At 41.3% G+C, this 115,343-nt stretch carries 108 protein-coding genes, 6 pseudogenes and 1 riboswitch (1 of these 115 running past the window's edge); of the genes and pseudogenes, 10 read left to right on the forward strand and 104 right to left on the reverse strand.

From position 1 onward, the window contains the following. Nucleotides 1-146: 146 nt before the first annotated feature. From DW650_RS02880 to DW650_RS19900, 6 genes and pseudogenes are all read right to left on the reverse strand, one after another. Complete coding sequence (locus DW650_RS02880; RefSeq protein WP_118209045.1) at nt 147-815, reverse strand: SulP family inorganic anion transporter; 669 nt, start codon at nt 813-815, stop codon at nt 147-149. 47 nt (nt 816-862) lie between these two features. Continuing rightward, a complete protein-coding gene (locus tag DW650_RS02885; RefSeq protein WP_118209046.1) occupies nt 863-1,912 on the reverse strand; it encodes a diguanylate cyclase in 1,050 nt (349 codons plus the stop codon). A 37-nt stretch (nt 1,913-1,949) separates the two neighbouring features. Continuing rightward, nucleotides 1,950-2,702 carry a peroxide stress protein YaaA gene (gene yaaA, locus DW650_RS02890; RefSeq protein WP_117922567.1) on the reverse strand — a complete coding sequence of 251 codons (753 nt, stop codon included), beginning with the start codon at nt 2,700-2,702 and terminating at the stop codon, nt 1,950-1,952. After that, a pseudogene (locus DW650_RS02895) lies at nt 2,702-2,982 on the reverse strand (peroxiredoxin). The gene yaaA and the pseudogene DW650_RS02895 overlap by 1 nt, the downstream one beginning before the upstream one ends. Before the next feature lie 17 nt (nt 2,983-2,999). Beyond that, nucleotides 3,000-3,401 carry a Fur family transcriptional regulator gene (locus DW650_RS02900; RefSeq protein ID WP_117922566.1) on the reverse strand — a complete coding sequence of 134 codons (402 nt, stop codon included), beginning with the start codon at nt 3,399-3,401 and terminating at the stop codon, nt 3,000-3,002. A gap of 107 nt (nt 3,402-3,508) precedes the next feature. Further along, nucleotides 3,509-3,835, reverse strand: a pseudogene (locus DW650_RS19900) (helicase); the annotation flags it as partial. Nucleotides 3,836-3,895: 60 nt separating this feature from the next. Between DW650_RS19900 and DW650_RS20570 the strand changes: the two are divergent. Next, nucleotides 3,896-3,982, forward strand: coding sequence for a hypothetical protein (locus DW650_RS20570; RefSeq protein ID WP_334294421.1), 87 nt, complete (start codon nt 3,896-3,898; stop codon nt 3,980-3,982). 262 nt (nt 3,983-4,244) lie between these two features. On the opposite strand, the gene DW650_RS20400 is transcribed toward DW650_RS20570, so the two are convergent. From DW650_RS20400 to DW650_RS03085, 37 genes are all read right to left on the reverse strand, one after another. Further along, nucleotides 4,245-4,949 carry an MATE family efflux transporter gene (locus tag DW650_RS20400; protein ID WP_330414571.1) on the reverse strand — a complete coding sequence of 235 codons (705 nt, stop codon included), beginning with the start codon at nt 4,947-4,949 and terminating at the stop codon, nt 4,245-4,247. Between the two features lie 5 nt (nt 4,950-4,954). Next, nucleotides 4,955-5,407, reverse strand: coding sequence for an MATE family efflux transporter (locus DW650_RS20405; protein ID WP_330414572.1), 453 nt, complete (start codon nt 5,405-5,407; stop codon nt 4,955-4,957). Nucleotides 5,408-5,419: 12 nt separating this feature from the next. Continuing rightward, nucleotides 5,420-5,857, reverse strand: a complete 438-nt coding sequence (locus tag DW650_RS02915) for a MarR family winged helix-turn-helix transcriptional regulator (RefSeq protein WP_118209047.1) — start codon at nt 5,855-5,857, stop codon at nt 5,420-5,422. Nucleotides 5,858-6,011: 154 nt separating this feature from the next. Then, on the reverse strand, nt 6,012-6,725 hold the full coding sequence (locus DW650_RS02920; protein ID WP_118209048.1) for a hypothetical protein: 714 nt from the start codon (nt 6,723-6,725) through the stop codon (nt 6,012-6,014). 96 nt (nt 6,726-6,821) lie between these two features. Beyond that, on the reverse strand, nt 6,822-7,334 hold the full coding sequence (gene thiW, locus DW650_RS02925) for an energy coupling factor transporter S component ThiW (RefSeq protein ID WP_118209049.1): 513 nt from the start codon (nt 7,332-7,334) through the stop codon (nt 6,822-6,824). Nucleotides 7,335-7,403: 69 nt separating this feature from the next. After that, nucleotides 7,404-8,588 carry a putative hydroxymethylpyrimidine transporter CytX gene (cytX, locus tag DW650_RS02930; protein WP_118209050.1) on the reverse strand — a complete coding sequence of 395 codons (1,185 nt, stop codon included), beginning with the start codon at nt 8,586-8,588 and terminating at the stop codon, nt 7,404-7,406. Continuing rightward, on the reverse strand, nt 8,585-9,385 hold the full coding sequence (gene thiD / locus DW650_RS02935; RefSeq protein ID WP_118209051.1) for a bifunctional hydroxymethylpyrimidine kinase/phosphomethylpyrimidine kinase: 801 nt from the start codon (nt 9,383-9,385) through the stop codon (nt 8,585-8,587). Before thiD ends, cytX begins: the two co-directional genes overlap by 4 nt. A gap of 1,310 nt (nt 9,386-10,695) precedes the next feature. Then, a riboswitch (TPP riboswitch) is annotated at nt 10,696-10,802 on the reverse strand. A gap of 562 nt (nt 10,803-11,364) precedes the next feature. Next, nucleotides 11,365-13,053 carry an ABC transporter ATP-binding protein gene (locus DW650_RS02945; protein ID WP_118209052.1) on the reverse strand — a complete coding sequence of 563 codons (1,689 nt, stop codon included), beginning with the start codon at nt 13,051-13,053 and terminating at the stop codon, nt 11,365-11,367. Between the two features lie 335 nt (nt 13,054-13,388). Further along, complete coding sequence (locus DW650_RS02950) at nt 13,389-14,177, reverse strand: class I SAM-dependent methyltransferase (RefSeq protein WP_118209053.1); 789 nt, start codon at nt 14,175-14,177, stop codon at nt 13,389-13,391. An 89-nt stretch (nt 14,178-14,266) separates the two neighbouring features. Beyond that, a complete protein-coding gene (locus DW650_RS02955) occupies nt 14,267-14,599 on the reverse strand; it encodes a hypothetical protein (protein WP_118209054.1) in 333 nt (110 codons plus the stop codon). 39 nt (nt 14,600-14,638) lie between these two features. Beyond that, nucleotides 14,639-14,914: a TetR/AcrR family transcriptional regulator gene (locus DW650_RS02960; protein ID WP_147403000.1), complete on the reverse strand. Its 276-nt coding sequence runs from the start codon at nt 14,912-14,914 to the stop codon at nt 14,639-14,641. 85 nt (nt 14,915-14,999) lie between these two features. After that, complete coding sequence (locus tag DW650_RS02965) at nt 15,000-16,991, reverse strand: ABC transporter permease (protein ID WP_117918462.1); 1,992 nt, start codon at nt 16,989-16,991, stop codon at nt 15,000-15,002. Next, nucleotides 16,988-17,131 carry a hypothetical protein gene (locus DW650_RS02970; protein ID WP_330414573.1) on the reverse strand — a complete coding sequence of 48 codons (144 nt, stop codon included), beginning with the start codon at nt 17,129-17,131 and terminating at the stop codon, nt 16,988-16,990. Before DW650_RS02970 ends, DW650_RS02965 begins: the two co-directional genes overlap by 4 nt. A gap of 186 nt (nt 17,132-17,317) precedes the next feature. Next, on the reverse strand, nt 17,318-18,676 hold the full coding sequence (locus DW650_RS02975; RefSeq protein ID WP_117510417.1) for a KAP family P-loop NTPase fold protein: 1,359 nt from the start codon (nt 18,674-18,676) through the stop codon (nt 17,318-17,320). Between the two features lie 162 nt (nt 18,677-18,838). Beyond that, on the reverse strand, nt 18,839-19,222 hold the full coding sequence (locus tag DW650_RS02980) for a DUF6262 family protein (RefSeq protein WP_117510418.1): 384 nt from the start codon (nt 19,220-19,222) through the stop codon (nt 18,839-18,841). After that, nucleotides 19,209-20,705 carry a tyrosine-type recombinase/integrase gene (locus DW650_RS02985; protein WP_117510419.1) on the reverse strand — a complete coding sequence of 499 codons (1,497 nt, stop codon included), beginning with the start codon at nt 20,703-20,705 and terminating at the stop codon, nt 19,209-19,211. The genes DW650_RS02980 and DW650_RS02985 overlap by 14 nt, the downstream gene beginning before the upstream one ends. Continuing rightward, nucleotides 20,698-22,443 carry a tyrosine-type recombinase/integrase gene (locus DW650_RS02990; protein WP_117510420.1) on the reverse strand — a complete coding sequence of 582 codons (1,746 nt, stop codon included), beginning with the start codon at nt 22,441-22,443 and terminating at the stop codon, nt 20,698-20,700. The genes DW650_RS02985 and DW650_RS02990 overlap by 8 nt, the downstream gene beginning before the upstream one ends. A gap of 12 nt (nt 22,444-22,455) precedes the next feature. Next, entirely contained in the window at nt 22,456-23,571 is a 1,116-nt protein-coding gene (locus DW650_RS02995) for a tyrosine-type recombinase/integrase (protein WP_055172826.1), read from the reverse strand. Between the two features lie 178 nt (nt 23,572-23,749). Then, nucleotides 23,750-25,723 carry an ATP-dependent DNA helicase gene (locus tag DW650_RS03000; protein ID WP_064786675.1) on the reverse strand — a complete coding sequence of 658 codons (1,974 nt, stop codon included), beginning with the start codon at nt 25,721-25,723 and terminating at the stop codon, nt 23,750-23,752. A 569-nt stretch (nt 25,724-26,292) separates the two neighbouring features. Continuing rightward, complete coding sequence (locus DW650_RS19910) at nt 26,293-26,940, reverse strand: sigma-70 family RNA polymerase sigma factor (protein WP_049892855.1); 648 nt, start codon at nt 26,938-26,940, stop codon at nt 26,293-26,295. Between the two features lie 185 nt (nt 26,941-27,125). Continuing rightward, the gene (locus tag DW650_RS19655; RefSeq protein WP_009247970.1) at nt 27,126-27,827 is read right to left on the reverse strand and encodes a response regulator transcription factor; all 702 of its coding nucleotides are present in this window, start codon (nt 27,825-27,827) and stop codon (nt 27,126-27,128) included. A gap of 24 nt (nt 27,828-27,851) precedes the next feature. Beyond that, entirely contained in the window at nt 27,852-28,760 is a 909-nt protein-coding gene (locus tag DW650_RS03015; protein ID WP_118199047.1) for a hypothetical protein, read from the reverse strand. A 94-nt stretch (nt 28,761-28,854) separates the two neighbouring features. Then, nucleotides 28,855-30,825 (reverse strand): ABC transporter permease, encoded by a 1,971-nt coding sequence (locus DW650_RS03020; RefSeq protein WP_117510422.1) that lies wholly within the window; start codon nt 30,823-30,825, stop codon nt 28,855-28,857. Then, nucleotides 30,815-31,582 carry an ABC transporter ATP-binding protein gene (locus DW650_RS03025; RefSeq protein ID WP_117510423.1) on the reverse strand — a complete coding sequence of 256 codons (768 nt, stop codon included), beginning with the start codon at nt 31,580-31,582 and terminating at the stop codon, nt 30,815-30,817. Before DW650_RS03025 ends, DW650_RS03020 begins: the two co-directional genes overlap by 11 nt. Before the next feature lie 110 nt (nt 31,583-31,692). Beyond that, a complete protein-coding gene (locus DW650_RS03030; RefSeq protein WP_117510424.1) occupies nt 31,693-32,706 on the reverse strand; it encodes a sensor histidine kinase in 1,014 nt (337 codons plus the stop codon). Next, nucleotides 32,703-33,371 carry a response regulator transcription factor gene (locus tag DW650_RS03035; protein WP_117510425.1) on the reverse strand — a complete coding sequence of 223 codons (669 nt, stop codon included), beginning with the start codon at nt 33,369-33,371 and terminating at the stop codon, nt 32,703-32,705. Before DW650_RS03035 ends, DW650_RS03030 begins: the two co-directional genes overlap by 4 nt. Before the next feature lie 72 nt (nt 33,372-33,443). After that, nucleotides 33,444-35,825 carry an ABC transporter permease gene (locus DW650_RS03040; protein WP_117510426.1) on the reverse strand — a complete coding sequence of 794 codons (2,382 nt, stop codon included), beginning with the start codon at nt 35,823-35,825 and terminating at the stop codon, nt 33,444-33,446. An 11-nt stretch (nt 35,826-35,836) separates the two neighbouring features. Further along, entirely contained in the window at nt 35,837-36,502 is a 666-nt protein-coding gene (locus DW650_RS03045; RefSeq protein ID WP_009247978.1) for an ABC transporter ATP-binding protein, read from the reverse strand. 124 nt (nt 36,503-36,626) lie between these two features. Further along, on the reverse strand, nt 36,627-39,284 hold the full coding sequence (locus tag DW650_RS03050) for an ABC transporter permease (RefSeq protein ID WP_117510427.1): 2,658 nt from the start codon (nt 39,282-39,284) through the stop codon (nt 36,627-36,629). A 141-nt stretch (nt 39,285-39,425) separates the two neighbouring features. Next, nucleotides 39,426-41,819 carry an ABC transporter permease gene (locus DW650_RS03055; RefSeq protein WP_117510428.1) on the reverse strand — a complete coding sequence of 798 codons (2,394 nt, stop codon included), beginning with the start codon at nt 41,817-41,819 and terminating at the stop codon, nt 39,426-39,428. A 112-nt stretch (nt 41,820-41,931) separates the two neighbouring features. Next, complete coding sequence (locus DW650_RS03060; protein ID WP_009247983.1) at nt 41,932-42,963, reverse strand: sensor histidine kinase; 1,032 nt, start codon at nt 42,961-42,963, stop codon at nt 41,932-41,934. Then, nucleotides 42,960-43,649, reverse strand: coding sequence for a response regulator transcription factor (locus tag DW650_RS03065; RefSeq protein WP_009247984.1), 690 nt, complete (start codon nt 43,647-43,649; stop codon nt 42,960-42,962). The genes DW650_RS03060 and DW650_RS03065 overlap by 4 nt, the downstream gene beginning before the upstream one ends. A 204-nt stretch (nt 43,650-43,853) precedes the next feature. Continuing rightward, on the reverse strand, nt 43,854-46,235 hold the full coding sequence (locus DW650_RS03070; protein WP_009247985.1) for an ABC transporter permease: 2,382 nt from the start codon (nt 46,233-46,235) through the stop codon (nt 43,854-43,856). A 14-nt stretch (nt 46,236-46,249) separates the two neighbouring features. Further along, nucleotides 46,250-46,915, reverse strand: coding sequence for an ABC transporter ATP-binding protein (locus DW650_RS03075; RefSeq protein ID WP_009247986.1), 666 nt, complete (start codon nt 46,913-46,915; stop codon nt 46,250-46,252). Between the two features lie 209 nt (nt 46,916-47,124). Then, complete coding sequence (locus tag DW650_RS19660) at nt 47,125-47,301, reverse strand: hypothetical protein (protein WP_009247987.1); 177 nt, start codon at nt 47,299-47,301, stop codon at nt 47,125-47,127. A 27-nt stretch (nt 47,302-47,328) separates the two neighbouring features. Further along, the gene (locus DW650_RS03080) at nt 47,329-48,357 is read right to left on the reverse strand and encodes a sensor histidine kinase (RefSeq protein WP_117510429.1); all 1,029 of its coding nucleotides are present in this window, start codon (nt 48,355-48,357) and stop codon (nt 47,329-47,331) included. Continuing rightward, complete coding sequence (locus DW650_RS03085; protein WP_117510430.1) at nt 48,354-49,043, reverse strand: response regulator transcription factor; 690 nt, start codon at nt 49,041-49,043, stop codon at nt 48,354-48,356. Before DW650_RS03085 ends, DW650_RS03080 begins: the two co-directional genes overlap by 4 nt. Nucleotides 49,044-49,112: 69 nt before the next feature. Between DW650_RS03085 and DW650_RS03090 the strand changes: the two genes are divergently transcribed. Beyond that, complete coding sequence (locus tag DW650_RS03090) at nt 49,113-49,349, forward strand: hypothetical protein (protein WP_442857743.1); 237 nt, start codon at nt 49,113-49,115, stop codon at nt 49,347-49,349. Between the two features lie 198 nt (nt 49,350-49,547). On the opposite strand, the gene DW650_RS03095 is transcribed toward DW650_RS03090, so the two are convergent. From DW650_RS03095 to DW650_RS03300, 42 genes and pseudogenes are all read right to left on the reverse strand, one after another. Beyond that, complete coding sequence (locus DW650_RS03095) at nt 49,548-50,408, reverse strand: sensor histidine kinase (protein WP_117510431.1); 861 nt, start codon at nt 50,406-50,408, stop codon at nt 49,548-49,550. 26 nt (nt 50,409-50,434) lie between these two features. Further along, nucleotides 50,435-51,256: an ABC transporter permease gene (locus DW650_RS03100; protein ID WP_117510432.1), complete on the reverse strand. Its 822-nt coding sequence runs from the start codon at nt 51,254-51,256 to the stop codon at nt 50,435-50,437. Beyond that, nucleotides 51,249-52,166 carry an ABC transporter ATP-binding protein gene (locus DW650_RS03105; RefSeq protein ID WP_117510433.1) on the reverse strand — a complete coding sequence of 306 codons (918 nt, stop codon included), beginning with the start codon at nt 52,164-52,166 and terminating at the stop codon, nt 51,249-51,251. Before DW650_RS03105 ends, DW650_RS03100 begins: the two co-directional genes overlap by 8 nt. A gap of 55 nt (nt 52,167-52,221) precedes the next feature. Beyond that, nucleotides 52,222-52,887 (reverse strand): response regulator transcription factor, encoded by a 666-nt coding sequence (locus DW650_RS03110; RefSeq protein WP_004843374.1) that lies wholly within the window; start codon nt 52,885-52,887, stop codon nt 52,222-52,224. A gap of 194 nt (nt 52,888-53,081) precedes the next feature. After that, nucleotides 53,082-53,501 carry a nuclear transport factor 2 family protein gene (locus DW650_RS03115; protein WP_117510434.1) on the reverse strand — a complete coding sequence of 140 codons (420 nt, stop codon included), beginning with the start codon at nt 53,499-53,501 and terminating at the stop codon, nt 53,082-53,084. 44 nt (nt 53,502-53,545) lie between these two features. Continuing rightward, nucleotides 53,546-53,908, reverse strand: coding sequence for an MmcQ/YjbR family DNA-binding protein (locus DW650_RS03120; RefSeq protein ID WP_117510435.1), 363 nt, complete (start codon nt 53,906-53,908; stop codon nt 53,546-53,548). Between the two features lie 147 nt (nt 53,909-54,055). Further along, a complete protein-coding gene (locus DW650_RS03125; protein ID WP_117510436.1) occupies nt 54,056-55,765 on the reverse strand; it encodes a lysozyme family protein in 1,710 nt (569 codons plus the stop codon). A 27-nt stretch (nt 55,766-55,792) separates the two neighbouring features. Beyond that, a complete protein-coding gene (locus tag DW650_RS03130) occupies nt 55,793-56,140 on the reverse strand; it encodes a hypothetical protein (protein WP_117510437.1) in 348 nt (115 codons plus the stop codon). A gap of 30 nt (nt 56,141-56,170) precedes the next feature. Beyond that, nucleotides 56,171-56,971, reverse strand: coding sequence for a DUF6674 family protein (locus DW650_RS03135; RefSeq protein WP_117510438.1), 801 nt, complete (start codon nt 56,969-56,971; stop codon nt 56,171-56,173). Between the two features lie 71 nt (nt 56,972-57,042). Beyond that, nucleotides 57,043-57,300 (reverse strand): annotated as a pseudogene (locus tag DW650_RS03140) (VirB4-like conjugal transfer ATPase, CD1110 family); the annotation flags it as partial. A 116-nt stretch (nt 57,301-57,416) separates the two neighbouring features. After that, a complete protein-coding gene (gene ltrA, locus DW650_RS03145; protein ID WP_117510439.1) occupies nt 57,417-59,210 on the reverse strand; it encodes a group II intron reverse transcriptase/maturase in 1,794 nt (597 codons plus the stop codon). 531 nt (nt 59,211-59,741) lie between these two features. Next, nucleotides 59,742-61,814: pseudogene (locus DW650_RS03150) on the reverse strand (VirB4-like conjugal transfer ATPase, CD1110 family); the annotation flags it as partial. After that, the gene (locus tag DW650_RS03155; RefSeq protein ID WP_117510440.1) at nt 61,807-62,253 is read right to left on the reverse strand and encodes a PrgI family protein; all 447 of its coding nucleotides are present in this window, start codon (nt 62,251-62,253) and stop codon (nt 61,807-61,809) included. The gene DW650_RS03155 and the pseudogene DW650_RS03150, both read right to left, overlap by 8 nt. 6 nt (nt 62,254-62,259) lie before the next feature. Further along, nucleotides 62,260-62,724, reverse strand: coding sequence for a DUF4313 domain-containing protein (locus DW650_RS03160; protein ID WP_117510441.1), 465 nt, complete (start codon nt 62,722-62,724; stop codon nt 62,260-62,262). A 14-nt stretch (nt 62,725-62,738) separates the two neighbouring features. Further along, entirely contained in the window at nt 62,739-63,578 is an 840-nt protein-coding gene (locus tag DW650_RS03165) for a hypothetical protein (RefSeq protein WP_044961796.1), read from the reverse strand. Between the two features lie 63 nt (nt 63,579-63,641). Then, on the reverse strand, nt 63,642-64,010 hold the full coding sequence (locus DW650_RS03170) for a glutamyl-tRNA amidotransferase (RefSeq protein WP_182397032.1): 369 nt from the start codon (nt 64,008-64,010) through the stop codon (nt 63,642-63,644). A gap of 8 nt (nt 64,011-64,018) precedes the next feature. Beyond that, a complete protein-coding gene (locus DW650_RS03175) occupies nt 64,019-65,755 on the reverse strand; it encodes a VirD4-like conjugal transfer protein, CD1115 family (protein ID WP_118199046.1) in 1,737 nt (578 codons plus the stop codon). A 23-nt stretch (nt 65,756-65,778) separates the two neighbouring features. After that, nucleotides 65,779-66,057 (reverse strand): DUF4314 domain-containing protein, encoded by a 279-nt coding sequence (locus DW650_RS03180; protein WP_117510731.1) that lies wholly within the window; start codon nt 66,055-66,057, stop codon nt 65,779-65,781. 18 nt (nt 66,058-66,075) lie between these two features. After that, a complete protein-coding gene (locus tag DW650_RS03185) occupies nt 66,076-66,387 on the reverse strand; it encodes a hypothetical protein (protein ID WP_117510733.1) in 312 nt (103 codons plus the stop codon). Between the two features lie 86 nt (nt 66,388-66,473). Further along, a complete protein-coding gene (locus DW650_RS03190) occupies nt 66,474-67,424 on the reverse strand; it encodes an ArdC-like ssDNA-binding domain-containing protein (protein WP_117510735.1) in 951 nt (316 codons plus the stop codon). Between the two features lie 4 nt (nt 67,425-67,428). Beyond that, complete coding sequence (locus DW650_RS03195; protein ID WP_117510737.1) at nt 67,429-68,232, reverse strand: PcfB family protein; 804 nt, start codon at nt 68,230-68,232, stop codon at nt 67,429-67,431. Nucleotides 68,233-68,246: 14 nt separating this feature from the next. Continuing rightward, nucleotides 68,247-69,521 (reverse strand): relaxase/mobilization nuclease domain-containing protein, encoded by a 1,275-nt coding sequence (locus DW650_RS03200; RefSeq protein WP_117510739.1) that lies wholly within the window; start codon nt 69,519-69,521, stop codon nt 68,247-68,249. Then, nucleotides 69,522-69,830 carry a plasmid mobilization protein gene (locus tag DW650_RS03205; RefSeq protein WP_009243227.1) on the reverse strand — a complete coding sequence of 103 codons (309 nt, stop codon included), beginning with the start codon at nt 69,828-69,830 and terminating at the stop codon, nt 69,522-69,524. Between the two features lie 8 nt (nt 69,831-69,838). Beyond that, complete coding sequence (locus DW650_RS03210) at nt 69,839-70,216, reverse strand: DUF3789 domain-containing protein (RefSeq protein ID WP_117510741.1); 378 nt, start codon at nt 70,214-70,216, stop codon at nt 69,839-69,841. A gap of 126 nt (nt 70,217-70,342) precedes the next feature. After that, entirely contained in the window at nt 70,343-70,669 is a 327-nt protein-coding gene (locus DW650_RS03215; protein ID WP_117510743.1) for a DUF7768 domain-containing protein, read from the reverse strand. A gap of 81 nt (nt 70,670-70,750) precedes the next feature. Then, nucleotides 70,751-71,560, reverse strand: coding sequence for a DNA-methyltransferase (locus DW650_RS03220; RefSeq protein WP_330410156.1), 810 nt, complete (start codon nt 71,558-71,560; stop codon nt 70,751-70,753). Between the two features lie 91 nt (nt 71,561-71,651). Continuing rightward, on the reverse strand, nt 71,652-72,449 hold the full coding sequence (locus DW650_RS03225; RefSeq protein WP_117510747.1) for a hypothetical protein: 798 nt from the start codon (nt 72,447-72,449) through the stop codon (nt 71,652-71,654). 5 nt (nt 72,450-72,454) lie between these two features. Next, nucleotides 72,455-73,426, reverse strand: a complete 972-nt coding sequence (locus DW650_RS03230; RefSeq protein WP_117510749.1) for a DUF3991 and TOPRIM domain-containing protein — start codon at nt 73,424-73,426, stop codon at nt 72,455-72,457. Then, nucleotides 73,426-74,586: a methionine adenosyltransferase gene (gene metK / locus DW650_RS03235; protein WP_117510751.1), complete on the reverse strand. Its 1,161-nt coding sequence runs from the start codon at nt 74,584-74,586 to the stop codon at nt 73,426-73,428. Before metK ends, DW650_RS03230 begins: the two co-directional genes overlap by 1 nt. A 304-nt stretch (nt 74,587-74,890) precedes the next feature. Beyond that, entirely contained in the window at nt 74,891-75,412 is a 522-nt protein-coding gene (locus DW650_RS03240; RefSeq protein ID WP_004840611.1) for a type II toxin-antitoxin system PemK/MazF family toxin, read from the reverse strand. A gap of 270 nt (nt 75,413-75,682) precedes the next feature. Beyond that, complete coding sequence (locus DW650_RS03245; RefSeq protein ID WP_009245978.1) at nt 75,683-75,883, reverse strand: UPF0175 family protein; 201 nt, start codon at nt 75,881-75,883, stop codon at nt 75,683-75,685. A gap of 19 nt (nt 75,884-75,902) precedes the next feature. Beyond that, nucleotides 75,903-76,100, reverse strand: coding sequence for a hypothetical protein (locus DW650_RS19915; protein WP_117510753.1), 198 nt, complete (start codon nt 76,098-76,100; stop codon nt 75,903-75,905). Nucleotides 76,101-76,663: 563 nt separating this feature from the next. Further along, entirely contained in the window at nt 76,664-77,446 is a 783-nt protein-coding gene (locus DW650_RS03255) for a class B sortase (RefSeq protein WP_182397030.1), read from the reverse strand. Beyond that, nucleotides 77,424-81,812, reverse strand: a complete 4,389-nt coding sequence (locus DW650_RS03260) for a SpaA isopeptide-forming pilin-related protein (RefSeq protein WP_117510755.1) — start codon at nt 81,810-81,812, stop codon at nt 77,424-77,426. Before DW650_RS03260 ends, DW650_RS03255 begins: the two co-directional genes overlap by 23 nt. A 53-nt stretch (nt 81,813-81,865) precedes the next feature. Further along, on the reverse strand, nt 81,866-82,363 hold the full coding sequence (locus DW650_RS03265) for a gamma-glutamylcyclotransferase family protein (RefSeq protein WP_117510757.1): 498 nt from the start codon (nt 82,361-82,363) through the stop codon (nt 81,866-81,868). A 9-nt stretch (nt 82,364-82,372) separates the two neighbouring features. Continuing rightward, nucleotides 82,373-83,332: an amidoligase family protein gene (locus DW650_RS03270; protein WP_117510759.1), complete on the reverse strand. Its 960-nt coding sequence runs from the start codon at nt 83,330-83,332 to the stop codon at nt 82,373-82,375. A gap of 6 nt (nt 83,333-83,338) precedes the next feature. Beyond that, nucleotides 83,339-84,616 carry a DNA (cytosine-5-)-methyltransferase gene (gene dcm, locus DW650_RS03275; protein ID WP_117510815.1) on the reverse strand — a complete coding sequence of 426 codons (1,278 nt, stop codon included), beginning with the start codon at nt 84,614-84,616 and terminating at the stop codon, nt 83,339-83,341. 79 nt (nt 84,617-84,695) lie between these two features. After that, nucleotides 84,696-85,256 (reverse strand): hypothetical protein, encoded by a 561-nt coding sequence (locus DW650_RS03280; RefSeq protein ID WP_117510761.1) that lies wholly within the window; start codon nt 85,254-85,256, stop codon nt 84,696-84,698. A 155-nt stretch (nt 85,257-85,411) separates the two neighbouring features. Further along, nucleotides 85,412-85,687 carry a hypothetical protein gene (locus tag DW650_RS03285; RefSeq protein ID WP_117510763.1) on the reverse strand — a complete coding sequence of 92 codons (276 nt, stop codon included), beginning with the start codon at nt 85,685-85,687 and terminating at the stop codon, nt 85,412-85,414. Next, nucleotides 85,684-86,592: a ParM/StbA family protein gene (locus DW650_RS03290; RefSeq protein WP_117510765.1), complete on the reverse strand. Its 909-nt coding sequence runs from the start codon at nt 86,590-86,592 to the stop codon at nt 85,684-85,686. Before DW650_RS03290 ends, DW650_RS03285 begins: the two co-directional genes overlap by 4 nt. 111 nt (nt 86,593-86,703) lie before the next feature. Beyond that, on the reverse strand, nt 86,704-87,021 hold the full coding sequence (locus DW650_RS03295) for a DUF5720 family protein (RefSeq protein WP_117510767.1): 318 nt from the start codon (nt 87,019-87,021) through the stop codon (nt 86,704-86,706). Between the two features lie 59 nt (nt 87,022-87,080). Further along, on the reverse strand, nt 87,081-87,482 hold the full coding sequence (locus tag DW650_RS03300; protein ID WP_117510769.1) for a hypothetical protein: 402 nt from the start codon (nt 87,480-87,482) through the stop codon (nt 87,081-87,083). A gap of 118 nt (nt 87,483-87,600) precedes the next feature. On the opposite strand from DW650_RS03300, the gene DW650_RS03305 reads away from it, so the two are divergent. Together DW650_RS03305 and DW650_RS03310 are read left to right on the forward strand one after the other, a co-directional pair. Next, a complete protein-coding gene (locus DW650_RS03305; RefSeq protein WP_004840642.1) occupies nt 87,601-87,837 on the forward strand; it encodes a helix-turn-helix domain-containing protein in 237 nt (78 codons plus the stop codon). A gap of 213 nt (nt 87,838-88,050) precedes the next feature. Further along, nucleotides 88,051-88,308, forward strand: coding sequence for a helix-turn-helix domain-containing protein (locus DW650_RS03310; protein ID WP_114002301.1), 258 nt, complete (start codon nt 88,051-88,053; stop codon nt 88,306-88,308). 134 nt (nt 88,309-88,442) lie between these two features. Here the strand turns inward: DW650_RS03310 and DW650_RS03315 are convergent, their stop codons facing one another. The 5 genes and pseudogenes from DW650_RS03315 to DW650_RS03335 all read right to left on the reverse strand — a co-directional run bounded on the left by DW650_RS03315 (nt 88,443) and on the right by DW650_RS03335 (nt 92,270). Next, nucleotides 88,443-88,757 (reverse strand): hypothetical protein, encoded by a 315-nt coding sequence (locus tag DW650_RS03315; RefSeq protein ID WP_117510771.1) that lies wholly within the window; start codon nt 88,755-88,757, stop codon nt 88,443-88,445. 272 nt (nt 88,758-89,029) lie between these two features. After that, nucleotides 89,030-89,527: pseudogene (locus DW650_RS03320) on the reverse strand (ABC transporter ATP-binding protein); the annotation flags it as partial. Nucleotides 89,528-89,613: 86 nt separating this feature from the next. After that, the gene (locus DW650_RS03325; protein ID WP_117918467.1) at nt 89,614-90,438 is read right to left on the reverse strand and encodes a sensor histidine kinase; all 825 of its coding nucleotides are present in this window, start codon (nt 90,436-90,438) and stop codon (nt 89,614-89,616) included. Continuing rightward, nucleotides 90,428-91,090 (reverse strand): response regulator transcription factor, encoded by a 663-nt coding sequence (locus DW650_RS03330; protein WP_117918772.1) that lies wholly within the window; start codon nt 91,088-91,090, stop codon nt 90,428-90,430. The genes DW650_RS03325 and DW650_RS03330 overlap by 11 nt, the downstream gene beginning before the upstream one ends. A 172-nt stretch (nt 91,091-91,262) precedes the next feature. Next, on the reverse strand, nt 91,263-92,270 hold the full coding sequence (locus tag DW650_RS03335) for a DUF5692 family protein (RefSeq protein ID WP_330414575.1): 1,008 nt from the start codon (nt 92,268-92,270) through the stop codon (nt 91,263-91,265). 339 nt (nt 92,271-92,609) lie between these two features. Here DW650_RS03335 and DW650_RS20710 point away from each other — a divergent pair. Beyond that, nucleotides 92,610-94,150, forward strand: a pseudogene (locus DW650_RS20710) (IS1634 family transposase); the annotation flags it as partial. A gap of 182 nt (nt 94,151-94,332) precedes the next feature. On the opposite strand, the gene DW650_RS03350 reads toward DW650_RS20710, so the two are convergent. From DW650_RS03350 to DW650_RS03360, 3 genes are all read right to left on the reverse strand, one after another. Beyond that, a complete protein-coding gene (locus tag DW650_RS03350) occupies nt 94,333-94,512 on the reverse strand; it encodes a hypothetical protein (protein WP_147345366.1) in 180 nt (59 codons plus the stop codon). A 127-nt stretch (nt 94,513-94,639) separates the two neighbouring features. Next, nucleotides 94,640-95,788, reverse strand: coding sequence for a sensor histidine kinase (locus tag DW650_RS03355; protein ID WP_118209058.1), 1,149 nt, complete (start codon nt 95,786-95,788; stop codon nt 94,640-94,642). Further along, complete coding sequence (locus tag DW650_RS03360; RefSeq protein ID WP_015520501.1) at nt 95,785-96,432, reverse strand: response regulator transcription factor; 648 nt, start codon at nt 96,430-96,432, stop codon at nt 95,785-95,787. Before DW650_RS03360 ends, DW650_RS03355 begins: the two co-directional genes overlap by 4 nt. Before the next feature lie 134 nt (nt 96,433-96,566). On the opposite strand from DW650_RS03360, the gene DW650_RS03365 reads away from it, so the two are divergent. From DW650_RS03365 to DW650_RS03375, 3 genes are read left to right on the forward strand one after another with little or no spacing between them, the layout of a single operon-like run. Further along, nucleotides 96,567-96,707: a CD1871A family CXXC motif-containing protein gene (locus DW650_RS03365; RefSeq protein WP_006859626.1), complete on the forward strand. Its 141-nt coding sequence runs from the start codon at nt 96,567-96,569 to the stop codon at nt 96,705-96,707. Next, nucleotides 96,700-97,599 (forward strand): 4Fe-4S binding protein, encoded by a 900-nt coding sequence (locus DW650_RS03370; RefSeq protein WP_022113240.1) that lies wholly within the window; start codon nt 96,700-96,702, stop codon nt 97,597-97,599. Before DW650_RS03365 ends, DW650_RS03370 begins: the two co-directional genes overlap by 8 nt. 48 nt (nt 97,600-97,647) lie before the next feature. Next, on the forward strand, nt 97,648-98,556 hold the full coding sequence (locus DW650_RS03375; protein WP_118209059.1) for a TlpA disulfide reductase family protein: 909 nt from the start codon (nt 97,648-97,650) through the stop codon (nt 98,554-98,556). Between the two features lie 158 nt (nt 98,557-98,714). Here the strand turns inward: DW650_RS03375 and DW650_RS03380 are convergent, their stop codons facing one another. The 9 genes from DW650_RS03380 to yicI all read right to left on the reverse strand — a co-directional run bounded on the left by DW650_RS03380 (nt 98,715) and on the right by yicI (nt 109,489). Next, nucleotides 98,715-99,554 carry a DUF4300 family protein gene (locus DW650_RS03380; RefSeq protein ID WP_118209138.1) on the reverse strand — a complete coding sequence of 280 codons (840 nt, stop codon included), beginning with the start codon at nt 99,552-99,554 and terminating at the stop codon, nt 98,715-98,717. Nucleotides 99,555-99,629: 75 nt separating this feature from the next. Further along, entirely contained in the window at nt 99,630-100,106 is a 477-nt protein-coding gene (locus DW650_RS03385; RefSeq protein WP_022113237.1) for a hypothetical protein, read from the reverse strand. Between the two features lie 81 nt (nt 100,107-100,187). Beyond that, a complete protein-coding gene (gene metF, locus DW650_RS03390) occupies nt 100,188-101,060 on the reverse strand; it encodes a methylenetetrahydrofolate reductase [NAD(P)H] (protein ID WP_006859631.1) in 873 nt (290 codons plus the stop codon). A 15-nt stretch (nt 101,061-101,075) separates the two neighbouring features. Then, a complete protein-coding gene (greA, locus tag DW650_RS03395) occupies nt 101,076-101,579 on the reverse strand; it encodes a transcription elongation factor GreA (protein WP_015560761.1) in 504 nt (167 codons plus the stop codon). A gap of 58 nt (nt 101,580-101,637) precedes the next feature. After that, nucleotides 101,638-102,324, reverse strand: coding sequence for a 4'-phosphopantetheinyl transferase family protein (locus DW650_RS03400; protein WP_241070961.1), 687 nt, complete (start codon nt 102,322-102,324; stop codon nt 101,638-101,640). Between the two features lie 5 nt (nt 102,325-102,329). Continuing rightward, complete coding sequence (locus DW650_RS03405) at nt 102,330-102,686, reverse strand: Hpt domain-containing protein (RefSeq protein WP_117918476.1); 357 nt, start codon at nt 102,684-102,686, stop codon at nt 102,330-102,332. A 6-nt stretch (nt 102,687-102,692) separates the two neighbouring features. Then, the gene (locus tag DW650_RS03410; protein ID WP_241070960.1) at nt 102,693-104,900 is read right to left on the reverse strand and encodes an EAL domain-containing response regulator; all 2,208 of its coding nucleotides are present in this window, start codon (nt 104,898-104,900) and stop codon (nt 102,693-102,695) included. Between the two features lie 72 nt (nt 104,901-104,972). After that, nucleotides 104,973-107,150, reverse strand: coding sequence for a beta-glucosidase (locus tag DW650_RS03415; RefSeq protein ID WP_118209061.1), 2,178 nt, complete (start codon nt 107,148-107,150; stop codon nt 104,973-104,975). After that, complete coding sequence (yicI, locus tag DW650_RS03420) at nt 107,150-109,489, reverse strand: alpha-xylosidase (protein ID WP_118209062.1); 2,340 nt, start codon at nt 109,487-109,489, stop codon at nt 107,150-107,152. Before yicI ends, DW650_RS03415 begins: the two co-directional genes overlap by 1 nt. Before the next feature lie 169 nt (nt 109,490-109,658). Here yicI and DW650_RS03425 point away from each other — a divergent pair, with 169 nt between their 5' ends. Further along, nucleotides 109,659-111,212 carry a response regulator transcription factor gene (locus DW650_RS03425; RefSeq protein ID WP_118209063.1) on the forward strand — a complete coding sequence of 518 codons (1,554 nt, stop codon included), beginning with the start codon at nt 109,659-109,661 and terminating at the stop codon, nt 111,210-111,212. A 166-nt stretch (nt 111,213-111,378) separates the two neighbouring features. Here the strand turns inward: DW650_RS03425 and DW650_RS03430 are convergent, their stop codons facing one another. Together DW650_RS03430 and DW650_RS03435 are read right to left on the reverse strand one after the other, a co-directional pair. Beyond that, nucleotides 111,379-113,163, reverse strand: a complete 1,785-nt coding sequence (locus DW650_RS03430) for an ABC transporter ATP-binding protein (protein ID WP_118209064.1) — start codon at nt 113,161-113,163, stop codon at nt 111,379-111,381. 1 nt (nt 113,164) lies between these two features. Next, nucleotides 113,165-114,919, reverse strand: coding sequence for an ABC transporter ATP-binding protein (locus DW650_RS03435; RefSeq protein ID WP_117918488.1), 1,755 nt, complete (start codon nt 114,917-114,919; stop codon nt 113,165-113,167). A 198-nt stretch (nt 114,920-115,117) separates the two neighbouring features. Here DW650_RS03435 and DW650_RS03440 point away from each other — a divergent pair, with 198 nt between their 5' ends. Further along, a protein-coding gene (locus tag DW650_RS03440) for an AraC family transcriptional regulator (protein ID WP_118209065.1) crosses the window boundary here: on the forward strand, nt 115,118-115,343 show its beginning. It continues 650 nt past the right edge of the window; 226 of the gene's 876 nt are visible here — the first part of the coding sequence; its start codon is at nt 115,118-115,120; its stop codon lies off the right edge, out of view.

The following is a 115,343-nucleotide window of genomic DNA, read 5'->3' on the forward strand; positions in this document are numbered from 1 at the left end:
CTGGCATCTTGCGCAAAGCCGAAGCTAATTTTGTGACTTTGGGAGAAAATTAGAAAATCTTGGTGTGCCTGTCTATACATAGTGATGTTCTGCCACGGATGGCAGAACAAGGCAGCATCGAGTCATGGATGACTCGTTGTTGCCGGTCACGTCACTCCGAGAAAATCTAATTCAGGCATACCTAGACTTTTCTTATTTTCGTACAACGGAACAAAAATTACTCCGGCTTTGCGCAAGATGCCACTCACAAGCCTACGATACACCGATGCCGGAACATATTTCCCAATCTTAGGTAATAATTTTGTTAAAAGAATCACTCCGATTATAACCATCATTGCAACTCCTGCCCAGACTGCATGAGGTGCATTATTTCTAGTAATAAAATATGTAATTAAAGCCGCTGCCAGAGACACTCCACCGGAGATTTTATCGCTTTTTATCATATCTATCGCTGCTTTAGTCAAAATAATTCCGACTCCAGCCATCATACCATATGCAACATCCTCACCTATAAAATCTACAATCTTTGTCAGCAAACCAAAGGCTCCTATAAGTGCCATGACTGCTCCGCCTATAAAAATCATAGTGCATCTTTCTGACCGGTTCTTTCCGGCAGTACCTGCATATGTGATTGTTTCTGCCTGAAACGATATTGGAGCAACACTCTGAGTCACCGTATTTCCTATTGCACCGACAAAGAATGCTAATGCCGTAGGAACTGATGCAAAACCATAAGCTAATGCTAACAGACCTTGTGGCAGTCCATTCAAAACGACACCTATGATTGCTAATAAATCTGTTATGATATCATTCATTACTATCTATGAATTTCACTTTTGGGTTTTTAATCTTTTACAATATACTATTGAGCAGTGACCTTTAATTTTGCTTTTTCAATCGCTTTATTCTCATACATATGCTTATCTGCCTTATCAAATAAGGTTTTCATAGTACATTCTGAATAATCTTCTGAGAAAGCATATCCATATGCATAACTGACTTCTACCTTATGAACATTCTCATTGAAACGCTTTACTTCACTATGCACATCTTCCATAATAGCCAAAATCTCTTTCTTTGTTGTTTGCGTGATAACAGCTATAAATTCATCTCCACCATATCTTCCTACAAAATACTTCGATGGTATGGAATTTCTTAACAGTCTTGCAAAATTAGTTATAAGCTGATCTCCTACCGCATGTCCATAAGTATCATTTGCCAGCTTCAGATTATTCAAGTCAAACATTACAAATCCCATAGGTTCCGTTATATACTCACAGCTACGAAGCATTTCCTCACATTTGCTCTTATTAGGAAGTCCCGTCTGCAGGTCAACATAAGCTTTTTTCTCCAGAACTTTATTTTTGTTTTTAATTCTAATATCCGCTATTGTTTGCTGGATAATTATCAGGACAAGCATAATAATATCTAAAATTGATAGTATCTCAACCACTCTGATAGTTCCAGCAACTCTTTCAGAATATATTTCAGCTGATGTGACTGTTTCATCTGCCACATTAAAATATGTTTCACTTATAGCAATAACATCTGTTGCTTCATATCCATTTTCCCTTACTGATAAAATTTCTTCTTTTAACTTATTCCAATATGATATCTGTTCATCCAGCTTGTTCTGATATGTTCTATCTGGGAGGCTCACAAGACTGTATCCTCCATTCCCATATTTAAGTCCATTCAGAATATCATCAAGATCCGCAATCATTTCATCATCTGACGTTCCGGTAATTTCCAGCTTTACTTCCCGCTGTGTTGCTCCTCTGACTAATCCCGCATAATTGATAACTCTTGCAGTTCCCTGTATTTTTCGTATTTCCAACATCATAATAATAACCAAAACTGCCAGAAACAGTACAAGTACTGTCTTTAATATATTAGCTATCTTTTCTTTCATATCTCTATCACCTTCAAATAATTCCCATTATTATTTTCTATTTTTCAGATTTTCTTTCAAATATGTACTCATGATCTGATGATATGTCATCTCTGAACACATAGCCAAGTCTGTTAAAGTTACTGATGCTCTCTGGTTTTTCTATATGGTTTTCTGCCATATATCTTACCATTTCGCCTCGTGCCATCTTTGCATATGTGCCTTTTGTGATAAGCTTGTCTTCTGACTTCTCACAGAATGTAATCGTTATATACCTGTCTTTATGCGACAGATATTTTTCAATACATTTAGAGTATTCCTTTGAAGCCAGATTAACAATGATTCTGCTGTCATCTATCAATTCCCTATATAGATTATCTCCCCAGAAATCATACAGATTCTTTGAGCCCCCTATGGCAGCCTTTGCCTGCATCTCAAGGCGGTATGGAGTAATGCCATCCAGAGGCTTTAATACTCCATAGAATGCTGACAATATTCTCAAATGTTCCTGAACATAGTTAAAATGTTCCTCTTCAAAAACTATCGGTGCCATATACTGATATGCAATTCCTTCGTATGCTAAAATTGCTGGTGTAAGATTATTTTCCATTTTTATGGAATTAATTCTTTCTATATTCTGTTCAGCAATCTTGTCATTGCACTTCCACATTTCCTTGAGTTCTTTTTCAGACCTGCCCTGTAGCCATCTAAGAATCTCATCTGTTTTTTCTTTGAATACCGGTTCACTTAAGCTTTCTATACTGTCCGTATCCACTTTAATCTTTTTTGCGGGTGATAATATAATCTTCATCAGCTTAATTCCTGTAACATTTTTTCTGGATCGTCAGCAGCTTTTACCTTATCATTGGCTTTTATGATAACACCTTCTTCATCAATAAGGTATGTTGTTCTGACCACACCCATTGATATCTTTCTGAAAATCCACACGCCTGCTTTGTGCAGCCCGGTGTATTATCTTTTGGGTAAAAATATAGTATCACTTTTTTCCCAAGATACTCACTCAATTTATGTAATTCTCCATTTTGGTCTGGTAATTCAAAATCTGGTGCTTTTGTCCCTATCTCTAACATTATATTATCCTCCAATCTTACAGGTCATTCATTTTATTATTCTGACATTCTGGGCAAATTCCTTTAAAAAATATGTCATGGCTTATATATTTCATACCATGTGCATCTTTTATTTTCTTTTCAATTTCTGATATAACATCCATGTCAACATCAAATATTTCTCCGCATTTTACACATTCAACATGATAATGATTCTCAAGTGTAAAATCAAAGCGATCAGAGCCATCCGGAACTTCTACTTTTCTGACTTTTCCTTCCTCTACAAGTATACCAAGATTTCTATATACGGTTCCTCTTCCAATTGATGGATATTTATCCCTTATAAATGTGTATATCTGATCAGCTGTTACATGACGATGCATCTCATTTACTGCACTTAGTACCATATCTCTTTGAATCGTATTTCTAATTGTTCTCAGTCCTCCTTAATAAGATTTAATCTTAATTTAGATTTTATGTTGTGGTTCTTACTTTGTCAACAGTAACCGAACTCTAATTGCTAGATTCTAATGTCAAACTTTCAGAGTTCCCTTACATTGACAAGCTTTTCCGTTGCAGTCTTAATCATCTTCGGGTACCTGATCATAAAGTTATCCTGCAAGCCATACCTCTGCTTATCATACGATGCCTTTAACAGCTTCAATCTCTGCACATCATTGTCAATCTCCATCTTTTCCTTGATTAACGGATTGCCTGTGGCAACCGCCTTAATTTCAGCATAGGAAAGTGTTGCTTCGTCGATATCCTCACAGCTTCGGCTTACCGCCTTGCTTGTCATTACCTGACTGATAAAACGCTGCTTATTTTCCACAAGCGACCAGTTGTATGCATCAAATGTTCCTTTGGTGACATATATGATAGTAAATTTATCGATTATCATAGTGAGTTTTTTCGTGCCGGAATAACTGCTATCATCAAAAAATGGCTTAACAACGGTTGTAAAGAAACACCAGAAGATATTATGGAAATTATCGACAGCGAATACAAAAATAGAATTTAATACAATTTATAACCCTAAAATAGGTTTGTAAAAAAAAAGTCCAGCCAAGAGTTCTATCAAAATGATTTTGTTATAGCTCTTAAAGTATACAGGAAGCTCCTGTTTCCTTAAAATGCGCAAAAAAAGAGATATGCACCTCTGTGTCATATCTCCATAAATATCGTTTCCTCTTGCGCAGATATTATTTTATCAAATTAAATACTTTTCTTGCAAAAGACATTTTTTACAATATTTTCCATATGATATATTGTGATTTTTCACATCAATAATGATATTTTTTTCGATTGATCACCAAAAAGACTGCCCCCAGAACAAGTGCTAAAAATTCTGAAACAACCACCGAATACCATATCCCATGTATTCCAAATATTAACGGCAGAAGCATGACTGCTCCACTTTCCAATACCAGGGTACGCAAAAATGAAATCAGTGCGGAAGTCAGCCCATCATTTAATGCAGTAAATAATCCGGAGGTCAGTATACCAAATCCCATAAAGCCAAATGACAGTGCAAAAATCCGGAACCCGGACAAGGTAAGCCGGTAAAGCTCCTCATCATATCCAACAAAAATCTTTGCAAGTCCTCCGGCAAATATCTCCGCAGCAATCACCATAATTATACCAAATGTGCCAACAATCACAATACTTTTACGTATCAGGTTCTTAAGTTCATCTGTATTTTTCGCTCCAAAATGGAAACTGATCACAGGTGACGCCCCGATTGAAAAACCAACAAATACTGCTGTAAAGATCATACTGACATACATCATGACACCATATGCTGCAACACCATTCTCGCCGGAATATTTCATCAGTTTGGAATTAAATAAGATTGCAACAATACTCATGGATATGTTCGTCATAAATTCAGAAAGTCCATTGGAAGTTGCCTTAATCAATACTTTTCCTTCAAACTTCGTCTTTCCAAGTCTTAATATACTTGAATTTTTCCTCAGAAAATAAATCAATGGGATCATACCTCCTGCAATACATAAAATGGCAATCCGATCAGAATGACCCTTCCATAAATCACACAATTTTCAAGCAGCTCTCCCTTAGCTCCTAACATACCTGCAATATCGCGGATAAAACAAAATCCAAGCAACGCTAAAATAATTCCAAGTGCCGCAGCACTGTATACCAGTAATGAAAAATATTCATTTGCCTTTTTCCGGTCCCCTTCCCCATAGGTCAGGGCTACCAATGCTGTACCACCTGTTCCAAACATAAAACCAACAGTTCCAAGGATCATAAGTACAGGCATGATCAGGTTAATTGCTGCAAACGGTATTTTCCCGGCAAAATTAGAAATAAAGAAACCATCCACCACACTATAAATAGATGTAAAAATCATCATTGCGATCGAAGGCAGTGTAAATTTCAACAATTTCCGGTAAGAAAAATGATCTGATAATTGAATTTTCACCGAAAAACTCCTTTATAAATTTTCTATCTGTTTTCTGAATGAATCGAGGTATTTTTCCATCAGATCCATAAATATCTCAACCTGCTCCTTTGTCCAGGATTCAAATACACCCGTCTCTGCAGCAAAAAGTCTTGCAACGGTATTCTCTGTAAATCTCTCTCCCTCATCGGTAAATGAAACCATTTTTGACCTGCCATCCATCTGTTTTAAATTGATAAAATGCTCCGCTTCAAGGTGTCTGATTGCAGAATTGATCGTCTGTTTACTGATACCTGATGTTTTATATATATGACTGAGCAGGCACTCACCGCCTGCATCATATATGGTATATAGCACGATTGACGCACTGTCACTGATTCCAAATTTTAACGATGACAGATGATACAATGAATCTATCTCTGATGACAGATAATTCATTTTATGAACTTCATTTCTATAATTTTTATTCATTTCTTCCTCCAAAGGTATGAAATCGTACCTTTTATAAAATAGTATGATTTCATACCTTTGTCAACATTTTTTTACCACATACGACACAAAATGACAAAAAAATAAGTTGATGTATACTTTCATTCATATACATCAACTCGTTTTTTATTTTATATTACCATTCATGATTGGATTTATCTGCAAACAATCTGAGTGTTCCGTAATTTCCTTCCGGATCCTGATAGCTAATAAATACAACCGTATTATTCGAACCTTTTTGGGTGAAATTGATCTTCGCACCATTTTGTATTGCGGTATATTTTCCACCACGGGATATTGCAAGATTTTTAAGCTTATATCCTTTCTTTAAAGATACCTTTAAAGTCTGTGAACCTTTTACTTTCTTCATTGTTGCTGTCGTATTTTTATCAAAATAAGACACCTTATATTTTGTCTTTCCAACAGACAGACTCTTTAACGGGTTATTATATTTTACCCATGTCATCTTAGAAGTATAGGTATACGTCTTTTTATTCTGTACAATTTTTAAGGTTACCTTGACGGTGCCCGGTTTTTTTGCGGTAACCCAGACTATATTCTGACGTTTGTCCCATTTTGCGCTTGCAATCTTTTTATTGCTGACTTTCAATGTGACTTTTGCATTTTTGCTCATGTCTTTTACCACAAATTCACCAAATGTCTTGTATTCCGGTACAAACATAAGCTGTCTGTTTTCGCTGTACCCTACCTCCGGAGCTGTACTTTTCGCTTTTGCCTCAATCGGACTGCATAGCTGGATTGCTACAACAGATGCTATAGCCACCAACAACATAAGGAAATATCTCCCGGAAAATTTCCTTTCCAAAAACATAATTTTCACATTCTTCATAACAAAGTTCTCCTTTTGTAAAATTTATAGTTTAATTTTACATCATGCCCTGTTTTTTCACAATATTCTTCTTTATCTTTCATCATTCAGACTGCCTTACTCTTCCAGACTGTCTTTCATTCTGCCAAGCATTCCTGATTTTTTCAACGGCAGTGTAATAATAATGGCAATGATCGTTCCGCCACAGGTACTGATCAGAAACGGAACAACAAATGTAAATAAAGCTGCTGCCTTATTCCCCATGACAAGATATGCCACCGGATAGGAAAGCATTCCGCCAATGATACCGGTTCCCACAACTTCACCGATATAGGCAAACGGAAGTTTTTTTCCGTATTTGTAAAGAAGTCCGCCAAGCAGCGCGCCGCACATGCTTCCCGGGAATGCCAGTGGACTTCCAAGTCCTGACAGGTTACGGATCAACGCAGCAATAAATGCCTGTGCCAGTGCCCACCACGGTCCTACCGTAACTGCACACAAAACATTTACCAGATGCTGCACCGGTGCACATTTGGAACCGAATACCGGGAAGGAAAATAAGCTTCCCACCACCGCTACTGCCGCTAAGATTGCTGTAACTGTCAATTTCTTTAAATTAAATTTATTCATTCTTTTGTCCTCTTTTCCCGGAATCTGTCACATCCTGCCTTCTAAAAAATGGTCTGACTGCAACAGTTCCTATTTTGATTTTACTGCCCCTGCAGCTTTTTCCACAATCAGGCAGAGAATGACTGTGACCACCATATCCGGCAATGTGTTTCCAACCGGTGTATCTACCTGCATCAATATGCGGTAAATGATAAATCCGGCCAGCCACACAATAAGATTGCGCCACTGGAATGCAGATTTTTCAGAATCAGCCTTCTTTAAAATGAAGTAATCCGCGATCTGCACTGCGATCATCGGCGCAAAGACAGAACCGATCAGATATAAAAAGTTTGTAATGTTATCCATCGGATAAACGATCGCTGCGACAGTTCCAATCACAGTAACAACAATTGCTGCCCATTTTTCCTGAATCTTTGAGGAAATGGAAACACTTGAAACTCCTGCGGAATAAGCATCCAGAAAGGTTGTTGTAACCGTGGAAAATACAATAATAAGAAGTCCTACAACGCCGAAACCGGTTTTTAACATAATCTGTGCAATGTCATATTCGCCGGTAAAAATAGCTGCTCCCATGCCGATCATGTACATAAAAGTGCTGACCAGACTATAGACGATCACACTTGCGAGTGTTGCAGCAAACGGTTTTTCGGCTTCTCTTGTATAATCGCTGATCAGCGGCAGCCAGGAAAGCGGCATTGCTACCGCGAGCTCTACGGCAGCTCCAAACGTTAAACTTCCGTCATCCACGATCGTTGTCATGCTTCCGCTGCCAAAGAAGATCACTTTAAAAAGTACCAGTGATAAAATAAAAAGTGCGGTCATGGCAACCGTGTTTAATTTGCCAAGGTTGGTCAGTCCAATAAAAATCCACACAACGATCAGAACACCAATAATGATCGCCCACACCCAGTTTCCGGTATGTAAAACGCCGTCTGCTGCAAGTGCGCCATCATAGATCATAATCGCAGTCCATCCCACAAGCTGTAACACATTTAATACTGCAAAAAGAAGGCTTCCCTTCTCACCAAAACTCATTTTTACAGTTTCCATGGCACTTTTGCGCTCTTTCGCTCCGATCATTCCTGCGGCAAACATCATAATTCCGCCGATCAGATGTCCAAGCAGAATCGCTGCCATTGCTTTTCCAAAACCAAGCGGTGCAAAGTAAGTACCTGTCAGTATTTCAGCTAAAGATACACCCGCACCAAACCAGATTAATCCGTTTGAAAAAACGGAAGTTCTCTTTTCATTCATCCTTCGTATTCTCCTTCGATTGCAAATGCATGGTTCATAGGTCCGCTTCCTTTTCCAAGGTCAAGCATGGCGGCAAGTGCGCCGGAAATATAATTTTTAGCATATCTGACGGAAGTTTCTAAGTCTCTTCCCTTTGCAAGATTCGATGCAATCGCAGAAGATAACGTACAGCCGGTTCCATGGGTATTTGGATTGTCAATTCGTTTGCCATGAAACCATACCGGCTCTTTTTCCTTCTGGAAAAGAAGGTCATTCGCATCATTTAACTGATGTCCGCCCTTTAATAACACGGCACAACCAAAGGTATTACAAATGATTTCTGCTGCTTTTTCCATATCTGCTTCTGTCTTTATCTCCATGTCAGAAAGCACTTCTGCTTCCGGAATATTTGGAGTGATAACAGTTGCAAGAGGCAATAATTTACTTTTCAATGTACTGATGGCTTCCTCGTTTATCAGTCTCGCTCCACTGGTTGCCACCATGACAGGATCCACCACGATATTTTTTGCGTGATACTCTGTCAGCTTTTCCGCAATCGTCTCGATCAGTTCACTAGAAGAGACCATTCCGGTTTTAATTGCATCCGGATGAATATCCGTAAAAATACTATCCAGCTGCTCTGCCAAAAACTTTGGAGTTACCTCCATAATATCTGTTACGCCGGTCGTATTCTGGGCAGTCAGTGCCGTGATCGCACTCATCGCATAAACGCGGTTTGCGGTCATTGTCTTGATATCTGCCTGGATGCCGGCGCCTCCACTGGAATCACTTCCAGCGATTGTTAATGCTGTGTACATAAAATCCTCCTTGTTTTGCGAAGCAAAATGCGACTGCCCTTGCAGGAGCAGAGGATTTGCCTCCTTTGTTTTGCGAAGCAAAATGTCTGCTATGCCTGCATAGCATGCGCCCTTGCAGGAGCAGAGGATTTGCCTCCTTTGTTTTGCATTAATTTTATATAGCGACCTAAGGTGGTGCCCCCAATCTGCCGCTGTGACACAAGTGATGTATGAATAAACGGTCCTCCAAATGCTGGTTTGTTTATGAAATAAATCATCTCCCCAAATGGTGTATCGTAGGCTTGTGAGTGGCATCTTGCGCAAAGCCGGAGTAATTTTTGTTCCGTTGTACGAAAATAAGAAAAGTCTAGGTATGCCTGAATTAGATTTTCTCGGAGTGACGTGACCGGCAACAACGAGTCATCCATGACTCGATGCTGCCTTGTTCTGCCATCCGTGGCAGAACATCACTATGTATAGACAGGCACACCAAGATTTTCTAATTTTCTCCCAAAGTCACAAAATTAGCTCCGGCTTTGCGCAAGATGCCAGTCTTCAGGTTGTGAACACCATTTGGGTGGGCGGTTCATCTCAGAATTGGGGGCGCGGGTGTGGATTTTTGATATTCGCACGAATAAAAATATGCTTAAAATTCTAATGTACTGTATCATTAATATTTAGCCTGATGACTTTCCAAAATTTTCAGTTGCTGCATTGTACTACATGAATTGTTTCGTAAATTGTCAGACCAATAACACAAAATATTCTTCAAATGTGTATGGCAATAAACATGAGCATAGTGGAATATATTGAGTTTTTTGCCAGCGTTATCAAACAAATAATAAATTATTGAATATAGTTATTTAGAAATATTTTTTAATCATATTCAGACACAAAACACTAAAAATTTACGCACCCCCAAGGTTGTGATGTGAGTTCCCCGACGAAGGGTGGTTCACAGCCTTACGGCTGGCAAATCGCATCAAGCCGGGATTGCTTTTGTGACTTTGGGAGAAAATTAGGCAATCTTAGTCTGCCTGTTCGTAACACAGTGTTGTGCTGCCACGGACGGCAGCACAAGTCTTAATGCCCCCGGGCGGGGCGTTTAAGACGCACACGTCACTCCGAGAAACATTAAATCAGGCTGACTTAGACTTGCCTTAATTTCGTACAACGGAACAAAACAGTCCCGGCTTGATGCAATTTGCCAATCACAAAACTGCGATATCACCCTTAGCCGGGGAACTCATAACCCAACAAACCAGCATTTGCAGATATCTTATCCATAAAAAGTGCAGGAACCCAACCAAAGATTCCTGCACAAAAAAACACACTTGTGATCCATTATCTCCCTACGTTGGCATTATCCAAATCAGGTTCCGGGTTAAAGCATCCGCTTACTCTCAGCCCGCCTGTGCGAGCACCCCATTTTTTTGTTTTCCACATCACTTTTGTGATGGTCTTTTTTATAACAGCTTTATTATACACACTTGTTCCCAAAATGCAAGTTTTTTCTACATAAATTGCTGTTGTCATTGCCATATTTATGGCAACTGCATGTGTCGTGAACCAATATCCTCGGCAACTGTTTCCAGCCTGTCTTGCCAAGTCTTCTGGTACCCACATCTTTATTAGGTTACGCACCTTTGTTCCCGGCTTTTTTCATTGATTTACAATTTCGGTTTACGTTTACCATTTGGGCTTCGATTTGATTTGCAATCTTACCCACCTAATCGCCTTATCAAGTTTCTGTTCGTAGGCTCAAGAACTTTGCTACACCACTTCCTCCATCCATACCGTTACCGATACCGACTTGTGGTTCGCTACACTTGGCGGTAAATACCCATGACTGGACTTGCACCAGCAAGATTAGCGCCATGCTCGGCACACAAAATAAAAGTTGTCCATAGTTTTTTCCTATGGACAACTTCAAAAATTTAAAATCGTATTTTATGTTTCTAAATCTCTTCCTTTGCCAGTCAACAAATGTATCCAGACAATCAGATCTGACTACTTGTATGATAAAGTTCCGCAAAATACGGATCTGATTTCATCAGTTCCTCAAAAGTCCCCTGACTGGTAATTTTACTATTCCGAAATACAATAATCTTATCAAAAGCTGCAATAAAATTCAGCCTGTGGGCAATAACGATCATCGTCTGATCTTTTAACCGATCAAGAACTTCCTGCATAACTGCCTCTTCTGTTAAATTGTCAAGCGCCGATGTGGCTTCGTCCAAAATAACAAGTTCCGGATCTTCAAACCACAATCTTGCAAGTGCAAGCCGCTGTTTTTCTCCGCCCGACAGACGCGTGCCTTTTTCACCGATCTGCGTATCCAGTCCCTTGGCAGAATCGCGAACCAGACAGGAAAGATTCACCTTTTCCAGTGCCATCATAATCTCATCGTCTGGGACATTTCTGTCAAATAAAATATTTTCTCTGATCGTCCCATCAAAAATCGGAGAATCCTGGGATAAATAAACAATTTTGTCATAGAACTTATCAAGGCATAGATCTCTCAGTTCCACTCCTCCAACCTTGATCTGACCTCTGTCATACTTTAGAAATCCCAAAAGAATTTTTATCAGTGTCGACTTTCCTGAACCGCTCTCACCGACCAGGGCAACTTTTTGTCCTCTTGTGATTGTAAATGCCACCTCATCCAAGGCCGTCTTTTCTTCATATTCAAAGTGAAGATTCCTGACACAGATCTCACCTGCATTTCCAGCCGGAATCTTGCCTTTCTGGAGCTGCTCGTCATTTTTTAACTCCAAAAACCGGACAAATCTTGCATAAGCTGACTTATCCAGCTTATATTGCACATAGATCACATTGAATATTGCGATTGGGACATACGCATTTTCCACCAGCGAAATCAGTGCCACCACTTCGCCCGCCGTGAGATTTTTGCTTTTCCATGCATAAAATATAATCCCTATATTTAAAAATGCAACCATCCATGCAAATATCGTAAAAAAAGCCTCATGGATCAGATTCATTTTTACTTTTGAAGATACGATCTCCCTTTTTGCATCATCTGCTTTCCTGATCTCATTCGGAAACTGCCTTTCCACACGGAATATGACCAGTTCCATAAATCCGCGTATCAGATAATGATTTAACATTTCCTCATGATTAAGGACTTTCTCTTTCATTTGCATCAAAACTTTCAGCAATACATTCGACACTACAAAAACGACCAGATATCCGCTCATCAAAATATGCATGATATTTCTGTTGATTTTTGCAATAAAATACATACTGAATAGTATGGACGGCAATAACTGGCGAATCAAAACCAGCCAGAAATTAAATATCACATCCCGTCCCGCTGTTGAACCATTTTCAATTTTCTGAACAAGTTTTCCTGTTCCCAGCTTCACATATTCCAGATACTCTATGATACTGATTTTTTGAAGCGCTAACAGCTTAAAGTCCAGATAAATCCCATGTTCCAGTTTTTTTGCCGGATATTCGTCCACATACTCCAAAATGTAACCGGTAAGCAAAATGATCCCATATGCGACAATCCCAATGATCGTCAGGGTTCCACCGGAAAGTCCGTCAATGATTTTCTGAAAATAATCTGCCTTATAGTTCAAAAGAAAGGAATTAAATACCCCAATCACGAGATAGCCAGATGTAACCAATAAATTTTTCTTTAGTATTTCTTTTATGTAACGCATAACTGTACTCCTTTTATCGCATATTTTTTACCTACGAAACAGTACAGTTGTGACTGTCAGCATATTAATATTATAGAATGCACGCTCCGCGAACATTCTATGATTATGAATTAACCTCAGTACAATCTGCTAACAGATCATTTCAACTGTACTGAGTAGTTACCTCGAACAAATTTCATCATGAATTCACCTCGATTCTGTATCATGTATTTTCATCTTACCATAATGATGCGAAAAACTGCAATCCATTCCAATCACAAGACTTTTTCTTTACTAAAATTACATACATTCCATCCACGTTTCACCTGTAAATTTCAGATTTTATTTTATCACATTTATTTCTTTCCATATAATATCCCCATCCCACTGATCATCCACGGCGTCGTCACAAATCCCGGAATAAAATCAAGTTTCTTTTCCAGATCACCGATATAGTGTATCTCAGAGATTCCTTCGGCTTTTAATACCTCAACAAATGCATCCATATCTCCGTACAACGCTTTCTGTGAAAACATATCCTGAAATGAAAATACCCCTCCTTTTTTTACCACCCGGAGTGCCTCTCTCACCACATTCCGCTTATCTTTCGTCGACCGTACTTCATGAAACACAAAATTGCTCACTGCCGCATCAAATGTTTCATCCGCAAAATCCAGCTTTGCTGCGTCTCCTTTTTGAAATGACACGCGGTCTGCAACACTCTCTAGTCTTACATTTCTCTCACACTGCTCCTTTGCGTAACTCCACTCTGCTCCCCAGTAATCCATCGCCGTGATCTGCGCTTTCGGGAAAGCCTTCGCGCACCGGACCGTAAGTGCAGCAGCACCACATCCGATATCGAGCATTTTCCCTTCTCCATCCCAGTCAAGATGCTCTACCAGATGTTTATGCACACCTGCCATCATATTTCCCTTTCCAAATGCAAACGCTTCATGGCAGACCAGCATATAGACCGCCATCGCAAATGTCAGCGCACAAACCACTCCCGCGATCACCGTGATAACCGGCATCTGTACCATAACTCCAAGCAGCACCGTGACCACAAGAAATACCCCCGCCAGTCCAAACAGCAGATACAGAGCCTTCTCCGGCACCCAGTTTCCATAATTTGTTTTTTCTTTCATGATGAAATCCTCCTTTTTCCTCCTTGTTTTGCGAGCGCATAACAATTTTTCTGATCTGTTATGTTTTGCAATAGAAAAAGCCTACCGCATCATCTGCGATAGACTTCTCTTTGTTCTTTTAAATATTGAATTAATGCCATCGATCCTGCGTCGGCATGTATGCCTATCTCCCTCGCAAGCTTTAGTCTTTCTTCCACGGTATAATCTCCTTCTATCAGTTCCATGTATCCGCGAAGCCGCATTGCAACCAAAATCCGGATCATTTCCGAATCCGGCTCACTTCCCATAAACTTTGAAAAATAGCTGGTAAATGCCGCCTGCATCTGACTGTATACTTTTTGCCGGAAGCCCTCATAACGGCTGCCCTCTGATCTTTCCATCAGAATGATTGCCTCCGCCCGGTGCTCCGATAAATATTCCATGATCTGCCGTTCATTATCATCCGCTGTACCGGGATCCTCTTATTCCCTTTGCGCCAGTTCGGCGCACATATGCTCATAATCAGCGATCACCGGATCTAAAATGGCTGTCATTAACGCTTCTTTACTCTCAAATGAGAAATAAAATGCTCCAGTCGTGACACCGGCTGCTTTGCAGATATCCCGGAGACTGGCTTTTACATAACCCTTTTTTAGGAACTCTGCCCTGCCGGATCTGATCAGTTTTTGTTCTGTCTGTTTTCTGCGCTCATCTTCCATAACACAAGTTATGTTAGCACAAACTAACTGTTTTGTCAATTTTTGATCTGAACACTCACGCCATCACCATATATATATCCCATATTTATTTCTTTCTTCCATATAAATGCAAATCTCCATTACATCACACGACATCCATTCTGATCTCATCAATGATACTCTTATCCTTTTGCTTAGTTGTTTCAGCCCATGTGATAATCATCACTACCACAGTCAAGACGACCACTCCTGCTATTAACATTCCCCATGGAATATGATATAACACCGGAAACGCTTTTCGTATAGACAGATTCATTGCAAATGGTATTGCAATTCCGAGTACAGTTCCTGGTATCAGTGCTTTTATAATGCATATCAGGCTTTCACAGTAAAGCATTTTTTGAATGGAAGCATTTGTCATTCCAACACTTTTTAAAATTGCAAACTCTCGTCCTCTGATCCTGATATTTGCCGCAAGCGTGTTGATCACACTTGCAAATCCCATAAAAATCAACAGAATAACAAATCCATATAGAATAATTTCCGCAAGGATAATTGCGATATTTAACATTTTTGCCATCGTATCCATGCGGCTTATTCTCACCGTATATCCCTGATCCACATAGGAATCCTCTGTAAGTACCGGATAATATTCATCCATGATTTTTCTGGCATATTCTGCAAATGCCTGTTCATCATCCGGTGTACAAAACCAGTCGAAATATCTGGCAGTAACATCCGGCACAACAATCCTTACCGGATCAGGAGACATATCACGAAATCCCGGTTCTTTCAGATCTTCCTGATATAAAAAACCTCCAATTTCAATCCTTTTCTTCTCTTCGGCTGCATTTATCAAAGTGATTTCCGTAACCGTTTCTCCAAAGGGTTTTATGCTCTTTGTTCTCCCATTATCATTATACTGGTAACTGTTTATCAAAAGATTACTGCCGTAAGGAGCTCCTGCTCTGTCACACAGCTTCTGATATAATTTTTCATCCACCGATATGAGAGAAACCCCTGCTTCTGCATTCTCATCAAAAATGTCTGGAGCCTCTGACATATCCTTAGACAGGAAATTCTTATCCAGGATTGCCTGATATGTACATGCATCATTTCCTACTCCATATACTTCTATATTACCATATTCAGCTAATCTTTTTGTTATTTCGTTATAAGTTATAGAGGATATTGGTGATACGATCTTTTCTTCGGTACGTCCGGTTCGTTTATTCACCTCTATATTGCGAATTGAACAATAATCCACATCCATCTCTTTTGAATCCGGCGTCATCCATTCCTGAAACTCTTTCGCTTGTTCTGCCAGTCCACCTGTCATCAAAAACAGTAAAATTGCAAGTGATAATGCCCGTACTGTTGCTTTGTATCCTGATTGATTCCTTTTAATATTTTTCCATGCAATCTCTCCTTCACATCCAAAAATTTTTCCAGCCAATCCACCTTTTACAGCAAGCTCTTTTAGATTTATGTCTGTCGTTATACCTTTTACACACTGTATTGCAGTAAGCCTTCCAACAGTTTTTGCAGGCTTGTACGCAGATCTAAGAACAATCAAAAATGAAAAAAAGGAAGCAAACAGATATGTCCATACCGAAATATGAAATGACAAAGAAAAGGAAAACGGTCTCATAATAATACTTTTTGAAAGTTGATCGATATTCGAAACAAAATATCCTGTGATTTTTATACCAATATATCCAAGCAAAGTTCCTGCCATAAGTCCAAGCGGAATACCAACCACACAAAGCCACAAACTTTCACAGATAACACATGCTCTGATCTGTTTTCCGGTTCCACCTACACATTTTAAAATACCAAATTCCTGAATCCTTTTATTGGCACTTGCCACAAAAATATTTGATATCACCGTTACCGACATAAGAGCGATCAATATCCCTAAAATTAAAACCGGAACGAAAATCAAAAGAAAATACACACTGCTATAGTCTCCATATCCCGGTTCTAAAAAAACCGTAAGCATCCTGTTGCCACTGGTTACAAAACACATAACTGCCGTAACAAGTGCTGTTGCCAGTGAAATAGCAGAAATCCCTGCCATTGTTCTTTTTTTATTTAATTTTAGCTGACTGAGTGCGAGCTGTGATGTAATTTTCATGATTTCATCACCTCATCTTTTACAATTTTCCCGTCTCCGATCGTAATGATCCGGCTCGCCTGCAAGGCAATTTTTTCATCATGCGTAACTAAAAGAATCGTCTGCTTATACTTTTGATTGGCAAGCTTTAAAATATCCATAATCTCTCTGCCCGTCTTACTGTCAAGGTTTCCAGTCGGTTCATCCGTAAACTGTACCCCTATCCCCTTATGCCTTGAAAATAGGGGCTTTAACGGTATGTACATTTGTGTACTGTGTACATTTTCTTTATACGTTAAAAGCAAGCAGATCTTTTCTTTCCAGAAGTCCCCACTTGCTTTTATATATTAATAATACTTATGTCCATTGCTTGCTGCAATACATTTTTGTTTTAATTCTCGGCTTATTTCAAACCTTTCATAATATTCATCTGATTCTGTTTCAAATGCATATTTATATACTTTCACAACTTCTTCGCAATTACTTTGAAATTGACTTTCTTCAACTGTACTATTTCCATCTCCAATCAATCTATTTACAAATCTCTGGTAAGCTTTTAACTCTGGTAATACGCTTGCAACAAAAGTACTTTTCCCCTCTAAAAATTTTTTCTTTTCTGGAATATCAATAATATCAAGTAATATAATACATGCTACAAATAGTGATATAAAATATGACTCTGAACTTATGTATGTTCCTGTAGAACTTGGTACTGATTCAATTCGACTCTTGTAAATCAGTTTATCTCGCAAAGATAAGTGATAATAGTCACTCAACTCTTCCGCTAGTTGATGCAACCAATATTTTCTCTCTGTTCGTTGTTCAGAAAATTCTATTGACTGTTTTTGATACCGATCCATTACTGGAAGATTTATATTCACATCAAAAAACTTATTCAAATATCTGGTTGCATCAAATCCACTTCCATAATAACTTGTTATGGTATGTATTAACTGCTCCTTATTAAGAGACACCACGAAAATCACACGCTCATCATCAAAATAGTGTTTGATTCTCTCCAACATTTCTATGGCAAAAGATGGTCTGCAGCGATCCAATTCATCAATAAATATAATCAGTTTCTGCGCTCTTTCTACAATAATGTCATTGAAGATTCCTTTTACTCGTTCCCGGATTTCTTCCTCAGTCTGTACAAGTGATAAAATATCTACCTTTTTCACTTGTAGCTTTTCAGCTACTGTAAATGGATTCATCTTAAATTCACCTAATGAAATAGGTAACGTTGACAATGCTTTTATTAGTTTTTCACTAATTTTTTCAGAATCTATTTTCGTATCATAAACTCCCTTGCAAGTCTTTGTCATGACTAACAACAGGGACATAAGTGAATCGCTATGATTATCATACATCCATGCATTATAATAGATTGGCAAATAAGAATGCTTCAAATCTATTTTAGCCATCATTTCATTGTCCTTCAAATATTCATAAGATGGAATTTTCTCAATCGGATTTTCTTCATCTGCCCGTTGATTTGCCAACACATATTTTAACACTTCTTCAATCTGTCGGACAAAAAATGTCTTTCCATCTCCCCATTTCGCATCCAAGCTAATGCAGGCACTTTCATCTATGAGTTCTAACCCATCTATAAACTCTTTTATATCTTTATTTCTCCCAAAAGTATTGTTCTTTATGGATGTCCAGATATTTATATCCGTTGCTTCCTGAACATATTTCTTCATATATTGTATTCTCCTTTATCATGAACTCCAATTATGGCTGAATATAATTAACATCTCTATTGTCTCACACAATCTAAACATCAACAATACCTTTTTATTTCAACAACTACCAGCAGGCACGTTCTTCTCGCCCCTGCCAGCCGCTGATTATTTTCTTCTTCATTAAAAATTCTTGATCAGATTCAAATCTCTTTTATTTAATGCCTTTCGCATTGTTTCACTTTCTTTTCGTAATGTCTCGTTCTCTCTTTTCAGTTTCGCTACCTGTTGCTCCAGCTGCAGGATACGGTTGTCCATTGCCATATCTAAAATCTTTCTTCTCTTATCTACCATGCCAGCCTGTAGCTGCAAGGCACGATCTACTGCCTTTCGCACTTCCGGGTTCTTATAGAAAAATCCTCTGGACAGTCCGGTCTTTTGCATCAGTTTGGGAACGGTCACTTTATCCTCTTCTTCAATCATTTCCTGGATTGCCAGTTTTGCCCGCTGGATTTTCTCCACGCTCTGCTTATGGTTTACTTCCAGCATCTTGTCATATTTGCTCATATTCTTTCCCCCATCCGGCCAGATTCGCCCGGATCATCCGGCTCATCTCTGCCCTGATTTCTCTTGTTTCATCTGCGATGATCTGGAGGCTCATCTTTCGGTAAAATTTCACATTCTTTACGGATGTATGCCCCAGTAGTTTTGCGATGGTCCAGTCATCCAGATGCAGTTCTGTTAAGCGGATACCATATACATGGCGGAACATATGCGTTCCAAATCCGAACAATTCTCCTTTATCGTCCCGCAGGTCTTTTTTCTGAATCAGATCCATCACCTTATTTTGAACGGTATTGTACTGCAGGGGTCTCTTGGTATTTTTCTCATCCACAAAAATGTAAAGTGTATCTCCATACCTTTTCTTGGTATATTCCATTGCTTTTTCAATCAGCAGTTCCAGTTCTGCACTGATAGGCTTCACAAATGTAGTTGTTTTCATCTGCCGGATCTGGATCATAGGATGTCCGTCCTGCCGATACAGGCAGTCTGTCTGCAGGGTAAGGGTATCGGATATCCTTGTTCCTAACATCTGATGAATGACCATGAGTCGCTCAATCTGTTCATCCAGTTCTGCAAGCGCTGCATTAAAACGAATCAGCTCACTGTCTGAATAAGATTTCAATTTAGGCTGCACTTGTTTGGGAAGGTCACTGGTCAGGAATAAACTTTCCAGATGCGAATATCCATATAATTTTCCGATGGTTTCCAGCAGTCCCCGGAGGTTCGTCAGATCTGCCCGGTAATTATTTACGCCCTCCGCTTCCGTTGCAAGGTACGTCAGATATTCTTCCAGCAACTCCCGATTCAGTTCTTCTGCCGAATGGATATCGGGATATGTTTCTTTCAGATATTTGGATAGTCTCCGGATGGCTGTCAGTTCTTTGATAATTGTTGCAATCGCTTCATGATGTAAATGTTCATAAACTGCCTTTTTTGTTTCTTCCCGTAAGTCATCCTGGATAATCGCTGTAAAATTCAAAGTCTGCACATTTTTAATCGGATTCTTTTTATAGGCAATGTCCAGATTCTCTAATGTCCAGATATCTTTCTCAATCTCATCCCGTTCCTCTTTGGCTTCTGTAAATCGATATGCCTTCCGCACATAAGTGATGAGGCTCGATGGCACTGTCTTTTCTTTCCCATATACGCTGATTCCCTGCATGGTCAGTTTCTGCCCATGTTCCAGAAGCCAGCTTCGGATTTTTAGCAGCCATTGTTCCCACTCCAGTTCCTGCAGGCTCTCTGCCCGGATGTGCTTATCCTTTACCATTCTGCAAAATCTCTGATAGATCACTCGTTCCTGTATCATCGTTGCCAATGCACATTGTTGACTTCGTTCCTCAATAAATGAACGGAATTCTTTTTGGAGTCCTTTCGTTGGAAGTAGACCAAAATCAAAACAATGGGATTCTTTTACATTCTTTTTCTGTTTTTCATCTGCTCTTGCATAGCAGTTCAAATCTATTAGATATACTTTTTCATCCATGGAACTCTCCTTTCATCAGTTCCGCCGCAAAGCTGTGGGTTTCTTCCTGGAAGTATGCTTCACTGGCTTTTTCCAGTTTCTTTGGCATATAGTCCACATACTGCCTGGTCATTTCTTCATATTCATGCCCCAAGTAATCTCGTACCGCTTGGATAGAAATACCATTATCATAATAAAGCGTAGCCAGGTTATGGCGGTAATCATGGGATCTGAATATATATTCTCCATCTGCAATCTGATTTTTCTCACAGTATTTCAACATTTGATACCGTAATGTAGCATACTGGAATGCTCCACCTTTTTTGCTTTTAAACAGGTATTCTTCTGGTCCGATCTGATATTTCTTTTTGTACACCTGCACCAGCTTGTACAATGCTTCCGGAATGGGAATCCGCTTATACGTTTTCATTTTCACCTGATATACTTTCAGCCAGTAATCTCCATTCTTCTCTTCATAATCACCACCTGTCAGGGTACATACTTCGCTCCCCCGGATTCCGGTACACCATAAGTGCAAGAACATCAACCGCAGATGTTCCGGAAACTCTGTCAGCTTCGATAAAATTTCCGTATAGATTCTTTCCGGTACACTGCGGTCATGGTGTACATGCATTTCTTTCTGCAGATAATACGTATGCCGGAAGGGAATCTTCTTCAGATATCCTTTGACTACAAGGAAATTGTAAAACTGTAAAATCATAAAGATTCTTCCATTTGCTGTTTTTTCACGGGTATCCTGTCTCTGAACGGATTCCAGATATCTCTGAATCTTCTCTGCCTCCACTTCATAGATCGGCTTTTCCTCTCCATTGAAGTGTGCCAGGAATGTACGAAGTTCCAGCAGCTTGATTCGGATGGTACTGATAGATAAATCTGTGATTCCAAACAGATACCGCAGATATTTTTGCAAAATCTTTTGATTTTCCAGGTTGGTCACCTCTTTAAAGGATACCCATTCCACGGGCTTGCTTGGATTCATTCGTTCTCTGGAAAAATGGAAACGTTCCAAAAACCACACATTCGCATTCCAATGAATTTCCGGTGCCTGTAAAAATAGGATTTTTCTGCTCATCCGCAGGATACCAAACACAGCACTTTTCTTTTCCCCTCTAAAATGTTCTGAGAGTTCCTGCTCAAATTGCTGTTCTTTGGCCAGTGTCATTATCTCAATATCAGCTACTTGTTGCTTCGCACAAAATTGATAGAGCCTTTGCAGTGCCAGCAGTTTCTCTTTTCTGTAACGGCCTTTGTAGGTATGGATCACCTCTTTCAGCACTGTAAAAATCTGCATCTTCAAATTTTGGGGACACTCTAGTGTAAAATCCCATAGCAGTTCCTTTCCATCTTTGCTGGTCAGAAAAGATTCTGCTATCTCAATCTCCGGATAATGGCTAAGGCACATCCACTGTTCCTGATACTCTGTAGTATAGTTTCTTCTCCCTGCCAGTGTCTGCAGTTCTTCTTTCATCCGATGAATCACGATTCCATCAAATCCCCGCAAGCAGGTAATCGGTGCAAGAACGGTTTCGTTCCTTTCCAGATATTCTTCGTAGCGGACCCTTAGGACTGCGTCCATCTCTGAAATATCAGTAATTCCTTCTTCTATCAGGAACTTCTTTATCCGGTTTCGTATGGTTCCATTTACCTCTGTACAGGCATCCACCTGCTCACAGATTTTTTGTTCCAGTACTTCCCGCTCTTCCTGCTGTTCATAAATATGTAATTGATAAGCGGGCATGTTCTTCACCTCCTACAGGAGTTTCTCCACATCATAAAGAGCAGAATGTTTTGCATAATATTGGTCGCTGGCTTCCATAAGCTGGTCATCTACAAGGTTCAGATATTTGATGGTCGTATCGATGTGCTTATGTCCATATGCCTCACTGATCATTTCCAGTGGCCATCCGGCATCCCGCCTCATATTTCCGAAGTATCTCCGTAGCATATGAGGTGTCGTATGGATGCCTGTCTTTTTCTCCATCCGCTCCAGCATCCGGTAAACTGCGTCCACCTGAAGTGCCTTTCCTTTTGTCTCTCCTTCGATGTTTACAAACAGCATCGGCTGGTGTTGCAGAAATTCCCGGTACTTGGACAAATAAAACAGTAAAAACTGGAAAGTGGCATCACTGACTTTGGATCTTCGGTACGCCGCATTCTTCGCCCTTGCCTTGTTCTCATTGTCATCCCGGAAGAATACCCGGATGGTGTGTCTTTCATAATCAATATCTCTGGTATAATCTACCCCTAAAATCTCGCCGATCCGGTATCCGGTCTCTGCCAGCAGCATGATCAGAAGCTGGTCCCTGCAGTTGGTACACTGCTTCAAAAGTTCCAAAATCTCCTGATGCTCTGCCGGACGGACGTTTCGTTCTTCCTCTTTCAGATAGCCATTGAATGACCGGAACCGCAGCTTCCGTTTTACACCGATGGAATCATGGGTGGTAAAACTGTCATAATATAACACTTTCAGCCTTTCCATATCTGATTCCAGCTCTAAAAAACAGAAAAACCTGAACACGTCTTTTAAGTACGCATTGCAGGTTTTATTGCTTGGCAGTTTCTCTTTCTTTTCATGCAAATGGTTTCCGGCTTTCAGCCAGTGGAGAAATCCCACATAATGTTCATACTGTTCCTGGAATTCCAGTTCCGCCACCTGGGACAGTTCCATCTTTTTCTCATCCAGATATTCCAGATAGAACCGGATGGATTTTGCCCTGCGGCCAACGGTATTCGGGGAACGGTTTGCTCGGATCAAATGCGTCAGATACTTGGACGGGAACAGCACCATCTGCCAGCTCTGATGATCCCGGATTAAAAAATATTCCTGTTTTCCTTCCCAGATATGTTCCACTGCATATCGTGCCATTTTGCTCACCGTCCTTTCCTCTAACGCTATACACATTATACCCACTTCATGTTCAAATAGCTATTCATCAATACCAACAATCCCTCCAAAACCGCCCCAAAAACTGTACTAAACTTTTCCCCTAAAAGCGTCTGGAAAATAAGCACAAGCAACAAGGCTGGAAAGAGAATTTTGCCTATTACAAATAATACTCTACACCTTTCCGGCTGCGGATGAAATCCTGTACCTCTTTCAACTCTTCCGCTATCCGGCAGGACGGAAGCGCACACATCACATCTTCGTGATACTTGCCGCCTTTTACCGCCCGAATATCTAAAATAGACACCACACAAGTATCAGTTTCTGTCCGAATGGCTCTCCCAAATCCCTGGCGCAGTTTCTTCTGCATATCCGGCACAATGATAGATTGGATATAGGATTCCAAAGAGTCATACGTCTCCTTCTCTGCTTCACTGATCGGATCTGGTACTGCAAAAGGCAGTTTCACAATAATTAGAGAGGATACCATATCTCCCGGAAAGTCCACCCCTTCCCAACAAGAACCGGCTGCAAACAACACCCCATTTTCCATGGTCTTAAACCGTAAAATTTCTTCCTGGGAGTGTCTCCATACTTCCACCATGGGGAACGGCAAGCTGTCTCTTAAAAGCTGGTACACACTTCCCATCAGTGTATAAGAAGTAAACAGTACCAGCGTATGCCCATAAGTGGAACAGATCAGGGAATGGATATGATTTGCCACCATCACCGCCTCTTCCCGGCTTCCTCTCCTGCAATGATCCAACGTCTTTGGCAGGTATAGCAGACAATTCTTTTCGTAGGAAAAAGGGGACTCTGCCACATATTCCTGCACTCCTGCCCTTCCTTCCAGCCCGGTGATCTGCCGGGTGCGCAAAAAGCCTGCGCCTGCCTTTAGCGTTCCGCTGGTTAAGATGGCAGACACACCTTCTTCCCGATTCCATAACATCTTCCGAAGTAATTCTGGGATTTCCCGGCTGGCTGCACACAAAATGGGAAGCTGTTCTGTATCCAGACGCAGATAGCGGACATAATTCCCATCGCTGCTGCAAAAACACTCCAGCACATCCTTTGCTTCTTCCAGCCGGTTCCGTATCCACTTTGGAACACTTCGCTCCAGCTTTTCTAAAAGAAATTCCAGCATCTCTACGCCTTCCCACAGAGAAACCACACTATTTGTTGTATTACGGAACGTTTCCCGGATTCCTTTTCCAATTCGGTGTTCTGCACCAACAACATGCAATGCGTCATGCATGACTGTCCGCAGGATTTTTGCCTCTTCTTTCTGATGCTCCCGTTCCAGATAATATGCTATTTCCCGGATATCATCCATACACAGGTTTTTTCCAAACATCTGCCTTGCCGCTTCCGGTAACTTATGAGCTTCATCTACAATCAACGTCCGATAATCAGACAATAAAGGCTTGTATCCTTCTGCTCTGTGATATGCATCTGCCAGTAAATAATTATGATTACAGATTTGAATGAACACATCCTGTTTCCTGGATTCTTCCAGATATCTCTGATAGCGGCACATCTGCCTGCCCGGACATTCTCTTGGACAGAATTTCGGCACACAGACCAGCCTTCTGTCAAACCCGCTCAGATTCTTTACGCTATCCATATCGTAATGCTTTCGCAAGGACAGTAATGCTGCTTTTTGAACAGCATTCTTCTGTTTATGGCGGATTGCTTCGATTCGTTGTTCCAGCCTATTGTCACAGACAAAGTGTTCTTTCCCTTTTCGCACCACTGCCCGAAGCGGGGACTGAATGATTCCTTGCTCCAGCAGCACCCTGGACAAAAAGGGAATATATTCTGTTAAAATGGCTTTCTGCAATGCAATGCTGGAGGTGGACACCACCACCGGGCGCTGTTCCAATGGATTTCCTCGCCCTGTCAGCATGGAATACTTCCGCAATAATACACAGGCTACCAGATAGGCATAGGTCTTCCCAATTCCTACCCCTGCATCACACAAGGCAATCTGTTCTCCCAGCAGAGTATCCAGCATTTCATGGCATAGACGGATCTGCTCTTCCCTGACTGCCAGTCCCTGTTCCGGAAATAGCACCCGGAAGATCTTCTCCACTTCCTGATGCGCTCTTTTTTGATATTCAACTTTATAAAACATAGTACTTCTTTCCGCATGGCGTTAATACCACAAGAATACGGCTGTGACATTTTCCCACAGCCGCATGTATCTGATATCAACGACACACTCTTTTTTGATTTCTTATCGTTTCTTCTTTTCTTTGGCACCGTATTTGTCCTCGACTCCCCGGCTGCCACACCACATCTATGGTAGGGAACATTACAGGCGGATGCTTCGCTTGGCACCGCTCGCAGATTTTCTGAAAGTCTTGCTGATTACAACTTAGAGTCCATCCTCTTCCTTATGGGAAGAAATTCGTATCATTATCCCCCTCCGATGCTCCTGGCGAAAGACCTGCGAAAGTCCATTCACAGCTATAAGGAGTCGCTCAGAATGAGAACAGGCACTGACAGTTTTCTCACGAAATGATCCGCCATAGTCTTTGGACAGACCTTTCCATAACAATCCAGCAGTGCTTGTCCCCATCCGTCCTGGCGCTTATGCTGTCACGCTTCTATCTTTGGGAACGTACCTGTAATGCTGGTATGTGGTTGTCAAGGAACTTTAAAAGGAAAAACATCCCTTTACTTATTAGCCAGCAAACTTTCCTATTTTCTTTCTCCCATTTTCAATTTTTTTATTTTTTCTTTTAAACGGTTGATTCTCAGATAAATCGCATTTGGAGTCAATCCCATTTTTTCAGCAATTTGCTCTGTTGGAATATCCAACATCCGGAAAAATACGATCTGCAAAGTCTCTTTATCTGCCGAACGCAATAGATTAAAAAGTGCTTCGTTTTCTATTTCATCTAACAGAGCCTTTACTGTAGTTATGTTTTCCCTATCTGCACTGCACATAGTTGCTAAACTAATTTCTACTACATCTGAATTTGGGAATTGATGCTCATTATAATTCCTTTCCTTTTTGAAATCTTCCCAATCTTGTTCTCGTAACTTAAGAATGATTTCTTCCTGAACTCCCAATTCCCTCATTTTTGATTCCTCAGCTTCCTTCCACTGTTTCCATTTATATTCTTCTTTTGCTTTATTAAAAGCCATTCCTTCTTCCTCCGATCTGAATTTCTTGAAATCAAATCGGAGTGGTGGCGGTGACCTTGCCTTCTCACAGACAGAAGACCGTATAAACCAGAGTTTGCTCCACAAAAAGAAAGATGCCGCAATCCTGTTTTGAATTGCGACACCACCAAACGTTGTATATGAAGTTAGGTTTTTCTCTTTTGTAGCTCTTTCTGGCACATACACTGCTCCTTTATGTCATGGAACGGAGTCCATTCTTTCCATAAAGAAGTAGTATACAAAACTAAGCTGTCATCAGACTGTCAGTTGTCTGTCAAATAACTGTCAGTTTTTCTGTCATTTCTTTTACAATTATAACCAAATCTTACCATAAAAAGCAGGTTCCATTTTCAGAAACCTGCCTTCTATGATTCCTTATAACCTCTTAAACAATATCCAACCTCTTTTACACTGATGATTATATGTTCTGCACTTACATCTACTTTTTTCAATTTCCGTTTCAATCGATGTACCATACAGTAAATAATATTTGCAATATCCCCATGTGGGTACTCCTGCCATACCAGCTGATAGATCTGACTGTATGTATATACTCTTCCCGGTGTAGACGCTAACAGATATAGGAAATCAAACTCCCTTTTTACAACGTGGATTCTTTTATGCTCCCATTCTACTGTTCTTTGAAGTGGAAGGATTTCCAGTTTTCCAACTATGACAGGAACTTCTTCTTTTCTTTCCGATTTCCACTCTGTATAGCGGCGGATCAATGCATATGCCTGCAGGCTGATTTCTTCTGTACACAGTTGCGTCAATACTACATCCGCTCCGGCCTGAATGATCTTATTTCGCATTTCAGAATGATCCGGTAATAAAACAATCACAGGTGTTATCACCATCTTTCGGATGGTTTCTACAAGTTGGCATATGATTTCCGGTTCTTGCTTTACTGCAATTAAAATCAAATGATACGAGAACACTGTCAAATGAGAAAGGGCATCCTGAATATTTTTTGCCTGATAAATCTCTGTCTGCTGTTCCGGTAAAACCAAGCTTTCCCATAGCACTTCTCCTTCATCCGCAATTACTATAATTCTGTTTTTCTTCACACCCCCATCTCTCTGCTTCTCATATTACAATTCCTCCACATGATTTTCCGAATAATGATAAAAAATAGTTTCCAGTTCCTTACAACACCAGAAGAAATATTCACTACACGTTACATGAATGGTTGCCTCATCTGTCATGAGACTCACTTTTTCAAAACATGGTCTGCCATCAACTTTCAGCTCCTGCAATTGATGCTCCATGATCCAATAAATATCTCCACTTCTAAATGGTCTATGAGAAATATAACGGTAAGAAAATCCTTTCTTTCCTGCATTCGAATTTAAGACCTGATGTGCATATTCCTCATACTCTCCAGGAATCACTTCCCATAAGGGAATTACAGCTTCAGCAGTTTCACTTGCCCTTATCACTTTCAATATATCGCGCATAACAAAAGGCGGCATGATGCACATATCTTTGATTTTACTGCGCGAAATGTGTCCTCTTCCATCATTCCCAGACCACTGAATCACTCTATCACAGATTTCATACCCTTCTGAGGATGAACTGAGCAAAATTACATTCATATAAGTTGACATTTCTACTATTAATCTTACGGCGCTTTGAACCTCGTTTTCTTTCATATCTTGAAACAAACTTTGAAATATATATTGTTTTGAGGTATCAGCAACAAGTTTTATCAAAAACAGTATTTTTTTCTCTCCCAATGTTAATTCTTCTATTTGACAATTTTCTTTCATTTTCAAACCAGCAAGTTCCAGCATCGCTTGAATTGAAAGTGGATCATTTTTTAATGTGGGAAGATTAGAAAGATATTCCCTTACCTTTCTATCTCCCCCCCCCCAAAAAAAATCAGTAATTTTTGCAAAGTTTTCAATTTTACAATCCAATACAGCGGATAAAAATGAACATTTTTCTGCTTCTTTTTCTGTATCGATCACAATACCAATAACTTCATACTTTCTTTTCATTATAAGAACACCTCTTTTCTATAGCTTAATTGTAAAACACAAATGTCACAGAAATGTCCTAATCTCTAAAAAATATTGTATTTTATTGCGTTTCTCATTTATAAAATTCCTTTTTTAAGACAGCATACTGAAAAACGGAGGTTGTAGCCCAATAATACAGCAAATAAATCCCGCTAAATACTGTCAATGTAACGATTCCATAGGTCAAGAATAGATTTTCCTGCAAAATTGCTTCTCCAAATACTTGATTTGCCCCTACAATCAGAAACATCATTATAATCATCGGAAGAATCGCCGGAATGAAAAACAGAACCCCTACTTCTTTTTTTATAAGGTTTCTTCTTGTTTTTTGTGCCACTCCCATTTTATCCAAAATCTGATAATTACGTCGATTATAGTCTATTTTTGAAAGTTGTTCAAAAGCTAATATTGTAGAAGATAAAATAATAAAAATAATACTTAAATATAAGCCACAAAAAGAAATTGCTGCAAATCCAGTTAAAGAGTTTTCAATGCCCCATGCCTTTACCGTTACGCCCATCGTTACCTGTTCTGGCAAACCTTTTCCATCCTGAAGTACAGGAGTCCATGCATTAGGATCATGTAAAAACTTCTTCAGCGCTTGTTTTAATTCTGGATATCCTCCATTTTCTAATTTCATTACCAAACGAATTTTTTCACCGGAAAGCTGGGTTGCCACTTGATCAGGCACTACCAGAATGTATCCTCTTGTGCCTGCCATTTGATATTGTTCCATCGGTTCTGTATAAATTGCTGTTTCTGCAATTCCGAGAACACTGCCCGCTAACAAAATTTCGCTTGTTTGCTCTAACGCTTTTTGAATTTTCTCTACATAATTCCATGTATCACAATGAATAAAAAATTCATTTGAAGACAGACTTACAGATTTTAATCCAAGCATACAACGTAAATGATTATAATCGGACAACGCTAATGCTTCCACCGGATAAGCATCTGTTGCATAAAGATAATAAATCAGTTCATCTTCTACGCTACATTGCTGCTTCGTAAATTCTATCATTGGCTGTAGGCATTCTTTCGTCAGTGGAGCATCCAGCGCAACACCCGCATCATATGGATAATAAGCCTCCATATTCGCCTTATATCCTGCTCCCGTAGAAAGACCTGCAAACATCGTACTCAGGGATACCGTTAAAAGGATTGCGATGACTGCCATAAGCTTTCCGGCAGAATCTACTTTTCTTCCAATCTGTCCCAAATAAAATAGGTTGATGTCCTTATATCTTCTACGTTTACTTTTATTCAAAAGTCTTAACAGCAATACTGGTAAATTACGATACATTTCGTATATTCCTATTGCTGATAAAATTACAGCGCCAATCATCCAAACGTAGAATACATTTGTTTGAACAGACATTCCCTTTGCCAACAGACAGCCTCCCGTAAGGATACATAATACCGACAGAATAATCAGTGTAATATGAAATCTTACAGAATGCTTCTTTCCATTTTCGTTTTTCTGATGATCATAAAGCATATCTACAATTTTACGTTTACGGATAACCTTTGCTGCACGCAATATTCCGATACCGTACATGAGCATAAAAAGTATAAAAGCTGTTGCAAAAGCCTTTATGGAAAAGGAAATATGATAGGTATGCGGCATCTCAAAAATATGGTTGATAATCTGCACCAACACTCCGGAAAGTCCAATTCCTGAAAAAGTTCCTATAAAGAATGCAGCCATTCCAATCACACCATTTTCAATAAAAAATAGTTTTTGAATATTTGAGGTTTCCATTCCCAGTAATTCATAGGTGGCGAATTCCTTTTTCCTTTGTTCCAGCATAAAGCGTATTGCATAGCTGATTACAAAAGATGCAATCAATGCTACAAGAACGGACATTCCCAATATGCCTGATGTTAGCATGGACATATTTTCAGACATAGAAAGGACGTCTTTTGAAAATCCAAGCGAAAGAAAGGAATACATCATGGCAGCAGTCAGAGTAATGGTAACAAAATAGATTACATAATTTCGTATACTTTTTTTCATATTTTGTATTGCGAGCTTAATATACATCACTTACCCCGCCTCCCATCATGGTAAGAACATTCAGGATTTTATCAAAAAATACCTTACGGGTGTCCCTGCCTTTTAAGATTTCAGTGAAGATTACACCGTCACGTAAAAATAAAATACGATTGGCATAGCTTGCCGAAAATGCATCATGTGTAACCATCAGAATGGTTGCCCCCAGATTCTCATTCATACTCTGCATGGTAGACAGCAGCATCTGAGATGAGTGGCTGTCCAAGGCCCCTGTCGGTTCATCCGCCAAAATCAGCTTCGGGTGATTGATAATTGCTCTGGCACAAGCACATCTCTGCTTCTGTCCACCGGAAACCTGATATGGATATTTATCCAAAATATCAGCAATATTCAGACTTTTCGCAATCTCTTCCACTCTCGGTTCTATTTCCCTGACCGGAATGTGGTTAATCGTCAGAGCCAGAGCAATATTCTCACTAATGGTTAAAGTATCCAGCAGGTTAAAATCTTGAAAAATAAATCCCAGATTTTCTCTCCGAAACTTTGCAATCGCCTTTTCTTTTATCTCAGTTACATCTGTACCATCCAAATAAATATGCCCTGCGCTTACCGTATCTATGGTAGAAATGCAGTTCAGCATCGTTGTTTTTCCTGAGCCTGATGCACCCATAATGCCTAAAAACTCACCTTCCTGCACAGAAAAATCAATATCCTGAATCGCTTTTGTTACATTGCCTTCATTTCCATAAAATTTTTGAATATGGTCTAATTTTAAAATTTCTTTCATGATACTTCACCTCGTCTTTTGATATTATGATTGTAACGGATTTCTGCCTGTGTTTGTATCAAGTTTTCTAACAAAATTCTAACAAAAATGTAAGAAATGCAGGGCTTTTCTTAGCCCTGCACCTGATGAATAAAATGATTGATTTGAAAGGACAGGATCATTGTCGTTCCTGTCTCGCCTGACTGAGCGGCAATTCCAATTCCCAGCTTATCACAAAGTCTTTTGCAAAGATAAAGCCCTATACCGGTTGCATTTTGCCGGATACGTCCATTTTGCCCGGTAAAACCTTTCTCAAAAATACGGGGCAGATCATTTGCACAGATCCCGATTCCATGATCTTCTACAAAAAGAAAAATCTGATCTCCCTGCACCTTGGTATAAAAGTGCAATACGGGATGCTCCCGGCTATATTTTACAGCATTGACAATCAACTGATCCAGAATAAATCGGAGCCATTTGTCATCCGAATAAACCGTCAGTTCACTCTCTTCTGTCTCTAAGGCAACCTGATTCTGCAATAAAAGATACTTGTTATCTGCAATCGCCTGATGCACCACATCAAATAACCGGATTTCCTGAACAGAATAATCCTTTTCCGTATATTCACTACGGGCATAATAAAGCGCCTGTTCTGTAAAGCGATTGGTTTTTTCCAGTTCCCTCATCAGTTCTCTGGTAAAAGGCTCTTTATGATTTTCACACAACAGTTTCATTGCAGTAATCGGTGTTTTGATTTCATGAATCCACTGCTCAATATATTCCCGGTACTCCTGTCTCTCCCTTGCTACTGTTCCAATCTGTTCCAGCATAGATTTGGACGCCATTTTTAAGAGTTGAAAATAAACCTGTTCTTCGGCATGTTCCGGTTCCGGAAGCATCTCTGACAACAAGTATTTTTCTTCCAGTCCTTCTGCCATCTTTACTAATCTATTTAATCTCCTTTTTCGCTGATGATAGGTAAACGTCAGTACACTAGCCAGTAACATCGTCCAGATGATAAGAATCACTGCAATACTATCTACATTATTTCCTACAAAGAACAGAAAAACCGATAACAATACCATACAGACGATATTGATGATGAAAATAGGGATTTTGTCTTTCCAATACTGTTTTCCATTCATAATGTGTACCCCTGACGGTATTTCGTTTTAATAAAGTCTTTAACACCAATCTTTGATAATTTTTCTCTGATACGTCCAATATTTACACTCAATGCATTATCATCTACATAGAGCTGATTGTCCCATAAATATTCAATCAGATCTGCTCTTGTGCAGATAGTTCCGGCATGTTCAAATAGATAGTACATAATCTTCAGTTCATTTTTTGTGAGTTCTGTTTGCTTTCCTTCCGCTTCTATTGTTCCAGTTTCTAAAGATAAAGAAACTCCTTGATAAGTCAGATGTCTGCTTTGTGTATCAGGATAAGCACGTTTCAGCAAGGAAGCAATCTTTGCAAGTAAAATGGCTGTGTGATAGGGCTTTGTAATAAAAGCATCTCCTCCAAGCATAATACTGTTCAATTCATCCATATCCGTATTGCAGCTGGTAACAAAGATAATCGGAGCCTGTGAAAAACTCCGAATGCCAGAACAAATGGTAAACCCATTTTCTTGCGGTAATTTAATATCCAATAAAATCAGATGTGGATTTATTTTTCGCACTTGTTCTGTTACATCAGAAAAATCTTCAATAACAGATGTGTGATATTTATTTCCCTCCAGTACTGTTTGCAGTTCTTTACGGATCACTGGATCATCTTCAATAATTAAAATTTCTGTATTCATAACAATCCTCCTAAACCGCATTATAACATAATACAGCTAAAATTGGAGCAAGTTTCCCTGCTCCAATTCGTTTTATTCCATTGTTTTGATTTGGTCAACAAGAGATTGCTTTTTCAAATTTCCCGTTGTATATGCAATTAATATCAACTGAACAGCCAACAGAACAGCCGAATATATCAATACAACCGGCCATGGGAATGAATAGAAAAAATATGGATTTAATGACCGCATGATCTGAATACATAAAATCCCAAGTCCAACTCCTAAAATCAATGTTACAAGCACAGCAAAGAGTGAATAAATCATGCCCTCATAGCAAAGCATTCTGATGAGTTGTTTTTTGCTTAAACCAATCGCCTGTAACATTCCAATTTCCTGCTTCCGAGACAAAAAATTTGTAATGGTTGTATTTACGAGATTGATCAGCGAAAAACACACAACAATGATAGCTACTATCAGAAATGCACCGAAAACTAGTTGCTGATTTCTATTATAATAATTTACGCTTTCTTCTATGGTATCCATAACCAAATCACTGTTTTTATCTATCAGCTGATTTAATGAAGTTTCAATTGTATCGAATTTATCTTTGTCTGTAATTACGGAAATAGTACCTGTGCAATCCATCCCGGTTCCCTCATTTATAAGTTGTTCCGGGAGAGTAAAACATTTATCGAATCCCGTATAATTATAATCGCTTACTATGCCTTTCACAGTATAAGTTTTCGTCATAATATCACCGGATACATTTTCGTAATCAACTTCTACTGTATCACCTAAAGCAACATCCATTCCATTGAGATCTGCACGTTCTTGTAATAGGATAATTCCATTGTCCGCAATCAATTCATCATAATCAGCGGTTCCTTTTATGAGATTTTTTTCTAAATCAGATTGTTCATCTTGACTAAATCCCTGAATCCAATCTTCAGAAATTCCATTTACACGATATTCTGCGTCCGTATAATACCACCGCTTGATTCCGGTAACACCATCGATAGCTTCGATTGTTTTCACAAAATTTTCATTCAGCATATTTTTTTGTTGTAATTTAGTCAACGAAACTTTTGCAGTATCAAAGGATTGATTAGCATTAAGGTGAATATTAAATTCGCCTTTTGAAAAATCCCTCCCACGCGCTTCTGCAACTCCATCATAGGAAACTAATATCGTTGAAATCAATACAACTAACACGCCTCCAAATGCGAGTGAAAATATGGTTAATATAGATTTTGTTTTTTGCCTAGACAGATTCATTTTAGCAAGTGATGCAGGCGTTATTTTTCGGTACAGCGCCGAACTTTCTTTAGACTTTCCTTTATAATCCGAATATCGAAGAGCCTCCATTGGAGATACTGCGGCAGCTTTTTTTACAGGAGTATGAATAGAGAGCATTACCATTGTAAAAGCAAAGAACCCACACCCAATCGTCACACATAAGGAAGTCAGCCAGTACCAGCCCTCCGGAATCAGAAAATATCCGATTACGTTACCTATAATCAAACCAATGGAAATCCCAACAGCAGCAAGTAACTTCCCTTCTCGGTAAACCATTTTTTTAATCTGCCGTTTCGTTGTTCCAATCGTGCGAAGCTGTCCATAGTTACGTATATTACTTGCAACGGAAATATAAAAAATGGAATAGATCACAATGCCGGAGCCAATAAAAGTTACAAATCCAATCACGAAATAAAATAGCATTTCACTTCCAGAATTTTCACTCTTCACATTAAAATAAGTGGAGCGAACAATCACATTATCATCGGGGATGTGTAATTGTTTTGCAAGAATGTCTGCATATTCCGTAGCATCTTCTTCGCTCATGTTTTGAGCGTCTTTTAATCCAAGGTAATAATCTATAACCGTATTATTTCCATACTGTTGTTTCACTAATTCTTTCGATATAATAGCTGTATATCGTCCAATATCTCCAGTTTCAACATTTAAGATTCCTGTCAACCTGAAATCATGATTCATCCCGTCAGAAAATGGTATTTTAATTGTCTGTCCTAATTCAGTTGAATACCCCAAGCTGTCCAAAAAAGATTCCTGTACTACAATTTCATCTTCCGCAGTTGGTAACTTTCCCGAATAAGGCATACTTTGAGATTTTAGCATATCTGCATTTGCGTAAGTAAAATTTACGGTTGAATGGTTTATTTCTTCCGAAAATGCATTGAAAAATTCTCCAATCCACGCGATCTCTTTTTCTTTATATAATTCCGAACCCTCTTTTTCTGAAATTGCATGATATACAATCTGTGCTGTTTTTTTATTTAGATTTTTTGTTTTCTGTGTAATTCCAAATCCATAAAGGGTAATTGCAGATAATAATGTACTCGCAAGTGCAATCGTAATAATAATAAAGATATTTCTTTTTCGATTTGCTGATATATTCCTGCGAGATATACGCTTTATTATGGTTTTTGTATCATTTTCAAAAGGTAACGTCATACAACTCCCCCCTACCCTACTATTTTTCCATCTTCGATCCTCACAATACGATCAGCAAGCTGCGCAATAGCATTGTTATGTGTAATCATTACTAACGTTTGATCGAACTCTCTACTGGTTCTCTGAAGCAGTCCTAAAACATCCGCACTGGTTTTAGAGTCAAGGTTACCTGTAGGTTCATCGGCCAGCACAATTGCAGGCTTAGCAACCAAGGCTCTTGCAATCGCCACTCTCTGCTGCTGACCACCGGAAAGATTATTGGGCATGCTTTTCAGCTTATCTTCCAATCCCAGCATAGTAACAACTTCATCCATAAATTTCTGATCTACGGTATCTCCATCTAACTCTACCGGAAGGACAATGTTTTCATAAACATTTAAAATCGGAACCAGATTGTAATTTTGAAAGATAAACCCGATATTCCTCCTGCGAAAAATAGTAAGTTGTTCATCATTCATTTTAGCCAGTTCCTTCCCTGCCACAACTACACTTCCTGATGTTGGAGTATCCAATCCTCCCATCATGTGAAGCAACGTGGATTTTCCGGAACCTGAAGTCCCTACTACTGCTACAAATTCTCCCTGCTCAACAGAAAAATTTACACCATCTAAAGCACGAGTTATATTAGGTTCTGTGCCATAATATTTTTTTAAATCCTTTGTCTGTAAAATTATCATAATCACTACTTCCTTTCTTTGTTTGATGAGTATATAGTAACGGTCAAATGTTGCAGAAATGTCCTAAAACTCTGTGAAACTATTTAAAAATGTTTTAATTTGATGTATTTCATTTTTCATAATCCTAAACGGTTTCATCTTTTAAAACTTCAACAATAATATCCCTACGAATTTTCCGGGATGCCACCATATAGATTCCTCTGATGATAGCAAATGTGAGTATGATATATACTACTACCCCCCAGAACGGAAAAACCTTAAGAAATTCTATAACTGTTATATCTTGTAGCCAAATTAATATGGTACTGACTAAAATTAGTATTGAGATTCCTATTAACAAAGGTTTGATTACAAGAAGAAATCCTTCTGTATAAAGTAAGTGACATAGCCCTTTTTTATCAAGACCGACAGAGCGCAACATAGCAAACTCCTTTTTCCTTTGATATAAACTATTTAATATAGCTGCCACTGCCGATGAAATACCAACAATCCCAAAAAGTGCTGTCAAACTATAAACAATTAACATTGTAGCATTTGTCAGTTTATCTCTATCAGCTGCTCGTTGTGTTTTACTGGAAGTAAAAAAATCATTCTTACTCAAATATTCACCACAAAGTTGATCCGCTCGACTTTGTACTGTAACATCTTTCCCTTGCTCAGTACGAAGATTCATATAGGTTCTATAATTATATACTGCACGATCTTCCCCAAAATTGTTTATAATATCATAATACTCTTCCATAGGTACAATAATAGGCAGAGTATAAAAAGCAACATTCAAACCTATGTCTGGCATCTCTGTAAGTACAGAAGATATTTGGATATCAAAACTATAATTTCCTTGAACAGAGTCTAAAAACTTTTCCGTTAATTGTAACTTCTGACCTTCTTTTATATCCAGATATGACACCTGCTCTTTTTTTGCTTCATAACCCCTAGCATCCGGATTCTTTGCAACTGAATTAACAATAATAGCTGATCTGGAATTATGGGAGGAAATTCCTGCATTCTTTAGATAAGCATTATAAGTATCCTGTTCCAAACCAATTAATGTACAAGGAATTCTATATCTGCCATCACGTTTAACAACATATTCTCCAGCTGCTTTCGTATCAAATCCTCCATATGAAAGAAATTCTTTAGACAATTCTTGCTCCGAAAGCCAACTTGCACACATTGCCATCGTATAAGTTGTCTGTTCTTTCACGTCTGGAAGATCTTTTAATTTCTGAATAAGCGCCGGTTCTATCCGCTGACCAGATTCTAATGTAATATTTATATCAAAAGGATTATCATGTTCTGCTTTCGTATTATTAACATCCGAAACAGAAAAAACAGCCAGAAAACTAAACATGAGTACCATACATAAGCATAATGTTACAGTACAGGTCCGAAATAATTTCTTATTTGCGATAAGAGAGTTAGCTGAGATTTTCCCCAAAAATCCAAAACACCTTTTTAAAAAGGTATGTTTTGCTGATTTTTCCAAAGAAACATTGTTCCAATTCTCCTTTATAGCTTCTATTGGACGTATTTTTCCCATTTGTCTTGCAGGTCCGGATGCTGCTAAGAGCACTGTTAAAAAAGAAAGCATTATTGAAATGATTGCAATCCATGGTGAGAAAGAAACTGAAATCTGATTTCCTGTTACTTCGCGTGTCAATTTGGAATATGCGGTCAATACTCCATAAGAAAGCAAATGACCAAGTCCTATAGAAATAACAATTGGAAAAAAAGATAACCAACGTGCTTCATATTTAACTAGCTTCCGTATCTGTTTTGGCGTCATACCTATTGATTTTAATATTCCAAGTTCCTTTATTTTTCGCTTAGCAGAAATGGAAAAGGCTCCGCGGATAATATAGGCAAATACCGTCATAGAAGCAACAGCAACTATCAAAAGTGAAAGAAAAAGTTTAGGTAAATCGCTGCTCCAGAAGTGCCCCGGCTCATAAATTCCATACATTCCGAGCAGAGCTGTATGATAACGATATGGATATTCACCATATTCATCTTGTTCCAAACCAATAGCCTGTGCAATCTGAGGGACTGTTTCATAGATTTTCCTTGGATTCTTTGTCTGGGTATATACAACTACACTAGCATCTTTTGGCGTTTCTTCCAGATTGAGCCAACCATATGCAGGATAACCATTATATGCACTGGAAACTGTCCTATCAATTTCTCCAACAATGGTATACTGTACATTATCTGTTTTTACAAATACTTCCCCATCTTGAAGTGGGGACAGGAAATCAACAATTCTATTATCTTTTCTCCGTTCACCTAATTCTAAATCAACGGTATCACCGATTTTGAAGGAAGGATTATCCTCAAAAAATTTTTTCCCAACAACAATTTCACCCGGAGCCTCTGGAACTCTTCCACGTATAATTAAATTTTTTTCATGCATGGATTCCCAATATTTTGCATCACAATTTTGGACTAAAAGATAAGGATCATTTTCTCTAAACGATAATAGGAATGTTTGGTTATTTCCTTTTACCATAACGTCTTTGATATTTTCATTCTTTTTGATAAGTTCAATCTGATTTGCCTGAACTTCTAATATCTGTGCATCCCAATTCCCTGAATCAAAAATTTCCTGCTGCACTCTCTGATTCCAATAACTCTGCACAAGAGAACATAATGTACACATAAAAGTAGCTGCAATTAATATGGCAGACATAATAGAAAGTGCTGTCCGGTGATTTGCTTTAATATTTTGTTTGGCAAGTTTTTTGACAACTGCATTTGTATCATTTTCAAATGGTAAAGTCATAGCCATTCACTCCTTTCGGTATAATTATAACTTTTAAATATTGCAGAAATATCCCAAAAGATAAACAGTTAAAAGGTGGTTTGCTTTATTTTAGGATGTTTTTTAATGAAAGTATCCTTTCTATTGAATTGTTTTCTTTTATTAATCTGCCGTTTTGATTCGTTCCACCAATGAATCTCTGCATTGAATTTTTAGACAGATAGTAGAAATTACGATGGATATTATTACTAGACAGATGCCATAAATCAGTAATGAAATAAAAGGAAACGTATATTGAAAATAAGTTAAGCCATTCACAGACAATATCTGCACTAACAAATACCCCATCAAGTTTCCTGCCACAACTGTAATAATCAAACAAGGAATAATCAGTAAGACACTTTCATGCAACAGCATTTTCTTTATCTGTTTTTTTGTCATGCCGATAGACTCCAGTATTCCAAATTCTTTTCTCCTTGTACTGATACGACTAATTAAGGTGTTTGTTAGATTAAAAATACTAAACATAATGACAAAAACAGATACTCCATAAACTTGTATGCTGGTATTATGAATCGTATTTGTCGAAGATGCCTTTACCTCTTGTAAAGTTTCCATTACCAAATCAGAGTGGCGAGACAATATTTCATTTAACTTGTTTTCTACTGATTTTCCCACTTTTTCATATTCTGGTACAGACAAAGTTAAGGAAGCAGTTAAATCCATATCGCCCCACAATTTTTCTATGGTTTCTTTAGGAAGATAAAAACCCTCATTCATGCTTTTTTCGGAAGTACCGGCAATCAAAACATCCATACTATGTTCCGAACCATCGAACCATCGCAATGACACTTTTTCTCCTGTTGACGGACAAGTATGATAGACTTCTTCCTGTACGCTTTTCCCTAATATAACCATAGCATCTTGTTTCACCAGTGTTTCGTATGTCCAATCAACAGGAAGCGTTTTCATAATTTCCTCCTGATTATCAGGTGTAATCGGAATAATAGGAATTTCTAATTGTTCATCGTGATACTCAATAATGGCCGCTGTTCTCTCTGCAACATGAATCTCTTTGATTTCCGAGATTTGTTGCAATTCTTCCATGAGTTCTTGCGAAAAAGGTGTGTCAACTTGATATTCCGAAATACCATACGGTTTGGGATTGATTAATGTATTGTGGTTAATCGTAATATAGTATTCTCCATCTTCCAAATTCCCCATTCGCGCAAAGGAATCTGGGTTCCATGATGATATAAAAGTGGCTCCAACCATAAATAAAACCCCACCGATTGCAAGTGAGGCAATCGTCAGATTGTGTTTTTTTCGATCCTGCTTTTCACTCAATAAGGCCAAGGAATACGGTGAGAGGCGAATATGATTTTTTCTGTTCCGCACTTTGCTTTCTTTTAGATAAGTAGTGTTTCCAACATATTTCACTGCTTCAATAGGAGAAATATTTGAAGCTATTTGGGCAGGCTTATATACGGAAATTTGTACAATGATATTTCCTAATATTATTGCAAAAATACTTGTGGCTATGGCATTGATAATCGTTATTCCGTTTGGCTCTAACAAATATGCAAATATGATACCTACTGTAATACCGGCAGGTATTCCGAATAGGCAGAAACGATACCCCTCTTTACGAATCATCCGCTTAATTTGTTTTTCTGTCATACCAATAGTTTTGAGTTGTCCAATCTGTGATACTTGATTTGATACAGAAAGGTAAAACACACTGTATATGACAATTGCGCTTGAAAAGGCAATAAAGAGAGTCGCTAAAAAAACACCTCCCATTCCTGATCCACTAATAAGTGAGGAACAGAATTTGCTATTAAAATAAAGTTGATTCCTACTTATGTCTTGGGATGAAGCCAGACGATATACTGTATTCTCAAAATCAACAAGTCCCATTTCTGTCGCACCATTTACACGAATTAAGGCACTATACGGAATATCAGATAATAACACTCCCTGCTCTGCATACGCTGGGGAGACATAAAAGTAAAATGTTCCTGTTTCCACATTATCAGTAAAACCAGTAATGATGAAGTCCTCTGTTTTACTCCCCGCCGTTGGTAAAGTGATGGTATCTCCTATATTTAGCTGATACCCCAGCTTTAATTGAACATTTTTATCAATTACGATTTCATTGTACTGTTCTGGACAGGTTCCACTGACTAATTCATAGGAATTTATAATTCCAAAACCACTCGGCATATAAACCGCTTCAAATTTGATTCCATCCATTAGAAAGCTGTCACTATGCTTATATGGTACAATGTCCTCAAGAACAGGCTCTTTTTTCAGAACTTCTATCTGTTCTGCTGTAAGGCCACCAATGGTGGCTTGTTGCATTTGCTTTAAAATCTTTTGCTCACTAATTTTAGTTCCCTGCTGGAATAAAGAAATTCCAACAATTAAACTAACTGCTAATGCTATTGTTAAGATATTAAAAAGGCAAAAAATACGATTTGCTGATACATTGCGTTTTGCCAACTTTTTTGTAATAGCACTGGTATCATTCTCAAATGGTAATGTCATCCCCATTGCCCCCTTTCTCCATTATCCTAACTCTCAAATGTTGCAGAAATGTCCTAAAATTCTTTTTTTCTAAATTTTTTCAAAAAAAGGCAGTCCGAATAAACAGACCGCCGTTTCATTATCTTTGAGGAAGAAATATAGAGAAAGTTGAGCCTTTTCCCACCTCTGCTTCAACTGTAATATAGCCACCTTGCATAGTGATAATCTCACGCGCCAGATATAATCCTATTCCAATCCCATCCACATCATGTACAGCTTCTTCCCGATAAAATCGTTTGAAAATTGTTGCCTGGACACTTTCCGGAATGCCTCTTCCCGTATCCGTTACGGCAATTTCCAAATACATCTCCCAGTCCTGTACTGCTACGTGAATGTCACCGCCTTCCGGAGTATATTTTACTGCATTGTCTAAAAGATTAAACAATGCTTCTGAGGTCCAGCGACTGTCATGTGAAACCGTTAAATTTTCAGGACAATTTACGGATAAATGAAGATGCTTTCTTTCCATAGGAGCAAGAACCCCATTTATCGCATCTACAAGTGTATCCGCAATAGCTGTTTCTTTCTTTTCCAAAGTGATCACTCCAGTTTCCAATCGTGATGTTTTCACCATTCCCTGAATCAAAAAGTCCAGTTTATCTAACTGACTGGCAGTAGCATGTAAAAATTCCTTACGTGTCTCATCAGTAATTCTTCTGGTCAACATTGTGTCATTAAGCATTTTTAGATTTGCTATCGGTGTTTTGGTCTGATGTGAAATATCAGATACCAAAGACTGTAATTCTGCTTTTTCTTCTTCTACTTTATACCGGGTTTCCTGCATTACATGATATAATCTTTCCAGACGATGACTGATGCGTGCTAACAGTGTTTCTGCTTCATAATTTATTTGCGGACGAACGGTACTATCCATCATTTCATCTAATGTTCGGCATAGTCCATCTGTAAATACCGATAGTTTCTTCTGGAAATAATGCAAAAAGACTGCACCCCATAGAAACAGAAGAATCATCACGCTGAAACCACCAAGTATCATCCTTATATCTTTTGTGAAGGCATAAAGGATGAACAACAAAAGAATTGATGTCAGTGAAGCACCCCCCACAATCAGCCGCAGAAAAGCTCTAGTGGATAAATTCTGTAATTTCATCGTGATTCACCGCCTATCCATTGATACCCCATTCCGTAAGCAGTTTTAATATATTTTCGCTCATCTGTTTCAATCTTTTTGCGAATGCGGCTGATAATGGTAGTAAGCGTATGCTCATCTATAAAATCCCCATCAATATCCCACAACTTCTCAATCAGTTGCCGCTTCGTTAATATAATGTGCGGATTTTTTACAAATAAAAATAAGGTACGGTATTCTTTTGGTGTAAACTCTATCACCTTTCCCTCCAAAACCGCACTCTGCTCGGAAAAGTCAATTTTCAAAACTTCATCCTCAAATACATCATGCTTTGGTGTCCGCAATTCCATATTTTCAAAAACTGCGGCTACCTTTTTACAGAGAACCATCACTGAAAATGGTTTTGTAATATAATCTGTGCATCCGGCTTCATAGCCTTTCAACATATCGCCTTCTTTATCATTTGCTGTGATAAACATAATATAGGTATGCTGCCCTCTTCCTCTGATTTCATCACATAAATGCAGACCGTTTCCATCCGGCAGATTAATATCCAACAGAGCAATATCAAATTCACTCTTTTTCAATCGTTCTACTGCATCCAGAAAACTATATGCAGAAGTTACTTCGTAACCATCTGCAGTAAGATTATAAGCCAGCGTTTTATTTAATACTTTGTCATCTTCTACAATTAAAATTTTCCTCAATCCAGATTCTTCCTTTCCCATCTTCTAAACTTGTCACTATTTTAAACCTCAAATGTTGCAGAAATGTCCTAAATACAGTTTTTCTGATGATCATCATTTCAAAACATAGATTGATTATATCTTATTTTCTTTCAAGAAAAAATATTTTCATAAAAAATGCTTTTGCCAAAATGTTCCACACTTTTCAGCAAAAGCATTTTTCTCTTATTCCATTGCCCGCATTTGTTCAATCAGGGATTGTTTTTTCTGTCTGCGGATTGTCCATATAGACAAGAACAGTTCCATTCCAATAATCACCAAAATATAGATTAGCATTTCTTGTAATGGGAATGCATATGGAACAATTTTTCCACCATAAATTTCAATACTGAATTTATGACAAGCAAAAATAGAAATTGGCAAACCTATTGCCAGACTTATAAAGATACTACATAAAACATACCCTAATCCCTCATATACCGTCATTGCTGCAAGCTGCTTTGATGTTAATCCCACGGAACGTAACACACTGTTTTCTTGTCTACGCGCTAATTGATTGGATAATGTCGTATTAGTAAGATTAATAACTCCGAATATAAAAATCAGCCATGAAAGGAATTTCTCAATATTATAATGAACATTCTGTTTTTCTACCCATGCCGCATGATCTGAAGCTTTTGACAGATAGAGTTCCGAATTTGTCGCAATAATACTTTCCAATGACTGCTCTACATTCTTCTTACTTGCTTTGTCATATACGATATCCCAGGTATAATCAAAGTTCTCAATATCCGGCAGAAGTTCACGAAACACTTCTTCTCCTGCATACATCATGCCACTATCAAATCCGTAACCTGTCCGCCCTTGATTCACTACTGCTGTTGATGTATCAAAGATACCAGATATCCTTACCGGGATGCTTTTCTCTCCGAATGACAAATTTATCTTCATTCCAGGTTTCACCGTTTCTCCGAAATCAGCATATCCGTGTGTTATCAATATATCATGAGCATCTTTTGGCATATCACCTTCAACAAGAGCTTTTTCTATCGTTCCATAGTTCTCTGAGGTGAGCATATCGCAATGCCCCCGTCCTCTAAAGTTGTTATAAACTGCCTCAAAGGTTGCAGATTTTCTGGTTGCGATAATATCACTCACTCCATCTATCGCCAATATCTCCTCTTTTAATTGCTCATCTAAAGGATTACCGTTCTTTAATGTGTCTATATGTTCGTTTTCAGAGTATAAAAACACTTTATAATCTCCATTAGGAAAATAATGTCTTGCAAGTCTTTCTGGAGATTGCACAAGACAAAGTGAACTGATAACTAAAAGTAAAATACCGCTTAAGCTCAATGAAAATATAATACTAAATGTTTTTTTCCAATCCCTCTTAAAATTCATCATTCCTATAGACACAGGGGTTAATTTCTTATTCTTTTTGCGTATATGAATTTTGCTTTTTTGCTCTATCCTAAATCGAACTGCTTCAATCGGTGATATTTTTGCTGCTAATTTTATTGGTTTATGAACAGCTATACATATAGTTAGCCAACAAAATATGATTGTCATCAGGATACATCCTAAATATCCGCTGATTGAAAATCCTTTTGGGAAAATAATAAGAGAAAGTATTACACTTAGTGTTATTCCTATGATACTTCCAATCACTCCGAGCCGATTTCTCTCTTTTTTTACAACCCGTATAATCTGTTTTTTAGTAGCGCCAATGGTCCGAAGCTGCCCGTAACTTTTTATTTTATCGTTAATGGAGATACGGAAAATACTTTGTATCACAACCCACGCACCAAGACCAATAATACCAGCTAAGCCTAGCACAATCATAAACTGACTCCAGTCTGTATTCATGTCTTTAAAAAATTCACTATGGAATCTAACACTCCTAAGCTGATTTTTTTCTGCAATTTGTGTAAAAAATGCTTTTGAAGTTTCCTCCGGCATATTTTCCACATTTTTCAAATGGACATACGCAAAGTATCCATCTGATTTATACATATTCATTTTTTGTAAAGTAGCTTTTGATATCATAAACGAATACAAATTTTTGCTATCGTCTGCTGGCGCATCCACAATTCCTGAAATCGTATAATCACCCGGAAAACTACTTATATCCAAAGTTACTGTATCACCAACACCTGCCGAAGGATAATATTTGGAAAGCCATATCTTACTGACAAGTATTTCATTTTCTTTTTGGGGAAGATTCCCATCTGTCAGTTTCATTTGGGAACGCATCATATACATCATATCATTATTTGCATAGGCAAAAGAACCTGTAAAGCCTTTGGAAGATTCTTTTTCTCCAACAATATAATATTCTCCTACACGTTCAAACTCTGTGACATCTTTTAGCTTTTCAAGGTTTTCTTCAGAAACTCTGACATAAGTTGCCTCATAAGTATCAACTACCCGATCCTTTTTCATTTTTGTAATAGAAATAGCGGTTAAACCTGATAAGCAAACCAAAAACGCAGCCAATGCAACCGCAATCACTACCATGATATTTCTTCGTTTTTCGCTTTTTAAATTTCTCTTCGCCAGATTCTTGACAATTCCATTTGTATTATTTTCAAAAGGCCAAGTCATAGCCTGCCACCTCCTTATTCCACGATCCTACCATCCTCAATACGGACAATCCGGTCTGCAAGTCGGGCGATCTCATTGTTATGTGTAATCATTACCACCGTCTGGTGAAACTCATAACTGGTCCGTTTGATCAATCCCATAACATCTGCACTGGTTTTCGAGTCGAGGTTCCCTGTAGGTTCATCAGCTAGCACAATTGCAGGCTTAGCAACCAGAGCTCTTGCTATTGCAACCCTCTGCTGCTGTCCTCCAGAGAGATTATTCGGCATATTCTTTAGTTTATCTTCCAGAGCTAGCATATGAACTACCTCATCCATAAATCCCCGATCTACCGTATCTCCATCCAGTTCTACCGGGAGAACAATATTTTCGTAAACATTCAAAATTGGAACCAAATTATAATTTTGGAAAATGAAACCAATATTTCTTCTCCTGAAAATCGTCAGCTCTTCATCGTTTTTCTTTGCCAGCTCTTCTCCACGTACAATGACCTTTCCACTAGTAGGAGTGTCCAAACCTCCCATCATATGAAGCATCGTGGATTTTCCGGAACCTGAAGTTCCTACTACCGCTACAAATTCTCCTTCCTCTACTGAAAAATTCACACCGTCTAAAGCCTTTGTAATATTGGGCTCTGTTCCATAATATTTCTTTAAATCGATTGTCTGTAAAATACTCATATTTTATAAACTCCTTTCTGCCTTTCTTTATGATAGCTCTATTATAAAATACAAATGTCTCAGAAATGTCCGAGAAAAGGAACAAAATTCAAGGAATTTCAGCCTGAATTGTTACAAATCTCGGACATTTCAAAAAAATTGCAAACGATACAAAATATGATATTCTGCTATTCTTGATTTTATCTGTGACTATAATTCTGTTTAAAATATCACAACAAACTGCCTTTTAATCCTTTTTTGAAAACCAAAACAGCTTTTTCAGTTCCCAGAAATGACATGGTTACAAGTTTGTAGCTTTGTTTTTCCATTTCCAGGAGTTTTGTATTTATTTTTTCAGTTACATTTTCAGTAGTAATGTTTTCTATTAATACGGTTTGATACATCATTCAAATCCCTCCATATTTGTCTTTTATTTATCTTGGCAGAAAAATAGAAAATGCTGATCCCTTTCCCACCTGTGATTCCACAGTAACATAACCACCCTGCTGTGTCACAATTTCCCTGGTCAGATAAAGACCGATTCCAACACCCGGCTGATTATGAATCTCTTCTTCCCGGTAAAATCTCTTGAAAATAGATGCCTGATTGCTTTCTGAAATTCCTTTTCCGGTATCAGATACTTTTATTTCCACATACATTTCCCATTGCGCTACCGACACATTTACATGTCCACCTGTCGGGGTATATTTTACTGCATTGTCCAATAGATTAAAAATCGCTTCTTCAGTCCATTTACTGTCATGGGATACGCACAGATCCTCCGGACATTCCACCGATACATGGATCTTTTTTTGTTCTGCAGAATATAAGATTCCACTCATAGCCTGAGCCAAAGTATCATATAAGAAATGCTCTTCTTTCTCTAATTGAATCACCCCGGTTTCCAAACGGGAGGTTTTGACTAATGCCTGTATTAAAAAATCCAGTTTATTGATCTGCCCTCTTACACTTTTAAGAAACTCATTCCTCTCCTGTTCTTCCAGAGGTTTTGTCAAAAGTGTATCCACAATCATCTTCATGTTGCTTACCGGAGTCCTGACCTGATGAGAAATATCTGACACCAACGACTGTAATTCCTGCCGTTCTGCTTCTACCTTCCGGTTACTTTCCTGCAAGATGTTATACAGACGTACCAGGCGATGATGGATACGGGCAAAAATCGTTTCTTTGTCTGATACATTTTCGGGTTCCTGACTACGGTTCATCATGTCATCAAGAATCTGACACAATTCAGAAGTAAAATTTGACAGTCTCATTCCCAACAGTTGTACCATAAAAAGCATCCACAGTATTGCACAGACTATCAAAGCCATCCCAACCCATAACACTACAATATTTTGGGTCAGAAAGAATGCGACCAATATGATCGCTGTCATTGTGAGTGTCATTCCGGCAGTCAGCCAAAAAAACATCCTTTTTACAGAAAGTTTCTTTCCTATCATGCAGGTTCACCTCCGGTCCATTTATATCCCATACCATATACGGTTTTGATATATACCGTTCCATCTGTCTCAATCTTTCCTCGGATGCGGCTTAACGTTGTCGTTAACGTATGCTCGTCCACATAATTCTCTGTACAGTCCCATATTTTTTCCAACAACTGTTTTCTTGTTAATACACGATTGCGGTTCTGGCAAAACAGGTTCAGCATCCGAAACTCCAAAGTCGATAAGGTCAATGGCTTTCCCCCCAGCATAGCTGTCTGCTCTGCAAAATTTAAAAACAGCCTGCCATCATCAAAGACATCCTGCATGGACACATGATGCCGCATCATACGCAGTACATTTTCTACTTTTCTCTGCAGGGAATGGATGGAAAAAGGTTTTGTGATATAATCTACTGCTCCAAGTTCATACCCCCGGATCTCATCACTTTCCCTGTCATTTGCGGTCAAAAAGATTACAATGGTATCACTATATTTTTCCCGGATTGTTTTTGCAATCGCATATCCATCTCCATCCGGAAGATTAATATCCAATAGTACCAGATCAAACGGTTGGCTCTTCAGCACTTCCATGGCTTCTTTTACCGTTTCCACCGAAACAATCCCATAGGATTCTGACTGTAGGTTGTAAACTAACATTTTATTCAAAAGTTCATCATCTTCTACGATTAAAATCTGTTTCATTCCTTTTCATCCTTTACGACAATTTTGCTATCATTCCAATTCTTATTTTACAACAGAAATGTCCTAGAAATGTTACAGATTGAAAAATTTATGATTTTCTTTTTGAAATTATATACGAGCATTGAAGCGTCTGATCTTTACCTAATCAAAGAATTTATTCAACATTGGAAATTTCAAAAACTGTTAGACCGCTATGATGATTTATATAGCATGGATATGTTTGGAGAAAGCATAGAGGATCATAAGTATAAGACACCTTACCAAGTTCTGAAAATGATAAACCCAAATTCAAAAGAAGATATGTAACTGTTACGGGAAGTATTGAGGAATAACCATTTTGATGGTGAGGACGAGTAATCTTTTTTCTCTTGCGAGAAGATACCACAAAAAAAGCCCCGTAAAGAGTGCAAGCACCACCAATGGTGGTAAGTTTTTGACAGGACTTTTTCTTTTCTGTTTGTGGCAAACAAGAGGAAAAGGGAATAAAATCTGATTTATAATAAATCAGACAACGCAAAACTGAATAGAAATTGACAAAATATTTCCTTCGTAACTTACATTTTCAATTTTACCGTCAATTTTTTTTAGCAATTCTTTTACAATATACAAGCCTAAACCAGAACTTCCTTTGTTGCGCGACTTATCAGCGGTATAAAACTTATTAAATAATGAATTTACATCAATATTATCAAGGGATTTTGTTGAATTTTTAATCGTGAACACTCCTTTTTGATTGATAGAAACTTCAATGTAATTATCTGAATAACGAAGTGCATTTACAATTAAATTTTCAATAATTCGTTTACAGATAAGATTATTTCCGTATATCCATACAGGAGCATTTTCTGCTTGAATGATTGGCTGGATTTCTCCAAATTCATAATACTTTTCAATTAAGCAATCTGTAACAATTCTATTTATATCAATACGCTCACATTCAACATCAGATTGCTCATTTTCTAACACAGACAAATCATAAAATTCTTGCACTAACTCTGTGAGATAGTCAGTTTTTGCTTTAATGATTTTCAGATATTGTTCTTGCTCCTGTTTATTTTCACATTCCTGCAAAAGTGTTAAATAGCCTTGTAGCGATGTCAAAGGTGTTCTTAAATCATGACTTATATTAGATATAGATTGTTTTAACTGTTCTTCTTCCTGCTTAATTTGAACCTGCAATTTTTTATGTAGAGTATCTTTTTGATTGATTGCATAAGCTAATTCTTCAATATACTTATTTGATAAGGACACCCGTATTTTCCGCTGTTCCTTTATTTGCTTATTTATATTATGAATGGTTCTGATAATAGAGAATAGGGAAAATACTAATATGAAAATAAGACAAATCAATAAAAAATATAACATGTTCGCATTTCCCCTTTCTGTTATGATTAGCGTATTTCTTGCTTTCTTAATATCAATGCTGAAACAAGAAATGTAATAATTATAGTTCCCACAAAATAAGTCAGAATATTGATTTCTAAATGATTTATCAGATTGTAAGAACAAGTATTCATCCAGTAGTACATAGGATTTATTTTTAAGTAGGTTAGAACTCTCCATGACTGAGCCGACATATTATCCCATGTCATCATATAGATAAGCGGTCCACTAAATGTAAACAATGACATAGCCCCTACAACGATTGCCGTATGTTTGAATATTACACATAACATAAGTGTAATTCCGATAAATGCTCCCATAACCATACAATTTAGTCCTGCAATTTTCAGCATTGGAAACAGTTGTATTGGAACATTAAATTTCGCACATTCTATTATAAATGCAATCATAATAAATGAAAAGTATAGAAATATACTGGTAATCGTAATCACAATATATTTCGCAACAAAAAACTTAATTCGGCTTTGTCCGCTTGCAATCGCAATTTTAATTGTTGAATCCGTATATTCTCTTGAAAAGAAAATGACAGAAAATATAAGAACAATCAGCCAGAAAAATACCGTATAAGATGTGGCTGTCCTTATTATTTCTTCAATCATTGGGTGTGCTGTATCGCTATAAGCACGTGCAAGAAATCCAACCGTTTCTCCTATTTTCCATGTTTCGTCTAAACTTGAACTTGATACCACAAATTGTTGCTGACCGCCTATGGAGAAAATTCCAAAGACCGCTAAAATCAAAGCAAAGGTTAAGTATAATGCCTTTGTATGAAATAATTTATAAAATTCTGCTCTTATTTGATTAAACATTTTTTCGCCCCCCTATTAGATTTTCAAAGTATGTTTCCAAATTTTCTCCTTGCACAGAAATTTCATCAATAATAACTCCATTACTGGATAGCAATTTAGAAATCATTCTTACATTCTCTAAGCACTCGTATATACGAATAGAATTATCAGGGTAAACGGAGTAATTGTTAATCTTTCCCTTTTGCTCTAATAAAAGAGTGGTTTTTTGGATATTATCTGTCCTTAAACAAATATGGCGTTTACATTCTTCGTTTAATTTTTCAGCAGAAATTTGTTTCAAAAGTTCTCCCTTATGAAGAAATCCATAACAGGTAGCAAGCTGATGTAATTCACTTAATATATGGCTGGATATTAAAATCGTCACCTCTCGTTCTTTTACTAGTTTTTTAAGAAGTTCTCTTAATTCAATAATTCCCGTTGGGTCAAGTCCGTTGACGGGTTCGTCCAAAATTAAAAATTCTGGCTCACCTAATAATGCAACACCTAAAGCAAGCCTTTGTTTCATTCCTAAAGAAAAGTTTGCCACTCTTTTTTTGCCAGCATTGGATAAACCTATCAATTCTAAAGTATCGGCAATACACTTTTTGTTTGGAATCCCACGCTGTATCCTTTGTACTTCCAAATTTTGTGAAGCCGTCATATCCTTGTATAATGCTGGCATTTCAATCGTGCAACCGATTTTCGCCCTTTCATATTGTAGATTATCCGTATGTCCAAACAGGATTATTTCTCCCTCACTCTTAAAATTAAGTCCCGTTAATAATCGGATTAAAGTTGTTTTTCCTGCCCCATTTTCACCTACAAGACCGTAGATTTCTCCTTTTGGAATAGTTAAGTTCACATTCTTTAAGGCATAGAAATCTTTATATTTTTTGCTTAGATTTTTTGTTTCACATATAAATTTTGTCATTCTAAACACTCCTTTCTATGCCACTATATCCGATAAGTCTAAAGAAAATCTAAAGTTATTTAATTTTATAACCGATTCCCCAAATGGTTTGTATATAATCTTCATTTGTAATCGCCTTAATTTTTTTACGAATATGACTGATATGGGTATTTATCGTATCATCATCATAAGCATACGTTTCATTCCAAATGGATTCATATAAATTTTGCTTTGAAAAAATTTTTTGCGGATATTGTAATAATAGTCTTAAAATCTTTAACTCGGTTGATGTAAAAGGTACTAATACTTCTTTTATATAAACTAGAGAGTTGTTGATTTCAATATCTCTATATGTCAAAGTATCATTTTGACAGGAAGTATTTGAAGTCCGTTTCAAATTTGCTTCAATACGAGCAAGAAGCTCATGCAAGTCAAACGGCTTAGTCATATAATCATCAGCACCTAATTTTAATAAGTCTATTTTTGTCTGTACCATTGTTTTTGCAGAAACAACAATAACTGGAGCGTTTGTAAATTTACGCAATCTCTGTAATACATCATTTCCGTTTAACCTCGGTAACATAATATCAAGTATTATTAAATCTGGAACAAGCGATTTACACAATTCTATTCCCTCTGCACCATTCAATGCATAATGAACGATATATTTATTATTTTCTAAGAATTTTGCAATCATATTGCAAATGTCTATATCATCTTCAATAATAGCAATTTTATTCATGCGGTTTCATCTCCTCTAATCAGATATTGTATCATAAGGTTTTTATGCTATCTACAACAAACAAAGAAGTCTATGGCACATTTAGAAATTCATGTAAATCTTAAAAATCTTTTGGAACGCAAAAAGAAGATGCATGTCACCATACACCTTCTCATTGCTTGCTAAAATCCCTTTATACTACTTGCCTAATAATTTTAAAACCAATGAATTTTTTCTGCTCTGAATTGGGGCGTATCACTCTTTTGATACGGATCGTAGTTATGAAGATTACAGCCGAATTCCTTCAAGGATTGAATTTTATTCTCTTCTGACCATTCAATCAATGAAATTCCATCAAATTCTTCAATATCCCCCTTCTCCATCACATTTTTAAAATACCATTCAACAATGGTCTGATTTTCTTTATGAAAAAACTGTTTGATATCCCAGGCGATTACACTCCCCCTCATATTCCATTCCTGAAACCAATGCTTTACAGTTTCACGATTGCTATAACATGGTCCCCAGCTTTCTGTATAACTCACGTTCTCTGCAAAAATATCGTCCATTCCCAAATCTTTCTTTTCCAGCCACATAGAAAACCATAACCGGATCATCTGTTCTCTCTTGTCCATAATAGAATCCCTCCTATGCCAAATTCGTTACAGAACCTCTAAACTCAATCTTTTTTCCCATCTATCAAATCATAACTCATATCCAGAAAATCTAAGATTTTTGCCTCACTTACACTTCCATCTAATAACATGGTGATCCAATACTTCTTATTCATGTGATACCCTGGCAGAAAACCGTAGGTCTGTGTCAGAAGTCCAACCATATCCGGTTCACATTTCACATTGATGATATCTACGCTTCCTTCCTCTTTCAAACCCAGTTTCGATTTTTCAACTCGCAGAATAGCTGCATACCACTTTCCATTCTCATGCCGGAGGATTGCACTCTCCGGAGAACTCTTCCAAAGATATTCCGGAATTGTTCCATATTGCTTTTTTACATATTCAAAAATCTCTTCCCGTTTCAATCATTTCACTTCCCAATTACTCTATTTTATCAATCTCCTGATTGTACTTTTCGTATTCATTAACAGGCAGGACATCAGCCCTGCCTTCCTTTACATTATAACATTGTTTCTCGACTCCCACAATGCAATCCATTTGATTTTTACTTTTTAATAAGCTACCAGCCCATACCCCAGAATCGACTGGGAATTCACCGTATAGCTGTTCTGCTTTACCGCATCTCCGCTGTTTCCCTCAATCGTATGTACCGTAGTTCCATCGCAGCTTTCCACGATTCCTACATGGTCACTGGCTCCGTCATGATCCCAATCAAAAAAAATAATCATGCCGGGACTTGGTGCACTTCCTGCACCCTGCCATCTCCCTTGTGTCTGAAACCAGTCCACGCCTGCAGCACAAAGAGCAAACTTTGGTACCGCTCCTTTCTGAATCAACCCTGCCTGATCAGCACACCAGCTGACAAAGCACGCACACCATTCCTCCCGACTGGTAAATCCATACCATGACCAGAACTTCTGACCGCCTTCATTTCCAAGCTGACTTTTCGCAATGGTGACAAGCTGTCCGTTTCCAAAGAGTCCGGTAAACCAACCACCGCCGGAATAATACCGCATCACATGAGGCACATACTCCGGATCACCATAACCCGACCAGCCATGGGCGACTGCCTGCTCCTGGGAAAACTGAAGCGCATTGGCTTCACTGTAACCGCCAAATTTTTCCAACGCCCACGATATATATCCATTCCCATAATTATAACCCTGCCAACTGAGTTTCAGCTTGTCCATATCCTGTGGGCTTTGGCATCCGGCTTCCCGGACGCAATCTGCATAATATTGTATCCCCACCTTGATGGAATAGTCAGCATCCTGAATCGCACCGGGAGTATTGGGATACTGGGTGTTATAAGGACACTCACTGGCCTGCATGGGATCTGTTCCCCTGCCCCCGCTCTCCTGCATCATAATGGCTTGGATTGCCGGAACATATTCCGGGATGCCAAATTCACTGGCATACTTTTGAATGGCGGGCGTATGCGCCAACACTTCCGCACTCAAAGCCTCACTACTCTGGGAATTCCCCAAAAAGGCTGCACCCCCAATAATCCCCACAATCAGAATCAGAACGACAAACACTGCGCCTCCACCTGCCATCAGAGCCGCAAATGCTGCTTTTACTGCATGAGCGGCGGCTTCTGCCATGGCTTTCAATCCTCTTCCGGTTGCCTTTGCAGTCTTTGCACTTTGCTTGGCAGTCTGAACCGAGTGCATGGCAGCCCGTTTCGCTTCCCTGGCTGCTTTCATAGATTTCAGTGCTTGCTTTTTCTGTAAGACTGCCTGGGTTTTCACTTTCTGGGAAGAAACCGGAGAGGCTTTCACCACACGGGGCGCTGTTTTTACCGTCCGATTTCCAGCTTCCTTGATTGTTTTCTCGGCTTCCGGCTTAACCTTAATGCTTCTTATGGCTTCTGTTCGCCCTTTCTTTGCCATTGTCTGCCCTGCCTGGGTAGATGTGCCACCTCTTGCTTTTTCCTCTCCCAACGGGGTTGTCGTGGCTTCTCTCTGCTTTTGTTTTTGCGCCTTTACCTTCTCATAGGTTTTCACCGCCAGCCTCTTACCGCCACGATAGGCTGCCGAAGCACTTTCCCTTCCTATGCGCTGTTCCACACGCTGGATGCGGTTTCCGGCATATTCCACCGGGGATTCCTCCCCCGTTTCTCTTCCGATCTTATCTGCCATGATGCTGGACTTCTCTTTTGCTTCCAGCATCGCAGAACGTACCAGTTCCTTTGGAAGCCGGGAGGCAGGATTACGGATCTTTGGACTTTGATCCCGCACTTTTTCTTTGATTTCTTTCAATCACACACCTCCCATCTTTTGTACTTTCTAACGTTCCCTTCCTCGCTTTTTTGATTTCTTCTGCTGGCTCTCCAGCTGTTCCAGTTCCTTTACCGCTTCCTGCACTAGCGGATGATTGGCATAATAGGGAACATAGGATAGTAACTCTTTTCCCTTCTCCCCGGTCACCAATGGATATTCTCCCTCGTTATACAGCGGATCGTCTGCATGGTGGAGGGAAAACTCCAAAGACGGGAGCATCTGAGGGGAACGTTTGCAAAATCTCTGGTAATGCCGGAAGGCTTCTTTTAAAGATGTACATTCGATACATTCCCCCATCCCATGGAACTCCCCGCACTCCGCTGCAAGAAACGTAATGGTTGTTTTTTCTTTCATGGATTTCACCTCCCTTTGAAAAACTTCTCTTTATCGAACCGCAGACTTCTGTTTTTCTTCTTTACCAAACTTCAAAGGGTGTTGTTCCTGTCTCAGTTTCTGCAGGGTATCCTTCACAGACGGTTGTTTTCCTTCTCTTGCTTCCAGCTTCCCTATCTGCTGTTGCAATCGCTCCGTTTTCTGTTCCAACTGATGGATACTCCGCATGGATTGGAATAACACCTTCTGGGTTTGAAAGATTATTCCCTGTTCCGGATTTCGCTCTGTGATTTTTGCGGTATCTTTTCCGTTCATTTCCAAAAATGCGTTTTTCAGATGCCCTTTGGCAACATGCAGTTCTTCCGCCATGCTCCCCAGACGGTCAATCTTCTGATCCATCGACAGCATCACCGTATGCAGAGACGATTGGATTTTTTGCAAGCCTTGGGTAAGGTGCATTCCCTTTACCGCACAGGCAAGGGCATCTTTCCCCTTTTCTTTAAAATCAACTACTGCCTGTTCTGCCCGTTCCACAAACTTTCGTTTCCATTCTCCCACCTGAAAACGAAGTGTTTTCACCTGATGTTCTGCCTTCTGGATTGTATTCACCGCAAAGAGTTTGACCTTACTTTCCTGCATCACACCCAGTTGCTTTTTCACCTCTCCCAATTCCTTTAGGACAGTTCCCAGCTGCATTTCCATGGAATCAATATAATCTGCCATACAAAGTACATCCCTTTTTTCCTGCTCCATCCCCTGCTGTTCCAATAGCTCCAGCAATGCCCGGATACTGCCCTGCTCCCGAAGCGGTTCTCTCGTTTCCTGGATTTCCACTGTTTGTCCTTCTTCCATTTACATTCCCTCCTTCCCAAAAAGATGCTGCCAAAGAAATTTCAACAGCACCCTAAAAAATATCTTTTCGACTAACACTCTCCCGGTTTCGTTGTCATCAAGCGGTACAGCTTCGTATTCTTGGGAAAGCTGTTCTCAAATGGCACCAGATTTCCGGAACACCGGATCAATCCCTTTCCTGCGCCTACATTGGTGATGTAGGATAACTGGTTCTCGGAAATATTCAAAAGGGAGGCCAGTTCGTCCCGGTCTGTGGTTGCCTGATTCAAAAGGATCAAAAACTCACTGTTTGCCAACATCAGTCTTGCAGTATCCGATTTTAAAAGTTCGTAGGGTAGGGCAAAGGCGCCTTATTGCATAGGCAACAGGTTTCCTACACCCTCCCTCGGAACCGGACTTACACGTCTCCATGTATCCGGCTCCCCATTAGTAATTTACATATCGCTTATTTATGAATTCTTCTGTGGCAATCACTACAAACCACTAGCGTTTTTCTACGCTTAGATTTCATAGCCAGTTCCCAATCAGAATTACCCAATTCGTTTAAATTTCTTACTACATGCGCTTCATATAAATCTGCATGCTTTTTCCCACATAATTCACAAACGCCAGCATTTAACCTTTGTCTGATTGTGGATTTCCAATTAAATTTTGTTCTTTGGAACACAATGTCACTAGCCTCGCCTCTTTTGCAATCAGCGATTTTTACAGGTCGCACTCTTTTTGTTCCGTCTTTAGTTTCATAAGGAACAGACCATGTTTTTCCGTCCTTGTACTGTCTGATGATTTTGTGAATTGTAGATTTATGCTTATTAGCTATCGTTTTCAGACAGCTATATTCCATTAAATAACAGAAATAATCAAGGGTATGATAATCAACCGCTAAATTATAATAATTCAGCAATCCTCTCATTTCCGCATTGTACTGTTCTACAATTTCACTATCAGACTGATTTAAAAGTGCTGTCCTGTGGACTGGTTTAAATCTGCCATCTTCTGTCTGAATAATGGCTTTCTTTGCAAACATGAATTTCTCTATCTTTTCCGTATGAGGAATTGTAAGAGCAACTTTGAGGTGTAAAGAACGTGACTTACGCCACTTTCCGTTTTTCGTCTTATAGCCCTTTATTTCCTGACTTCTTCTGACACAAATATCATATCCTAAGAAGCGTACTTTTTCGGAGCTATGCGTTATCAGCGTTTTTTCTTCACTAAGCGTTAGTTTCAGCTCATTATTCAGATATTCCGCTATTTCCGCTTTAAGAGCAATACACTCTTCCTTTGTTCCACACACTCCCACCAGCCAATCATCTGCATAACGAACAAACGTAAATTTCTTGTTAGTCTGTGGGTGGCATGGTATCTTATGGATTTCCTTTTTCAGATGTTTATATCGGTCAATTAATTCTTGTCTTTCATTAACATCTTTTGTATGGTCTATCCAATAAGATATTTTCTTCATCTCATTATCCATTTCTCTGTATTCGGGTGTTTTTCGCTCTTCCGCTTTTCTTGGCTTATCAAATATTTTCTTGATTTTCTCAAACTTTTGGTCTAATTCATTCAGATAGATATTTGCAAGTATAGGAGAACAAATACCGCCTTGCGGAGTACCGCTGTACGTTTTATTGTATTTCCAATTCTCCACATATCCCGCTTTCAGAAACTGACGGATAATGTTCAAAAATTTGCTGTCTTTGATTTTTCTTGCAAGTATATCAATCAATATTTCATGGTTGATATTATCAAAACAACCTGTTATATCGCCCTCTATAAACCATACAACTCCTGTGAAGTCAGAGGAAATCTGACGTAGGGCTGTATGACAACTCCTATTTGGTCTAAAACCGTGGGAATGGTCGTGAAAGACTGGTTCATAGATTGCTTCCAGTATCATTCTGACAGCTTCCTGCAAAAGTTTGTCCCTAAAGGACGGTATTCCCAATGGACGCTTTTTCCCATTTTTCTTCGGGATATATTCACGTCTTACAGGATTCGTCCTATAAGTTCCGTTCTGTAAATCCTGGATTAGTTTCTTAATATATAATTCACTAAATCCGTCTGCGGTATCGTCATCAATACCTTTTGTTGTTGCACCTCTGTTTGCATAGAGTTTTTGATAGGCGGCGTAATAAATATCTTCACGCAGCAAATATCTGTAAAGTCTTGTGAATACGCCGTCTTTGTGTTCTTTAGAACTTTTTGCGATACGCTCTAAAATCTCTGATGTTGGTTTCATTGAGGTTTCTCCTCCCTTTCATTCTTACAATTTTAGATGTTACTAACTAGCTCCCTTCGCCATGTGGACGCCATTAACGCCCTCGGACTACTACGGAGCTTCCGTTACCATATCAGACAAATGAGTCTGACTTAGGCAATCCCCAGTTAACACTGTGTATAGGTTTGTGAAGATTGTCGGACCTGCTTTCGGTTCTTTGTGACGTGTTCTCACGCCTGTTCCATATCATGATGATAGTTGTCTTACCGTCGAAGATGATAAAACAGTGTTATGGCATGGGTTTCAAGGCTTATTCCCATATCTGCAAAAAACAGAAACTCGAACCTCACATTCGATAAATACAATCTAGTCCTCATATCTTCTTATCATTGGAGTGCAGTCGCACCTAAAGCCTTTTGGTGACTAACCCCTTTCTCACCATGCGATGTTCCCGTATGGTGTTTCCACCAAGTCGGTAAGGTGAGTTGATTCGCTCACTATCGTAAGCGGTAGCACCTACGCTACTTTACACAATGCCCTATCTGGGCGCACCTCCACGTTCTGCGTTAAACCTGTCACAAATCCCTGGTATTTACGGATTCTCTTGTAGAGCCGGTAGAAAAAGTCAGCACTGTATTGATACCGGAACAAGAGATAAAACTCATCGGCAAAGATCCAGGTGGTCTTTCCCTTCTTCCAGTTCTGGATTACCCGATTGAAAATACTGTCCAAGGTAACCAGCATCCCAAGAGGCATGAGCTGCTCTCCCAGTTCCCGGATATCATAGGCAATGATACGGTTCTTCGTATCCACATTGGTTTTCTGTGCAAAGGTATTCAGGCTTCCGTTGATAAACAGTTCCGAAGACAAGGCAAGCCCTCTGGCCTCTTCTTCCGGCTGGAGCATGAGCTGGCGGTACAGATCCTTCAAGGTCGGCACTTCGCTTTTATAACCGCTTCGGATATATTCCCGGTACACATCTGCGGTACAGCGGTCCAGGATGGATTTCTCCTTGGCAGACAGATTTCCTGCCCCTACTAACTGCTCAAACAAAGACAGGATAAATTCCGACTTTTCAATCAGCGGATTCTTATCATTTCCATAGGCAGAATCCATATCCAATGCATTCAGATGGGTATGGGACGTTGCAGAAATGGAAATGACTTCCCCATTCAGCGCTTCCACCAAGGAACCGAATTCTGACTCCGGATCTAAGATGAGGATGTCATCTTCCGTAGACAAGGCAAGGTCCACAATCTCTTCTTTTGCTGAGAAACTCTTTCCCGAACCGCTGACACCCAGACGGAAAGAATTTCCGTTCAGAAGTTTCCTCCGATCTGCCACCAGCATATTTTTGCTCACCGCATTCTGCCCATAGTAAATACCACCCGGCTGCATGATCTCCTGGGTATGGAACGGGATCAATACTGCAGTGGACTCTGTGGTCAAGGTTCGCAGGGCATTGATCTTTCGGATGCCATAAGGCAGTACCGTATTCAAGCCATCCACTTGCTGCCACTTCAAAGTTGCCATCTGGCACAAATGCTTTCTTGCCACGGATAAGATGCTTTCCGTATCCGAATCCAACTGTTTCTTGCTGTCTGCCATATGCACCATGGTAAGGATGCCGAACATCATCCGCTGATCCCTGGTGGTCAGGTCATCCAGCATCTCTTTGGTCTCTTTTCTCTGCAGTTCCATGTCATAGGGCACAATGGCAGAAAAGTTATTATTGGCATTCTGGCGTCTCTGCCAGTTGGTCACATTCGTTTCCACGCCCAGAAGTCTGTTCTGGATTTCCCTTACCGCCTCATCGGTTGGCACCGGGAGGATGTCAATGGACAGCATCAAATCTCGGCTCAAATCACATAATTCCGAAATCATGTCATCTTTCACATAACTGGCATAATCCTGCATATACAGCACCCGCCCGTACCGCTCGTTGATCTTGAAACAGTCTTTGGAAAATTCCATGGACTGGGGACAAATCCAGTCTTTGAAACTGCTCCCCCGTTTGGCAAATGCCTTCATATCAAAGGGAAAACACTGGGGCTGATCTGCCTGAAAGAAATCCCGGAAGATCTGCAGGCGCTGTTCCGCATCCAGTTCTTCCCCAATAGAGGACAGCTTGCTCAGATGGGTGATGATATCCGTTCCCACACGGGCGAAATAGGTTCTTGCCTCATCAATGTTCTTCTTATGGACACTGACCGTCAGATACCGTTCCTGATAAATGCTGTTGTTGGTGCCGCTGACCTTGGATAACAGCATTTCGTTGTATTCCTTCCGGTATGTATCCAGCCCGTCCTCTTTCATCGGCAACAGCAGGGAGGCTTCAAACTCTTCCTTATTGATTCTTCTGTTGTTCAGGGTGATCTTGGCAGATGCGCCGGAATCCAAAGCATTTAACAACTCGCTGTAATCTAAGAACATTTCCGTTTTATCTTCTTTGCTTGCAATGGCATAGTTGATATCCGAAAACCGAAAAGATTTGGAAAATTTCGTCCCGGACTGGAACACCCCATCCGGCCAGATCCGCTGGATGGGAATCGCCTGCTGAACAGACCTTGGGACTTTGAACTTCTCCCGGTCCATTTTTAATGCCTGCTGTAAGGTTTTAATCAAACGCACCACTCCTTCCTGCCTTCTTTTTCTGCTTCATCTGTTTTTTCCTTGCCCGCTGTTCCCGCTTTTTCAAAAGAACAGCGCCATCTCCCCTGGTCTTTTCTCCAAGACTCATAGTCTCTTCCATGCAGGCATGGTACAGATCCTCGCTTTGAAACAGCAATCGCTTGGGGTATAAAAATTCGGACTTGATATATGCCCAGGCAAACTGCTCTGCATTCATGCCATGATACTGGAAGAACCCACAGGCTGCGAAAGGGGCAGCACCAAGAATACACAGCCACCCGGTCATTTCCTGCCCCACATAGTCTCCCAGACCAAAATAAATCCCTACTGCCACAAGAATGGCAAGCAGGGAAAAGATGCACTGTCGCAGGTTCAGTCCCATAAACATGGACTCCTGATAGTTGCGGATTTCTTTATTCATTTTTACTTCCATATATTTTTATCTCTCTCTTTCTCTTTTCTTTTTGCCTGTAAGTTTCCCTTGGTCTTTTTCCGGCTCTTTTGGCACATCCAGTCCCCATTGTCTGCAATATTCTTCCACTCCTTCCCGGTCATACTGGGCAAGCCTTGAAAGGTCAAACGACACCGGAGTGTAGGTAGCAAAGCCTGACCGGGCCTGTCCCGGCAGTCTGTTTCCCAGCCTGTTCTTTTCGATGAATGCCAGCTTGTCCTTTGTAAAATCACCACTTATAAATGCCTCTTGGGGTTCCAGACTATATCCTCCCGGAAGATTTACCGTCAGATCATCAAACAATTCCAACTCCCCTTCTTCCTGGCAATACATCAAAATCGCAAGTCCGTTTCCGTAAGCATAGCTGGATACCTTCAAAGTAATTTCTTCCTGCCCGTATTCCCAAGGGAATGGCAAAGTCTTTCTATCGTTTCTATTTTTCTTCTCATTCATGGTTTTACTTCCTCCTATAATCCCATCATTTCTTTCACAATCCGGTCGGATGCTTTTACCGCCCCAACCAGTACCAATAAGTTAAACACCAACTCTCCGATATAATTCCACACAATGGTCACCGCACTTAAAGAGGTGTCCCCTACTGCCGGCGGACTGGCAGCATATACGGAAAAGATAATGCAGGCCAGTGCAATGATCGCCCCTTCCAGACACACTCCCGCATAGGACTTGATAAAGTTCTTTCCCACCGACTGGGAGGGTTCTCCCGCAAAAGTGGAAATGGGGATGGGTGCAATGGCAGTGTACATATACAGCTTGAACATCCTTCCATATACGGTAAGGATCATAATGAAGGACAGTACCGTAATCAAAAGACTTCCCAGCAAGGTCACAATCCACAAGGGAATGGATTCCAGCATTCCCACCGCTTCAATCTTTTCCACGATCTCTGCCGGAAGTTCTGTCACACCCCCGTTTGTCATGCCCGACTGTGCCATGATGGTGGACACAATCCCCTGCACAATGGAAAACAGCGCTGTCATCAGTTCCATGCCATACATAATGGCGCCTTGTGCCAGAGCAAACCGGATAAAGGCTTTGAGGGCATGCTCCGGCTTCTTCATATCCGTAAAGCTGCCACAGGTCTTGACAATCCCGGCAGCAAAAAACAAGACTAACAGCCCATAACCAATGGCGGTCAGCGCTCCGTTGATTCCAGTGATGACACTCCAAATATCTCCCCCCTTAAAAGATTCCGGGCTTTGGGTAAGCAGTGTCCAGATTTCTGCCAGCTTCTCATTCCAGGTGTTCAGTGCAGAGTTTAGGTTCTGCACGATCCAGTTATCACTCAAACAGCTTCACCTCCTTTGCCGGGGCAGGAAGAATCTCTCCCCGCCCCTTTCCATTTCTTCCTGCTACCCAACGATCAGGTCCAGGATTTCTTTTGCGAAAGTGATGATGACGCCGCCTGCCAGCGTCAGAAACCCGTTGGCTCTCTGGCTGGGATCGTGGCTCTTTAGGCTCAAGCCTACCTGTACCACACCAAATCCCAATAAGATCAGACCGATGGCCCGGATCAGGGAAAAGATAAAGGTGGACAGGTTATTAATAACCGCCAGCGGATCTCCGGCAGCAAGCACCGGCATTGCCCCTACGGTCATAGACAGCACCAGCGCCACATAAAAGGCAAAGGGATATTTTGACCCTTTTCCCATCCGTTTCGGTACAATGGCATGGCTTCCTGTTTGATTCTTTGGCATTTCATTTGTTTTCTTCAATGGCATTCCTCCAATCAAAAAGACTGCTCCCCTCCGAGGATCTCCTCAGCTGAGAGCAGTTCATAATCATCCAGTCTCCTGGTATCAATGGTTACATCTTCATGGGACAGCGGTGCTTTCGCATAATCATATGGAGGCGCACCGCCATCCTCGGTATATTTCACATTCACATGCTTATGCAAATCGTATTTCTCATCCAAAATGGGATGCTCCCCACGCACCAGCAGCACCGCTTTCCGGTTATCCAAAAGTCGCACTTCATCCGGGGTAAGAAGTTCTCTTCCAGACTGTTGGAAATTCACAGAATAACTTCCGCTTCTCCCCTTGGTCTGCCCGTAGGTATTGGTATCCAACGTTTCTTTTCCCAGTAGTTCTGAGACATATTTATGCCCCTCTTTTTCATTCCCGCCCAGGTATAAAAATTCATCGCAATTCCCTATGAGACTTTCCCAGCTGTCCTTAAACAAGGCTTTCATCTGGGCGATGTTCTGAATGATGATACTGCAGGAAATTGCGCGCGACCGCATGGTTGCCAGCAGCTTATCGAAGTCATCGGGCAATGCCACGTTGGGCCACTCATCCATGATGCAGTGTACCGGAATGGGCAGTTTCCCATGGTATTTCCGGTCTGCCACATAGTAAAGGGTCTGGAACAGGTTACTGTAGATCATGCCCACCAGATAGTTGAGACTGGTATCTGCATCCGGAATACAGCAAAACAGCGCCACCTTTTTCTCCCCGATGCTGTAAAGATCCAGTTCATCGGTACAGGTCAGATTGGCGATCTGTTTTAAATTGAACGCAGCCAGACGGACGCCTACGGAGATCAGGATCGACTTTGCGGTCTTTCCTGCCGCCTGCTTGTAAATCGCATACTGCTTGACTGCAATGCTTTCCGGATTTCGCATCTCCAAACGTTCAAACAGGATATCCAGCGGAGACTGGTATTCCTCATCGTCCTCTTTTACCTGGGCAGAACCTAACATTTCCATGATCATGGAGAAGTTCTGTTCCTCCGGCGGTGCTTCATGCAGAAGATACAGCATGAGCGCCTGCAGCAAGGCAGTCTCACTTTTCTCCCAAAACGGATCCGAACTCTGCGCTCCTTTCGGCGTGGTGTTTCGGATCAGGTTGTTGATGAGTTTTAGCACATCCTTGTCATCCCGCACATAAGCAAAGGGATTGTAACAAAAAGAGTTTTCCGGATTGATGAGGTCAAACACCCGCACTTCATATCCTTCCCGCTCCAGTAGTCCTCCGGTTTTCCGCAGAAGCTCTCCTTTGGGATCGGTAATCACCATGGAACAGTTACACTGCATAATGTTGACTACAGCATATGCCCGGCTTTTTCCTGCACCGGAACCGCCCACCACCAAAACATTTAAGTTTCGTTTGTGCTTATAGCAGTCCAATCCCATGCGGAAGTTCTGGGTTAAAATGAGATTCTGGGTGTACCGCTTGTCCCGGTAACGCTTGCAGATGGAAGCTGCATCACCCCATTTGGCAGAGCCATGCTCCACCCCTCTTCGATAGTTTCTCTTCTGGGAATAATAAATACCGATGCCTAACACATAGGCGATTGTGAATGTGAACATACACCGCAGCGTGTACGGTGTATAAGAAATAGAAAAAGGCTGATCCAGTTTTTCGGTCAGCACTTGTAAGATCTGTAACAGATTGGTATCCGGTTTTATGGCACAGGCAGTGATGGCGCCTGCCCACCAGACAACGGGCAGAAACAGCAGCCACACCCAAAGATCCGCACGTTTCCATGCTACCTCTGCGGGCTTCTCTCCTTCTTCGCTTTTTCACTCTTTGGCACTTCGTTTGCTGGTCCGTCTATCCTATGAAAAGAATCCTCTCCGGGGATCAGGGCAAGGCTTCGCCCATTCTCCCAATGCATGTGAATCTGCCCGGCATCATCGATAAATGCTACCGTTCCCTGTAATCCCGGCGACATCCCCGGCTCGTCCATAAAGTCCAGGCAGAGCCTTGTTCCTTTCGGATACCGCTTTCGTAATTGTTCCACTTGTTTTTGATCATATATCCTCATAGACATCCCTCCCTTCTGTTACCAGAAGAAGCGCCTGCTGGTGTTTGGTTTCATGACCTTTAAGATCACGCTGTCAATGCCATCACTGTACCTACCCATGGCCAGATACTTGTCCCGCAGCCGATTAAGGGCATTGCGAAGTTCCCGCTGTTCCTCTGTGGTGATGGGAAGCCTTTTCTCGGAAAGCTCATAGGCTCGGACTTTCTGCAGCATGGCTTCTGTCTCTGGGTGAACCGTTCCCCTTTGGCTCTGAGCTGCCAGCTCATCTTTGAGTGCCACCACAAACATATTTTTCATGATGTTATCCGTTTTTAAATAGTAATCTGCCATCCGCATTCCCTCCTGTCTTTGTTACACCCAACATACCACAAGAATCTCCCAATAGCTATCCCAACGGCGGAACTTTTTTTAAGAACCTATCGCTCCGGCTGTTTCTCTTTTTTCTCCTTCTTCGGTGTCTGCTTTGGCGGTTCCTCAAAGGAAAACGCATCCTTGGAAAAGGTCTGCTCCTGTTCCCCGAAATTTCGTTCCATATGGTTGCGGATGGTATAGGCTGCCTGACGCACATCATTCAAAAACCCCCTTAATTCCTGAGGATCTTTCTGTCCGTTTGCCTGCATCTCTGCCACTTTTCCAAACTGGAAACCGGAAACCTCTGCCCCATACCGCTTGCCGATCACATACGCGGCACAGTATGCCTGGGCATTCACCTTCTTCCTTGCATAGTTCCCATCATGCTGATCCAGGGCGGCACAGGCCAGTTCCCGGTTCACTGCATGGAACGTTGTATTCTCATCCATTCCGTTGCGCACATAGACGGTACGCTGTTTCGGGATATACTGTGCCTGAATGCCCTCCGGCAGATTGTCTGCAATCTGCATCCGCACTGGCTGATCCTTTAAGACTGCATGGATCAGTTCTTCCATGGAACGCTGTGGACGTTCCTCCAGCGGTTTCCCAGACATCTGGCTGATGTCAAATCCTTTACCGATGGCATAGCCTGTCCGCATCTCCCCATCTTTTTCATATTCCGTACTGACCATATAGGTGTAGCCATGCACCCCGGATTTCGGAGAACGGTGTTCTTTTTTCCAGTAATCATAGGATTTTACCACCGTTGCCTCTGGATTCTGTCCGTAGATCAACAGAAGATTAGGTGTTTTCTGCGTATTGCACTGCGCCATAAAATCTAAAAATCCCTTTAAAGAATCCCCGTTTTGGAACACCGCCTGGGCCTGGGCATCTACCTCTGCCCACACCTCTTCCCTCTGCTGTTTTTTCATGGCTGCATATTCTTCTTTTGATAACTGCTGTTGTGGAGTTTTTTCTTCCCCTGCCCCACCAGGGATCATGTTCGTTAAATCCATAGCCTTACCTGCCTTTCACTTTCTTCTGTTTCTTTCTCTGCTGATTTCTCGGTTTTCTCCGGCTCTGCTGTTTCTTCTGCCGCTGTTTCTGTTCCGTTTCAATCTTTTTTAATTCCTGCCGGACAGATGGTTTCTCCCCTTTCCAGCTAGTTTCCTGCCCGGAAAAAGAACCGCTGCTGTGCGAGGAAGGTCCGGACAGATTCCCTGCCTTCTCCGCCTGGGTAAAATTTCCCTCCGAAGGAGAGACTTCCCCTACATCAAACAGATGCTCTTCTTCATCCAGTTCAAACTCAATGGTCCCTTCCGGCAGCACCACCTTTTCGGTCTTCACCGGAAGTTCTTCCTTTGCTTCGGTTTTCTCGGTAAACTCTGCATCAATCACACGCTCTGCTTCCTGGACTGGCGCTTGTTCCACAACCGCTTCCCCGGCTTCGGATTTTACAAAGTCCAGATTCATCTTGTCCAGCACCCGGTTCACCTTTGCCGCATCATCGGCAAACACCATGATCTCGGAAAACTGGGGATTCTTCTTATCCCGGATGACCACATACAAAAGCCCCCTGGATTTGGCTTCCCCTGCAAACTCCCGCAGCCTGTCATGGGGAATGGTGAAAAATTTCATTGCCCGCTGTTCCTTTAACATCCGAAGCAGGTTGGTCTTTCCCCTGGTCTTTTTCTGGTCCTTCATTACTGCAACGATCAGCACCGCCAGATTCTTTGCAATGCTCCCGCTGATCCGTAACGTGTGTTCCATGCCTTCCATGGAATACCGGACGATCTGATCTGCCGCATCACCGCCATAGTTCATACGCTCTCACCTCCTTACCGCTTCCGTTCTTCTTCCCTTCGTTGTTTCCCGGACGATTCCTGTACCTGCTCCTGTTCTTTTGCCCGTTTTAACCTCTCTTCCATCTCTTTCGACTGGATTTCGATCTGCTGGCTTAAACGGATCTTCTTCCGAAGTTCTTTTAATTCCCCGTTGATCTCCTGAATCCGCATACTTCCCGGCTCTTTTCGGTATAGCGTTCTTCGCTCCTTCATCAAGGAAAGTACCTGTTCCTCCAAAGGTTTCCGGTATGCTGCCAGCTCTTCCCTGGTGGTGATCCCTTCTTTTTGCAAAAACTCCATCTGCCGGATGCGCAGATCCAGTTTTCGGATATCGGAACGGACCGCATAAGAAATCCGTTTCGGCTTCTGCTGAAGCACTCCCATCCGATACAGATAAGAAAAATACAGCTTTTGAAGTCCGGTAAGTTTCCTCTTTGGAGACTGCACCTGTGTGTTTCCATACACCTGTTGGATCTTTGGACGCAGGATCTTCTCCCGGATTTCTGCCTCCCCATAGCCCTTTCCCAAGGAACGCAGACGGACATACCTCTCCATATCCGGTGTCTTTAATGCCGGATACTTCCGGTTCAGCTTCCAGGTATAGCCCCGCTTCTCCATTTCTTTTACAAACTGACTCCAGGAAAAGCTCACGCCAATGGCATCCCGGATATCCATGCGGATGGCAGTCCTCCAGGTAGGTTTCCCTTCTGCTTCTGCTTTCCACTGGGCATAGTGCATGGCTTTCCCCTGGTTCGTCTGGATCACGGAAAGGCCGTATTTCCTGCATAAGTCATCCGAAATCCGGCGCACTTCGGTAAAATAACTTTTGGCATTGCTATGGTATTTCTTCCCATCCACCATACTCACTGAATTCCATACCAGATGATTATGGTAATGACTGGTATTCAAATGGGTGGTGATTACCACTTCAAACTGCCCTTTCAATAACTGCTCTGCCAGCTCCTGTCCAATCAGATGTGCCAGTTCGGGGGATACTTCCCCTTTTGCAAAGCTCTGCACCAAATGATAACCCTGTACCCCGCCTTTCTTATGGAAGCGCTCTTTGGTCTTTACCATATCCGCATAGGCATTTTCACAGGTACACCCCATGGCATCCTCAAAAATGGTCTCTTCTGTTTTTTCCCGGTTTAATGCATAATCAATGGCTTCTTCCAAAGAGCCGGCGCTCTTGGTGGTCTTCGTCCGGTCCTTCACATAGTCGATGGAACGCTCCAGGCGGTGGACGGGGAGGACGCTGGTATATGCCATCTACCATTCCTCTTTCACCAGACGCCAGGTCTCTTTGGAAATCCGGAGCATTTCCTGTACGCTGGCTTCCCCTGCCATCCCTGTTCCATTGGCAACATGGGCAAGCTGGTTGGCATTGTTGCAAAGCCCCGCAATCTTTCGAAGAAGTTCTGCGTGATGCTCACAGGGCTTTGTCTGAAGCTGTGCGCCTAAGATCAGAGATCGTAAAAATTCCTCCCTGCTTAGTCCACTCTTTGCGACCTGCCCGTCCAAATGCCGAAGTTCTTTCGCATTCAGACGGACAGGAACTACATGGTTTCGTTTTCTCATTCAACCACCTACCTTTTCTTCTTTTCTGCTGTCTCTAAGGGATACACCTGAATCCCTCTGCGTTCCATCTGCCAAAGGAATTCCCCGATTTCCCAGACCTGCCCATTCACATCTACCTGCTTTTCATCCACAAAGCGGCAGATCCCAATCTCTTTCGTTCCGTCCTCTGCCATCATGCAAAGACTTTCCCCATCCAAAAGGGAGAACCTTTTTCTCCCTTCCATATCTCGGAACTGGATCTGTTTTGGTTCTCCCTGTTTCTGTCTGCGAACCCGTATCTGTTCCATCTGCTGATCCTCCTGCTTTCCGGCAACTACACAGCACATGATCCCAATGCCAAAGGCTGCGCCTGCCACTATCCCAAGAGCCATTCCTGCAAAAAACATTTCACTTCTCTCCTTTCTCGACTGCCGGGGGATTGGGGTTCTCCCCAAAGTGCGTTTGGATATCCAAACGCTATGCTTGCAAAACCAGTTCCATCGATTTCCATCGACTCCCCCATGCAGAATCGATTATGATTCCTTTTCTTTAATCTTGATCAATCCATCTAATGTGGTGCAAATGATATGCAATCGGTCTGCTGTACTGATATCGGTATTCATTGTTCCAGTAACCTCTTTTCCACAGACCACCACCATCCGGCACCGCTTTAAGATTAAGTGGGACATCCGGTTGTATGCCTGCGAATCTTCGGCTTCCCCTTCATCCAAAAAAGGAAGAAATCCAAACCTCGGACAAATGGGCACATATCCCAACTCATAAATCTTCCGGCAATATCGTTGCACCTTCACTCTGCTCTCTTCTGCAGAACAACACACATAGGCCATCGCCTGTTCCATCGCCTCACTCCTTTCCTGCATCCACGTGGATGCACTTTTCTTCTTCAGAAATAAATTTGGACATCCATGTGGATGCCCTCGTTACTCTTCCTTTTCTTCTTCGTTTTCTTTTGCTTCCAGTGCAAACTTCACACGGTCACTGCCCAGCTTATAATAAGCATCGGTCACTTCAATGCCTACTGCCTCATAACCTTCCTCCACCGCCGCAAGGATGGTTGTCCCGGCTCCGGAGAAAGGGTCTAAAATTCTACCACCCGGCTCACAAATCTGAATTACATCCTTCATAAGCTGCAGAGGCTTTTCTGTTACATGGATACGATTCTGGGGATTTCCATAACGGAACACACCGGGAAGGCAGGACACCGGACGGCTGATCGGCATCGGGCCATTACTGCCCCACACAATATACTCAGCCTGCTGGCGAAAGCGCCCCTTCTGAGGTCGGGAGTTTCCCTTATCCCACACTGCAGTTCCTCTCCAGATCCAGCCTGCCCACTGAAGGGCATCGGTAATGGATGGATACTGTCTCCAGTCAATAAACAAGCAGATCGGTGCGCCTGTCTTGCAGGCTTTTCGCACATCATACAGCCATTCTGCCATCCAGTGAGTCCAGGAACGCTGGTCCTTATTATCCCCATCAAAATCCGGCAGGGCATTTTCCGCTTTCATACTGCTGTATTTCTGGTTGGTCGTGCGATTTCGCTCATTCTGTTTTGTTCCCCCGGACGCATAAGGCGGATCGGTGATGACTGCATCAAAGATTCCCGGCTGAAATGCTTTCACCAGTTTCAGCGTATCTCCATGTAAAATTGTCCAGTTTTTCCCTCCGGTATATTCCTCCGGGTATGTTCCTTCTTTCAATAAGTTCCCTAACTGCAGGGTATTTTCCATAGGCATCATCCTTTCTTATCAGCGCTCCGGCTGTTTTTTACTTTTTGTTGCTTTTCTTCCCACATCTCCTTTGATGTGACAAAAGATAACTTCATCGGCATTCTTCCTTCCCACATTTCTTTTGGGTCTTGGTGGCTTTCTGAAAATCTTTGCTCAGTTCTGTTTCTACATACTCACTGATGATATGAAGCGCCTGATAATAGTTCTCTGATTTTTGGACACGTGCAATCATTTCCTTCGCTGCTGGTTCCTGCCCATTTTCCTGAAGCAGTTTATTTGCCCTTGCCAGAATAGAGAACACATTTCCATCCTGTCCCACGAGCTGCATCTTCGGGCGTTTCGGAACATTTGCCTGATTTTCTTGTTTCTCCGACTTTTCTTTTGAGACTTCTGGTTTGGCCTGTTGAAATTCAAAATCCATTGGACGCCAAAAGTGTACACACAGTTCACCACCCTCTACCGGAATCTCCTGCTGTTCAAAGCCTTCTCCCCATCCATCACTATATTGTCCGGTAAGATATTCACACAGTTCCGATAATTCTTCCGTTTCCAGATACTCCTTTAGTTCTAAGATTGTACAGCCATATAACACTCCATCAGCTTCTTTCACGGATGGAACTGCGGATAACACTTTTTCTTTGATGGCAGCACTTCCATCAAAATAATCCATCAGATTATCTGTCTTATCATCCTCATGTCCGACACGGCTATATTCCGCAATCTTCTCTTGAATTTCAGAAACATACGGTATCAAATCTGCTCCATCAAAGAGTACCTGTTCTTCTTCTAATTCATGATATTTCTCTCCTTCCCAATCTTCTTCCATCTCATTTGGAAGAAATGTTCCTGTCAGTGGTGTCAATAATTCAATTTTTAAAGTATCTTCCATTTGTCTCACCTCCCTCGTTCCCTTCGCTGTTTCTGCTGTTTTTCCCATGCCTGTTTTGCCAGATCTCCATAATCGGCTCCTTCTATCTGAGGTAAGTTACAGACCACGGTATAATTTTTCCCATACTGCTCCTTTAACTGCTCGCATGCCCATCGCCCGGCAAAATCATTATCGGTGCAGATTTCAATCTCTGTCACCTCTGAATGCTCTTTTAGGAAATGTTCCAATGCCTCCGGGCGTTTCGTCTTCTTCGTTGCTTGTTCCGCACCTTCTTTTGGTGCTGCAATCCCGCCCAGAGACAGGCGGTACTTATCGGTCCGTCCATCTTCCAGTGTCATGTGAGCAAGGGCGTCAATGCAAGCTTCATATACTGCCACCCGGCAGCTTTTCCCTAAAGGTGGAACACAAAAACTATATTGTTTTTCACTGCTTTCCTGTTCCATCCGAAAGCTCTTTCCCCGATTATCATTGATTCCTCGCAGGAAAGCATACTTTGCATGTTCCTGTTCATCCAGTCCAACAAAAACAGCGTTATGATATGGGGCGCTCTCATACAGGATTCCAAGCTGCACACAGTAATCCAGAACATCATCCCGAATTCCCCTTTGGTTCAAATATCTCCGCACCCGGTAAAAGCTGTCATTGGGCAGGGGCAGGGAAAAGAGCTTCTTCCTGGGCGCTGGTTCTGCTCTGGGAACATACACAGGCGTCTGCTCACACAGGATTTTTACGGCTTCCGTATATCCCATGCCATCTACCTGCATCAAAAACCGAAGGGCAGACATTCCACCGATATCCCTGGATTTCCAATGCCATTTACTTGTGATCTCATTGATCTTAAAACTGTCATGGTCCTGAAGCTGCCATTCGTTTCTTGTCCTTGTTTTCTTCAATCTCCCCGGCTGGTATGTCTGCAGATACTCATAAGCTCTCACCTGCTTGGCTGCCTGATATTCTTCTTCGGTAACCCAAGCCATCAGATTACCGCATTGCGAAGAGCCTCGACCTTATCGGTGCGCTCCCACGGAAACTCTTTTCTTCCGAAATGCCCGAAAGCTGCTGTCTGTCGGAAAATCGGACGGGTAAGGCGCAGGCTATCCACAATCTGCTTCGGAGTCAGCCCAAACACCAGCGGGATTGCCAGCTCCAGACAGTCATCGGCACACACCTTCCCCGTACCAAACGTATCCACCTGCACCATCACCGGCTGGGCAACCCCAATGGCATAGGCCAAAGACACCTGACATCTGCTGGCAAGTCTCGCAGCGACAATGTTCTTGGCAATGTATCTGGCCATATACGCTGCCGAACGGTCTACTTTTGAACAGTCTTTCCCAGAAAATGCTCCGCCGCCATGGGGAACCATGCTGCCATAACTATCTACCATTAGCTTCCTTCCGGTCAGTCCTGTATCCGCATCCATGCCTCCGCAGACAAAACGACCTGATGGATTGATAAAAATTTTTGTATCTTCATCTGGCGGAAGGAGACGAAGTGCCGGAAGAAGCACCTTTTTTCGGATCTCTGCTTCCAGTTTCTTCAGATTCTTGTCCTCTGTATGCTGACAGGACACTACCACACTGCCCAGTCGAACAGGCTTTCCGTTTTCATACTCTACGGTCACCTGAGCTTTTCCATCGGGCAGAATTCCCTGAATATAAGAGCTTTGTCTGCAAGCAGATAATTCCCGGACAATCCGATTGGCCAGCACTACGGGCATGGGCATGAGCTGCTTCGTTTCATCACAGGCATATCCGATCATCACACCCTGATCCCCTGCCCCTTGGAACCAGTCCATTTGATTGTCAGACACTCCTTCCCTTTGTTCTTTTGAAGTATCGACTGCCCCTGCGATATCGGGACTCTGCTGATGGACAAAGGTATCCATTGCAATCCCCTCACTGGAATACCCAATATCAGACAGTACCTTTCGCACGACTGCAAACACATCCGGTTCATAGGCACTGGTAATCTCTCCCGCCACAATAATATTTCCTTTTGTAGCAAGCACTTCGCAGGCTACTCTGGAATTTTCATCATTCTTCAGACACACATCCAAAATTGCATCTGCAATCTGGTCGCACAATTTGTCCGGATGTCCTTCTGTTACTGCTTCTGCTGTATAAAATTTTCTCATATGAATTTCCTCTCTTTCATGCAAAAAAGGCAGGATACCTTCCTTTTCACGGGAACATATCCTGCCAGCTTTCTTATTACTTTCATTTTTTTATTATCATAAATCTTTCCAAAGAAAAACTCCCCAGATAAACTGGGGAGCCTCCAGAAGCTATACCTTACGGTCCTACGGCTTCGTTTAAACATTTATAAAGTACCCACTGTATCTTGATTGCTCAAGCGTGGGACTTAATCATAGTATCTCTGTTCTTCTTTATTATATGCAACTACCTTCTCTTTGTCAACAAATTTTTAGCAGTCACATTTTACAGGTTGTATGCTCTTTTGAATTTTCCTTTTACAAGATTAAAATCTTCCGGTGTTAAAGTACCAATACATCCTCGATTTGCATCCAGCCTTGCCTTACTAACTGCACGTATCTCCTCACACTGGATCATACTGTCTTTATCCAAAAATTCATAAGTATGCATAGACGCTGGTATGGTTCTTCCCGGAATCACTTGCTTTTCTTCATCTTCTGTATCAGAATATAACAAAAACCATGAATCCTGAATCGGCAAACATCTTGCGTTTACTTTTCCTTTTGCATCGGTAATACAAACAACTACCACTTTTTCAGAATTATTGATTTTATTATTGGACATCACCAGTACCGGACGCATTTTATTTTTCTCCGTTCCTATGTTATATCCCAAATCACAAAACCATATTTGTCCATGTAAAACCTGTCTATGTTTATTCGTATTAAATTTTGATACCCGATTGTAATTTACTTTATCTTTTGTCCAACTGGCAATATTATAATATTCCTGTGCTTCCTGATTCATTCGCATCACCTACTCATATATGATAAAATTCATTATAATTCACCCAATGTGTATCTTCAACTACTTTTTAGGCTTTTCAATAAGTCTTACACCACCCAAAACCATTTCTTATCTGTCCTATAATAACGAAAAGACCCCCGTAGGAGTCTCTCCGGACTACAGGCTTCACAAGTTTCTGTAGTGCGATCACTAGGCATAGTGTAACCGCTTCTGACACACTTGTCAAGAACAAAAGACCTTGTATTTCACATTCTACGCATCTGGTTTTTGCTATCCTATAAAACTACGTTTTACTTCTGATAAAAATTCTTTCTCTGTTATGCCAGCAACCTGGGAACACAATTCCACAGATACCCCATATTGCTTATAAAATCCTAATGCAGTTACACTTTTTGCAAAGTCTGTTGCTTGTTCTATCGTTTGCTTTGTATCGTACAATACTTCTTTGGGTATCTCAATAACAACCTGCATCTTCTTCCCCCTTTCACATTTATTTTGTTTCATGCTGCTGTCGAAATTCTGCAAAGACTTCCGATGCCTCCCATACTCTTCCGTTTTCCATATCCTTATATCCTGCATCCAGCTTCTGATGAATCTCTTCCACAGTCATGAAATCGGCATTGATAGCACCGTTCATTTTCTGCTTTTCGTCTGAACCCATGCACTTTGTTTGTTCTTTCTGATCCATGGAACACCTCCCTGTCTTTATGAAATGATTGTAACGCTTTTTTAGACAATTGAACAGAGTTTTTCTATTTTTAAATACTTCTTGAAAACACTCTTCCGATAGATAGAAGATGCATCCAGATAGCTGCAAAAGTCCCAGTCTTCGAACACTTTCTGACACTACATCACGCCACATTTCGTTGTGCATCCTACATCCTCGAACACTTTTTTGTATAATAGTACTGTCTTTTTCATGCAACCTTGTCTCACATTCTGCACTTTTCGGGTGCTTTCAAACACTTCCCGGCAACTTCAGTTCCAGAAAGCCACCAAAGGGCTGGAAAAGCACCCACTTTTGAACACCCTTCCAACACTACAAGACTACACAAGCCGCCACAACTTGTTGCACGTTCCTTAACTTTGAACACTTTTTGTTCCGTAGCATCACTTTCCGACTTCCATCCCGTCTCACATTCTGCACTTTTGGGGTGGTTTTGAACACTTCCCGCAGGAGATTGCTCCAGATCACCGCAGGATATATCCAGAGAGTAGAAGAAAGTACCTATCTTTGAACACTTTCCCCATTTAAGTCCCTACTTTTACTGCTACAAGGATATTCCGGGCTTCCTTCCACTCATAAGAACAGGTTACCAGCGTCAGCGTTTTCTCACAACCTGCACCATCTACCCCTGTTTCAAACAGCGCCAGCGCTTTCGCCTGCACTACATAAGCCTCCGCACCCTGCGGACTGTGAAAAGATGCCTGCTGAAAGTCAAACATGGACACATCGGCTTTCAAGACTGCCGCTATCTGGTATTCTTCCATGCCTTCCTGTGTCTGAAAAAACACCTTGGGATGTGCTTTCCAGTAATCATAGGAAACGTACTGATCCAGATTCCCGAACATTGCACCGCTGTTCATGTTGTGACCGTAGATGGTCAGATTCCCGGATTCTCCCAGAATACAGTCTGCCTGGAGGAATAAACTTCCATTGATGTCGTAGTTTCCCCGGTAATCTCTCCGCAGATAATACTCTGGATCTTCCACATTGCTCTGCAGTACCGGATAATCGATGCCACTCTCCGGGATCGTAAGCCAGCCCCGAACATTCGGATACTTACTCTGGAGGGATCGAAGGTCAATGGCAGACACTTCCGGTTCTCTTCCAGCCTGTTCTGGTTTCTGTCCCGGAGAGCCCCCGCCCGGAGGAATATCCTCCGGGAAGCAGGTTTTTAACTCCTCCACCAGTTCCCGATTCTGCCGGGGAACGGCCACATAATCATAATAAAGCAGCGCCGCACTGAGCATACAGACAGCACACAATACTGCCTGCAGCATCCACAGCTTATTCTTCTTTTTTCGTTTCATCTGCTTTTTCTGCTTTTCCATGTTTCTTCTTATAAATCATGGTTGCCATGAGTCCGGCCGCTGATACTCCTAAAAGTACAAACAGCAGGATTGGTTTCCATTGGTCATCGCCTGTCTGCGGTACACCCGGTGTTTCCGGTGTTCTTGCATCCTTCATCTCCACGTTCTGAATCTCCATGGTATCTTCCAGTGTAAATTTCACATCCTCTGCGATCTCATAACCTTCCGGTGCGGTGATCTCACGCAGAGTCAGCTCTTCCCCTACTGGAAGTTTCTCTACCAGATGAGGTTTCCCGTCCGTTACCCACTCTTCCAGAATCTCACCCTCTTTATTTAAGATCTGCAGCTTGGCTCCTTTCAGTTCTTCGCCTGTTGTAATATCCGTCTTGGAGATTTCCACTTTGGAATAGGCATCCTTCATCTCCACCTTGGTCACACTGCCATCTTCCTTTACTTCAAACTCGATATCTTCCGCAGATACATACCCCTCTGCATAAGGCGGCAATTCTTCATGGAGCGTATAAGTTCCCTCTGGCAGTCCATATACCACGTGCGGTTCTTTCGTACTGATCCACTCTTCTACAATGTTGCCCTCTTTATCGATGATCTGCAGCTTGGCTCCTTCCAGTTCTTCCCCGGTTGTAGCATCGGTTTTCGTAAACTGACTCTCAGTCGGCTGGTTTTTCACCTCTTTTGTCAGCTTGATTTCTGCAAGGTTCTGGTCTGTGTAAGAGGCATCGATCTCCCAGATTTCTTCATTTGGAAGATAACCCGGTTTTCTCACTTCCTCTTTCACATAATATTTCCCATGGTAGAGGTCGCTGTCAAAAGTAAGCTGTCCGTTCTCATCGGTTGCTTTTTTCTCCAGTAGCATATCCTTTTCTACAAGAACCTCACCCTGCTGGGACAGAACATCTTCTTTTGCGTACAATCCAAAAATAACGCCTTCCAGCTTCTCTTCTGTGACTGCATCTTTTTTCTCTACAGAAATGGAAATTTTCTGTCTTTCATTTTTATAGGCAACGCCTTCATAAACGACAGCCTGAGTATCATCCTTTGCAGTCAGGGTAAATTCCTTCTGTTCCGGGTTTAATACAAAGTGATCCCCTGCCACGGTTTCTTTCAGATAATAAGAACCCAATGGAAGATTGTTCACCACTGCTTTTCCTTCTGTATCTGTCACAAGGGTTGCTACCAGATCATCTTTTTCATAGCGGATGACCGGATTGCCCTGTTCATCTTTTGCTCCATCTGGAGAATAAATGGTGTCCTTAGCATACAGCTCAAAGGTTGCCCCTTCCACGCCGGATTCTTCATATACAAAGTCATGGAACACCCCTGTATCGGTATCCTCTCCGATCACTGCATCTTTGATTTTTCCTGCCAGTCTCTTGGCTTTTGCAAGCAGGGAATCTCCCTTCACCTCTACTGGCTGTTCCCCGGTTTTCGTTAGTGTCAGGCTTCCCACCTGTTCATCGTTTGGCTGCTCTACTTCCACAATGACTGCTCCGGTATCCGGATCGATCTGATGGGCAGTATCCGAGGAAACGGTGATCACAATTCCTTCTTTGGAATTCTCTTTGTAAGTTCCTTTTCCAGTCACTTCCAATGGAGAAATCACAGTTTCCCCTTCATACAAGGACATTTCATACCCCTGTCTTACAAATCCTTCCGGTGCTTTCACTTCTTCAATCCGATAGGTAGAACATTTCAGTTCTTCCGGTGTTACCAGATAGCCTTCCTCATTCGTCTTGAAAACACTGATGGTCTCTTTCTTCGGATAATATACCGTCTGCTCTACATATTCCCCTTTTTCCATATCAAAGATTTTATAAGATGCACCTGCTTTTAATACCGGATTTCCCGTCTGGGCATCTTTTTTTACAATCTTCAATAAAAATTCAAACGGGCGGTCATCAAAGATTCTCCATACCATAGGTTCTCTGCTGTCCTCGTCCACCCGTACCAGGAACGGATCCACTGCTTTTAAGTTTTCCGGCACCGTACTTTCTTCTACGACATAAAGACCGTACGGAAGCTCCGGGCTGATGGCATACCCCTTTTTATCGGTGATGAGTTCCGGCACTGGAACTGCCTTTCCATCCACATATGTCACTGCTACCTCTTCTTTGCTGAAATCATATCCTCGGAAATCCTCTGCAGTAAACTGGTTTCCATTGGATGGTTTTAATTCCCCACTCTTTACTTTGGAAAGGTTGCTTACCAGATACACTTTAAAGCCTGCCCCTTCCACAAGATCAGTCTCCGTCTGGTCTCCATCCTCACTAATTTTAATAAGCTGGAATGCCTGTTTCTTTACCTGCTCCTGCACAGTCAGGTCTCTTGTGACCTCTGCTACTTCCTGTCCTTCATAAGTGAGGTTCACCTCATACTCCGTAGTATCCACGGTATAACCTTCCGGTGGTGTGATTTCTTTGACATACATCTTTCCCAGATTCAGTTCGGAAAAGTCCAAAGTACCATCTTCCTTAATCACACCCTGAGCAATGAGACTGTCTTTTTTGAACAACACGCCTGTTTTTCCGTCTGGATGTACAATATCCTCTCTGGCATACAAACCATACACGGCTCCTGCAAGGGCACTGTCTCCCTGTGGAAGAAAGGCTTGTGTCTCCTTATCAATCTTTTTAATATGGACAGCCCCTTTTACTCTGTCATCCTCTGCTGTGATAAGAACAGTTTTCCCTTCTTTTACATCCACCTTATGGATTACATCGCTCTGCACATACTTGTCCGGGGCTTTGATTTCCTTCACATACACGGTTTTGATAGCGGATTCGAAGTAATCACTGACGGCCTTTCCATCTTCTCCGGTAACTGGCATTTCCATCAGCAGATGTTCACACTTACTGTCTGTATAAATGCCATACACCGCACCATCCAGTGGATTCTTAGTATCTGCATCTTGTTTGAGAAGTTCAATTCTTGTCATCTCCAGCCAGTCGACTGTAAAGCTGACCGGATTTGCCTTTTCCGATTCAAACACTCCGATATCCTGATTATTGTTTCCGGTAGATAACACCAAAGTTCTCCAAGTCTCTCCGACAGAACCGTGCAGTTCCCCGGAGGAATAGGTTCCGGTATAAAGCATCGGTGCAGTCAGATAAAAGGTATCCCCACCATAAATCTGCAAACTTCCATTCTCTACTGAAGTTCCCTTAGTCTTGTTATAAACTGTAATGTCTTTTGGAACACTCACGGATATATAGTTTCTATGGTCTCCGGACAGTGTGATATCCGGTGTTTTCTGTACATTTCCATCACGGACTGCTTTTACCGATGTCTCGGAAAGAGAAATCTCCCCTTTCGGCGGCTCCTCCATAGCAAACAAATAATCAATGTATGCAATCACTCCGGCATTTACAAGGTCATTATAATCACAACCTGTAAATCCGGCTTCCCCTGCATAGGCATAACTGGCTGCGATATGGGTATACACATACTTCTCTTCCTTTGTCTTTCCGGAAAGATAGTTTTCCGTGATATCTCCTGCACCGCCATAGCCATAATACAATACTTTCTGCAGATTCTTATTGCTATCCAATACCTGTGCCACATAATCCCCACTTGGCGGTGACGCACGATGGGATTCCAAACAATAAGCAATCTTTCCATTTACGGTAAACCAACAGGTCAGATAATTTCCAATATAACTTGGATAGTAGATGGTCTCTCCTTTTTCCAGATGTACGGTTTCCCTTGCAGTAAAGGTATTGTCTGCGCCGGAAAGCATCATCACTTCCCCTTCCTCAATTTTTTCTTCCAATTCTCTCGCTTCTGCCTGTGCATCTGCATCCCCTCCGGATACGGTCACTTCCACATCCGGAAACTCCTGCACAGGCGTCTCCGAATCTTCTTCGGATTTCGTATCCTCTTTCTGTTTCTGCCCACCGTTTTCTTCTGCATGGGCCTGCCCTTCCGTATCGGTCAGAATAATCTTACGGGTAATAGAGTAGCTGTCACGCTCATCTTTTGGCACAACCCAATACGTTGCGATATACGTGCCTGCCTGGTCTGGATGATACGCACTGCCATCCTCTGCTTCGATACGTTCCAAAGTCACATCCTCTTTTTCTGGATCATACTGAATCCCTTCCATGCAGGTCTCTGCCATAAATTCCTTGTCGGAAACATCTTTGGTGATATTCTCTGCAGTCACTGTCTGCTCAGAAATTTCCGACACCGGATGCTCCGATTCTGTCTTACTTTCTTTTTCTGTCACAGCATTCTGTGAAATTTCACTTTCTGCCGCATGGACATCCGCCAAATTTCCAAGCGGACTAAGGCCCATGAGCAATGCGAGCCCGAAGGCTGCAAGTCTTGTTTTGATATTTCTGCTCTTCATTGCATTCTCCTTTTTCGTCAAAAATACCGCAGAGGCTTTCCCCTGCGGCTTTGTTATCTGCTTACTTCTGTTTTCTTTTGACTGGTTTTTTGTCTGCCCACTTCCTGTCTTGTACGTTTTAACGCATCGGTCACAGAGCGGCTGGAAATCCCATTTTGATGGCAGCCTTCCACAATCCCCATAAAATAGAGGTCTGAAGGAATCGCTGGTTGATCCTTATACGGAGCATTCATGGTATATGCCATGACTTCCCTTTTCATGCCATCCTTGCCCTGAACAAGAACAGGCTCCTTCCCATAAAGATGGGGATAACCTTCATAAAAGTCCAGGCTCTTTTCACACTCCGGTGTAATCTTCCAAAGTACACCTTCCACCCGGCTTCCCTCTTCCGGCAGAATGGTGGCAACACCGCTTCCCTTACCCCTGCCACAAAAGGTCAGGCGATACCCTTCCAAATAGACAGGCTCTACTACAGAAGCTGCCGGACAGCGGTATGCCATCTGGTCTAAGTTCATGTTACTGCCATAAGCAAAATAATACGTTTCTTTCATCTCTACCTCCTATCGGGCATCCTCTGCCCGATGATTTCTGTTCAAACATTCATACTGGCTCCGGTCATATCTCCACGCCCGATTCCCTTCCAGATTGGTAAGCAGATGTTCCCGGACATTTTTATATTCCGGTCCAATGAGCCCCAGCCGCAATAAAAAGGTACGGAAGGTAAATGCCGGATTTTCTGTAATCTCTGTTTTCCGCATCTGGGTGCATTTCTGATTGATGGCCTGGGCGGAAATGGCAAGCGCCAGGGTGATATTTGCCCGCACCTTTCCTGCATGGAGGGTGCTTTCAAAACACCGCCATTCCAGCGTTCCCTTCGAAAATACTGCATGCAGGTTTAAGGCATAATATCGGGTACTGTCATAATGATCATGACTTCCATCCCTGCCTCCGTACCATATCTGTTTCAGCTTTTCCATGGAAATGGTGCTGTTTGGCATCCTGCGGATTTTTTCCAACACAATAGGGCGTACTTTCTGACAATAGTTGCTTTCTCTGGAAGTCTGCACTTTCAATGCCTTAAACAGAATATCCTCTTTCGAATACATAATCGTCATGGCATTTTTCAGGCTCCTCGCCGTATGATTTGAGGCATCCACGTGAACGTGCTGCCCACAGGATTCATTCACTCTTGCCCGGTGATGTCTGAGACACCTGACTACTTCCTGTAGTTTTCCCATCTCAGAATACTCAAGTTTCGGGCTTACCATCTCCGTACTATATTCACTTCCGGCATGAACCATCTGGCCACGCTCCCTGCGTTGTGTATAGATACTGCCATCATACATAAACTTCCATTTTTTCCCTTCCCGGTCCATCACAGACCATGTTTTATAGTATCCACCTTCATAAACTGCGCGTGTTCCAAACAATTCTGCCACTGCTTCTGCAGCCCTCTGTCTTGTAATACCTGTCATCTCAATCTCTGTACCAAAGTACTGGTCCTGAATCCCGATTGCCATCCTGTATTACCCCTTTTCCAAACGTATTTCTTCATCTGCCTTACGAAGAAGTTTACCAATGGCCTCGATTACGTTGACCGTTACTCCATTCCCAGCCTGCTTATAAAGCTGGCTATCCGAAGTGTCCTGTTCCATGAGATCAATCTGCCAATCATAAAACCCCTGCAGTCTCAGACATTCCCTTGGCACCAGTTTCCGGATTCTTCCCCGATAAGCAACTCCATGGCGGTCTGTGGCAGTAATGGTGAACATCGGCTCTTCCGGTTCCTTCATCCTCCGACCATTCTGCCTTGTTGCCTCTCTTCCCGGAGTCAGCACTGCTCTGGCACCTTCCTCTTTTAAGACACCGGAACATTCGCCTTGATGATTATGGATGCCGGACTGTCTGGTATTCAGACATCTGCAATGCTCTGTCACCAGAGGCGGCGGAGACAGGTCCACAAAATGAAGTGTCCCCTGCTGGATTCCGGTGGTCAGGGTATGGGCAATCTGATGCCCCACACGCCCTCTCCGGGTGTTCAGTCCTGCATATCCTAAGTCAATGCTGTCTCCTGGATACGCCATCTTATAACCCTGCTTAGTATTCTCTTTGATAGGAACACCAACCTCATATAATCCGGTTTTTCCACCTACGCCTCCCGCTCCGGAAGTCAGGGTACAGCTTAACCCTTCTGCATGGTAGACTCTTTCTCCCTGTCTGCCCGTCTGGACTTGAACAAGAGGCGTTCCATTTGCTGTTGGGAAAGGTAATATTTTTCCGGCACATCTTCGATCAAGATATCCGACAAGATACACCCGCTTTCTGGATTGGGGGACTCCAAAATCCTTGCTGTTAAGCACTTTCCATTCCACACCGTACCCCAGCTCAGATAGCATACTGAGGATGGTGTGAAACGTCCTGCCTTTGTCATGCGAAAGCAGTCCGGGAACATTTTCAAGGATGAAATACGCAGGTCGCTTGTCTGCAACCAGTCTGGCAATCTCGAAGAACAGAGTTCCTCTGGCATCTGCAAATCCTTCCCGCTTTCCGGCGATAGAGAATGCCTGGCAAGGAAATCCTGCACATAAAAGATCAAAGTCTGGCATTCGGTCTGTTTCGATTGTTCTTGCGTCATTACAAAACCACTCCCCTTCTGTGTCGAACAGCAATCGGTAGTTCTTATCCGCATAAGCATCCACCTCACAGTGCCCTACACAAGTAAAACCGCCTGCACGTCTTAACCCTTCCCGGAATCCCCCAATTCCACTGAATAAATCAAAAAATCGAATGGTTGCGGCTATCAACCTCCTTTGCTGACAAAGACAGGCGGCATGGTTTCTTTCCCACACCGCCTGTCGGTTTTTAGGTTCTATGTATTTGGCATTATGCAATCTCTTCGGTTTCTTCCTCGGATTCTGACAGTTCATCTTCCTCATCTGCATCTTCGGGAAGTTCTGGATCTAGTTCTTCCTCTTCCAGTTCTGCGAATTCTTCGAAGCTCTCATCGTCTGGTTCTTCCTCCGCAGCTTCCATCCCTTCGATTCCCTCTTCGGCAATCTCTTCTTCACTGGTCTCTTCTGCAGGTCCTTCTGCTTCTTCCAGTCTGTCTGCTTCTGGGGTTTCTTCCGGCTGTTCCAGTTCTTTCCATTTGGCTTCTACCTCTTCCACCGCTTTTTCGATGATGCGGATGAGAAAATCTTTCTGTTTGATGCCTTCTTTTGCGACTGCCCATTTGACTCTCTGGAATAAATCCTCTGTGACCTGTACTGCTAATGTTCTTTTTTCCATGCTCTCTTCTCCTTTGCCTTCCAGTCTGTTAAAATGTTCTTCAATCACCTGCTGGATGAATATCTGTGTACTCGTGTCCTTCTCTTCGATCTCGGCTCGTACTTTCTCATGTAATTCCACCGGGATCTTTCCGCATATGTTCTTCATTTCTGCCATCTGCGTTTCTCCTTTCGTTTTGTTATACACAACATACTCCAAAATTTGAAAGAAAGCTATTCACAATACCCACTAAAGAATCCATGTCAAATGCATGCAAAACCCAAGCAGATCCAACAATGCCATACTTTCTTTGTCCATAGGCCTCACCCCCTTTACTCCTGCTCCATCTGAAATAAAAAATCCAGCATCTGACCGGGAATTTCTTCCTTTTCCCGTGCTGGTATTCGTTCCATATCGCCACTTTTTAGTTCTTCCCGAACAGTCTCCTGAATCAGTTTCCGCAAGGTTTCCCGCTCTTCTTTTTCTAAAATCACATCCACCAGATACTGGTTCCTCTGTCCTGCCGGAACATCCATCAGAATTCGCCACGCTTTTTCATGCTCCGGATTTTTAAGGTTTGGGCGGAAGGAAAAAACCGGGCGGCTCACAGCGTCCTCATCTGCCCCACAATCCGTTCATATCCGGCTGCGTTGGCATGGACGTCTGTTAGGTAAATCGGTCGGCACAAGCGGTCCTGTTCGCTGACACGGTGCTGAAAAATAGCAGCACCGCCTCCCATGAAAACGGAAGGAACTGCCCGCAGATCAAAGCCTGCCTCGGTAATCGCAGACAGTATTTTTTCAACATAAATCCTGCCCTGTTTCTCAATCAAAGACACCACTTCCGCAGGCATGCTGCCGGGCTTTCCCTGTAAGATGCGCTCAACCTGTGTCTCTGTTACAGACAACCCGGTGTTTCTGCGCACCTGTTCCAGAATCTCATCCATGCAGCGAATGACACCCAGTTCCAGACTTCTGCAGGTAGATGCATTGGGAACAGCGTTATCAAGACGCATCAAGTCCACTGTCCATCCTCCGATATCCACAAGAAGCACAGAAGGCTCATCTTTTAAGCATTCCGGATACAGTGCCAGGGCAGAATATCCCTGGGGAAACAGTTTCACATCCTCAATCTGGATTTCATAATGTTCCCCTTCGTAGAAAAAGCGGACGGGCTGTTCTTTCCGAAACAGATATTCCTTGAATTTCTGTTTTTCCCTTCCAAACCCAGCAAGAGGAAGCCCGGCTGCAAGAATAACCTTGGCAGTTCTCTCTCCTTTTCGCTTCCGAATCTCCTGTGCCAGTGCAGCCAGCGTCAAAAGATAATAATTGTCATTGGCAGTCTTGTCCTTTACTAAGGTCTGCCGCCCAGTCCCACACACATAATAAGCGCCTCCGTATTGGAGAACATTCTGCATGGTATAAGGTTCATAGGTGTACCGCATCAGTCCTGTCGGGAAACACACCTGCTTTGTTTTAATAGCATAATATCCGTGGTCGATTCCAATAATCATCGCCTACCACTCCCTTCTTTGTCATTCTGTAAAACACTTCCGGAGAAAGAGTCCTTGCGTCCGGCGGAGCGCTCCGGCAGCTGTTCTTTTCTTTCCAGCCTGTTAAACTTCCTACTCCCGGTCCCGGAAAAATGCCTGGGCTGGAAGATAATGTAGTGTTCCCTCTAAAACAAGCGCCTGCCTTTGAAAGCGCAGGACTCCCTTGTTCTGCAGGTTAATCAGTTCTTGGTATGCTTCCTTGGTCAAAAAATAACGATGATACTCTCCCTTTTCTCCAAACTGCTCCTTTTGCTCCAGCAGCAAAAACTCCACCATATACCGGGTGTCTGGTGCGAACCGTTTCTCACACAGCATGTCATCACCCTGAACTGCCTTCACACCCTCCGATTCCCTGGCTACTGCCAGTAATTCATGAATACTGATGCTCACGTTTCCTATCACCTCCCTTCGAAGCCTTTCCTGATTTTCTGCGAAAAAAAGACAGGCACCTACACGATGTCTGTCTCCGTGGGATCTACCATCCCTTTTTCCTGATACTGTTGTTTGATGATCTGTTCCAGCTGTTTCCGCATTTCCTGATCCGCTACCTGAGTACAAAACTCCTGAAGCCATTTATCATGTAAATGCTCATCTGCTTCTGTCGGATCCCAGGACACAATGCTGCAGGTTTCATCATACAGCAATTCCAACTGCCGAAACTGTTCACTGAACTGTCCTGCATATTCATTCCAGATTTCTAAGTTATACAGCTTCAATCCTAGAAAATCAGAAACATACGTCAGCCTGTCCAAATCTGAAAACGTCATTTTTTCCTTTCCCAGCAAGATTGCCCTGTCACGCTTTCCGCATAAAAACAGGAAAGCAAACCGCTCCATATCTCTTTGGTGCATACCCATCACCCTTCTTGTAAATAATTCCTTATTACGAAACATTATAAAAAGTGAAACCAGTAAAATCAATATAAAGTTTCTTTATTGCGAAATATTCAAGAAATGAAAGGACCTTATCATGCAGAAAATCAGACCAGATATGGATATCGGTAAAAATATCCAGACAATTCGTTATGCGAATAAACTTACCCAGGATCAGGTCATTGCAAAATTAAACCTGATGGGGATTTCTATGTCCAAAAGCACTTATGCCAAGCTGGAAACCAACCGTATGAACATCAAGGTATCGGAACTTGTTGCCCTTGCTAAAATCTTCCACACCGATATCAACGCATTCTTTTCCGGGCTTCTCTAAACCGGAAAAGCAACCACTTCTTAAATTTCTCTTGTTATATCGCTCTTTCTTATTCTCTCCGTTTTTCTCCAACCAATCCAATCGTTCTATTTTGGTATATTTTTTGTCTCACTTTTACAACCGATTGTATTCCTAATCCCGTGTAAAATCAATAGAAAAAGTGCAAAAAGTGAGACAAACCTGTCAACACTATTTGCAGGAGGGATTAGAGATATGCCAAAACCGAAAACATCCACCGGGGAGAAAAATCTGATCAGCCAAAGGCTCATTGAACTCCGCCGCCAGCATAATATGTCACAGCGCCTCTTAGCCTACCAGCTTCAGCTGAATGGGTATGATATGGATAAAAATGTGATTACTAGAATTGAGACCAATAAGCGTTATGTCACAGATGTAGAATTAAAAGCGCTTACTGAAATTTTTAATGTTTCCTATGAGTATCTCATCGAGGGAACAGAAGAAAAGTCATAGCTTCCATTGTATGAGGCTGTGGCTTTTCTTTAATTTGCTTTTTAACTTTTGAAATTATTCCATGGTTCTTTCACTTTCTTAACGTTCTAAAGTAATCCTTGAGGTTTCTCCATTCCTGTCTAATTCGGTTGCCTTTATTCAGACCAATGCTTCTTCATCTCATACGCCAAATCCAATACTTCTTTAATTCGTTCCCGCTCTGTTTCTCCATGCGTATATTGCATTTCGCTAGCATATCTGCAAAGCCCCTGGAGTGTAATTTCCTCAAAAAGTTCCGGATAACCTGCTACAGGTTCTTCCAGTCCCCAATACTCTCCTATTTCGTTTGCAATCTTTTCCAACTTTAATCGTTCATCCTCATCATGGATTTTCCGTTGTCCTGCATAAATCAATAGCCCATACTGTGTTGCCTGCATAATCTTCTGTTCTGTTGTAAGTTCTTTACTCATTTTACATTTCTCCTTTCCTTTTCGACTACAACACTACCCTATCCTCCAACAGAAAGCTATTCACACATACCAACAAAATATTACTTGTAAACCTGTCTATTATTGACAATAAAAAACCTGCTACAAGGATGTCTTTCCTCATACCAGATATCAATACTTTCTTCCTACTGCATACACATTTTTTCTCATTACTTGTGTACCATGTACCTATATTGTCATGCAATCCTACTGTATATACGCTATGTACAGTAAGCACATGGGGTTCAGTTTACATCCGCCAGTATAAAAGCCGGCTCATTGATCAGTGCCCTTCCGATTGATACTCTCTGCTGCTGTCCACCGGACATCTGTCCCGGAAGATGTTTTGCCCGTTCCAAAAGCCCAAGCAGCTGCATCATTTCTGTTAATCGTTTTTTATTTTCTTTTCTTCCATCCAGTTTCCATGGCAGCATAATATTTTCCTCTGCAGTAAGCGTAGGAATCAGATTGTAAAACTGATAAATAATTCCCAGATTTCTTCTTCGAAAAATAGCAAGTTCATCCTCGTTCATTGCAGCAATATCATTTTCCTCGATCACGACAGAACCACTGGTTGGATGATCAAGTCCTCCGATCATGTTCATAAGGGTAGATTTTCCTGAACCGGAAGCTCCGACAATCGCAACAAATTCTCCTCTTTCAACAGAAAAAGAAACATGATCAAGTGCGGTCACTTCCGCTTCTCCCTGACCATATTTCTTTGTCAGCTCTCTTACTTCTAAAACAGCCATCGCATTATCCTCCCTTTTCACTACTGATCTTAACAATGTAAAATGACTGTTCCGTGACAAAACCAAAATCAATTATGACAATTCTGTCACTTAAAAAATTTTATGATAAACGTCGTACCGCATCCATAGTTCCCAAAATCAATATCTATATCTCCGCCCTGTCCTTTGACAATTGATAACGCAAGCGGCATCCCAATCCCAAAGCCATTTTCATTTGTGGAATATTCAAATCTTTTAAAAAGGGCTGCGTACTGCTCTCTACTCATTCCTGCACCGCTATCCTTTACCGAGATCCAGCTATACAACGGATTTCCACCGCTGTCTATTTCGATTTCACTATCTTTCGGAGAATACTCGATCGCATTTTTTACAAGATTCGTAAGTGCCTCCACCGTCCATTGCTTATCACAACTGATAACGCTGTCATTTTTCAGTATAAGTTTCTGATTATTAATATCTAAAAGTATCGCAACCGAAGGATTTACAGCTTCAAGCAATTCTGATGTCTTTATATCTTTTTTTATAAACTCAATGGCATGTGCATCAATCTTTGCCATCTTAAGCAGTGCGCCTACAAGCCACTCCATCTTGTTTAAAGAAACTCTGATGTTATGAATAAATTCCGCCTGTTTTTCCGGTTCTGCATCTTCTAATAAATCTGCCATGATCATCATGGAAGTGATAGGTGTTTTAAGCTGATGAGAAATATCTGCCATATAGTCAGAAAGAATGTCTCTTTCCGATTCGATCACCTTGATCTGTTCATTTTTCCTGTTAACCAGAGCATAGATGTCATTTTTTAAAATCTGAAATGCACCCTCTCTGTTATCACGGATATCAAATTTCTCACCGGAAATATAGCCTTTCACAAACTCAGACAATTTTTCTACTTCTTTTTTCTTAATCCACACGATATCCCATTCCTCTCACAGTCTCGATCTGTAATGCCGCCCCGAGTTTTTCACGCAGTCTTTTCACGTAAACAGTGAGTGTATTATCCTCCACAAAATTACCATCTATATCCCAGATTTTATCTAAAATCTGCTGTCGGGATAATAAGACTCTCTGATTATTAGCAAAAATAAGAAGCAGTCTGTATTCTAACGCAGTAAGATCAACAATCCTGTCATCCACATAAACTTTTGCCTCATCCGTATTGATCTTGACCTGTCCTATGCAAATGATATGATTCTTTCCCGTCTGCTTATTCTGAACCGATAACACACGCCTTACTCTCGCAAGCAGTTCCCTGATCCGGAAAGGCTTTACGACATAATCTGCTGCACCTTCATCAAAAGCCCTGACAATCGTATTTTCATCATCAACTACAGTCAGAAAAATGACGGATGTATCTGTATTTTTTAATTTATTGCCTATATCAGCCCCCAGTCCGTCCGGCAGCTGCATATCTAAAATTGCAAGATCAAAATATCTTTTTTCGATGAAACCACACGCATCCGCAACGGTCACAGCATGACAGACTTCATAGCCTTCCATTTCCAGTGCATATATAATTCCCGATGCGATCATAGTATCATCTTCTACCAGTAAAATATAATTCATCTGCAACCCCTTTCTCATTCTGACCAGTCACTGCTTTTCAAAAAATCCACTGTAAAATAATAACACAAAATAAAGAAAAAGCCTACCGCATCCGCTGCGACAGGCTTCTCTTTATTTTTCAATTTTTTATTATCACAGGCATTCCTGCATCAGCAGCATAGCAATTATGTCCTTATGCCTCAGCCTGCTCTGCGATCTTCTTATATCCATCCATGTCATCATAGATGCTGTTTGTCCATGGATTCTTTTTCTTCTGGACAGATTTGTAGATCATAAATACAAATACTGCAACGTTAGCGATCAATGCTAAAGCACTTACGATGTTGTAGATTACCGGATTGTAGGTAGAGTTTACAACAACTACCTCATCCTGGAACATCGGCCAGCACTGCGCGAAGAAGCACCAGATGGAAAGTGTTCTGGCACGGTTCTCAAGCCATGCACCCTTGTTGATAAGAAATGCTGCTGTTGTCGGAGCTAACAGTAATGCAAGTCCGCAGTACCATGCGTGGCTCGGCAGACAGTTATATGTATAAGCAAAGTTCCATAAATCGTATGCAACGATCCAGAACCACATCATATCCGGCCAGATCATATCGCGTGAACTGTCTTTGTCACTCTTTTTACGTACACATACGCCAAACCAGCCTGCGATCGTAACCGCATTTAAAATACCTGCGATACCATTCATAATATTCCATGGTCCGCCAAGTACGAACATGCCCGGCTCATCGGCGAGTTCTGTGATATTGCCCCAGTACTGCATTGCAACCTGGAAATCACGGGAACAAGCCTCGAAAATATTGATAGCAAGGATTGCCGGAATTAAAAGCATGAAGATCTTGTTGTTTTTCAGTTCCCAGGTCGTACCGTCTTTTCTTGTTCCCTTGACATAACGGAAACACCAGAAGAAAATACAGCCTGCGGTGGATGAATAATACTTTGCAAGGTGGAACCAGTCGGTATAGGCAATACCTTTTAATACCGTAAACCATGTAACTGTTCCAATGACCGGAAGTATGAACCAGAAAAAGAAACCGCTCCACTTCCATCTTCTTGATACTTCATTAAGCAGAACCAAAGCTGCAAATACTGCTACCCAGATCAGAATTACCGTAAGATTCGAAAATCCATTTCCCGCTGCGGTAAATCCTGAAGGGCCTTCATGAAATGTAAACATATACATTCCTCCCTTATATAGATTAGTTTTATCTGGTCATACCAGACATTGTTATAATTTTAACATTAATTTTATAAAGTTTCAATATAATTTATGTTTTTCTGCAAAAATGGCACTTTTTCGTCCTTTTGAACCAAAAAGTGCCATTTATTTCTTGTGGTATAACCAGTTTTATTTTTCATCCTCGATCGTAAGCGTTCCAGGTCTCACGTTCAGATAGATACTGCCTTTATCGGGAGTTTGACACATTGAAATGCAAAAAAGTACCGCAAAGCCTTGAAATAGACTTATTTTTTTGTCAAATTTTTATTTTTATTATATAGTAATATTTAGTGATATCGTCTTGAAACACTGAAATATAAAAGTGAAAAAGAGGATGCTACTGTCATGATCCCATTTCATTCCAACAGACTCATGGACTATAATAAGCAGAAACTTTTTTCTGGCGGATATCTTTTTCTTCAGTCTATTTACTATGGACTTAAGCTCGATTCTGTCTGCCGAAAAATCAAAAGCCGACATAAATTCGAGTATGATCTTAATTCGATTTTATCTGATTTAATTTATACAAGGGTCCTGGAACCTTCCAGCAAAAGTTCTTCTTTCCGAGCAGCAAAACAGTTCCTTGAGCCTCCCACTTATGAACTTCATGATGTGTACCGAGCTCTTTCTGTTCTTGCTTCTGAAATGGATTTTATTCAATCAGAAGTTTATAAAAATAGCTTTTTTCTCGGTGACAGAATGGATCGGATCCTTTATTATGATTGCACAAACTACTACTTTGAAATCGAACAGGAAAATGGAGATAAAAAATACGGAAAAAGCAAAGAGCACCGTCCGAATCCCATTATTCAAATGGGGCTCTTTACGGATGGTGACGGAATACCTTTGGCTTTCTCACTCTTTCCTGAAAACCAAAATGAGCAGAAATCCTTAAAACCTTTAGAAACAAAGATTCTCCAACAATTCGGCTGTGATAAGTTTATCTATTGCAGTGACGCCGGACTTGCTTCTGAGGATAACCGTGTTCTTAATCTCATGGGACAGAGGGCATTTATTGTCACTCAGTCCATCAAAAAGCTGCCTGCTGAAGACCGGGCATGGGCTTTAAAGAAAACTGGCTTTAAACGTCTCTCAGATGATAAACCTGTTGACCTCACAAAACTGACAGATGATGACAAGAACCAGCTTTATTATAAAGACGAACCATTTACAACAAAAAAACTGGATCAAAGATTGATCATAACCTACTCCCCTAAATATGCCGCTTATCAGAAATCCATCCGTGCGGAGCAGATCTGTCGGGCAGAAAAAATGGTTGCAAATGGCTCTCTAAAAAAACAGCGCAAAATCCAAATGATCCTGCAAGATTTGTAAATAAGGTAGCTGTAACCAACGAAGGAGAAAAAGCTAAGATCCACTATTATCTCGATACGGATAAGATTACTGAAGAAGAAATGTATGACGGGCTTTATGCGGTATGTACAGACCTGCTTGATGATAACGTTGCAGATATATTAAAAGTCAGTGAAGGAAGATGGCAGATTGAAGACTGTTTCAGAACTATGAAAACAGTCTTTGAAGCCAGACCCGTTTACTTAAACCGTGAAGACCGAATTAAGGCTCATTTTCTTACCTGTTTTCTTGCTCTGTTACATTTCCGGTTATTAAACCGCTCCTTGAAAGGGACTTATACCACAGAACAATTACTTCACACTTTAAAAGACATAAAATTTACGGATATAGAAGAACAGGGCTTCATGCCGGTATATGAGCGTCAGGAAATCACTGACGATCTCCATGAAACCTGCGGATTCAGAACGGACTATCAATTCATAACAAAACGGAAAATAAAAGGAATTCAGAAAAAAGTAAGCGGAGATAAAACATTACTATATTTCGTGTATGCAGATAAAAGTGCCACACCCCTTGTATTTACAGGGATTGTGGCACTTTATTAACTAATCAACTGTCAAAAATGAGATTATACACGCCTGTTCTCAAAATGCAAGGTTTTTATCCTGAGCCATATAGAGTTCCGCAAAATATGGATCTTACTTCATCAGTTTCTCAAAAGTCCCCTGGCAGAATCACGAACCGGGCAGGAAAGATTCACCTTTTCCAGTGCCATCATGATCTCATTCGGAAACTGCCTTTCCACGCGGAATATGACCAGTTCCATAAATCCGCGTATCAGATAATGATTTAACATTTCCTCATGATTAAGGACTTTCTCTTTCATTTGCATCAAAACTTTCAGCAATACATTCGACACTACAAAAACAACCAGATATCCGCATAATTCAATAGAAAAGAATTAAATACCCCAGGCACGAGACAGCCAGATGTAACTAATAAGTTATGATCGATCACAGTGGTAATATTACATCAAAAACCGTTCCTCCAGACGGATTTGATCTGACTGCAATACTGCCATCATGCACTCTCACGATTTCACGGACAAGCGCAAGTCCAAGTCCTACACCGCCAAGTTCCCGGCTTCTGGATTTATCCACACGAAAGAATGGTTCAAACACGCGTTCCCTGAGTTCCTCAGGGATTCCGTTTCCCGTATCCTCCACGGACAGATAAACATGTTTTTCCTTCCGGTATGCAGTTACTGTAACCTGTCCGCCCGAATGATTATATTTTATGGCATTCTCAACAAGATTGTATACCAGCCTGTAAATAAGAATGTCACTTCCAACCATCGTTATATTTTTACATTTTCCAGTAAGTTTTATGTTTTTTTCCTGTGCAAGAGGATCCAGATCTGCTAACACTTCATCAACAAGCGCGTCAACCATAATTTCATCATCCCGTCCCACAGTCTGGAGTTCACTCATATCAAGGAGCGTTTTTACCATTTTACTGAGTCTTCCATTCTGCTCGGTAACCATCTTTATTGTCTGCAATGTATCAGCATCATTATCCGGATGCCGTGTAGAATTATAAAGATCAAGCTGTACCTGCATCAAAGATAATGGCGTCCGCAGTTCATGTGCTGCATTTGCGGTAAATTGCCTCTGTATCTCAAATGCGTCCGAGAGACGTTCAAGCATCTTATTATACGAAACGCTAAGCTGGTTCAATTCTTTAACTTTATTTTCTTCTATTCGTGAAGCTGCCAGATTTTGCGCCTGTACTTCTTCAATTTTATCAGAAAATTCACGGATTGGTCTGAGTGCATGCCCACTTATAAAATATGTAACTACCCCGCCAATAAGAGCCAATATGGCTGATATCAGCAGACTGTTTTTTTTGTAATCTTCCTTATTATTATATGCCTGGATAGAAAAATCATTGGCAAACTCATCCCACTTATCATCTGGAATGCTGATATATATTTCATCCGTATCCTCCCCGTTATCCTCTCCCTGGGCATCCACAGTCTCCTGCAGGGAATCGATATAATACACGCCATTTTTATAGACAAACATCGTCAGACATCCACATATAACTGCAATATATACTGTAATGATACAGGTAAGCCTCCACTGCAGTGATATTCTTTTCATCGTTCAGACTCCTCCCGTATTTTATATCCCTCTCCCACCTTGTTTAAAATCGGATCATATCCAAGTTCAGCCTTAAGCTTTTTCCTAAGCGAAGACATGTGTACTCTGATGGCACCACTAAAGCTATCCACGGATGCATCCCAGACATGTTCCATCAATTCCTCCTGACTTACCGGTCTTCCAGGATTCAGAAGTAAATATTCCAAAATGCCATTTTCTTTTCTTGTCAGGGAAATCATTTTCCCTTTTGCATATGCCTCACGTCTTACCGTATCGAACTTTATCCCACCACTTTCCAGACACACATCTTTCTGCACAAATTTTCTTCTTGTCAGACTTCTGATACGCGCCTCAAGTTCCTGCAGATGAAATGGTTTTTCCATATAGTCATTTGCCCCTGCATCCAGTCCTTCAACCTTATCCGCAATCTGCCCTCTTGCAGATAATATAAGAACCTTTGTCTCCTCATTTCTCTGTCTGAGTTCCTTTAAGATCTCCATTCCATCCATACCGGGCAGATTCAGATCCAGAACGATCAGATCATAATTCTCCGTCAGGACACTTTCAAAAGCCTCTTCCCCATCATAACAGGTATCCACCTCGTACCCTGCATCATACAGCCGTTTTGCAACCATGTCACACATTTGTTTCTCATCTTCAACTATCAATAATCTCAAAATTCATTCACCCGCTTCTTAACACAAATTTTACAACAGCTATTGTATAATACTAACATCAGCTGGTCAATAAATACAACAAATGAAAGGAGTAAAATATCTTGAAGTGCAAAAAAATCTATCAGTCGATCCTGCTCATCTCAGGTATCACCATGATAAGTTACGGTGCGGTCAGAGGAGAAGCAGCTGTCGTGCTCGGTAAAGCAATAAAATTATGTCTGGAGTGTGTCGGAATTGGATAAAAAAAAGAATTTTCTATCAAAAAAAATAGCTGTACTACGCGGATGGATACAGGCAGCTGCCACACTGCTCACGAATATCCATATTCCTAATTTATGGAAAGGAAAAATATATCAGGGCAGCGTAAAAAACGTATGTGTACCAGGATTAAATTGTTACTCCTGTCCGGCGGCAACAGGAGCATGCCCAATTGGCGCTTTTCAGGCGGTTGTTGGTTCATCAGGATTTAAATTTTCATACTACATAACCGGATTTTTTATTTTACTCGGTGTAACACTCGGAAGATTTATATGTGGTTTTCTGTGTCCGTTTGGATGGTTTCAGGATTTACTTCATAAAATACCTGGGAAAAAATTTTCTACAGCCCGGCTCAAACCGCTGCGCTATTTAAAATACATCATCCTGATCATTTTTGTTATACTTCTTCCGATGCTGGTAACGAACTCTATCGGAATGGGAGATCCTTTCTTCTGTAAATATATTTGTCCTCAGGGTGTCCTGGAAGGAGCTATCCCTCTCGCACTTGGAAATGCCGCTATACGTTCTGCACTGGGAAAACTTTTTTCTTTTAAATGCCTTATTTTAATCACAGTAATTGTGTTAAGTATTTTGTTTTACAGACCATTCTGTAAATGGATCTGTCCTCTAGGAGCAATCTACTCATTATTTAATAAGGTCAGCTTTCTTTCTATTAAAATTGAGAACAGCAGATGCATCGGATGCGGGCAATGCCAAAAGGCATGTAAAATGGATGTGGATGTGTGTAAAACTCCAGATCATCCGGAATGCATACGATGCGGAGCCTGTATAAAAGCCTGTCCTAAAGATGCGATCCACTACCAGTTTATGGGGAAATCATGTAAAAAAAAGAACAACAGTAACCAGCAGTCATAAACCAGTAACTATCAATCTTATTACAATTTAAAAAAGGAGCAATTATCCATGAAAACAAAAATTACATTTATTTCAGTTGTCACACTCAGCATCGCACTGCTGCTTACATCCTGCAGCGGAAAAGGAACTGTAAGCACCACAGAACCACAGAATACCACGGCTGAAGACAGCACGGCATCTGCGGACAATTCCAACACGAAATTGGATGATTTATATCAGCAGGAGAACCGGATCTTTGCAGAGCATAAAGATATATGGGACAAATTATTTGGTCTGATGAATAAAAACACTGCAGATTCAAACGGAAATTATGCTGATTATCTGGCTGATACCGCTGAATCAAACAAAGATTCTTTTACTGATGACGAATTCAAAACACTTACTGATGATATTGAAACCATACGAAAAATCGAAGAACAGATCGCAGAAATTGAAAAAGAAACTACAGAATCCGATAAAAATGGGCAGAATACTAATTCTGAAGATGCATCACCATTCAAAAATTTCTCAGGTCAGGATTTCGATGGTAATTCTGTTGACGAAAGTCTTTTTTCCGAAAATGCAGTAACTGTCATCAATTTCTGGTTTACCGGCTGCAAACCCTGTGTTGCTGAGTTATCCAAACTGAATGAATTAAATGATGCAGTCAGGGCAATGGGAGGAGAAGTAGTCGGCATCAACACAGAAACCTTCGATGGAAATGAATCGGCTATCAAAGAAGCTGCCTCTGTTCTTGAAAGCCAAGGTGCTAAATACCGCAATCTTTCTATTGATTCATCTTCAGATGCAGGCAAATATGCCTCCAATATCATGGCATTTCCTACCACAATACTCGTCGACAGAAATGGTAACATCGTGGGTGATCCGATGCTCGGTGGAATCGATAATCAGGATAACTATGATGCTCTGATGAAACAGATCCAATCTGTAATCGATGCAGACAGCTCAAATAAATAACCCTTTTATGATACTCTTTTGTACATAACCGGCACATCATACCCAACGGTTCTATTTTCATTCACTCCCGGACTTTCAGATACCTCCCGGCAGGTATCTGAAAGTCTCTCCCATTACCGGTATAGCTTTCTTTTTATCTGAATTCTCCTTATGCTTTCTTAAGTCGTTCTCTTTAACGTTCCAATATAATCTCCATTATGATAAACAAATGGTCCGGGTTCTCCCTCTTCTCCAAAATATTCCGGTCTTAAGGACAAGATATCGAGCAGTTCATCAATCGTCTGCACCTTAGTTGCCTGATATGGCTGTTCAAATGCAATCTTTTCTACAAACAAATAATAATCACTATACTTTATCAGGATACCAGTATGACCTACAAAAACAGCATCCGTATATGGATCATATATTACGATACTAAGAAGTGATATTCTGTCATTATCTATTTGAAATCCATATTCTTTCCAGCTGTCGCAAAATGCAGATTCCGGATGTCTGTCATCCGTAACACTCTTTTCACCATAAAGTGTGGTAAACATGTCTTTGTTCTCTTTTATGATTTCATATCTGTCCACATTATCTATCGCTTCTGTGTCAAACATCAGATAGGTTCCCTCATAATGATCTTCCGTTAATTCTGAATGGATCACCCCATCTAACAGGAGAAAAGCTGTCATTCTACAGTCCGCATCTGAATAATCATGATTCTGTTCCCAGCCATCCATACATTTACCGATATCCGCTTTCATTTTCCCAGGATCTGACCATGTATCTTCCAGCTTCGCATTTTTTCCTGCGGAATCTGCAAAATCAACCGCCCATTCCCGAAATATATCTACATGAGCAGCTCCCGCAGAGTCAAGTTCTTTACAGATCTCAGTAATCGTATTGTTCCCTCCCATATATGTTGCACTAGGTATCTTTTGTTTCTGCACTGTTTCTGTGCAGGCTGCCAGCATCATAAATGCAGACACAATCATAGCAATAACAGACAGCTTCATGGCTGTTTTGGTTTGTTTTTTCAACAGATATTACCTCTTCTCCCCTAAATGATCATGACGTAAAAATCGTTCCTGTCAATTCTTTTCATCCTCGATCGTGAGTGTTCCGGGTCTTACATTCAAATAGATACTGCCCTTGTCCACTTTATACATATCAAGCAGCATTACCCAGAGACGGTGTATTGCATCAAGTAATACATTCGATACCTCTATGCTGTATGGCAGCAGCGCATGAATATCAAAAAAACGCATCCCAAGTGGTGGTAAAAATACCATATTGCTGGATTTTACTTTCTGCTCTCCTGTGCTGCTGTTTGCAGTCTTTAACATTTCATAAGTGATCAGACAGAAATCTTTTCCTTTGTATTTGCAATAATAAGAAACATAACACTCATCAATCGTCCAATCCAATCCATCTTCATGCTCAACGGGTTTTTCTTCTACCGGATTTGCCTCCGTAGTCTGAACCTCTACACTCCAGCGGATTCTTCCCTCTTTTGTCTCTCCCATCATATCCTGGATCTCATGGAAAATTTCTTCCTGTTTTTTCATATTAATCTCCATTTCTAAGCAGCTAATGATATTATTTTTTTCATAAAAGCTATATATTTTGCCCGGAAACAAATAGCCGTACTAGTCCCTCACATAAATATCCGAAAGGTTCTCAAGAATCGCTCCTGCAACATCCGGTTTGTTCATCGTATAAATATGTACATGGTTGACACCGTTTGCGATCAGATCGATGATCTGGTCTGTCGCATAGGCGATACCTGCCTGTTTCATAGCAGCCGGGTCACTGCCAAAGCGGTCGACGATTGCAAGGAAACGGCGTGGCACCAAACTTCCCGACAATGCAATGCTCCGTTTTACCTGATTTGCGTTAGTGATCGGCATGATTCCTGCCACAACCGGAACATCGATTCCATGTTTTAGTGCTTTGTACATAAAGTTATAAAGAATATTATTGTCAAAAAACATCTGTGTTGTGAGGAACTCACATCCGGCATCCACTTTTTCTTTCAGATGGATCAGATCTTCCTCTAATGTCTGTGACTCAGGATGTCCTTCCGGATAGCAGGCTCCGCCGATACAGAAATCTCCCTGTGATTTGATATCATAGATCAGCTCACTTGCATGTTTATACTGATTTGGCAGCGGGAAATCCGCGTTCTGCGGGATATCTCCGCGCAGTGCAAGTACATTTTCAATCTGCTTTTCTTTTAACTCCTGAATCACAGAGGCAACTTTCTCCTTAGTCGAAGATGCACAGGTGAGATGTGCCAGTGCCGGAATATGATTCACATTTCGCACTTCATTTGCAAGTTCTACCGTATAATCAGAAGTTCCGCCGGTTGCACCATAAGTGACACTCATATATGCCGGTTTTAACGCTGCCATATCGCCGACGATCTTTTTGTAGTTGTCTAACTGTGCACCCTGTTTCGGCGGGAACAGTTCACAGGAAATCGTTACATTCTCTGTATTTAATAATTCTGTAAGTCTCATAAATCCCTCTTTCTGCTAAAAGCGTCTTATTTTATCGGAACCGTCATCCACGGTATTCTCGATCTTCCGTATTACGACATAATAAGAATAATTCTCATTGACAGCCACTTCCACGCGGTCACCAACCTTATGTCCAAGCAATGCCTTTCCAAGCGGTGACTCATTGCTGATTAAATTTTTTAAAGAATTACCGCGGACTGTTGTCACGATCTTATAAACCTCTTCCTCGTCGTCCTCCTCAAAATAAACCGTTACCGTATTATTCATACCAACTTCATCCTCTGCAGAATCCGTTGAAATCACTTTTGCTGTTTTGATCATTCTCTCTAAATAGCGGATACGGCTCTCATTCTGGTTCTTATCTTTCTTTGCCGCATGGTACTCGAAATTCTCACTTAAGTCTCCCTGCGCTCTTGCCTCCTTCACTGCCTCTAAGGCCTCTTTGCGAACCACGAGTTTCCGGTACTCGATCTCTTCTTCCATTTTTTTTATATCCTGTTCGGTCAATTCGTCGTACATGAATCTTCCTCCTTACTTGTCATTTCAGCGATTATTATAAATTCTTTCCAGTTTTCCGTCAAATAAATTTCTGTGTAAACATCTCTTTACTGATCCATTGAATTTCGCATTTTGTACATTTTTTCGCACATACTGACAATATATATCCACTTGCGGGATCATAGCTTTGCAGATACCATTCTCCCGTCTGCCCCGCTTTTAAAAATTTAACCTGATCCTGCAGTACACAAAACGATGCAAGATCCAATGCTATCCCTTTTCCAACCGCTTTGATATAACTTTCTTTTCTTGTCCATAACTCTGTAAAATAACAGTCTGCTTTTTTCATTTTTCCCTTTTGTAATGCCAGATATTCCTCCGGACAGAAAAAACGTTCTGCCACTTTCATCTGTCCTTTCCGGATCTGTTCCACATCAATTCCCACTTCACTGTCCGAAAAAACACCTGCCACATATCTTCCCGAATGTGACAGGTTGAAATATATGCCGATATTTTCTTTTAATACCGGCTTTCCATTCTCTCCGAATGTAAGAACCATTTGCTGCATTTTCCCAGGTAACAGACTGATTCCATATTCCCGCAACGCATACTCTAACAGTATCCCTGCTGCCAGTGATCTGCACCGGTCTTCTTTTTTCTTTAATTGAACGATTTTATTTTTCCGGTCTTCTGTAATAAAGGGCAGCATCTGCGAAAATATCTTTTCATCCTCCAATGGAAGCGTATCTGTCATATAAATCTTCACGTATCTTATTCTCCCTTTGTCTGGATAATGCTTCTAAGATGTTCCCTTTCATCCAGCAATTCCTCATACACCGGCATCAGTCCATCATTTTTCCCAGCACGAAGCGGCTCTACGATTTTTACAACCGTCTCAAACATCGGGGTAATACCCATATTTGCAAATACACCCTTTAATGTATGTGCGCAGTCAAATGCCTTTTTTCTCTCATCTGCTGCAAGTGCCTCTTTCAAACCATCAAAAGACTCGTCCTCTACCACCATCGGAAGACAGCTTTGATATAATTTTTCATCCCCTAAAAAACGCTCTAAAGCTCCTTCTAAGTCGCATCCCCACGCATTTAATCCTTCCAATACCTCATTCATTTTCTATCATTCCTCCGATTGTTCTTTTGTCTGTTCCCTCTCCCCGGATTTACGCTTTCCGGATAACAGCAGTCTGTATTTTTCTAATTCCCATTCCAGTTGTTTTGGTTCTGTCACATTCAAAAATACACCATATATGATATGTTTATTTCCTACGATCCCAACATCATATAGTTTTAAAAAAATATAAAATTCTTCCCCTGCCTCATTTTTCTTTGAGAACTCACATTGTGTTTCATGTCCGGTATCTGCTGTATGAGAAAATGCATCCAGAACACGTTTATGATACCGTTTGGGAATTTCCTGGAAAATATCTTTTTTCTGGCTGATATCCTGATATCCAAACATTTCATAATATGCATTATTTACGCGAATGGTCTCAATCTGATCTTTGCTGTACTCATAGACAGCCACCCCCTGTTTTGCATTTAAAAAGAGGGTTTCAAGCTGGGATGCCGGCATCCACAGGCTATCTATATCAACTAACCGTTCTGTATCTTTCTCCCTCTGTGAATGCGGTCTGTCAAACTGCAGCTTTTCATACTCTTCCACCGGCATAGGTTTTGCAAAATAATATCCCTGTACATACTCACATCCTATGCTTCTTAAAAACTCCACCTGCTCGATCCGTTCGACACCTTCTGCCACAACCGGCATATTCAGCCATTTTGCCATACGTATCACGGCAGCCATGATATTTTCTCCGCGTCCTTCCTTATCATCCCCGGAAAAGAATTTCATATCCATCTTTAAAACATCTACCACTATATCCTTTAAGACATTTAAAGAAGAATATCCGCTTCCAAAATCGTCCATCAGAATATAAAATCCCTCTTCCCGCAATCGCTGCATCATTTCCTGCACCGCTTTTGGATTGGTATTGTACGCACTCTCTGTCAGCTCTACCTGAAAAAGTCTGCGCGGAATCTGATATTTGTCTACCAGATCGCAGATCACTTCCACTACTTCTTTATTATATAGACTAATCCTTGAAAGATTTACCGATATCGGAAGCGGCTGTTTTCCCTCGTCTAACCACCTTCTGAGCTGGATACAGGTCTGTTCCCACACATAATAATCCAGTTTTGTGATAAAACCGTTCCGTTCAAATACCGGTATAAACTCTCCCGGCGAGATCATCCCCCGTTCCGGATGTTTCCAGCGCACCAGCGCCTCTGCACCTGCAATCTGATTATCGCTAAGTCCGTATTTCGGCTGGTAATAAACGACAAACTCATGATTTTCAAGTGCGCTTTTCATACTGTTTACGATACGCTGTTCCTTTTCGATCTCCTGACTCATTTGCCGTGTATAAAATGCATAATTGCGGATATAATTACCCTTACAGTGTTTTGCAGCAAGGTTTGCCCTGTCATACATATGGTTTGGTGTTATTTTCTTCCCCGCGATCAGATAAACACCAAATATCGGTACAATATCAAAATCAAGCGGATATCTGCTCAAGATATCCCTCATCTTATCAAAACTCTCCACCAGTTCTTTTGTATTTTCATAGGACATGCAAAAACAGAAGATGTCCGCATCCATCCTGCCGAAAGTGATGTCATTGCGGTTTTTTACTGCGCGTATCAGAAGATCTGCAATATATTTTAACAGCTCGTCCCCGGCACTCATTCCAAAAAATGAATTGATCAGCTGGAACTTTTCAATATCCATCCGCACAAATGCAAAATGTCTGTCCGGATATCGCTCTAACATGGCAGATGTTGCCTGAAACATATTCGTTTTATTGTAGATGCCGGTAAGAATATCATATTCCGCACGGTACTTTAACGCTTTGCTGATGTTTTTACTGCTGCTGCCGATCACGTTCTTCAAACGAAACCTGACAACATCCACATTATACGGTTTCCGTATAAAATCCCATGCCCCCATACTAAGACATCTGACTTCTGTTTCAATATCAATCTCCATCGTCAGCACGACCACAGGAATTGCCTGATACATCTGTGCTTTATAATATCGCTCTAAGAAATAATAACCATCATACTCCGGCATAACGATATCCAAAAGCACCGCAGTTATCTCCTCGCTTCGTTCATAAAGGATCTCAAATGCCTTTTTGACATTCTCTGCTTCAACAACCTCGTATGTGTCACTCAGAATCTTTTTCAACATGACACGTTCGATCTGCTTGTCATCTACAATTAATACCTTACCCTTTTCAGCCATACTCTCACCTATCTGCCCCATAAAAATCCACAAAAAAACCCTGACTTTATCATAGCAAAGTCAGAGTTTCTTTTCAATAGACATAATTTATCCTTATTCAAAAATAACATTGATTTTTTTACTGAGACGGATATCTGCCGATGACGCTCCAACCTGAATTTCATAAGTCCCACTCACCGGCAAAAACATCTTTTTTTGCACATCATGATGTGCAAAATCCTGTTTATCCAAAGTAAAACAGATCTGTTTTTCCTCACCAGCAGCCAGTTCCACTTTTTCAAATGCTTTTAATTCCTGAAATATTCTGTTTTTTTCCTGCTCCCGTGCAACATAAATCTGAACCGTTTCTTTACCCTCCCGGACACCTTTATTTTTCACAGTACATGAAACCTTAACAGTCTGTTTTTCACTCTCCTGCTGTGCGATTTTAAGATCATCATAAACGAAATCTGTATAGGAAAGTCCGTGTCCAAACGGAAACAATACATCTGTTTTTTCTGTATTATAATAACGGTAGCCAACCATTACCCCTTCCCGGTATTCCACACGGTCTTTCTTTCCAAAAGTTCCGATCGTATGTGCCGGACATTGTGACACATCTCGGATAAACGTTTCCGCAAGTTTTCCGGACGGATTTACCTTTCCAAACAAAGTCTCTGCTATCGCAGTTCCGCCTTCCATACCTGCATAATAACTCCAGAGAATTGCTTTTGCATTTTCTGCCCATGGCATCTCAACCGGTGACCCTGCATACATGCAGACTGCCATATCCGGTGCAGCCTTTAACAGAGCCTCTATCACCGCATCCTGCCCGTAAGGCAGCTTCATGTCTGTGCGGTCGAGTCCCTCCACATCAAAATCGTGATTCAATCCGCCCACAAAAATAACGATATCACTCGCCTTTGCAAGTGCAACTGCTTCCTCTAAGGCTTCTTTCTGTTTTTTGTGATATGCATCCGCTGTGGCTTTCTGCTGTTTTCCCTGCGTACTTCCACTTACAGTACATTCATTTTCCGTATCCCCGGCATTCTCTGTACTTGCCGCCTGCCAGTTGATCTCAGACGCTTCCTCTTTGTCCGGGATCACATATCCCGGTGCGTAGGAAACATTGACATTTCCGCCGAGCAGCTTTTTGATTCCCATGAGCGGCGAAATCTCATACAATGCCTTGATCTCTGCACTTCCGCCTCCATTCGAATGGATTGCTGCGGCATTTGCACCGATCACGGCAACCCTGCAGCCGGATTCTGTGCAAAGAGGCAGTACATGATCTTTATTTTTCAGCAGGATCATTGACTCACGTGCCACATCAAGCACTGCCCTGCGGTGTTCTTCCGTATTATATGCACCGGTTTTACGGTTCTTTTTCTCTGGTCCGATCATCTTAAGACGCAGCATCATCCGAAGAATATTACGCACCTTTTCATCAACCATTGATTCCTCAATGTCTCCATCTCTCACAGCTTTTAAGAGCGGATCTGCCATGTACTGCTCATGGAACTGATATTTGACATCCATCTCAATATCCAGACCGGATTCTGCTGCCATTTTCGTATCGTGTACCGCTCCCCAGTCGGAGATCACGACTCCATCAAATTTCCAGTCTTTCCGCAGCTTCTCATTAAGCAGGGACTTACTCATACAGCAGTGCTCGCCGTTTAACAGATTATAAGCTCCCATCAGTGCAAGCGTGTGTCCTTTTTGTACTGCTGCTTTAAATCCCGGAAAATAAATTTCTTCCAGTGCAGACTCATCAACGATCGTATCAACCCAGAGTCTTTCTGTTTCCTGCGAATTTGCTGCAAAATGTTTTACACATGCTGCCACATCATTTTCCTGGATTCCCTCGATCATCGGAACCACCAGTTCTTCGATGAGTCTTGGATCTTCACTCATATATTCAAAATTTCTTCCACAGAGCGGGCTTCGTTTGATATTAATACCTGGAGCTAAGATCACATCCTTACCCCTGCCTCTTGCCTCTTCGCCTAAAACCCTGCCTGCTTTTTTCGCCAGATTGCGGTTCCACGTGGATGCGATGGCGCTGTTACATGGAAGATAGGTCACATAATCTTCCGTCGTTCCAATATTGTGCCATTCATTGTCTGCAAATTCTGCCCGCACCCCCATTGGACCATCTGACATGTAAAGCGGCGGTATGGAAAGCTGCTTTACCCCTTCGGTGCGGAATAACCCCGCACCGTGGATCATGCCGATCTTTTCTTCTAAAGTCAGTTCATTTAAAATCTGTTCAATATATGTTTCCTGCATTAAAATACAACCTCTGCCTTGCCGTTACCGTCAAATGCTACGATGACATTTTCCCCATCCTGTGTATAGGATGCACCGGTTACCTGCTTTGGAGTGCCAACGTTCATCAATGCCACTTTGGATGCCTTATTACTCTCTACCGCGATCTGATAAGAAGATCCGTTCTTTACAACATTTGCAGATGCTTCTTTTTCATTTTCCGTTCCATATACGACAGTTTCTGCCTTGATGCCATCTTTTAATGCATATGCACGGAATGTCACACCATCTGCATAGTCATAAACTGCATTATCATTTCTTGCTCCCATAGCCACAATACTGCCCTCTTTGACATAAAGAGGAATACTTAAGTAACCATGTTTCTCTTTGTACCACTTACCTCCCTCTTTGACTTCTCCGGTCAGTAAGGATGTCCATGTTCCCTCCGGCAGGTAATATTCTGCGATACTGTCCTCGCGGAAGATCGGTGCAACGAGCAGGGAATCACCTAACATGTACTGTGTTGCTAAATATGCACAGTTTTTATCTTCGGTAAATTCAAGTACCATGCTGCGCATCATAGGAATACCTGTTTTGGACGTCTCGATCGCATTGCGGTACAGATATGGCATCAAAGATGCCTTAAGCTGTGCAAAGTAGCGTACCACATCCACTGCTTCTTCATCATATGCCCACGGCACACGGTAAGAAGTAGATCCATGCAGTCTTGAATGGGAAGAAAGAAGTCCGAAAGCACACCATCTCTTATAGACGTCCGGTGTGGATGTGCTCTCAAATCCTCCGATATCATGGCTCCAGTATCCAAAGCCGGAACTTGTCAGTGACAGACCACCGCGAAGGCTCTCCTCCATGGATTCATAGTCAGACCAGCAGTCACCACCCCAGTGAACCGGGAACTTCTGTCCGCCTGCAGTTGCAGAACGTGCAAAAAGAATTGCCTCTTTTTCACCTTTTTTCTTCTTTAACACGTTAAATACTACTTTATTGTAGAGGTATGTATAGTAGTTGTGCATCTTAACCGGATCAGAGCCGTCATAATATACAGCATCCGTCGGTATTCTCTCACCAAAATCTGTCTTAAAGCAGTCCACACCCATATCAAGCAGTGCCTCTAATTTTTTTCCATACCACTCGCAGGCTGCCGGATTGGTAAAGTCAACAATGGCAAGTCCCGGCTGCCACATATCCCACTGCCATACATCGCCGTTTGGACGTTTTAAGAAGTAACCACCCTCAACGCCTTCTTGGAACATGGAGGACTCTTGTCCCACATAGCTGTTGATCCATACACAGATCTTTAAACCTTTTGCTTTCAGTCGTTTTAGCATTCCCTCCGGATCCGGGAAAACTCTTGAATCCCAGGTAAAATCACACCAGTTAAAATCTTTCATCCAGAAACAGTCAAAATGAAATACTGATAACGGAATCTTGCGGTCAAACATTCCATCGACAAAACTGTTGACTGTCTTTTCATCATAGTTGGTCGTAAAAGATGTGGACAGCCAGAGTCCGAAAGTCCACGGTGCCGGAAGCGATGGTTTTCCGGTGATATCTGTATAACGCATCAGCACTTCTTTCATCGTAGGTCCGTTGATCAGGAAGTAATCAAGATTTTCGCCTGGTACGGAAAACTCTACTTTTGTCACCATCTCTGTTGCAACCTCAAAAGAAACGCACTCCGGATGATTTACGAATACACCATATCCTTTGTTTGAAATATAAAACGGAATATTCTTATAAGACTGCTCTGTGGAAGTACCGCCATCTTCATTCCAGATATCCACACTCTGTCCATTTTTTACAAATGCGGAAAAACGTTCACCAAGACCATAGATCAGCTCACCCACGGAAAGAGATAACTGCTCTCTCATATAAGCATCTTCCGGTCCTTTGTCATAAGCAAAACCTTTCCAGTCGGTTTTCATATATGCAAGGTCTCTCCAGCCGCTTGCCGTGATTTTCTCCTCACCGCGGTAGAAAGTCAGTGCCCCATTCTCTTTCTGCACCTCCAGACGCAGTGATCCGCTTGAAATAATCAATTTGTCTGCTTTCTCTTCCGCCTTTAAATGTCCGCTCTCTGCCGGTGCGATCTCAAAGGATGGTGCTTTCTTCTGCACACCCATATGATGATAAGTCTGAACTCTTAAAACCTCCTCATATGGAGCTGAGATCACGATGGTAAGATTAATTCCTCCAAGCGTATCTCCACGCTGCGTGATCTTGCTTGTCGGTGCACAGATCGTTACCTGATCCTTCTCAATCTTTGAAAAATATACCTCTGCCGGAGAAAAGCACTCACAACGCTCTTTCTGCAGCCAGCATCCGTTACTGAATTTCATATGATAAATCCTCCCTGTAGTTTTCTCATTTTATCTCATCTTACTATACCTGCCCCACAAAAAATACCCTCTAAATTATACATAAAACACTCCGTAAATTTGACAAACAAAACATTCACATTTATACTTACTTTTAGTTATTTTATCACTGGAACAGGAAGGTTATAGTATGTATCGGGTTTTAATCGCAGATGACGAATCCATTATTCGTGAAGGTATCAAATGTCTGTTTGACTGGGAGGCTCTCGGCTATACGATCGCCGGTGAAGCTGCTAACGGTGAGGCTGCTTATCAACAGCTCCTTGCCTTACAGCCGGATGTTGTTCTTTTAGATATCCGCATGCCGGGAATGCTCGGACTTGATGTCATCCGTGAAGCAAGGGCACAGGGTTTTACCGGAAAAGTCATTATCTTAAGCGGCTATTCTGATTTCAAATATGCGCAGGAAGCCATCCGTTATGGCGTGCAGTATTATCTGACAAAACCTATTGACGAGGATGAACTAGAAGAGATTCTTTGCTCGATCAAAGAAACTTTAGACAAAGACACTGCAACTGCAAATACAAGGGAGCATTACCGTGAAAAAGCAAGGGAAACCATCATCCGGGATCTTTTAACGAATGAAATCGATCTCTCCCACGTAAATGCTGCAGATCTGCATCTGACAGCAGACACTTACCAGGTTGTGATCTATGAGAAATACAGTCATAACACTGCAGATGCCTCCTACCGCTTTTCAGATCTTTTACGTGTGACCAATCAGGATAATAATTCCTATGATAATATCACCTTGCAGTATCAGGAAGTTATTTTGCTGAAAGGAACTTTTGCGATCCAGAAATTTAATGATTTTTTAGAGCGTTACCAGAGGGAAAGCCGCCCTCAGGAGAACTCGCCGCTCGACAGTCTTTTTATTACATACGGTGCATGCGTGTCAGAGCTTTCAGAAGTCCATACTTCTTATATACAGGCAAAACAGCTCTTAGAGCGCCGCTTCTTCTGCGAACAGGAACAACATACCATCGGCTATGATGAGCTGCCGGAACCAGACAGTTTAAAACTGATCTTAAACGATGCTTTTTTAAACCGTTATGCCACCAGTTTGTTCGAATATCTTCAGGCATTCAACCGCAACATGTTAGCGGAAAACTTAACACAGCTTACCAATGAGCTTTACCATGCTGCCGATACGATCGATTCCATACGGCTTTTTCTGACAGACCTTTATCTGCAGATCAAAGAACAGACAAACCGCCTTTATAATGGCGCAAATATCCCATTTCCAAGCAATGCAGACATCATACGGCTGATTGAAGAAAAATATTATCTCTATGAAATCATCCTTTTCTTCACGGAACAGTTTGAAATGATCATGTCCTCGATCGGCAACTCTTCCCGTGAAAGCGTGCTGGATGATATCTTACATTACATCAACCACAATTATGCAAGCAATATCACATTGGAAAATATTGCACCGCTGTTTGGTTACAACAGCTCGTATCTCGGAAAGATCTTCCGCAAAAAGATGGGCGAAAACTTTAACTCCTATGTCGACCATGTCCGCATCAAACACTCGATGGAGCTCCTCTGTTCCTCAGAGTTAAAAGTTTATGCGATCGCAGAAAAAGTCGGCTACCGGAATGTCGATTATTTCCATATCAAATTCAAAAAATATGTTGGAAAAAGTCCGGCAGAATACCGGAAAGAACATAAAAATGAATAAATTTTCATAAAAACTGCCGCCCTACGGGTGAATAGATGTCCCCCTTTCTCTGTAAGTTCAGAAAAAGGGGGCATATCACCGTGAGGCGGCAGTTTTTATTTTTAAGATCCGAGTGTCAAACGCTGGCTTTAAGTTTTTCGATTGGCAAATGGCACCGCATTGCCTGTCATTTTAAGAAATCATACTGTGACATATAAAGTTTATAATACTCACCCTTCTGTTCCATCAGTTCGTCATGATTTCCACGCTCTAAAATATCGCCTTTATCCACATATAAGATGCAGTCTGCATTTTTGATCGTAGAAAGTCTGTGTGCAATGATAAAAGAAGTCCGTCCCTTCAAAAGTTCGTTCAATCCTTTCTGCAAAAGCAGTTCCGTCTCGGTATCAATGCTCGAAGTCGCCTCATCTAAGATCAGGATCTTCGGATCTGCAAGCAGTGCCCTTGCAAAGGAAATAAGCTGTCGCTGACCGGCAGAAAGCCTGCTTCCTCTTTCATTCACTTCTGTCTCATAACCGTTTTCCATCTCCATGATAAAATCATGTGCACAGACTGTTTTTGCTGCCCGGATCACTTCCTCATCCGTTGCACTGCGGTTGCCATAGCGGATATTATCCATGATCGTTCCTGCAAAAATAAAGCTGTCCTGCATCATGATCCCCATCTGGGTTCTTAAGGAGTGCAATGTCACCTTCGAGATATCAATGCCATCGATCGTGATCACTCCGGAATCTACATTATAAAAACGGCTGATGAGGTTCACGATCGTGGATTTTCCTGCCCCGGTCGGACCGACGATCGCATAAGTTTCACCCGGTTCTGCCGTAAAATTAATATCTTCCAGAATCTTCTGCCCCGGTTCATACCCAAAAGACACATGGGAAAATTTCACTTCTCCCACCACTTCCGGCATCGGAATTGCATCCGGTGCATCCTTGACACCAACCGGCTCATCGATCGTCTCAAAAATCCTCTCCAGATAAGAGATTGCTGTCAAAAGTGAATTATAAAATCCTGCTAGCGTGTTGATCGGTGCCCAGAAACGCCCGATATATGCGGTAAATGCGATCAGCACACCGACCGTCAGTGTCATATCCGGTGCTAAGATCCATCGGACACCCAGCACATAGATCAATGCCGTCGTAAATGTAGAGATAATATCAACACTCGGTCCCATTGTAAAATTAAACATTACCGCACGCATCCAGGATTTCCGGTAATTTTTACTTAAGTTGTTGAAGATACCTGTATTTTCATTTTCCCTCACAAAAGACTGTGTCACACGGATTCCGTTGATGCTTTCCGCAATATAAGCATTCAGGTTTGACTGTTTATTGCTCTGGATCTGCCATGCCCTGCGCTGTTTTTTCTTGATCAGGATGATCACAAATACAAGCACCGGCAGTCCGCACAGGCAGACTAATGTCAGCCGTACATCTAATGCAAACATGAAGATCAGAATGAAGATCAGATTGCACAGATCTGTAAATGTATTGACAATACCATTGCTTAAAAGATCACTTAAACTGTTCACGTAATTAACCACGCGCACCTGTATCTTTCCGTGTGGTCTGTCATCATAATAGGAAAACGGGAGTTCCTGCAGATGACAGAAAATATCGTAACGGATATCATGCACAATGTCCTGTCCGATCACACTCATGGTCTTGATCTTGATCCGCAGGGAAAGACCGGAATAAAGTGCGATCAGCAATGTTGCAGCGCTGTAAAAGATAATGGAGCTCATATCTTTCTGCGGAATACTGTTATCCATGACATTCTGAAAAAAGATCGGGATTGCCATGGTAAGCGCCGAGGAAGAAAGCATTAAAAGTATAACGCCTGCCATCTTCTTTTTGTATGGGGCAATATAGCCTGCCAGACGTTTGAGCTGGTTTACATCAAAGCTGTCCTCTAATATTTCATCCATATCATATCTGTTTCTTGCCATCTCATTTTTCCCCCTTTCCGCTTAAAATCTCCTGTGGGATCTCACCATACTGGTTATGGAAAGCTGTCGCATAATAACCGCCTGCTGCCACCAATTCCTCATGGGTTCCCTGTTCAATGATACGTCCGTTATCCATGACAAGGATCAGATCTGCATCTTTGATGGAAGAAATACGGTATGCTATGACAAAGATTGTGCATTTGTTATCCAGTTTTTTCAACTGGCTCTGGATATAACTCTCCGTCTCCATATCCACCGCTGACGTCGTATCATCCAGGATCAGAATTGACGGATCTTTTAACAACGCCCTTGCAAGCGAAATACGCTGTTTCTGTCCGCCGGAAAGTCCGACACCACGCTCACCTACAATTGTTTCATAACCATCCGGAAGTGCCCCGATAAAATGATTGGCATCCGCCATGATTGCAGCCTGTTTTACCTCATCAAAGGAGCAGGATGGTCTTCCGTATGCAATATTCCCTTCGATCGTGTCCGAAAAAAGGAATACATCCTGCATTGCCATACCGATATTATCCCGCAGGTTATAAAGATCCATGTCGCGGACATTCACACCATCCACAAGTACCTCTCCCGAAGTCGTGTCATAAAACCGGCAGAGCAGATTCATGATCGTTGATTTTCCGGCTCCGGTAGAACCGATAATACCGACGGTCTGCCCCGGTTTTACCTTAAAATTGACATCCATGACAATGTCTTCATCATCTGCACGGTAAGATACATTTTTAAACTCGATCTCACCTTTCAAATGCTTCTTTACCACTCCGGATACCGGTGTTTTTACATGCGGTTCCTCACTGTAGGTCGCATAGATTTTCTCCACGGAAGTTGTGAAATTGCTGATATCATTGACCAGCCATCCTGCCTGACGCAGCGGGTTGTTTAACATCCATAAATATCCGTTTACGGTAACAAGCTGCCCTAACGTGATTTCTCCCTGAATCACCATATAGCCGCCATATAGGATCAGAATGATCGTCAGTGCATACGAAAGCACCTCAAATACCGGCACATATTTCATCCAGATCTTTGACGCATCAATCTGTGCCGCACGGAATTTATCATTTTCCTTATTAAATTTTTCAATCTCAAAATCTTCTTTTGCAAATGCTTTTACCACGCGGTTTCCACTGACATTTTCCTGCACAAACGCATTGAGTGAAGAAAAACAGTCACGGTTGCGCTTGAATGCCGGACGTACCTCTTTTGTCTGACGATAAGTTGCAAATGCAGTAAACGGCAGTACCACAAGCATGGCAAGTGCCAGTTTTGTATTGACGGTAAAGATCATAAGCAGCGCAAACACAAACATCAGCACACTCTGATAAACCATGTAGACCACATACGCCACAAAATGACGGATCGCATCCATATCTCCGGTCTGCCGGCTCATCAGATCCCCGGTACGCTTCTTGTTATAAAATGCAAAATCCTCTTCCAAAAGTTTTCGGTAAACCTTATCCCTCATATCATACAAAACACCCTGCGACGCTGTCTCAAATGCTACCTGAAACAGAAAACGTAAGATCCCCATCACGACCGTAACGCCGATCAGACAGCCGATAAACGGCATCAGCTTATCATATCTGCCCCCGCTTATGACCTGATCCACGATCTGCCCGGATATGTACGGATTGACCACCGATAACACAGATACCGCTGTGGTCAGTAAAATACCAATTATCATCAGTCCCCGGTACTTTTTCAGAAATGAAAAGAACCATTTCATTGGTGTCATAATAACCCTCCTACTCCCTTTTTGTTTTTCTTTCGGATTTTCAGTATAGTACTTCTGGGGTAAAAAGGAATGTACTATCTTGCACCGTTCATGTTATTTTTTGCACCGGAGGGGATGGTTTCTGATGGGGAATGTGATATACTATGACATGATTGACAAAATAATTTTTCAGACTTATACAAAGAAATGGAGATTACTATGTGCTGTGACAACCGGGAAGAACTGCTTGACCAACTGAATCCTACTTTTTTATTTACCTGGAAAGGCACCCGTCTGAAAGACGAGGAACTCTATCACAGCCATGATTTCATCGAGATGGCTTTTATTTTGTCCGGTCACGGAAGATACCGGATCAATGGCTCTTTGTATGATATCTCCGAGGGCGATATCATTATTTTAAATCCAGGGCAGAAGCATCAGGCAC

The organism is Roseburia sp. AM23-20, from assembly GCF_003470905.1.
GTDB lineage: Bacteria > Bacillota > Clostridia > Lachnospirales > Lachnospiraceae > Roseburia > Roseburia rectibacter.

What these genes read in the sequence shown, in the direction of transcription:
- DW650_RS02880 (WP_118209045.1), bottom strand. Translation starts at nt 815, where the DNA reads ATGAATGATATCATAACAGATTTATTAGCAATCATAGGTGTCGTTTTG.
- DW650_RS02885 (WP_118209046.1), bottom strand. Translation starts at nt 1,912, where the DNA reads ATGAAAGAAAAGATAGCTAATATATTAAAGACAGTACTTGTACTGTTT.
- yaaA (WP_117922567.1), bottom strand. Translation starts at nt 2,702, where the DNA reads ATGAAGATTATATTATCACCCGCAAAAAAGATTAAAGTGGATACGGAC.
- DW650_RS02915 (WP_118209047.1), bottom strand. Translation starts at nt 5,857, where the DNA reads ATGAATAAAAATTATAGAAATGAAGTTCATAAAATGAATTATCTGTCA.
- DW650_RS02920 (WP_118209048.1), bottom strand. Translation starts at nt 6,725, where the DNA reads ATGAAGAATGTGAAAATTATGTTTTTGGAAAGGAAATTTTCCGGGAGA.
- thiW (WP_118209049.1), bottom strand. Translation starts at nt 7,334, where the DNA reads ATGAATAAATTTAATTTAAAGAAATTGACAGTTACAGCAATCTTAGCG.
- cytX (WP_118209050.1), bottom strand. Translation starts at nt 8,588, where the DNA reads ATGAATGAAAAGAGAACTTCCGTTTTTTCAAACGGATTAATCTGGTTT.
- thiD (WP_118209051.1), bottom strand. Translation starts at nt 9,385, where the DNA reads ATGTACACAGCATTAACAATCGCTGGAAGTGATTCCAGTGGAGGCGCC.
- DW650_RS02945 (WP_118209052.1), bottom strand. Translation starts at nt 13,053, where the DNA reads ATGCGTTACATAAAAGAAATACTAAAGAAAAATTTATTGGTTACATCT.
- DW650_RS02950 (WP_118209053.1), bottom strand. Translation starts at nt 14,177, where the DNA reads ATGAAAGAAAAAACAAATTATGGAAACTGGGTGCCGGAGAAGGCTCTG.
- DW650_RS02955 (WP_118209054.1), bottom strand. Translation starts at nt 14,599, where the DNA reads ATGGAATATTTATCGGAGCACCGGGCGGAGGCAATCATTCTGATGGAA.
- DW650_RS02965 (WP_117918462.1), bottom strand. Translation starts at nt 16,991, where the DNA reads ATGAAAATTACATCACAGCTCGCACTCAGTCAGCTAAAATTAAATAAA.
- DW650_RS02970 (WP_330414573.1), bottom strand. Translation starts at nt 17,131, where the DNA reads ATGGATATTTTAAAGCTTGCCAATCAAAAGTATAAGCAGACGATTCTT.
- DW650_RS02975 (WP_117510417.1), bottom strand. Translation starts at nt 18,676, where the DNA reads ATGAAGAAATATGTTCAGGAAGCAACGGATATAAATATCTGGACATCC.
- DW650_RS02980 (WP_117510418.1), bottom strand. Translation starts at nt 19,222, where the DNA reads ATGAGCAAATATGACAAGATGCTGGAAGTAAACCATAAGCAGAGCGTG.
- DW650_RS02985 (WP_117510419.1), bottom strand. Translation starts at nt 20,705, where the DNA reads ATGGATGAAAAAGTATATCTAATAGATTTGAACTGCTATGCAAGAGCA.
- DW650_RS02990 (WP_117510420.1), bottom strand. Translation starts at nt 22,443, where the DNA reads ATGCCCGCTTATCAATTACATATTTATGAACAGCAGGAAGAGCGGGAA.
- DW650_RS02995 (WP_055172826.1), bottom strand. Translation starts at nt 23,571, where the DNA reads ATGGCACGATATGCAGTGGAACATATCTGGGAAGGAAAACAGGAATAT.
- DW650_RS03000 (WP_064786675.1), bottom strand. Translation starts at nt 25,723, where the DNA reads ATGTTTTATAAAGTTGAATATCAAAAAAGAGCGCATCAGGAAGTGGAG.
- DW650_RS03015 (WP_118199047.1), bottom strand. Translation starts at nt 28,760, where the DNA reads ATGAAAAGAAAGTATGAAGTTATTGGTATTGTGATCGATACAGAAAAA.
- DW650_RS03020 (WP_117510422.1), bottom strand. Translation starts at nt 30,825, where the DNA reads ATGTATATTAAGCTCGCAATACAAAATATGAAAAAAAGTATACGAAAT.
- DW650_RS03025 (WP_117510423.1), bottom strand. Translation starts at nt 31,582, where the DNA reads ATGAAAGAAATTTTAAAATTAGACCATATTCAAAAATTTTATGGAAAT.
- DW650_RS03030 (WP_117510424.1), bottom strand. Translation starts at nt 32,706, where the DNA reads ATGAATGGAAAACAGTATTGGAAAGACAAAATCCCTATTTTCATCATC.
- DW650_RS03035 (WP_117510425.1), bottom strand. Translation starts at nt 33,371, where the DNA reads ATGAATACAGAAATTTTAATTATTGAAGATGATCCAGTGATCCGTAAA.
- DW650_RS03040 (WP_117510426.1), bottom strand. Translation starts at nt 35,825, where the DNA reads ATGACGTTACCTTTTGAAAATGATACAAAAACCATAATAAAGCGTATA.
- DW650_RS03045 (WP_009247978.1), bottom strand. Translation starts at nt 36,502, where the DNA reads ATGATAATTTTACAGACAAAGGATTTAAAAAAATATTATGGCACAGAA.
- DW650_RS03050 (WP_117510427.1), bottom strand. Translation starts at nt 39,284, where the DNA reads ATGACTTTACCATTTGAAAATGATACAAATGCAGTTGTCAAAAAACTT.
- DW650_RS03055 (WP_117510428.1), bottom strand. Translation starts at nt 41,819, where the DNA reads ATGGGGATGACATTACCATTTGAGAATGATACCAGTGCTATTACAAAA.
- DW650_RS03060 (WP_009247983.1), bottom strand. Translation starts at nt 42,963, where the DNA reads ATGAAATTACAGAATTTATCCACTAGAGCTTTTCTGCGGCTGATTGTG.
- DW650_RS03070 (WP_009247985.1), bottom strand. Translation starts at nt 46,235, where the DNA reads ATGACTTGGCCTTTTGAAAATAATACAAATGGAATTGTCAAGAATCTG.
- DW650_RS03075 (WP_009247986.1), bottom strand. Translation starts at nt 46,915, where the DNA reads ATGAGTATTTTACAGACAATCGATTTAAAGAAATATTATGGAACAGAG.
- DW650_RS19660 (WP_009247987.1), bottom strand. Translation starts at nt 47,301, where the DNA reads ATGATGTATCAAACCGTATTAATAGAAAACATTACTACTGAAAATGTA.
- DW650_RS03080 (WP_117510429.1), bottom strand. Translation starts at nt 48,357, where the DNA reads ATGATAGGAAAGAAACTTTCTGTAAAAAGGATGTTTTTTTGGCTGACT.
- DW650_RS03085 (WP_117510430.1), bottom strand. Translation starts at nt 49,043, where the DNA reads ATGAAACAGATTTTAATCGTAGAAGATGATGAACTTTTGAATAAAATG.
- DW650_RS03090 (WP_442857743.1), top strand. Translation starts at nt 49,113, where the DNA reads ATGTTACAGATTGAAAAATTTATGATTTTCTTTTTGAAATTATATACG.
- DW650_RS03095 (WP_117510431.1), bottom strand. Translation starts at nt 50,408, where the DNA reads ATGTTATATTTTTTATTGATTTGTCTTATTTTCATATTAGTATTTTCC.
- DW650_RS03100 (WP_117510432.1), bottom strand. Translation starts at nt 51,256, where the DNA reads ATGTTTAATCAAATAAGAGCAGAATTTTATAAATTATTTCATACAAAG.
- DW650_RS03105 (WP_117510433.1), bottom strand. Translation starts at nt 52,166, where the DNA reads ATGACAAAATTTATATGTGAAACAAAAAATCTAAGCAAAAAATATAAA.
- DW650_RS03110 (WP_004843374.1), bottom strand. Translation starts at nt 52,887, where the DNA reads ATGAATAAAATTGCTATTATTGAAGATGATATAGACATTTGCAATATG.
- DW650_RS03115 (WP_117510434.1), bottom strand. Translation starts at nt 53,501, where the DNA reads ATGGACAAGAGAGAACAGATGATCCGGTTATGGTTTTCTATGTGGCTG.
- DW650_RS03130 (WP_117510437.1), bottom strand. Translation starts at nt 56,140, where the DNA reads ATGAAAGAAAAAACAACCATTACGTTTCTTGCAGCGGAGTGCGGGGAG.
- DW650_RS03135 (WP_117510438.1), bottom strand. Translation starts at nt 56,971, where the DNA reads ATGGAAGAAGGACAAACAGTGGAAATCCAGGAAACGAGAGAACCGCTT.
- ltrA (WP_117510439.1), bottom strand. Translation starts at nt 59,210, where the DNA reads ATGAAACCAACATCAGAGATTTTAGAGCGTATCGCAAAAAGTTCTAAA.
- DW650_RS03155 (WP_117510440.1), bottom strand. Translation starts at nt 62,253, where the DNA reads ATGGAAGTAAAAATGAATAAAGAAATCCGCAACTATCAGGAGTCCATG.
- DW650_RS03160 (WP_117510441.1), bottom strand. Translation starts at nt 62,724, where the DNA reads ATGAATGAGAAGAAAAATAGAAACGATAGAAAGACTTTGCCATTCCCT.
- DW650_RS03170 (WP_182397032.1), bottom strand. Translation starts at nt 64,010, where the DNA reads ATGCCATTGAAGAAAACAAATGAAATGCCAAAGAATCAAACAGGAAGC.
- DW650_RS03180 (WP_117510731.1), bottom strand. Translation starts at nt 66,057, where the DNA reads ATGAGGATATATGATCAAAAACAAGTGGAACAATTACGAAAGCGGTAT.
- DW650_RS03185 (WP_117510733.1), bottom strand. Translation starts at nt 66,387, where the DNA reads ATGGCAGATTACTATTTAAAAACGGATAACATCATGAAAAATATGTTT.
- DW650_RS03190 (WP_117510735.1), bottom strand. Translation starts at nt 67,424, where the DNA reads ATGGATTTAACGAACATGATCCCTGGTGGGGCAGGGGAAGAAAAAACT.
- DW650_RS03195 (WP_117510737.1), bottom strand. Translation starts at nt 68,232, where the DNA reads ATGAACTATGGCGGTGATGCGGCAGATCAGATCGTCCGGTATTCCATG.
- DW650_RS03200 (WP_117510739.1), bottom strand. Translation starts at nt 69,521, where the DNA reads ATGGCATATACCAGCGTCCTCCCCGTCCACCGCCTGGAGCGTTCCATC.
- DW650_RS03205 (WP_009243227.1), bottom strand. Translation starts at nt 69,830, where the DNA reads ATGAGAAAACGAAACCATGTAGTTCCTGTCCGTCTGAATGCGAAAGAA.
- DW650_RS03210 (WP_117510741.1), bottom strand. Translation starts at nt 70,216, where the DNA reads ATGTTTTTTGCAGGAATGGCTCTTGGGATAGTGGCAGGCGCAGCCTTT.
- DW650_RS03215 (WP_117510743.1), bottom strand. Translation starts at nt 70,669, where the DNA reads ATGGAACAGGCGATGGCCTATGTGTGTTGTTCTGCAGAAGAGAGCAGA.
- DW650_RS03220 (WP_330410156.1), bottom strand. Translation starts at nt 71,560, where the DNA reads ATGGAAAATACCCTGCAGTTAGGGAACTTATTGAAAGAAGGAACATAC.
- DW650_RS03225 (WP_117510747.1), bottom strand. Translation starts at nt 72,449, where the DNA reads ATGGAAGATACTTTAAAAATTGAATTATTGACACCACTGACAGGAACA.
- DW650_RS03230 (WP_117510749.1), bottom strand. Translation starts at nt 73,426, where the DNA reads ATGGCTTGGGTTACCGAAGAAGAATATCAGGCAGCCAAGCAGGTGAGA.
- metK (WP_117510751.1), bottom strand. Translation starts at nt 74,586, where the DNA reads ATGAGAAAATTTTATACAGCAGAAGCAGTAACAGAAGGACATCCGGAC.
- DW650_RS03240 (WP_004840611.1), bottom strand. Translation starts at nt 75,412, where the DNA reads ATGAATCAGGAAGCACAGGAATATTATAATATTGCCAGTTGGACAAAA.
- DW650_RS03245 (WP_009245978.1), bottom strand. Translation starts at nt 75,883, where the DNA reads ATGCAGGTTGTTATTGAGATACCCAAAGAAGTATTGTACGATACAAAG.
- DW650_RS19915 (WP_117510753.1), bottom strand. Translation starts at nt 76,100, where the DNA reads ATGGATCAGAAAGAACAAACAAAGTGCATGGGTTCAGACGAAAAGCAG.
- DW650_RS03255 (WP_182397030.1), bottom strand. Translation starts at nt 77,446, where the DNA reads ATGAAACGAAAAAAGAAGAATAAGCTGTGGATGCTGCAGGCAGTATTG.
- DW650_RS03260 (WP_117510755.1), bottom strand. Translation starts at nt 81,812, where the DNA reads ATGAAGAGCAGAAATATCAAAACAAGACTTGCAGCCTTCGGGCTCGCA.
- DW650_RS03265 (WP_117510757.1), bottom strand. Translation starts at nt 82,363, where the DNA reads ATGAAAGAAACGTATTATTTTGCTTATGGCAGTAACATGAACTTAGAC.
- DW650_RS03270 (WP_117510759.1), bottom strand. Translation starts at nt 83,332, where the DNA reads ATGGCAATCGGGATTCAGGACCAGTACTTTGGTACAGAGATTGAGATG.
- DW650_RS03280 (WP_117510761.1), bottom strand. Translation starts at nt 85,256, where the DNA reads ATGGCAGAAATGAAGAACATATGCGGAAAGATCCCGGTGGAATTACAT.
- DW650_RS03290 (WP_117510765.1), bottom strand. Translation starts at nt 86,592, where the DNA reads ATGATTATTGGAATCGACCACGGATATTATGCTATTAAAACAAAGCAG.
- DW650_RS03300 (WP_117510769.1), bottom strand. Translation starts at nt 87,482, where the DNA reads ATGCACCAAAGAGATATGGAGCGGTTTGCTTTCCTGTTTTTATGCGGA.
- DW650_RS03305 (WP_004840642.1), top strand. Translation starts at nt 87,601, where the DNA reads ATGCAGAAAATCAGACCAGATATGGATATCGGTAAAAATATCCAGACA.
- DW650_RS03310 (WP_114002301.1), top strand. Translation starts at nt 88,051, where the DNA reads ATGCCAAAACCGAAAACATCCACCGGGGAGAAAAATCTGATCAGCCAA.
- DW650_RS03315 (WP_117510771.1), bottom strand. Translation starts at nt 88,757, where the DNA reads ATGAGTAAAGAACTTACAACAGAACAGAAGATTATGCAGGCAACACAG.
- DW650_RS03330 (WP_117918772.1), bottom strand. Translation starts at nt 91,090, where the DNA reads ATGAATTATATTTTACTGGTAGAAGATGATACTATGATCGCATCGGGA.
- DW650_RS03335 (WP_330414575.1), bottom strand. Translation starts at nt 92,270, where the DNA reads ATGTTTACATTTCATGAAGGCCCTTCAGGATTTACCGCAGCGGGAAAT.
- DW650_RS03350 (WP_147345366.1), bottom strand. Translation starts at nt 94,512, where the DNA reads ATGAAAGAGAAAGTCCTTAATCATGAGGAAATGTTAAATCATTATCTG.
- DW650_RS03355 (WP_118209058.1), bottom strand. Translation starts at nt 95,788, where the DNA reads ATGAAAAGAATATCACTGCAGTGGAGGCTTACCTGTATCATTACAGTA.
- DW650_RS03360 (WP_015520501.1), bottom strand. Translation starts at nt 96,432, where the DNA reads ATGTGTGACATGGTTGCAAAACGGCTGTATGATGCAGGGTACGAGGTG.
- DW650_RS03375 (WP_118209059.1), top strand. Translation starts at nt 97,648, where the DNA reads ATGAAAACAAAAATTACATTTATTTCAGTTGTCACACTCAGCATCGCA.
- DW650_RS03380 (WP_118209138.1), bottom strand. Translation starts at nt 99,554, where the DNA reads ATGAAGCTGTCTGTTATTGCTATGATTGTGTCTGCATTTATGATGCTG.
- DW650_RS03385 (WP_022113237.1), bottom strand. Translation starts at nt 100,106, where the DNA reads ATGAAAAAACAGGAAGAAATTTTCCATGAGATCCAGGATATGATGGGA.
- metF (WP_006859631.1), bottom strand. Translation starts at nt 101,060, where the DNA reads ATGAGACTTACAGAATTATTAAATACAGAGAATGTAACGATTTCCTGT.
- greA (WP_015560761.1), bottom strand. Translation starts at nt 101,579, where the DNA reads ATGTACGACGAATTGACCGAACAGGATATAAAAAAAATGGAAGAAGAG.
- DW650_RS03405 (WP_117918476.1), bottom strand. Translation starts at nt 102,686, where the DNA reads ATGAATGAGGTATTGGAAGGATTAAATGCGTGGGGATGCGACTTAGAA.
- DW650_RS03410 (WP_241070960.1), bottom strand. Translation starts at nt 104,900, where the DNA reads ATGGGGCAGATAGGTGAGAGTATGGCTGAAAAGGGTAAGGTATTAATT.
- DW650_RS03415 (WP_118209061.1), bottom strand. Translation starts at nt 107,150, where the DNA reads ATGCAGGAAACATATATTGAACAGATTTTAAATGAACTGACTTTAGAA.
- yicI (WP_118209062.1), bottom strand. Translation starts at nt 109,489, where the DNA reads ATGAAATTCAGTAACGGATGCTGGCTGCAGAAAGAGCGTTGTGAGTGC.
- DW650_RS03425 (WP_118209063.1), top strand. Translation starts at nt 109,659, where the DNA reads ATGTATCGGGTTTTAATCGCAGATGACGAATCCATTATTCGTGAAGGT.
- DW650_RS03430 (WP_118209064.1), bottom strand. Translation starts at nt 113,163, where the DNA reads ATGGCAAGAAACAGATATGATATGGATGAAATATTAGAGGACAGCTTT.
- DW650_RS03435 (WP_117918488.1), bottom strand. Translation starts at nt 114,919, where the DNA reads ATGACACCAATGAAATGGTTCTTTTCATTTCTGAAAAAGTACCGGGGA.